A 113026-nucleotide genomic window follows, 5' to 3' on the forward strand; every position below is an offset into this window, starting at 1 on the left:
CCTTATGCATTTTTCTCGGCCGATTTCGGTCCAGAACTCGGCTTCGGGAAGGCGATGGATCGGCCGCTTCCGACTTCTGAACATCGGTGCCCGACATATCGAGACGGTCAAGAATCGGCGAACTTGCCTCCTTGTGCTTCCTAGCCGAAAGATCGCTTCAGCGCGAAGGGTGCCGGGGACCTGCCGCGGAACGCCTTCCCCACTTCGGCCGGGACTCGTCGGAAAACTCCGCCCGATCAGGGCAGGCCGCGGCGCACCCGAAAGTGGTAGCCATCACGCCCTGGAGCGGCCCGCGACGTAGTCCGTCTGGAAACTTCACTTTCGGCCCCTCGCAACCGAAGCTCGACGCGCGCAGGATGACAGCTTGCGCAGGGTACATGGCGCGGCGACCGCCATCTTTCCGCCACATCGGTCGCATCCGGGGCGGCCGAACGAAGGATTACGTTGATGTGGTCAACAACGACGTCCGGCGCCACCATCCACCACCTGCGGCCGTTCGCATACCGTCCGGGGTCGCCTGACATCGCCTCCTGTCATGGTAGGGCCATCGAAGTCGGCGTCGAGCCCCTGCGCGACGTCGTGGGACTCGAGACGGCGTGGAAGGCTCTCGAAGAACGCGCGACCCATTCATTCTTTTTGTCGTGGCTCTGGATCGGAACGTGGCTGCGGCAACTGCCGAAGCGCGCCAAGCCGCACGTTCTGATCGCCCGGGACTGCGGCAGGATCGTCGGGCTGGCGATCGTCTGCCCGCGGGGGACTTGGCGCCTCGGGCCCAGATCGCGGACGCGCTGGCTGCTCCACGAGACCGGAGATGCCAGCTTCGACCGGCTGTACATCGAGTATAACGGGATCCTCGTCGACCGCTCGATGGCCGAGTCCGTCACGGCGGCATGCCTTGAGACTTTGGTCCGCCGCCTGCGTCGAGCCGATCAGTTGGTACTGTCCGGAATCGAACCAACCCTTGACATCGCCGCTTGCCGCGCCGCCGGCGGCGCCGGACTTCTCGCCGACCTCAAAGGGACGGAAACCGCGCACTGGATCGACTTCGCCAAACTGCGCCTGAGCGGCAAGGACTACCGCGCCGCACTGGGCCGCAACACCCGGCAAGCCGTGAGCCGCGCCATGCGGCTCTACGCCGAGCGCGGCCCGGTCGAGCACCGGATCATGGAGACGCCGTCGGAGGCGCTGGCCGCCTTCGATCTTCTCGCCGGCTTCCACCAGGCGCGGTGGGGACGCAGGGGCGCCTTCGCCAATCCGGGTTTCTGCCCGTTCCACGAGGATCTGATCGCGCGCGGGGTACCCGCCGGCGCCGTCCGGATGTCCCGCACGCTGGCCGGCGACCGGACCATCGGCGTTCTGTACAACTTCGTGCATGACGGCCAGGTCGTGAACTACCAGAGCGGCTTCCTCTACGAAAGGGATCCCCGACTCAAGCCCGGACTCGTCAGCCACGTGCTGTCGGTCGAGGACAGCATCGCGCGCGGCGAGCGCAGCTACGATTTCATGGCTGGATCGGCCGGCCACAAGTCGCGCCTCGCCAACGCGCAGCGTTCCTTGAAATGGATCGTGGTCAGCCGCGATACCCTCGAACGCCGCGTCGAGACGACGCTCCGGCGTGCCAGCCGCGCGCTCGGCGCACTTCGGCAGCGGGCCGATTGAGACACCTCGAGGGAGTACCAAGCAATAAAGGGGAGCAATTCTTTCGCGATCGCTCTAAGACGCATTCGGGGGACTTGGGAGCGCAATCGGAGAACGAACTAGCCTTCTCTGTCGAGTTGTGCATCCAGATATTCCACGTCACGCTTCAGTTCATGCAGGACGGTGCGTCTGGAAATTCCAAACCGTTTGGCAATGGCTTGATGGGTCACCCCTCAAGCCGAGAGGCAATGAGTATCACACGCGGCCGATGGGGCAATTCGCGAATCGCCCCTTCAACGATCTGAAGCCCGAGCCATGCCTGTAACTCCAAACCGGATCAGGAGGGTCTCCGCCGGCTCCGAGCCCCGAGCACGGCATCGGTGTCGGACCGGCGCGCGCGATTGCCTTCTGCGCGCAAGCGATCGGGCGCAATATTGATAGCAACGCGCAAATACGCTGAAGGACGTTCGATCGAGCCGACATATCCCGGCCGATGCAACCGAAGCCATGTCTAGTGCAGGCTCTCGCTAGGCAAGTTCCTCAAAGCCCAACCGCCGCGTCTGCTTGGCCTTGAGCTCCGTGTATCTCTCAGTGAGCAGATCACGTAACAATGCCCACGTCGTTTCTGCCATGATCGATAGCCCTCGCCTGTCGAAATGAAGAACTCGAGTTCGCCCGCCCCGCCGGCTTGCTCTGCGCCAGGGTTCATGGCGTTGCGCGAGCCGAGCCCTGTCGAGCCGCCGTGGAACAGGCGGCCACCTTGGTAAGCGACGCGGAGAGGCCGATTCTGCTGGTTGGAGGAGAGTGTCGCACGGCGGAATTTCGCGAGAATCTGGTCGCGCTGAGCGAGCACTGGAATGTGCCGGTCGCAGTCACCACCAAGATGCAAGATCAGTATCCGAACGATCGCCGGCGCTGGATTGGCACCTTGGCTTCTTCATGTCGCCAGCTCAAGTCGGGCTCTTTGAGCGAGCGGATCTGATCGTTGCGCTCGGAACTCGGCTCGGCGATTTGTCTCCCTGGGATTTCGGTTTCCGCGACAATCTCCGAGTTCTCAGCCTCTGGTTCACGTCTACCCCGACCCGAGTGCGATCGGGACTCACTTCCATCCGGATCTCCGATCGTGGCATCGGCGCATCCCTCCTTAAGATCCTGGCTCGAGTTACCGGTCGTCCTACGCGAGCGCGGTGTGTGGATCGAAGCCTTGGCGAAAGCCGTGAAGCGGTACACGCGTGGCTTCAGCAGCGTATCCCCGGCGCTGATGTCCTTGGCCATGCGGTTGCGGCCGTCGCCAAACTTTTCAGCGCAGATGGTATCGTGACGACCGACTCCGGCGACTTCGCCGCCTGGGTAGACCGGATTTTCTGCTTCCAGCGATCAGCTCGACTGCTCGGCTCCGCCTGCGGCGCGATGGGCAGTGGTGTTCCTTCTGCTTTGAGCGCAGGCCTTCGTTATCCGGATCGTCAGGTGATCGCGTTTTGCGGCGACGGCGGCTTCCTGATGATTGGGAACGAGTTGGCGACTGCCGTGGCTCGCCGGCTCAATATCAAGATCGTGATCTCCAACAACCAGTCATACGGCACCATTCGTTCGCATCAGGAGAGAGCATTTCCGAAACGTCTTTGGGGTACGGACCTGTCCAACCCCGATTTTGCAGCCCTTGCCCGCGCATTCGGCGCGCAGGGCTACACGATCACGAACGCGGCGCAGGCAGCCGAGGTTGTCGCCGAAGCAATCTCGGCGAACGGTCCCGTTGTGATCGAACTCCGATCTGATGTGCGCCAAACAATCGATCGATCCCTCGTTGCCGCACCTGGCTGATGCCGCAGAGTGCCTGATTGTGTGAATTCCCAAGAGTGGAGCAATAAAGGCGGCAGCGCGCCTGGAGTCTACGGCTTTGGTGCGCCCTTACTCAACCTGATCTCAAGAACGCCTTATCCTCAGCACCAGTCGGCAGGGGGTAGCTTGCAAGTTGGACACGGCGTGAGGTGCCTCTTTGGAGGTAACCCGCATTGAGCGACCTGTTGGGCACGGCGCTCAGCTACTTACTGGCTAAGTGGCTTCTTCTTTCCTTTTGCGATAAGTTTTATGGCTTCCGGAAGAATAACAGCCGCTGCTAGCGCCATCGGGACTGTTTTGAAGCCGTGCATCCTTATTCAATCCATGGAGTCATCGACGCCGCTTGCGCTAATTGAAACCGGCCATTGCAATGTGGATCTCAAGCCGTCGCCGATCGAGCCATCCTGACGTGCTGTCGACCAGCGCATGCGGAACTACCACGACCTTTATCTGGTCCTGCACCGAGGGCAAGTTCAACTGGTACTACGATGTCGACGAGACCATCATGATAGTCGAAGGATCGATCGTGCTCGAGAGCGAGGGCATGCCGCCGAGGCGCTATGGCGTCGGTGACGTGATATTGTTCCGCGACGGTGCGCACCCAAATGGCATGTGGAGCGCTATGTGAAGAAGATCGCCTTCTTCTGCCAGACTCTTCGGTTCGGACTAGGCTACGCCTGTTCGCGCCATCAACAAGCTCAAGCGGATGTTCCCCATCCCTCCGCGCCCCGACGGGACCCTACCCCACTTCATGATCTTATGGGCAAGCCTGCTCGCGACCACTTTTCGAAGCCCCGCGAAACACACAACGTGAACTGATGTCTCTAATGCCTTGCTGTCCGATTTGGGAGCCATTGTCTGAATGTCATCTTGCTCTACCAAAGTCGTGCTACTTATCGATGGCCCCAATCTTTATGCGGCCAGCAAGACGCTTGGTTTCGATGTGGATTACAAGCGACTGCTCAAGGAGTTCCAAAGTCGCGGCACGGTACTTCGCGCGTTCTACTACAACGCGATCATCGAGGATCAGGAATATTCATCGATCCGGCCCTTGATCGATTGGCTCGACTACAACGGCTATACTGTGGCGACCAAAACGATGAGGGAGTTCACCGACACCAGCGGCCATCGCAAGATGAAGGGCAGCATGGGCATCAAACTCGCTGTTGATGCCATGGAGCTTGCCGAGCATATCGATCAGATGATTCTGTTCTCAGGTGACGGCGACTTCCGCCCATTGGTGGAGGCGATCCAACGTCGAGGAGTCCGCGTCACCGTCGTCTCAACCATTGCCACCCATCCTCCGATGATCGCCGATGAACTTCGGCGTCAGGCCGACGCTTTCATCGACCTCGTGGATTTGAAACCCAAGCTTGGCCGTGACCCGTCCGAGCGGCCAACCTCGCGCGAGGCGCGCCATCCCGTGTTATCCTTGCAACGCGACCACCACGGCTGACAACATCATTTAATTAAGTCTGAATTCCAGACGGCGGCAACTCGCGGGTGACGGACGACTGATGGCGAGTGTGAGACGGCAGGACGCACGTTCGACAGCCCAGCTGAACCTGCGCTTCTACAACTCGCAATCCAGCAGGCGATACGCATGGTCATGGCCCAGAAGGTCGTCGATGGCGCGAATATAGATGTAGAGATAAATTTCACAATCACAGTTAGCCATCTGCGCAAAAAGTCTGATTTGCGATTCAAGCTGATTTGGGTTGTCCAGTCTGCTCCCCAAAAGTAAACAGCTTTCCTTTCACCCCCAAATCAGTGGCTCTTTCCGCCCTGTCCCGCCTCGACAAGAGGGCCTTATCGCGGTCGTCACGAACGCGACGCGGGATGCGGTAGACGCGAGGGCGCCGGCGCACAGGGTGGTTGCATGGTGAGCCAAAACCTCATGAGCGGCAAAAGGGGAGCCTGCCCCAAACTGATAAGCTTTCGCTTCTTTGCTTATCAGTCGACCAACTGACTCCGTTTGCCGATTTTCCTATCAGTTAGCGAACTGATCCATTGGCATCTTGCTTGGCAGTTGACCCCACGTTGACTTCCGTCAGACAGATCGTTTCTCAGCTTTTAGTCCAACACCGGCCATTGAACCCGTTGCAAAAATTGACGGCTACACAAAGGACTTTCGACGCGGCATTCCCTCCCAAGATGATCGAGATCATGACCACCGCGTTCGAAGCTGCTGTATCAACACTGCGCGAACCCAGCACCTCACAATTATTGCAGAATCCATCCTGCGGACGGCCAACGCCGGCATCCTCCGGAGAAATGATAAAGCGGAAATGGTGCCGATCATCCTCGCAGCGCTCGGCGAAGGCGCCCTCATCCGCTGCACCGGACCTCGCGTCGAACATCCTGGCGTCCACTCCGTCCGAGTCACGCCTTCTCGCTTCAGATAGGCGATGTGCTTGGGCAGTGGCGCCGAGCGAAATCGCTTGCCATGATGGCGGACCACGCGCGCCTTCATCACCACACGTCGCGATGTCGATCGCGCGATAAGGCGAGCGCAGCGCGTCGACCCCGCCCGAAGCGGGACCGGCTCGCGCCGCCCTTGCCGCTACCGAAACTCTCGCCGACATGTCCGGCCTTCTTCGCCGCCCGCATCACCTGGCCGACAAAACTCTTCGGACGCGAGGAGCCGCGCCCGCTGTCGCGACGTTATCGCGCTGGCTCATGGCGGCCTCACCGCAGACTTGCGAAGACCGACGGCCCTCGACGCGTTGATTTCCTTGCGATTTCGCGACGAAGGGACGGCATGACCTTTCTTACCGCTTCTCAAAACCTTAACTCCTCCAACCATATGCGCCCGACTGAAGGCGGCGCTTTTACCTTGCCGTCCGTGGCTCGTTTGATCGCGCTCCCTCTCCTCACGGTTAGACGTGCGAAAAAGTCCCGACAGCACGCGATTTAACTACCATTCTACCAATGTACTAACGGTAGGCTGTTGGCGACCTGCTTGCGCATCGGTCAACTGGTCGACTTCGCCGGTCACGCGATGCCGCGGCCCTGCTAGCTCTGGCCGGGAGGGAGGAATGCGGCTGCATCCGATGGGTTAGAGGCGCATACATTTGAGAGCGTAAGCAACACACGGTTAGTTCTCTCCATCCAGATCGGCAGCGCCCGGGCGATGATTGCAGAGGCTGGGATAGGTCCGAAGTAGCGGCCGTCCAGCGAATCCGACGATTGCCAATTCATGAGGAAGACGTCATCTCGCGCGACGACGCGGCAGCCCTGCCAGACCGGGAGCGGACGGCCACGCCTGTCGCGATCGCGCGCCTCGCCACGTCCAATTCCATCGACGGTAATGGTGAGGCCATTCCTGCAAACCGTTTGCCCGGCGAGTGCGAGGACGCGCTTCAGCATTGGCACGCCGCGCGGCAGATAGCTGCCCTCCGCAAGGAACGCAGAAAGCGGCTCCGGCGGCAGGACTGCAACAAGATCGGTGACAAACAGCGTGTCGACGGGCTGCAGGCGATAGAGCCCCAGGGGGCACTCTCTGACGTGTTCCAGACGTACAGGGGAACGGGCTTCGCGCAGATCACCGACATCAGCAGGGCGACCGAGCCGAACGTTGTCAGGAGTGTCGTCAACCGGTGCTTCATGGCGCGATCTTCCGGCGTTGAAGCCAGATCTGATGCCGCGACCGCGTATAGGGCCTCGGCGCCTCTCCGACGGACAGGCGGTTGTGTGCGTGATGCCAGTAATCAGGCGCTGCGTCGGCAACATTGATGCCGAGCGCTTCGACGGCCTCAATCAACTGCAGCACCCTCTGGACTTTCGGCCAGCCGGAGAGCCGAAGCAAAATGTCGCCGCCGGGACGAACATAGGGCACGGTCGCACAGCGCTGGCCTGGCGCAACGCCTCGCAAAACGTCGATCTTCGAAACAACGGTTCCGTAGTCGCTGGATTGTCCAGCGCACGAAAGCGAAGATGCTCCCCGGTGCAAATGAGACGACACGGCGTCGTCGGTCCAGTATCTGTTCGGCCGCTACCCGGCCGAACCGAATCCAGTTCTCGATCCGCTTCTCAAGCCACAACAGTTCGACATGTGTGAGGTCGCTCATGCAGCTCCTCCGCAGTCATGGAGGATTTCGATCGTGAACAAGTCGGCATGCCCGATGGCAACGCATATTCCGCATCCAAGGCACGCGATCCTGAGCAGGAGCGCGTCATCCAGCACACCGGCATAAAACCAGTCCGGCAGGATCAGCTCCAATCCGCGGGGCCGGCCGTGGGCGTCGGCGGTCTCTTTCCATTCATTGATCCAGGAGAATCGGTGCTGCCGCCGATCGGTCGATTGACGGATCGACGTCATGACAGTGGTTCGATTGCAGCCGGTCGAGTGCGGCCTTGAGACGGTCCAGTCCCGAACGCTGGTGCCGCGACCAATGAAGGTCAGAATCTCATACGGCGTTGCCGCCATCAGGCGGGAGGTCTTCAATCCGCCGTCGCGGGCCTCGACAATCTGCGACGCCGCCCAGATCAAGATGTCAGTGTCCCAGATGGTAGCCATGCCATGCTCGGGCACGGCTTCGACGCGAATGGCAGTCTTGCCGGCGCGGAAGTCGATGGGAACGACTCGCCTGGATTTAGCGAGGGAGAAAAACGGATAGGCCATCAAATCCTGCGCATCGCGTGGCGCGAGATCGCCAGACAGCGCCCGGAAGAGACTTAGCTGTTCCCGTTCAGAAATGTGTCTGCGTCGCATCGAGATAATCCCCCAGCGACGTTCAGCGACACGGCCGGCCGGCATACGGTATGGGCGCATGCCGCTTAGCCGGCAGCACGGTGCCTGCGCCGGGATCAGAGGTCGAAGTCTTGGCGCCGCGATCGGCCCAGGCTTTCAGGTCTTCCAGCGCATAGACGACGCGTCCGCCGAGCTTCCGATAGGCGGGACCCGTGCCGTAGGTTCGGTGCTTTTCCAGGGTCCGCCCGTCAGTCCTTAAATACCAAGCCGCAGTACGCCATGCGGAGAGGAAGGGCGCTTGGCCAAATCCCATCTGGTCCGGCAGAGTCTCGGCGACGGCAAACAGCGCCGGCAGGAAGGCGTCGCACGCTTCGACCGGGAGCTTCTTGGCTACCGCTGCCTCGTCGAGCCGATCGAGCAATTCAGGTAGGAGGTCTCGTTCGGCGAACTGCGCGAAAGCGTTCTCGACCAGATTACCAACGAAGTCCAAGAGTTCAGAGTCCGAAATACGGCCGTCAGGTACACGAAGGGCAAAGTACCTTTCGAAGTATTTGCTCGCCGCGATCGCTCGGAAGATCAAGTCTCTTCCCAGCTGCTACCGTACCAGGAGCCGCCAAAAGCCCAGCCCACGATCGGGAACATCTGCGAAACCACGTACCGAACAAATTCCCTTCGCTCTGGCGCCGCGTCAGCAATGACCGCCTTTGACGCGTTCCTTGTCCGCGTCCTTCCGCGCGCGACTTGTCCCGGTCAATAGAGCTTTGCTGCGTCCGATGGCGGCGTAGACATCCGGTTCGAAGAGGCGTAGCGTTTCGAGCGCGATGGTCTCGATGATGTTGGTCTCTAGCACTCGCTTCCCGCTATGAAGCGAAAGTTGCACCTCGGCTCCGCCAATATAGCGCTTCGCGTCGCGCAGATTCCGGAAGAAGTGCCGGAGTCCCCCCACCCATATATTTCCCCACCGCGTCTGATCGAATTTTCTGTCCTCGGGCAGCGACTTAGTGATCTTTTCGAGTTCAGCAAGCACGATCCTGCCGACACGGTCGCCTTCGACTACAGGCACGTCGAATGCAGCCTGCACGATCTTCTCAAGATATTGCTTGCCTTCTTCACCAAAGGCACGCTCGACAATGTTGCGTTGGTAGAGGAGCAGATAGGTCAATCCCGGAAAATTCGCGTTCGCCTTGACGTGCCTAATGACCGTCCTGATCTGCTCGTCTTTCAAGCGATCGATGTCATCGATCACGACAAGGATGTTTCGCGGCATGTCCTTGAGGCGCTGCTCCAGATCGAAGCGAGCGACGTCCACCGGTCGTCCATCCTCTCTATCTCTGCCGAGAAATTCGGCGAGCTTACTAAGGGATCAAGACAACGCCGGCGAGAACGAGAATAGTCGTCGAAAGGACTTTAGCTGAAGCGTCGAGCCAGACGACGCCCCCAGCAATTAGAAACCCGATGCCCCCAAACCACGCAGCAGCACCGGAAACCCTATTGCCGGCATTCTTTAATCTCTGTGAGACACTTTCTAGAGTTTCGGCGTACCGACGAAATTCGTGTGCTCGCCGACGTGCCGATAGAGACTTCTCACCATCACCAAGCGCCACTGCGATTTCGCGGAAGAACGCGCGCAATCGCTTAGTCGGTTCCCCATTGCCAAGGATTGAACGTCACTACCTGCATCTTGGTCTCACCGGGCGGTATCAGCGCCTCGATGGCGAGATTCTTTATGGAAGTCTTCCCCGAGCCCCATTCTCCACGCAGTGCAATGACCAGGCTTTCGCTGCCTCGATGCCTATAGAGAATACGCGCGAGAGCACATGCAAAGTCACCCCTACCGAGCAGGTTCTCTGACGCGCTCGTAATCGGAGCATCCGCCGATAAGGCGCCTGCCCGAAGCGGCTGCCGCTCAATGCTCCGCCATTTTCGCCAGGACGCCTTGAGACGTTCGAGAAGTCTTGTCATCGCTTCGTCATTTCCCGTTGAATTTCACTTCCTCGATAGTAAAGGGACAAGGCTTACCGGCGAGAAATCTGGGCAAACTTTATCCACCAACGTCTGATCCGGCCTAACCTTCTGCTTTACGAATTTCGAATTGATCGCAGTTGACCTAAGGACTCAGCCTCTGCGAGAGCTACCCCCTCGGAAAGCAAGCGTTCCTTACGATAGGTGCCACCTTTGCCGACGCAGTAGCGCAGGACGTATCTCACCAGGGCATCAAAAGCGTCGCCTCGCTGTGGAAGGTCTTGATCCCGCGCGAGACGTCACTATCGATTGCCTGTAGAAGATCTTGACCGCAGAACAATTCCTTATAGAACGCCGCTGTATTGCCCTTAAGAAAGCCGACGTTCGTCTTGTCCACAGGAAGCATGAAATACCTTGGTAACAGGTGCCTGCTTAATCGCATGCAGAGCGAAGCTAGCTGAGGCGATCACGCAGGTGTTGTTCCTAGTTGCTACATTCACCGCTCTCATCTTCGTCGCGAAGTTATCCCACGACATGAACTCGCCTGTACGGGAAGCGGTCGGCGGCACGAGCCGGGCCTCTGGAACGAGATCCGGGCGGCGTCGGTAGACGGCTAGTCGGCACCGGCGTGCGCCGGGCGGTGGACGCGCCTGTATGCCACCGCTATCGAAGTTCTGGACTTCGCTGCCAGAAGGCGCGTTTCCGCCGACGACAGACCTAGCTCGGCGCTGCTAGAGACAGCATCTCGGCCCAGGCGATTAGACGCCTCATGCTCATCCAGCGAGAACCGGCAGAGGCTATCAAACTTCCGTCTCGCGACCACTAATCGGTCCGCATACCCATCCACATTGTATTCAGGAAGCTTACCACAATCCGACTTTAGCGCGAACGGTCTCTTATTGCATAACATCGGTCGTCGAGATCACCGTGAGCTCGGTAGCTACGCAGTATCTTGTGAGAGTTTACCCTTGAATCCAATCGGCGCGTAGCCTTGCCAGCCGAGCTAAGCAAACCCAGTCGATGGAGCAAGCGGAGCATCCCCGTCTATTCAATACCCGTCCGATTTCCGCTCAAATCTAGCCGAATACCCGACGGAGATGTTCTCACCCTGTTCGCTGCAGCCCTTCATGGTCTTGCATACGGTGATTCAGCTCTCGCAGCCAACTATGGTGACTATCAGCCCGATGTGTCCGAAACATCGGCGCCTATGGGGAAGCTCAGGCTCGAGCGGCTGATTTCATGGACCATAGGAGAAGCGCAATGCCGCGGCGTCCGGCTAAGGTCACACAAGCAGATATTGCCCGCGCGATCCGCGCCGCTAAGGAAGCTGGCGCGAGCGCGGTTACGGTCGATGCAGAGGGCGTTATTCGAATCGCGCTGACGTCGAACGCCGCGCCAATCAAAGCCATAAATCGTCGTGACGAAATATGGACCCCGTCAGAGGCATTGCAGCGATACCTGAAAAGCACCGAAAGCGGGTGAAACGCACCTTACGCAATTGATGCGGAGTCACCGCACCGTTAGACTCCAAGCATTGGTCCCCGGAGAAAGCCAATGCTTGAGCCAGAAAAACGCGATCCCCGCGCACCCGGGGATACGCGAATGTATCTCTACTTTGACTATTCCCCGCTCGGCGCGCTGCGCTGGTACGTGAAGGTAAGCCGCAAGGGGCGCCGGATCGGCATCAGAGAGGAATACGGGACCAAAGCGTTCGACGCCGCCTACGACGCGGCGGTCACGGCGCTGGGGGGAGTCATGCGTAAACGCCGTAGCGCGCCCGATCCGCTGGTGCAGCCCGAACGCCGCTATGTGCAGGCTGATCGCTCGCAGCGTGGGCAGACGCGCTATTATGTTCAGCTCCGCAACGGACTACCGAAGATCAGGATCAAGGCCGAGCTCGGCACAAAAGACTTCGACGAAGAGTGCGATGCAACCATCGCCTCGCAGATCGCACTCTACGGCGACGCGTCCGATCACATCAACGCACAAAAGCAGCGCAACGAACCACGCGGCGAACTTCCCAGCGAGCCGCCGACGCCTCATACGCTGCGCTGGTATTGGACCCTCTACAAACAGAGCGACCACTGGCTTGGCGATCTCCGCGTCGGCCAAAAAGGGCTTTCGGAATCGACCCGGCTGCAGCGCACCGGACTGATCGAGAGCCTGCTGCCCGAAAATGGCGAGAAGCCGTTCGCAGTGTTAACACGCAAAGTCATCAAGGCGGAAATGAAGGCGCGCACTCCGTCACAGGCAGGCAACCTACTGTCGGCGTTGCGTGGCATGATCCGCTGGATGATCGAAGAAGGCCATCTCGATGAGGACGATGACCCAACGATTGGGTTGAAATCCGGCAAGGCCAAGGCGAGCCGTGAGACCGGTGGCTTTCTGCCCTGGACCGAGAACGACATGGCGCTCTATCGTGCGAAGTGGCCCCTTGGCACAGAAGCACGGCTGATGTTCGACATTCTGCACTACACCTTTCTGCGACTGGGCGATGCCCATCGGTTCGGGCCGCCGCATCTGCGGCAAATCATGCGCAAGATGGCGGTGCAAATTGCAACCGAAAAGAGCCGCGGCAACACCACTGTTACGGTGCCGGTGCATCCGTCGTTTGCAGAAAGCCTGCGGGCGGCGCGCGCAGCCGGCATGATCGGCGCCGAAGTCTTCACCGGCAAGAGGGTGAAAGGCCGGGTGCTACCCATGAACAAGAAGGCATGGGCAATGAAGTTCAAAAAGTACGCGGTGCTCGCCGGCGTCAACGAGCCGAAGAAGAGCTGCCACGGCGTGCGCAAGGCACGTGCTGAGGTCGCTGCTTACGCCGACTGCACCGAGAGCCAGATGATGGCGATGTTCGGCTGGACTGATCCAAAGATGCCAGCGCATTACATCGCCCAGGCGAATCGAGAAAAGCTCGGCGTCAGTGGCATGGACAAGATCATCGCGTTCGATCAGAGCCAGTCGCTCGACGACTTTATGCCGCTGCTCGATGGGAACGGCGCGAGAACGCCCGACGCGAACAAAGTAGTAACTTTGCGTAGTAACTTTGGAAAAAAGATCCCGTGAAATCAAGGGATTAGGCGTGGGTATGGTGCGCTCGGAGGGACTCGAACCCCCACGATGTTACTCACTGCCACCTCAAGGCAGCGCGTCTACCAATTCCGCCACGAGCGCTTGGGATACCGGCTGGAAGGATTGCAGCCCGCCGGATCAACGGCTGCGATGTAACAAATCAGGGATGCAGGGACAAGGCAGTTTTGCGTTCCGATAACTACCTGACATCAGGGGATTTCGGCAGCATTTGCTTGACTTCCACCGCGATGCGGTTGCGATCGACCAGCACCACGCCGGAAGCAATGGGCAAGTTATTGGCGAGGATCTTGACCTCGTCCGCCTCGGTGGCATCCAGTTCGATAATGGCGCCGCGGGAAAGCCGCATCACCTGGTGGATGGGCATGGTGGTGGTGCCGAGCACCACCATGAGATCGACGCTGACTTTATCGAGGGTGGCCACTTCTGAACCGCCAAACGGGGACTAAATGGGTGTGGTTCCCACCTGACCACGTTATGGTTAGCCAATGGTTAATGACCGCCAAAGCCTTGATTTGACGACCTTCGCGCAAGTCCAAGGCGGCGGTGGGGTCGAATGGCGGATTTCCGCGGAACCGGTACCCTATCCCGAGGCCGTGGCCGCAATGGAGGCCCGCGCGGCCGAGATCGCCGAGCGGAAGGCGACCGAACTGGTCTGGCTCCTGGAGCACCCCCCGCTCTACACCTCCGGCACCAGCGGCCGGCAGGAGGACCTGCTCTTGCCGCGCTTCCCGCTGTTCACCACCGGCCGCGGCGGACAGCTCACCTATCACGGTCCCGGCCAGCGGGTGGCCTATGTGATGCTCGACCTCAAGCGGCGGCGGCCAGACGTGCGCGCCTATGTGGCGGGCCTTGAAGAATGGATCATCCGCACGCTGGATGCCTTCAACGTGCGCGGCGAGCGCCGCGAGGATCGCGTGGGCGTCTGGGTCAGGCGGCCAGACAAGGGTGTCGGCCACGAAGACAAGATTGCCGCGATCGGGGTGCGGTTGCGGCGCTGGGTGTCGTTTCACGGCATCGCCATCAATGTCGAGCCGGAGCTTTCGCATTTTTCGGCGATCATTCCCTGCGGCGTCGCCGACTCGCGTTACGGCGTCACCTCGTTGGTAGATCTCGGCCTGCCCGTGACGATGGAGGACGTCGATGTCGCGCTCCGGCGGGCGTTCCAGGAAGTGTTCGGAACGACGATGGCAGCCTTACCTGCGACAACGGCCTAAACTGTCGATCGGATGCCTGCGGCGATCGCCGCTCTCACTTAAGGTCTTCTGTCACGGCAAGTGAGGCCACATATCAGAGGCAGGCGGTGAACAGCGGAGGTCGCGATGATGTCGCACAGGCTTCCCTTCGAGAACCGATGGACCAACAGCACGCAGGCTTGGGAATGGAATTGCGCACTTGACCGTCTGGGCGTGGCGAACGTGCGCGGCATGTTCGCAGATCACGAACTGCATCATCCGAACAGGCTTAGCGTCACGATGAACATTCCCGCCGGATTCGTTCGCGACTGGCTGGCATTCCATGATCGTCGCGCGGCGCGGCAGCAACTGCTTTGGCGAGCCACCGTGATTGCGCTCTCGCTTGTCGCAGCGACCGCGGCCGTACTGGATGTGCTGATCGTGTGAAGCGGAGGCCGTTCGCCGGGCGCCGCGACGCCGGCGTCGTGCTCGATCGCGCCTCGAGGATGTGTTCGGCGCCACGAGCGCTCGGAAACGGCTTCTGATCGCCATCAAGCGCTCGCCTTGAGGAAATCAATGAAAGCCCGAACCCGCGGAATGGTCTGCCGGCCCGGCAGAATCAGAGCCGTGATCGGTTGCGGATCGGGATCGTGGCAGTGCGACAGCACCGGCACCAGCCTGCCATCCTTCACGGCCGCCTCCCCCAGAAAGTCGCCAAACCGCACCAGACCAGCGCCGGCCAGCGCGAGATCGAGAAGGAAATCGGCGCTGTCCGAGCGGATCGATCCTTTTACCGGCACCATGATCCGCTTGCCTTGTTCGAACATCGGCCATTGCGCGAGGCGCGAGAAGCCGCTGAGCTGCAGGCAATTGTGTCGGGCGAGATCGGCGGCCTGTTCGGGGATGCCATGGCGCTCCAGATATCGCGGGCTTCCGGCGATGACGCGTCTGACTCCGCCGAGGCGAACCGCGATCAGCTCGCTGTCGCCGAGCGGCCCGACCCGGATCGTGACATCGACCTGGTCGGCGATCGGATCGATGCGGTGATCGCTCACCGAAAGATCGACCGCAATCTCTGGAAACCGGTCCAGAAATTGCGGCAGCAGCCGCGCAAGCCGGTGTCTTGCGAATGCCGTGCCGCTGTTGATCCGCAGATGGCCGCGCGGACGTCCATGAACGGAGGCGACATCGGCCTCGGCGATCTCGACCGCAGCCAGGATACTTCTCGCGTGAACCAGGAACGTCTCGCCCTCCTGCGTCAGCACCAGCCGCCGCGTCGTCCGATGCAGCAGCTTGGCGCCGATCCGGCGCTCCAGTCTCGTCACGATCCGGGAGACGCCCGAGGCGGTCAGTTCGATTTCGGCGCCCACGGCCGCAAAACTACCCAGATCGACCGTTCGCACGAAAACCGCGAGGTCTGACATCGGGTGCATCAGCATATTCGTGACACTTCAGTATGAGTGTTTCGCAAAAGGCGGGATTTATCTGCCTCTTTAGCACGAATAGCACGGGTACCCCAGCAACTTGGAGGTCTTCCCATGCCCCTCGCCCGCATCTCCGTTCCGGCCCATCTTGCGCTGCCCAGAATTCGCACCCTTGCCGATGCCGTGCACGAGGGTCTCGTCGAGACCTGCGGCGTGCCACCCAAAGACCGCTTTCAGCTCGTTTCGACCTATGCGCGCGAAATGATGGTCATCGACCCGAGCTTCCCGGATGTCGCGCGCACGGTGGATGCGTCGATTATCGAGATTCTGTTTCTCGCAGGGCGCACGGTCGATCAGAAGAAAAACCTGTTTCGGCGGATTGTGGATCGGGCCGTCGGCGCCGGATTTTCCGCAGACGACATTATGATCGCGCTCTTCGAGAATACGCCGATGGACTGGTCACTCGGACGCGGGCTCGCATTCGGCGACCACCACACGCCGATGGCAACCAGCCCTACGTCCGCCCCTTAGCAGCAAGACGTGCGGACAGCGCAGCAAGCGCCGTCCGCACGTCAGGCGATCTTCACGCGGCCGCCTTCCGCGGCGCGACCTCGAGCTGTCCTGCGATGTAGCGGCGCTCCTGGGTGAGGCCGCCGAAGCCGTAGGCATCGCCCTTCACTTCGTCGACATGGGCGTAGCTCTCCTCGTGCAGCGGCCCGAGCAGTTCGTCCATGCGCTGGAATAGCGCGGCGAGATAGGCCGCCTTTTCGTCCTTGGTGTTGGTGCCCTCGCTGACGTGAACGTCGAGCCAGAAGCTGGCGAGGCTCTGCTCGGCGAGCGATTTGCCGCTGGCGAACCAGTCGGCGGCCTCGACCGACTTCACGATGACGGCGGTGACCGTCGGATCCTTGCGCAGGATTCGCGCGGTGAGCTCGCTGACGGCGGACGCAATCTCGGCGTTCAGCGACGGCCCCTTGCGGGCGCTGGAATAGGTGACGGTGATAAGCGGCATGGTCGTTCTCCTTGAGGGGGGCGCGCTGGCATTGCGCTCCGCCTTCCTAGACCCGCGGCCGTCATTTTGGTATCTTATCTCTGTTCATAACAATGATAACGGTTGCTGATGACGCCATGAGCACGCTGGATATCGATACGGTGCAGGCGTTCCTGCTGGTCGCCGAACTGCAAGGTTTTACCCGCGCCGCCGAAGCGCTTGGCACGACGCAGGCCGCCGTCAGCATGAAGCTGCAGCGGCTGGAGAGCGTGGTGGGCCGGCGGCTGGTCGAGCGCTCGCCGCGGGCAGTCGCGCTAACCGCCGAGGGCGCGGCATTCCTGCCCCACGCCCGCGCGTTGATCGAGGCGCATGACCGTGCGCTGTCGGGTGACAAGCCCACGCGCCCGCAATTGTCGCTCGGGATCTCCGATCACGCCGCAGGGCCCGAACTGGTGCCGCTGCTCGAACGGCTGCACGCCGTATCGTCGCAACTAGCGCTTTCCGTGACCATCGGCTTTTCGCGCCAGATGCTCGACGCCTACGATGCCGGCGAATTCGATGCCGTGGTGGTCCGTCAGGAAGGCAGCCGCCGCGGCGGCGAGAAGCTGACCGAAGACGGCTTCGGCTGGTTCGCCGCCAAAGGCCTGCCCTGGCGGCGCGGCGAGACGCTGCCGCTGGCGATGCTGGCGCCGCCCTGCGGCGTACGCGCGCTCGCGGTCCGTGCCCTCGACAAGGCCGGCATCGCATGGAGCGAGAGCTTTGTCGGCGGCGGTGTCACCGCCGTGGCCGCCGCGGCATTGGCCGGCGTAGCGGTAGCGCCACTGGCCCGGCGGATTGCGCCGGCCGGTCTGGTCGATATCGGGCCGGCCAAAGGGCTGCCGCGGCTCGCTTCCTCGAAGGTGATGCTGCACTCGAAAGTCAGCGACCCAACCAAGCTCGCGGCGCTGCGGACGCTGGCGGCGACGTTCAGAAGCGTAGCCGCAGCGCGGTAACCCACCATTTCGTTAAAAAAGCCCAATGGCCGCGGAACCAATCGGCAGGACAAGCGTTTGCGCCAGTTAAATGGGCAGGTCGGATGTCGATAAAAAATCAGCGGCAGCAAAGGGATCTATTCGAAAGCGAACGCAATTTCCGGCTCCTGGTTGAAGGCGTTTCCGACTACGCGCTTTACATGCTGGATCCGGCCGGCGTGGTGACGAGTTGGAACATCGGCGGCCAGCGGATCAAGGGTTACGCGCCCGCCGAAATCATCGGACAGCATTTTTCCTGCTTCTATGCCGAAGTCGATCGTGCAAACGGCAAGCCGCTGCGCGCTTTGCGCATTGCCCGGGAACACGGCCGCTACGAGGAAGAAGGCTGGCGCGTTCGCAAGGATGGCACGTTCTTCTGGGCCAGCGTCGTCATTGACCCGATTTACGAGGACGGCAAGCTCGTCGGCTTCGCCAAGATCACCCGCGACATTACCGAGCGCCGCGCAGCCCAGCTCGAGCTCGAACGGATGCACCAGCAGCTCGCGGAATCACAAAAGTTCGATGCGCTCGGCCAACTGACCGGCGGCGTGGCCCATGACTTCAACAATCTCCTCATGATCGTCAGCGGCAGTCTTCACACGTTGAAGAAAGCGGTGGGCGATGATCCCAAGTGCCTTCGGGCGCTATCGGCGATCGAAGAGGCGACCAAACGCGGCGCTTCCCTCACCAGCCAGTTGCTGACATTCGCGCGGCGGCAGAGCGTCAACCCGCAGGTCGTCGACGTCGCCGAGCGGATCGATGCGATGCGCGAGGTGCTCGATAGCGGCGTCGGCAGCGCGGTGACCTTGCAGTTCGAGGTCGACCCGGGCGTCTGGCCGGTGATGGTCGACGTCACCGAGTTCGAGACGGCGCTGGTCAACCTGGTCATCAACGCGCGCGACGCCATGACCGGCGGCGGCATCATCACGATATCGGCGCACAACGAGACGCCAGGCGAGGCCGATACAGAGTATGTCGCGATCTCGGTGGAAGATACCGGCACCGGCATCGCGCCCGATGTGCTCGGCAAGATCTTCGATCCCTTCTTCACCACCAAGCCGATCGGCAAGGGCACGGGTCTCGGACTATCGCAGGTTCACGGCTTCGCCCATCAGGCCGGCGGAACGGTCAAGGTGGCGAGCGAGCTCGGCAAGGGCACGAAGATCACGATCCTGCTGCCGCGAAAAGAGGCCGCTGACGCGACCGAGGACGTCGACGCCGCTGAAACCGGCGGAAGCGGCACCGTGTTGCTTGTGGAGGACAATCCTGATGTCGCAGCCGTCAGCACCGGCCTGCTCGAACAGCTCGGCTACACCGTGCGCAGGGTAGCGAGCGCCGAAGCCGCGTTGCGCGAAATCGAGCTCGACGGAATAGATCTTGTGTTCTCCGACATCGTGATGCCCGGCAAAATGGACGGCCTCGGTCTGGCGCGCCATTTGAAGGCCGTCAGACCCGGACTGCCGATCCTCCTGACCAGCGGCTACAGCGATTCCGCGCGGAACGTGCGCGGCGACTTTCCGATTCTGCGCAAGCCCTACGAAATCCACGAACTCAGCCGAGCGATCGCGAAACTGCCGCGGTGATTGCGAGCTAGCGGGTACTCACCCTCCTCACAAAATCGCCTCGAAGGCGCTGCGCAGCGTTTCGTGCCGGAACACAAAACCGTTGCTGAGCGCCTTGTTCGGCAAGACGCGCTGGCCGCCCAGCAGCAATTCATTGGCGAAATCGCCGCCGACACGGCGCAACAGCCCGCCGGGGATGCGGAACACCGCAGGCCGGCGCAGGCGGCGGCCAAGCTCTTCGGTGAATTTCAAATTGGTCACCGGGATCGGCGCCGTCGCGTTGACCGGTCCTGAGATTTCCGGACGCGCGATGACATGGGCGATCAGGCGGACCAGGTCGTCGCGCTCGATCCACGACATCCACTGCCGGCCCGAGCCGAGCGGCCCGCCGAGGCCGAACTCGAACGGTGTCAGCATTCGCGTGATGAAGCCGCCGTCGGTGCCGATCACGAGGCCGATCCGCAAGTAGACCACCCGCACGCCGTGCTCTTCCGCCGGACGCGCTGCCTTCTCCCAGGCGTCACAGAGTTCATGACTGAAGCAGGCATGCGATTTGGCTGATTCCGTCAGCACCTGGTCCTGCCAGAGCCCGTACCAGCCGATCGCGGAGCCCGAGACCAGCACCGCCGGCTTGCGCTCAAGCCGCGCGATCAGGCGGACGACGTCGCCGGTCATGTTGATGCGGGAATCCAGGATTTTGCGGCGCTTGGCTTCGGTCCAAAGTCCGTTGCCGATCGGCTCGCCCGCGAGATTGACAATCGCATCGATACGGGTGTCGGCCGGAAGCTGATCGAGGCTCGTGATCAGCGTGATCGGCGGCGGCAACATGTCGGCTTTCGCAGGATTGCGCACCAGCGCGATCACCTGATGCCCCGCGCCGCTCAGGCCTGCCACCAGGCGGCTGCCGATGAAGCCGGTCGCGCCGGTGACCAGCACCGTCTGCTGGTCGGGCAGTTTCTCGACCAGGCTTGCCGCCGGCGCACTCGTCATTCGCGAAAGGCGCTTTGACGCCGTGAAATCGCGCAGGCCGAATAGCGCGGCACCCAGGGCTGCCGCCGCCGCGATCCAACTAAGCCAGCCCGTGTAAGCCGATTTGACGCCGGTCGGCTGCCCTGCCCAGCCGATCAGGAGCGGCAGCAGCAGCACCAGAATGGCGCCGTAGTTGATCGCGAGCAGCGTATGATTAATGCGTTCGCTGGCCGGCAATTTCCGGCTGATGTCCTCCTCGACGAAATCCATCAGCGTGATGACGATTTCCGCAACCAGCACCACGATGATGAGCATGGCGAAGACGCCGTGCACTTCCAGCCAGCCCAGCACCAGGAACAAAAGCGCGTAGAGCATGTTGCGCAACGCATGAAGCTGCAGCTCATAGCGCTGCGATGGTCGCCATGCGAGCCGCTCGGTCAGCTCGTGATGGTAGAACGTGTCGAACACGCCCATCATGACCTGAATGGCGATCAGGATCCAAAGCAGCAGCGTCATGATGTGGCCTCCATGAACACGGCGGACTGACGAATCAGCCTGCCAAGGCGGGGGTGAACGACCTCGAGCGTGAAGCGGAACGTGCCGCCGCCGAGGTCGGAATGGGTTACCGTGAGATCGCCGGGTGTGAGCCAGGGCGGCAGCGGCAACCGCAACGGCCCGATCTGCAAGGAATAGCCGACGCTGCGAAACACCAGCGCTTCGTGCTCGACGGAAATGCGCAACGCCATGCTGACGCCGTAGCCGACATATTCTTCCAGCCCGGTGGGCCCGGCGAACCGTTTCGCGGAATGGATGACCTGCGGAAAGCCGTTGCTGCGCGTGCAGATGCGGGTCCAGATCTGGCCGCCGCTCGCTGCATCTTCGGTCACCATCACGGCCATCGCGGCGCCGGTCTCAGTGCATAGCGGAAACGGCCCGCCGATCACGCGCGCGAGCTGCGCCAGCCACCAGCCGGCGCGGCTAAAACTCGCCTCCTCCACCGTGCCGACATAGACGACCGTCTCGCCATCGGCAAAACGCTTGGAAAAACGCCGCCAGATCGCCAGCGGCAGACGGCCCCACTCCTCGTCGGGCAACAGATCGTGGAAGCGGTGGTCGTCGAGCAGGATGGTGTTCGAGGCAGGCGTTGCGGAAAATTTTGGTACTCTTGTGGACGCCATCACACGCTCCTGCCCCGCCCCTCTGCCCTATTTGGACTTCCCCGCCGGCAAGAAGCTGACGATCTTCTCACCAAGCTTGATCAGCGCGACCAGCCTTGGCCGCGGCACGTTGAGCATCTGCGTGTACCAGCGGTCGACCAGTTCGGTGAAAGCCAGCATTTCCTTCAGCCGTTTGGCGGCGACCGGGCTGATGGTCGGATCGTCAGCCGCGTCGGAGACACAGGCGCGCAGCGCATCGATGGCCGGATCGATCTCGCGCTCCTTGCGGCGGGCGGCGATCCGCGCCGCCACTTCCCAGATGTCCGTTTCCGCCTCGAAATGATCGCGCCGGTCGCCGAGGATCGGCACCCGCCGGATCAAATTCCAGGCCAGCAATTCCTTGATCGAGTTGGAGACATTGGACCGCGCCATGCCGAGCGTCTCAGCGATGTCCTCGGCGGTCATCGGCGCTTCGGCGAGATACAGCAGGCCATGGATCTGGCTGACGGAGCGGTTGACGCCCCACTCGTCCCCCATGTCGCCCCAGTGCAGGATGAACCGTTCAACGACGGCCGGGAGTTTCTTTTTGTCGGTCTTTTCTGTCATGACAGAAATATCTGACAAACCCGTGCGGATGTCAAGCGCCCTGCGTTGCGGTCGCGGCCAACCGCGCCGCCTAATGTATTCGCCGGCTCCCAGCGGTTCCGTTATGGACCCGGCATATCGAGTTCCATTGTTTCCCGACTCGATTTGTTAACCCCTTCAGCACCGGTCACGCCTTAGATTCGCGCGTTGCTGGCAACGCGGTCTGGCACGATCAAACCGGACAACACGCTTCGGATCAGCGAACTGATGCAATCCCGTGTGGACGAGCGATCCTCCATGATCGTTCTTTCGAAATGCATCACCAAGCTCGACGGCAGCTTTGGCGGGGTCGTCGCCGCAGCGATCGACAAGGATTACTTCAATAACTTTTACCGGACGTTCCAGCTCGGCCCTGACGGCGGCATCAGCTTGATACGGAACGATGGTGCGCTCCTGATGCGCTGGCCGCAGTCGGACAAGAGCACGGATCTCTCCAAGACCGACCTGTTCAGGAAGCATCTCAAGCAACGCTCGGTCGGATACTACAAGATCATCTCGCCGTTCGACGGCCTCGTGAAGCACCTCGGCTATGAGGTGACGCCGCACTACCCGATGGTGGTCACCGTCGCTATGTCCGAAGACTGGCTGCTTTCCGAATGGTGGAAGGGCTTGCGGACGGATGCCATCGTCGCCGGCGTCCTGCTGTGCATGATCCTGATGTTGGCGGCACTGCTTGCCCTGCAGTTCCACTTCCGTAGCAGGACCGAGCGCACGCCGCGCGAACGCGAGGCGCACTATCGATTGCTGGCCCACAACATCGCCGACATCATCATCATGATCGATGCCCGCAGCATGCTCCGTTATGTTTCCCGTTCAGTCGAGGCGGTGCTCGGGCTGCAGGCGAAGGACCTGATCGGAAAATCATGCTCGATCTGGTTCACCCCGAGGATCGGGAAAGCGTCATGCAGGCAACCACGCGGCTTAACGGTGTCGGTGGCGTCAGCACGGTCGTGTTCCGGCACTATCGCGGCGACGGAACGCTGGCGTGGATCGAGAGCAAATTCAAGCTGGCGTCGGAGACCAGCGATCCCACGCGAGCGGAATTCCTCTGCGTCATTCGCGATGTCACCGAACGCAAGCGGATGGAGGAGGAGCTGACGCAGCTCAACCGTCGCCTCACCCGCTCGCCGCGACCGACGGGCTGACCGGACTCACCAACCGCCGCACTTTCGACAGTTTCCTGCGGCGCGAATACGAAGTCTGCGAAGAGATTTCGGTGCTGCTGTTCGACATCGACAGTTTCAAAGGCTACAACGACAGCTACGGACATCAGGCTGGCGACCGCTGCCTGCAGGTGGTTGCAAAAACCATCGGCGATGCGACCGACAACACGTCAGGCCTGTCGGCGCGCTATGGCGGCGAGGAATTCGCCGTCGTGCTGCCGAACACCTCGGAAGACAATGCATTGAAGGTTGCCGAAGCTATCCGGCTGACGGTTCGGGCGCTCGGCATTCCGAACACAGCCTCGAGCCGCGGCTACATCACCATCAGCGCAGGCGTTGCCGCCAGAACCCGTTCGACACTCGATGAAGCTGCTTTGGTCGGACAAGCCGACACCGCGCTCTACGAGGCCAAGCGTCTCGGCCGCAATCGCAGCATCGTGTATTCCTCGCTCGACCTGCAATATGTCGATAGCGCCTCCATCCAGCACGATGGCGAATTCGCGCCGGGCGAACGGACGCACTAGGGCGCGTGGCTGCTATTTGGTTGTGCAAGAGCGACTCGCTCGATATCCGCTTTGCTAGTGCACGGTGAAATTGGGTTTGATTGCGACCACGAAGAAGGTGCGCTCCCTCTCCCGCTTGCGGGGGAGGGCTGGGGTGGGGTGTCTCCGCGGGCGACACTGCCCGAGTGGAGAGAGCCCCCACCCGGCGCTTCGCGCCGACCTAAGAGCGAGCTTCGCTCGTCTCGACCCCGCAAGCGGGAGAGGTGAAGCGCGTCTGCGGCCAAATCGATCGAACCAAAAATCATCATGCTCTAGGCGCCATGGGCCGACACCGGACTTGTTCCACGATTTTCCAACAGGAGTTCTTGCGGATCACCTTTCCGTTGCGAAACGTGTAGAAGTCACAATCTCGGACCTCCTTCCTTGTGCCCTCGCGGGTGGTGCCTGTGAGGGTCCATTTTGAGATGCCGGTCTCGGCAGTCGGATCCACAAAATGCTCATCGTTGCCGTAGTGGACGTCAGGCGGGCCTTCGAAGCGTGTTGCCAGCGCTTCTCGTACGTTCCGTTTGCCCTCGAAACGAGCCCCCCAAGGCTTGCTTCCCCGCGGCATCTCCAGGACGCAGTCGTCCGAAAAGAACGTCATGATGCGATCAAGATCGTGCGCGTTGAAGGCATCACACAGATCCGTCAGCGTCGATCGAATGTCCATCGCCCGTCTCCGCCCAGTCGGATAGTTGATATTTGCTCTGCGCGTTCGAACTCCGAATAGGCCATCGGCGACTGGGTCGGTCAAGGTCGGAGGCTTGCGAGAGCGGACCTGGTTCAAACAGGCATCGACGTTATATCGTCGGCAGCACCGAGAACCGCTCTCCTGCCCGCCGCAGCTTCAGCATCTCGGGATTGCCGGCGTTGTCCTGTATCGCCTCAACGCGCGCCGATGACGGTCCTCGCCGGCAAGCCGAAATCATCGCGGTCACTGGCTCCGTGGGACCTGCGAACACCGCCTCGACACGGCCGTCTCTGCGGTTGCGCACCCAGCCTTCGAGATCGCGCGCCCGTGCCGTGTCGTCGACCCAGGCGCGATAGCCGACGCCCTGCACCCGGCCGCTTATCGTGACATGACGAATGGCATCGCTCATTTATTCTTCAACCCGAGAAATGCGCCAGCGCGCGCCTTTACTTCGGCATCGCGCATGGCCCGGCTGGTCAACTCGGCAGACGCAAGGCCGTTCAAATTTTTCGGCGAGGTTCCCTCACGCAACGCCTTCAGCGTCTGGTAGACGGCCTGCGTGGCGGCGGCGAATGGCGCGTGGCCCTGCAGCGCGATCCGCACGCACTGATCGGCGAGAAAATCCAGCGCCGTCACGTCCTCGGGCCCGCCACCGAGCACGATCGGCAAGCTCGTCGCGGCGGAAAGCGCTTCCAGCTCGCGCCGGCTCTTGATGCCCGTGAAGAACAGCGCATCGACACCGGTGGCCTCATACGCTTTCGCACGTTCAATGGCGTCATCAAGGCCGGTGACGGACACGGCGCCGGTGCGGCCCATGATGACCAGCGAGGGGTCACTGCGGCCATCAAGCGCGGCCTTCATCTTGCCGACGCCCTCCTCCAGCGGAATCAAATGCGTTCCGGCCTGCCCGAAGGCCGGAGGCAGCAGCGTGTCCTCGATCGTCAGTCCGGCCGCGCCGGCCGCCTCGAGTTCCTGAACGGTGCGGCGGACGTTGAGCGCGTTGCCATAGCCGTGATCGGCATCGACGAGCACCGGCAGTGTTGAGGCGCGCGACATCCGCCGCATCTGCTCGGCGAGTTCGGTCAACGTGATCAGGGCAATGTCGGGATCGCCGAGAACGGCCAGCGAGGCAACCGAGCCGCCGAACATGCCGAGCTCGAAGCCGAGGTCTTCGGCAATGCGGATCGAAGTCGCGTCATAAACCGATCCTGGCCGGATGCAGGTGGAGCCGGCGAGGATGGAACGTAGTTTCTCTCGGCGCTGACGGAATGCCATAGTGTCCTCAGTGCTATCCGCCGGCATTGCGAGCGAAAGCGACTTGGTCCGCCGTAGCTCGAAGAGCGAAGGCGGAAGCAATCCATCGTGCCGCGAAGGAAGTCTGGATTGCTTCGTCGCTGACGCTCCCTTGCGCAAACGCTTCGCGTTTGTCGCAGGCAATGACGGGCTGCGTCTATGCAAACTCCAATATCAGGGCGTCCACCGCCAGTGTCGCGCCGGCCGCGGCATGGATCTTCTTCACGGTGCCGTCGCGTTCGGCGCGCAGCACGTTCTGCATCTTCATCGCCTCGACCACGGCCAATGTCTCGCCGGACTTGACTTCCTGCCCTTCGGCGACCGCAATCGACACCACGAGGCCGGGCATCGGGCACAGCAGCTTCTTGCCGGCGTCGGCGGCCGACGTCACTGGCATCAGCCGCGCGGCGGCAGCCTCGCTTTCAGTGAAGACGTTGACTGCAACTTCAAAGCCCTGATGCGCGAGGCGGAAGCCGTTCGGGATTGCGCGTACCTGCATCGCGACCAAGTGGCCGTCGATGGTGCCGTGCCAGACCGGCTCGCCGGGCGTCCAGGCCGAGACCAGATTGTGCGGGTTGCCGGGCAGACCATCGGCGCCGATGAAACGCACCGCGATGCCCTCGGCCTCGCGTGCCACGTCCAGCGCGATTTCTTCGCGACCGAGCCACACCGCACGGCGGCGTTCGCGTTGCACCAGACGGCCAGTCAACTGGCCGGAAATCTGCCGCTTGCGCTCGCCGAGCACGTGATCGATCGCGGCCCCCACGGCGGCCAGCCGCCGCGCGATCTCGCCTTCCGGCGGACGCGCCGAAAATCCCCTCGGGAACTCCTCCGCGATGAAGCCGGTCGAAAGCTTGCCCTCGCGCCAGCGCGGATGGTTCATCAGCGCCGACAGAAACGGAATGTTGTGCCTGATGCCGTCGACGTAGAACGCGTCAAGCGCCGTGGCCTGCGCCTCGATGGCGGCGGCCCGTGACGGCGCATGCGTCACGAGCTTGGCAATCATCGGATCGTAATGGATCGAGATTTCGCCGCCCTCCTGCACGCCGGTGTCGTTGCGGATGGTGACGCCGTCCTGGCTCGCTTCGGCCGGCGGCCGGTATTTCACCAGCCGGCCGATCGACGGCAGGAAGTTGCGGAACGGATCCTCGGCATAGACGCGCGATTCCACGGCCCAGCCGGTCAGCGTGACATCCTTCTGAGCGATGGAAAGCTTCTCGCCGGCCGCAACCCGGATCATCTGCTCGACGAGATCGACGCCGGTCACCAGTTCGGTGACGGGATGCTCGACCTGCAGACGGGTGTTCATCTCCAGGAAGTAAAAGCTCTTGTCCTGGCCGGCGACGAATTCGACGGTGCCGGCGGAATCGTAGTTCACAGCTTTTGCCAAGGCCACCGCCTGCTCGCCCATCTTGCGCCGGGTGGTCTCGTCGAGCAGCGGAGACGGCGCTTCCTCGATGACCTTCTGGTTACGGCGCTGGATCGAGCATTCGCGCTCGCCGAGATGGATTACGTTGCCATGCTTGTCGCCGAGCACCTGTATCTCGATGTGGCGGGGATCGACGATGAACTTTTCGATGAAGACGCGATCGTCGCCGAACGAGGATTTCGCTTCGGCCTTGGCGAGGTTGAAGCCTTCGGCGACCTCTTTCTTCGAATGCGCGATCCGCATGCCCTTGCCGCCGCCGCCGGCAGAGGCCTTGATCATCACGGGATAGCCGATCTCGTCGGCGATCTTCACCGCGTGCTTTTCGTCCTCGATCACGCCGAGATGGCCCGGTACGGTCGAGACCTTAGCCTTCGCGGCAGCCTTCTTGGATTCGATCTTGTCGCCCATCGCGGCAATGGCGCCGGGATTGGGGCCGATGAAGACGATGCCGGCCTTGGCGAGCTCGCGCGGAAATGCTTCTCGCTCGGACAGGAAGCCGTAGCCCGGATGTACCGCTTCTGCGCCGGTCTTGCGACAGGCATCGATAATCCGGTCGATCAACAGATAGCTCTCGGCCGCTGCGGGCGGGCCGATTAGCACGGCCTTATCCGCCATTTCGACGTGAAGCGCGTCGCGGTCGGCTTCGGAATACACCGCGACCGTCTCGATCCCCATACGGCGCGCAGTCTTGATGACCCGGCAGGCGATCTCGCCGCGATTTGCGATCAGAATTCTCTTGAACATGTTCTTCTTGCTTGAGCTTTGGGCGGGATCCTCCCCCGCAATGCGACATGCGGGACGCGGGTAACACACCCGTCGTACAGCAAAAATCGATGGAGGCAACGGTCTCGTACCGGCTTCGCGGTACCGCCCGGCGGTATTCAGCCGGAATAGGAGCTGAACCGGCCCCGCGCATAGGCGTGGGATACCGCTTTCATCAGCTCGCCGACCTCGGATTCCAGATATTCGTTGGCCACGATCAACGCGCGGATCGTCGCCCGCATATCGCCGCCGCAGGCGGAAATGGCCTGATCTACAGCGGTTTCCAGCTCGTCGTTCTCTTCGGACTTCGGCTGTGAAGAGGACGACATGGCAGTATTCCGTGTTGAGCGAGACAGTCCATGTTCTTATTTTGTTCTTACAAAGTCAATGGGCCGTTCGTCGGCTGGTCGCAACTGCGCCCACGATTTTCCCCAACCTGCTTCGCTTGCGCCATTAGCGCCGGCATCTTGGTTCAATCACATCACCTTATGCTAGAAGGCAGCGGCGGGTGTGGAATTGATTTGAAATGAAACAGATGCGGTCACGAATTTTTCTGGTTGCGGCGTTGCTGTCGATCGTCCTTCCGGCCAGCCAGAGTTCGGCCGCAACGGCCACCATTCGAGATGGCAGCACGCTTCAGCTCGGCAACGTCACCTACCGGCTCGACGGCATCGATGCGCCCACCGTTGATCAACTCTGCATCGATCAGAATGCCGATAGCTGGACCTGCGGTATCGAGGCGCGCGATCAATTGACCAAGCTGATCGGCGGCAAACAGGTTCGCTGCGATGATTTGGGTCCCGATCCCTCGTTCAAGAAACGGCGCATCGGTGTGTGCAAGATCGAGGGTGACACGACCAGTTTGAGCCAGCTCCTTGTCCGCAACGGCTTTGCCTTGAATGTCGAAGTCTCCGCCAGCGGTCGCTTCCAGGTCGACGAGGCCCGCGCCAAGGACGACCGCCAGGGACTCTGGAAAGGCTGCTTTGTCGCGCCGCGCGAGTTCCGCGCCGGAAAGAAGGACGGTCCCCTGCTCGGCGCCGCATGCCGCGCCGACCGCGACCGTGAAATCCGCGAGGCGCTGTTCCCCGAGGATCTCGTGATGCCGGCGAATTGCAACATCAAGGGCAAGTACGCCGTACGCGCGCGCGTCACCGGGAACCTCGGCATCTACCATCTGCAGGCATGCCGCTCCTACCCGGGACTGACCAAGCCGGATCGCTGGTTCTGTTCCGAGGAAGATGCGCAAGCCGCCGGGTTCCGCCGAGCCTATAACTGCCGGTCAACCACCAAGAGCAAATGAGGCTGGCAAACGCGCCGGCTGTTGTGTGAAAGTGCCGGCAGAGGTTGCCGGCACGCATGACCCCTTCCGACACTACGAACATCCTGCCTGAAGCCGCCGCCGCCGAACGCTTGCGGCAGCATCTGCAGGAAATCGCTGATGAGCGCGACAGAGCCCATCGTGCTTTGCAGGAGCGCGAAGCGGAGCTGGCGCGGATCCAGCGCATCGCCGGTGTCGGCGGTCTCGAAATCGATTTCCGTGACGGCGTCAAGAATCGCCGCTCCCCTGAATATCTTCTGGTTCACGGGCTGCCGCCCGAGGCGGCCAACGAGACCTACGAGGAATGGGTCAGTCGAATTCATCCCGAGGATCGCGAGCGAACGGTCCAGGACCTGTTCGGCGTATTAAAAAGCCAGAGCGAGGACTATTCGGCCGAATACCGCATCGTGCGGCCGAACGACGGCGCGGTCCGCTGGATCCGCGTCGTCGCCAAGATCGAGCGCGACGCCGACGGCCGCGCGCTGCGCCTCGTCGGCGCCGATTGCGACGTCACCGATCAGATGCTGGCGCAGGCGACCTTACGCGAAAGCGAGGAGCGCTTCCGCCTGATCGCCAACAGCGCGCCGGTGCCGATCTGGGTCACCAAGCTCGACCGCACGCGTTCCTTCGCCAACCAGGCCTATCTCGACTTCCTGGGGCTGCCGTTCGAGGAAGCCATCGTGTTCGACTGGCGCAAAAGGCTGCATCCGGACGACGCAGCGCGCGTCGTCCAGGAATCCGTCGCAGGCGAAGCATCGCTAAAACCGTTCGTGCTGGAGGCCCGCTACCAGCGCGCCGACGGCGAATGGCGCTGGCTGCGCTCGGAATCCCAGCCGCGCTGGGATCCGACCGGGAAGCACATTGGGTTCATCGGCGTCGCCCACGACATTACGTCAGCCAAGCAGGCCGAGTACGATCTGCGGCGGCTGAATGAGATCCTCGAAATGCGGATCACCGAGCGAACCGCGCAGCTCGAAGCCAGCGAAGCCCAGATGCGGGCGATCTTCGAGACCAGCCATCAATATCAGGCTCTGCTCAACCAGCACGGCGACGTGCTCTATGCCAACCGGACGGCGCTGGCCGGCATCTGTGCCGAGGCCAGTGCGGTTGTCGGCCGCCCGTTCTGGGAAACGCCGTGGTTTGCCGCGACCTCCGGCATGCGCGACAACGTCCGCGACGCCTTTATCACCGTGATGCGAGGCGAAGAGGTCAAGATTGAAATGCTGCTGCACCTGCCGATCGGCGATCGCTATTTCGATTTCGCGATGCGACCGCTGCATGACCAGCACGGGGCAATCATCGGCGCGGTGCCGGAGGCGATTGACGTCACCGAGCGTCGCCAGGGCGAGGAAGCGCTGCGTCAGTCGCAGAAAATGGAAGCGGTGGGACAGTTGACCGGCGGCGTGGCGCACGATTTCAACAATCTGTTGACCATCATCCGCTCCGCAACCGACTTCCTCCGCCGCCGCGAGTTGCCGGAAGAGCGGCGCCGGCGCTACATCGACGCGATCGCCGAGACGGTGGAGCGCGCCTCCAAGCTGACCGGGCAATTGCTGGCGTTCGCTCGCAGGCAGCCGCTCAAGCCGCAGGTGTTCAACGTCGGCACCCAGGTTGAATCAGTCGCACAATTGATCCGTCCCCTCGTCGGCGCCCGGATCAGGATCGACGTCGAGATCGCCGATCTCAATTGCTTCGCAATCGCCGACGTCGCGCAATTCGAAACCGCGCTGATCAATCTCGCCGTCAACAGCCGCGATGCCATGGACAGCGAGGGTCGGCTGACCATTCAGGTCCGCAAGGTGGATGCGATTCCGCCGTTGCGTGCCCAGCCCGCCCGCCGCGGCGACTTCGTCGCCATCACCGTGACCGACACCGGCTGCGGCATTGCCCCTGCCCTGCTCGAGACGATCTTCGAGCCGTTCTTCACCACCAAGGAAGTCGGCAAGGGCACCGGCCTCGGGCTCAGCCAGGCATTCGGTTTTGCAAAGCAATCCGACGGCGATATCGCAGTTGCAAGTGAGCCCGGCCAGGGCGCGACGTTTACGATCTACCTGCCGCAGGCCGCAGTGCCGGCCGATGCTGTCGAAGCCGCCGCATCCGGCAGCGAGCCCGCCGCCCGCGGCCGCGGCTACCGCGTCCTCGTCGTTGAGGACAATGACGACGTCGGCCAGTTCTCCACCGAGCTGTTGGAAGATCTCGGCTACACCGTGCGCCGCGTCGCCAGCGCGGACGCCGCGCTGGCAATCCTGGCCGAGGACGAGTTTTCCGCCGACCTGGTGTTTTCCGACGTCATCATGCCCGGGATGAACGGCGTCGAGCTCGCCGGCATCGTGCGCGAACGCTATCCCGGCCTGCCCGTAGTCCTGACCAGCGGCTACAGCAACGTGCTGGCCGAGAGCGCTCACCGCGGCTTCGAGCTGATCCAGAAACCCTATTCGGTGGAACTGCTGTCGCGAATTCTAAGAAAGGCGATTTCAGAAGCGCGCCGCTAGGGCAGCTCACGCCGCGGCGTCGACGCCGGCTTCTCCCGATACTAGGAGCGCGCGGATTTCCTGCGCAGGGCGCGCGGCGCTGAACAGATAGCCCTGCATCTGCGTGCATCCGAGACTCTGCACGGTTTCGCGCTGCTGCAACGTCTCGACGCCTTCGGCGGTGGTGATCATGTTGCGGTCGCGGGCGATGCTGACCACCGCGCGGATGATCGAGGCCGACGAGGAATTGCGCGTCACTTCCTGGACGAAGGAGCGGTCGATCTTGATCTTGTCGAACGGGAAGCGCTGCAGATACTGCAGCGAGGAATAGCCGGTGCCGAAATCATCGAGCGCGATGTGAATGCCGAGCGCGCGGAGCTGGTTCAGCGTCGCAAGCGCCGCGTCGTCATCCGCGATCAGAACGGCCTCCGTGATCTCCAGCTCCAGCCGGCGCGGGTCGAGCCCGGTTTCGGCAAGGACAGCCGCGACTTTCATCGACAGCGTTTCCGACCGGAACTGGATCGGCGAGACGTTGACGGCGATTCGGACATGAGCCGGCCAGGCGGCGGCTTCGGCACAGGCGGTGCGCAACACCCACTGCCCGATTTCCTCGATCAGGCCGGTCTCCTCGGCTAACGGCACGAAGTCGGCGGGCGAGATCATGCCGCGCACCGGATGCCGCCAGCGCAATAGCGCCTCGCAGCCGGTGACGCCGTCGCCGCGCAGATCGACCTGCGGCTGATAGTGCAACTCGAACCCGCCCTGCACCAGCGCCTCGCGCAAATCCGCCTCCAGCTCGCGGCGATGATTGGCCTGCTGCTCCATCTCCGGATCGAAGAAGCGATAGGTCCTGCGGCCAGCGGCCTTTGCCGCATACATCGCGAGATCGGCGTTCTTCAGGAGATCGAACAGGTCCGAGCCGTCGCGCGGGGCAATCGCGATGCCAATGCTGGCATCGCTGGAAAGCTGGTGGCCGTGGCAGTCGAACGGGGTACGCAGCGCCTGATAGATCCGCGCGACCAGCGCGTGAACGTCCTCGGCGCTCTCGATGCCGTGCTGAAGGATAGCGAATTCGTCCCCGCCGAGGCGAGCGATGAAATCCTCAGGGCCGACCGACTGGCGCAACCGCTCCGCCACGCCCTTCAGGAACTCGTCCCCGATCAGATGCCCCAGCGTGTCATTGATGCGCTTGAACTCGTCGATGTCGATATAGAGGATCGCGAACTCGTGGCCCTCGGTTTCCAGCAGCAATCCTTCCGCATGGCGCTGGAACAGCGTGCGGTTCGGCAGATTGGTCAGCGCGTCATAATGCGCGAGATGTTCGATCCTAGCCTGGTCGCGCCGCCCTTCGGTGATGTCTTCCAGCGTCGTGGCCCAGCCGCCGTCCGCCGAGCGTTTGTAGACGAGCCGGATCGTCCTTCCGTCGGGCGTCGAGGTCATGGCATCCTGAACCGGGCTACCATTGGGATCGAGGAAGCGGTCGCAATAGGCATCGACGTCGCCGAGAAAGGAGCCGCGTTCCTGACGGTGCCGGATCAGATCGCGCAGATGACAGCCGGGTTTGACGACCTCCGGCGAGAGCCCGAACATCTCGATATATCGCCGGTTGCAGATCACGAGACGGGCCGAGGAATCGAACAGTAACAGCCCTTGCGTCATGTTGTTGATGGCGGTGTCGAGGTGCTGACTCTTCTCCGAAAGCTTGCACTGCGCGGCGGCATGCTGGCGGCGGAGCTGGCGCACGATCAGGAAGACCATGCCGATCACAACGACGATTGCCAGCGCCGCCGCGAAAAATTGCAGCCTGGTCTGCGCCCGCCAGTCGGCCAGCGCAGCCTCCGTTCGGGTGGTCGCCACGATCAGGATCGGGAAGTGCATGAGCGACTTGACCGCACTGACCTTGTCTTCCGCCAGCCTCGCGCTGGTGAAGCGCCCTGATATGTTGCCATCCACGGCCAGCGCGCGTTGAAAGGCTTCTGTTCCGGCGACATTGAAGCCGATCAGGCTGTCGTCCTTGGGATAGCGGGCAATGATGGTGCCGTTGCGGTGAATCATCGAGATCGCGGTATCGCTGTTGAGCTCCAGCGATCCGACAAAGGCTTCGAAATGCGAAGGTTCGACGCCGCGGCTGGCGAATCCGATGATCTCGCCAGTGCGGCCGACGATCTTGCGCGCAAATAGCGTGGTCCAGTTCCTCGTCACCTTGCTGACAACCGGCTCGACGATGACGTCGGGAGTCGGTCTTCCCGACGTGAACTCCTTAAAGTACTGACGGTCCGCGATGCTGAGATCGGGGACCGGCCACATCTCGGAGGAATTGATCAGCCAGCCCTTGGCGTCCCACAGGTTCAGCGCGCCGACATGGGGCAACGCCGAAAGCTTGCTGCGCAGCATCTCGTGCGCGCTTAAGGTCGACATTCTCTGTTCGAATTCTTCCGATGTATCGACCCCGTCGGCCCGCATGCCGGATACAACGTCCTCATGCACATGCTGGAGATCGTTCAATTGCTGGTCGAAATGCCGTGACAGCAAGAGCGCGCTGTTGTTGAGTTCGCGCTCGGCGACTTCCAGCGCCCGCTCGCGGTATTGCATGGCGAAATAGCCGGTGCCGATCATGATCGCGATCACGATCCCCGCGGCGCTCAGGATCAGCCACTGGATCGCGCTCAGCCTGATCCGCCACGGCATGCCGCGACCGAACAGCGGCTGGCTCCCCGCAATGACGTCTTCCGATGGACTATTCAGCATTTTCGCTGCCCCCACAGGCGCTCGTTGTAGGGACCACAAGCCAAGGGGGCGTTAGCAAAATGAGTTATCGCGAGGTTAATGCGGCCGCGGAATCAGGCGGGTTCCGCCATCTCGTTTTCCTTGAGACTGCACTCGATTAGCGCCCCGTCGATCGTGAACTTCGAAAACAGCGAGCCCGGCGTCGAAGCCTGCAGCGCCGCGAAGAACTGCGAATCTCCAGGACTGCGCAGGAAAAACCGGATGTGGCTCGCCGACATCGTGTCCCTCGACAGCCATACGATGCCCGAGAACAGCGCCACCATCGTCTGGGCGTACTGGCCGGCATCGGCGATGCCGAGTTCGTAAACCGGCGACGCCACGATAAAGCGCGCGCGGAGGATGGGATCCGGAAATTTGCTCATCATCAGGCGGCTGACCTGGCAGGCCGCATGGATGCGCTCGCCGTCGGACAGGCAGTACAGGCTGGGGTGATCGCCTTCCTTGGTCAACCCGTCATAGGCCGCATAGCTTCCCGTCGAAAAGGTCGAAAAGTCCTCGCCGACGCTTTCGGCGTCCTTCTTCCACTGGCCCTTGATCGACCGCCAGGACCTGTCCGGCTCTTTCATCGGCAGAAGGCGCATGACTAACCAGAGGTTAATGCAGAAGTTGTTGCCGGCATTTTACGGGCAGCGGCTAAACGTTTGCTTACGCTGGCGCCGCCCGCGCAAATAATTTGTTCGCCCTGCGAAACGACTACCTCGGCGATCGTTTTGCTGCCATCTCTCCTTACGGTCTCGGACTCCGGCGGGAGCTGTGAGACGCTCCTGCAAAGCAAATGCAGCAACAATCGAGCGCGCTCCGGGTTTTTCCTTCCCCGCAACGTCGAACTCAAGCCCCGCAAATCCCATGAAAGGGGTTGGCGGGGCTTCTTTATTTGAGCAGCTATGACGCAGCAGAATGAGTGGCTCTATGCCGCGGCCTCATAATTGACTGCGGTCTCCGCGATCTTGGTCAAGGTTTCGTCGGTCTTCTTCTCTTCGGCGAGCGTCTGGTCGATCAGCTTCACGGCTTGCGGATTGTTGAGCTTGGCGGCCCAGGCTTTCAGGGTGCCGTAGCGTGAAATCTCGTAATGCTCGACAGCCTGGGCGGCGGCCAACAGGCCGGCATCCAGCGCGGGCGTGTCGGCATACTGCTCCATGATGTCCTTGCCTTCATCGATGATGCCGTCGATCGCCTCGCACTTCTTGCCGCGCGCGGCCTTGCCGAGAAGCTCGAATATCTCTTCCAGCCTTTCAACCTGCTCCTCGGTCTCTTGGTGGTGCTTTTCAAAGGCGGCTCGCAGCTTGTCCGAGTTGGCGGCCTTCGCCATTTTCGGCAGCGCCTTCAGGATCTGCTTCTCGGCGTAGTAGATATCCTTGAGAGTATCCAGAAACAGCTCGTTGAGATCTTTGTCAGGCATGGTTTCCTCCATTGATGGTGCGCTGACAACATGGGACCGAATGAGTTGGTTCCTAAAGGCGTTGGTCGGAGGCGCTACCCGCTCCCGGGGGCAAGGTCGATTAGGGCAATTCCGAGGTCGGGCCTCTTCTTGCGTCGAAGCGCTGCCGGCGCTTCGGTCAGGATCACTTCGAGCGTCGGCCTGACGGTTGCCGCCAGCAGATGACCGCCGCGCGTCGAGCCATCGGCAAGACCGAGCACGACGTGAACGTGCAGGCTGGGCTTGCCGTCATCGCCGGCGGCCACGTCGCCGATCGCGCTGAGGACTTCGCACTGCTCGTCGACCTCGATCTTCCGGTAGCTCTTCGCGGCGACGTCGAACCAGCCCACGGTCGCCCGTTCGAAGGCGCCGATCGCGGTCAGCGAGGCCGCCAAAATCCCGGATTCGGCTGCGAACCGGGTGAGCGCGGCAAACGCCTCCTCGCCGGTGTCCAGAATGACGACGTGAACCTGCGCCTCGTCGTCGGCGCCGATACGTTTACTCTTCATGGCGACCTCGCAAATGGCGGTCAGGCGGCGCTGCGCCCGATGTGGCGACCTTCCCTCACCTCCTCGATGATCTTCGCAGTGAACGCTTCGAGATCGCCGGGGTTGCGGGACGTAATCACGCCCTGGTCGACGACGACCTCCGAGTCCTCCCATTTGGCACCGGCGTTGGCGACATCGGTCTTGATCGACTTGTAGGACGTCATCTTCCGGCCCCTGGCGATGCCGGTTTCGATCAGAAGCCACGGCGCATGGCACACGGCTGCGACGATTTTGCCGGCGTCGAAAATGTCCCTGATGAACTTGAGCGCTTTCTGTTCCACCCGAAGCAGGTCGGGATTGATCTGCCCGCCAGGCAGCACAACGGCGTCATAGTCCGCAGGTGATGCCTGATCGAGCGTCTTGTCGACCGTGACCGGCCGGCCCCAGTCCCTCTTGTCCCATCCCCTGATTTCGCCTGATGCCGGCGAGACCACGTCAACGACAGCCCCGGCCTTTTTCAGCCGATCGCGCGGTACTTCGAGTTCCGACTGTTCAAAGCCGTGTGTTGCCAGAATGGCAATTTTCTTTCCGTCGAGATCCATTGGGTGCTCCTGAGAGTGAGCTGTCCGGTTCAATCGGCACGATAGGGCAATCGTTCCCGAAAAGCCGAATCCGGCGCCTTTTGGCCGAAGGCGGGCCACGGCGCGGGAACTCGCTATTCCCTGAAAAGTTCACTCGACGGAGACCACGCCGTCGTAGGTGCTCGCATTTCTCGATGGCCTCGGCTCGCCTTGAACCGGAGTCGGACGAAACAGATGCGAGAAACTTCCAACAAGATTTCGCTGAAGTCCAAAATCGAGCAGATGCGCCCAGGCAACCGAAGCCTCTCGGAAGATATCGAGCCGATTATGTCGGCAACTGGACAGACCTGAGATCGGCTCAAGCGCAAATTTTTTCCATGCCCAGACCCGATCCGGAGCTGCTTCCTCTTCCGTCTCCGCGCTGTCCAAACTGCGCAACGAGAATGATCGCTGTTGCCGTCTCAATTGGTTCGGACGGGCTGGAGCATCGCACGTTCGAATGCAGAACATGCCATCATTCCGAGATGAAAACGTTTGGCGCTGATCCGATCAAGCCAGCCTCCGAGGCTTTGACCAGAAGCGTATCGCGATCGCCCGATTAGATCCTGGATCGACAAACCATTTCGCAAACGGATTGGAATTCAATTCTTCGGAGGTGCGTGATCAGGGCCGCTATTGCGGTTGTGCCCCAGCAACCGATCGTAATTGCTACGAACCGTCTCGTAGCATTCGCAGGCGCTTTCCCGCAGCGCTTCGACGTCGGTGATCTCGATTTTGCCCCGCCGGTATCGGATCATTCCCGCAGCTTGCAGCGTATGCGCCACCGGCGAAACGGTGGTTCGCCGGACACCCAGCATCTCCGCGAGAAACTCCTGCGTAAAAGGGAGCGTATCGCTTCCCGACAGGTCGCGCGCGCGCAGCAGCCAGCGGCACAACCGCGCCGTCGAATCGTGGAGGATGTTGCAGGCGGCGGATTGCTGCGCCTGGCCATAAACCGTCTGCTCGTGACTGATAATCATCGAAAGCATGGCAGGACGTTCGAGCGCTACGCGCTTGAATGCGTCCGGCTCACACACCACCCCATGTCCGCCGATTTGAACGATCGCGCGATTCAGGGCCAGCTTGCCATCCAAAGCCGCCGAAGCGCCGATGACACCATCGCGGCCAACCATCGCGGCTTCGACGGTTTCTCCGCCCTCAAGCAGCACCACGAGCGAAATCACCGCGTCAAATGGAAAGTAAACGCCGCTGATCGCCTCCCCGGCCTCATGCAGGATCTTGGTGTGCTCCAGCACGACCGGCCTGAGGTGAGGCCGCAATAACTCGAGGTCCGGCGAGGCGAAAGACGCCAGCAGCAGATTGCTGGAAAATGACCGCATGAGAACTCCCGGATTGGCGGGAGCACTTTGCGTCTCTCAGTCACGCGGCTGCCGGAGGGTTACCGTTGATATTAAACGCTATCCTTTTCTCGGGAACGGCGTCTGTCCGGCACCCGACATTGCAGGCCGCGCCATACTGCACCGCAAGGAGCTAATCTCGATCGCTGCAGGGTAGAAAAAACCCCGAGGCAATCGACGCGCCGGGGGCCATCGAGAATTGTCGTCTCGGGAGGAAAAGGACGACAAACCAGAAACGACGGATAGGGTGATACCGTTCCGGTTTTCTATCGGGGGTCTCGCTCTCGTCTGAAACCTCACATCCGTTTGAAGCGAACCGATCACGATATCGGAACGGTCGCAGGCGCCCCCGGTTGGCCCCCTGTTAGTACAACGGAGGCAACTCATGAACTTGAAGCTCCTAGCCGCAGCGGCGGTTCTTTCGACTGCGGTCGCAGCGCCGGCACTGGCGCAGGATCCTCACGGACGGTCGGATGCTATCCGTAAACCACCGCAAACTCAGGACCGAGTTTATCATCGTCACAGCGGATTCTGGCCGGGCGAGATAGCCGCTGGCGTGGTTGGCGGCGCGATCGGCACGGCCGGCGCTATCGCCACCGCTCCGTTCCGGAACGACGTCTACGCCTACAATGACGGCTACTACGGCCGCCGCTACTATGGCGGCTACAACAGTGGTTTCGTCTGTCAGCCTGGCACGACGTTCATAGGCCAGGACGGTCGACGTCACATCTGTCAGTAACGAGAACGTATAACAGACCTAACAGAGGCGGCTTCACGGCCGCCTCTTTTGTTGTGACCGCGGGATCAATCCGTATCCGTAGACCGGTTGCTAACTCGGACGCGACACAGTTCAGGCCCGCAGGCCGTCAACAACCGGCATTTTCCGGGCTATCGCCTAACTGGACATATCGCAGCCGTACCAAAATCAACGCAAATGACCGATGGCGGACATTCGAGCAACGAACGTCCGGCTCTGGTTGAGGCGGGCAAGAAGCTGTAATCCGGCGTTCCCTTGCAGACATTTGCTCAATTCGGCTCGCATCCAAAATCCCACCGAACGAAAGGCATCCTGCCAGTCGGCTGTTTGGCATATGATCCTTTGGCAAATCTCATCGACCCGCCTATCTCTTAGGACTGGAGCAAACGCATGACGCAGCGTCCGGGCCAGCAGAAGCGCCGAGGTGCCAACAAATCCGGCGACCTCGATCTGGCCCGTGAATATTATCAACAGCGCGCTTGGGCCGACGCTTATCGGGCGTTCTTGCGCGCCGATCAGGAAACTTCGTTAACTGCCGAGGCTCTCGAACTGCTGGCGATGGCCGCTTACTTGGTCGGGCGGGACGAGGATTATCTCAAGGCACTTGAACGGGCCTACAATGCGCACCGGGATACTCCCCGGCGCCTTCGCGCCGTCCGTTGCGCGTTCTGGCTGGGCTTTCGCCTACTGATGCGGGGCGAGATGGGCCGCGCCAGCGGCTGGTTTTCCCGTGCTCAACGTTTGCTGGAGCGTGACACGCGCGAATGCGCCGAGCGGGGCTATCTGCTGTTGCCGGTCGTCGAGCAGCGCATCGGATCTGGTGAGTACGAGGCCGCGTTCGTCGCTGCAGCCGAGGCCGCCGCAATCGGCGAGCGCTGTGGCGACCCGGACCTCGTCGCCTGTGCCCGCCACCAGCAGGGCCGCATACGACTGCAGCAGGCGCAACTCAGAGCCGGGCTCGCGCTCTTGGATGAGACCATGGTCATGGTCACTGCTGGAGAGCTATCGCCGCTGGTGACGGGCTTGATGTATTGCAGCGTGATCGCGGCCTGTCAGCAGGTATACGCACTCGACCGAGCCGGCGAATGGACAGGCGCCCTGACGCGGTGGTGCGAGGGCCAGCCCGATATGGTCGCCTTCGCCGGGGTTTGCCAAGTGCATCGGGCGGAGATCCTGCAGTTGCGGGGCGCCTGGCCGGAGGCGATCGAGGAAGCGCGGCGCGCCTGCACGCGGTCGCAGGGCTTCGACCGGCACGCTGCCGCCGGAGCGCTCTACCAGCAGGCAGAGGTCCATCGTCTGAAAGGGGAGTTTGCAGCGGCTGAAGAGGAGTATCGAGGCGCGAGCGAGCTTGGTCTGGAGCCCCAGCCGGGCCTAGCGTTGCTGCGTCTTGTGCAGGGACGCCCCGACGCGGCCGCGGCCGCCATTCGCCGTGTCGTAGGCACGACGGTAAGCCGGCTGAAACGCATGGGTTTATATCGAGATCACGTTGGCCGCCGGTGACGTCCAGGACGCACGCAACGCCTGCCGAGAACTGGAGAACATTGCGCGGAGTTTCGATACGGGCGTGCCGGACGCAATTGCCGCGCAGGCCCGCGGAGCGGTGGACCTCGCCGAAGGGGACGCGCGGGCCGCACTGGGTTCGCTGCGCCGTGCCTTTGAGGTGTGGCAGAGGATCGCGGCGCCCTATGCGGCTGCGCGCGTGTGCGTGCTGATCGGACAGGCCTGCCGCGCACTCGGAGACAAGGACGCTGCCGACCTGGAGTTCGATGCGGCCCGGACCATTTTCGAGCGTTTAGGTGCCGGACCCGATCTCACGCAGATCAACTCACTGACGACGGGCGTCGCTTCCAGCAGCGCGCATCGGCTGACTTCGCGTGAGCTTGATGTTCTTCGCCTGATCGTCGCTGGCGAAACCAACAAGGCGATAGCCGGCAGGCTCTCCCGAAGCGAGAAGACGGTCGACCGGCACGTCAGTAACATCCTCGCCAAGCTTGATGTCCGCTCGCGGGCCGCGGCGACGGCCTTTGCGTGCCGACACAAGCTGATCTGAACACTGAGACTAAGGTCGAAGATTTTCTTCGGTCAGCTTCGGATGGTCAACAGGCGAGCCGGACGCGGCTTCCGGGCGCAACCACGGGAGCCTTTCGCCTGCAAACGCCTCTCCCGTGGGCTTGAGCTTCTCGGGTTCTTCGAACGCGCCGAGATGAAAGTGCGTCTCATTGGGCCGTCGCTCGTTCGCGCAGGTCAAAGTCGAGCCGCACCTTGCGCAGAACCCGCGCTCCACGCCCGGCGATGAATTGTATTTGCTGATCGCTCCGCTTGTTACCGTGACGGCGGAGTCGTCGAAGGCAACGAAGACGGATGCCGGCGCTCCGGTATGGCGCCGGCAACTCTCGCAGTGGCACCACAGGACCCATTTCGGGCGCGCAGCGGCACGGAAGCGTACGGCACCACAGAGACAACGCCCCTCAAATGTATCACTCATATCGTTTCTCCTTCCCGGCGGCTTGCCGCCGACTTCGACACGTCGCGATCATGCCATAGCTACCGCGCCCGCGAATGGGGAAGATCACCCATACGGTTGCAGTGGCCGATTGGGGCGTTCTCCCGAAGCGCCGGCTTCCGTTTCTCTCTAAGCACCAGCCATGGCACGCCGCGGACCCGTGATGCGCTGGCCCGAGTCTGATTTGTCAGCACAAGGAGAGAGTCGCGATGACCAAGGCATTCGACGCAATCGTAGTGGGCGCCCGCTGCGCGGGATCGCCGACCGCAATGCTGCTGGCACGGAAAGGATATCGGGTTCTCGTGGTCGACCGCGCAACTTTTCCGAGCGATACGATCTCCACCCATATCTTGCATCCCCTGGGCGTAAGTGCCCTATCCAGTTGGGGCCTTCTCGATCGTCTGACCGTGACCGGGTGCCCGCCGATCGACAGCTACGCTTTCGACTTTGGTCCTTTCACGATTGTGGGCGCGCCGGGCACCAGTGAAGCGCCGGTTGCGTACTGTCCGCGCCGCACGATACTCGACAAGCTGCTCGTCGATGCTGCGGCTCAGTCCGGCGCGGAAATTCGCGAAGGCTTCGCCGTGGATGAAATCTTGATCGAGGACGGACGAACGGTCGGCATCAAGGGCCGCTCGAAGCATGGCGGCTCTATCAGCGAGCGCGCTGAAATCGTCGTCGGCGCCGACGGCAGACACTCGTTCGTGGCCGAAGCGGTCCGGCCAGAGCACTATGACGAGAAACCAATTCTGCTCGTCGCGTATTACACCTACTGGAACGGACTGCCGATGTCCGGCAGGTTCGAGCAATATGTTCGTGACGGGACCGGATTCGCCGCCGCTCCAACCCATGACGGGCTCACGATGGTGATCGCCGGTTGGTCATACGCAAGGTTCGACGATTGCAGGAAGGACATCGAAGGGAATTACCTGAAGACCATCGCGTTGGCGCCGGCGTTCGCCGATCGCCTGCGCGAAGCCAAGCGGGAAGCGCGCTTCGCCGGTGCGGCGGTGCCGAACTACTTTCGCAAGCCCTACGGCCCCGGCTGGGTGCTCGTGGGCGACGCGGGCTACAACAGGGACTTCATCACTGGACAAGGAATCATGGACGCCTTCCATGACGCCGAACTCTGCGCGCTCGCGTTCGACAAGGTCTTTTCCGGAGCGCAACCGTTTGAAGCGGCGATGAGCGAATATCAGTGCGCGCGCGATGCACGGGTGAAGGCAATGTACGATTTCACCTGCATGCTAGCGACGCTGGAACCACCGCCACCAGAAATGCAGCAGCTTCTTGGAGCGATTCTCGGTAACCAGAAGGCGATGGACGGGTTCGCGCGGATGAATGCCGGGACAATATCACCCGCCGCGTTCTTCGCGCCGGAGAACGTCAATGCGATTATGGCGGCTTAGCACGACCGTCGAACGTCATGCGCGCTCTCCGTGGTGGCTCCTTCAGCTCGGCTGATCGCACAAGCAGTCGCACCATGACTGGTACTTGGAACCTTTCGGACCTGCCCCAAGGTCCGACCTGATTGCGCGCCAAAGCGGATTTCAACCGAGTACTCGGAATTCGGAATCTATGGGTTCGCGTCCTGGACCCGCTTGGAACCGGCCTGACCCTTCTGCTTCTTTCCCGGCGGGTCGCCGCCTCGGTCCACTCGGCTCACCCGCTGGGCGCGCTCCTTGTCCCGAGGCTGCTCCTGTCCGCGCTCGTCACGGACGATTCCTTGATCATGGCTGCCGTTGGACGAGCTGGAATCCGTCGGTTCGGGCTCTGTCGCTTGCCGATGTTGCTCCTTACCTTCCCGGACCAGCAGTTCGTCACCGAGCATTTGCCCGATGATCTGTTTGGTCTGAGCTTCGACCTTCTCATGAAACTTGCTCATGGCGAGCCTCCTGGCAATGAGAACGGCGCCAGAGCTCCAATGTTTCCTCCGAGAGGTCCAAACCTTTGCCCGGACGCGGCTGCTGCTGCGATCCTGTTCGGGCCCTGCTGACCGGTTCCACACAGTGTAACAATCCTGTCGCAGAGCTAAAATCCTATTGCAGAGCTAAAGCGGGGCGACGGCGGATCGCCGAAACCCGCGCATTTGTGGGGAACTCTGATGCGCCGCACAATCGTATTGCTGTCCGCCGGACTGATCGCATCCGGGTCAGCGATGCCAAAATCGGACTCCAAGCCGGCCCCGGAGCGGACCAGAAAATCTAGTTCGCCGTGTCAAGATGAAAGCTTTTCATGCGCGCCGAAGACAACCCGCTCTTGAACTATTCAATGCTGCTATCGCAATTGTGCTTGCGATATTCAGCCGGCGTGACGTTCATGTACCGGCGAAAGACCCGATTAAGATGGCTTTGATCGGAAAAGCCGCTCAGAAGCGCGATTTCCTTGAGCGCCAGGCGATCTTTACGCAGATGCTGGCACGCACGTTCCACCTTGCGCTTCAAGACATAGGCGTGCGGCCGGGTTGCGTAATGCGATTGGAATTTGCGTGCGAACTGAACCGGCGTGCAGCTGCATATATTGGCCAACTCCTCGAGCGTGATGTTGCGGAAGATGTTTTGCTCGATGTAGTCCTCGATCAGCCGTGCATGGGCGGGCCTGAAACGTCCCTGCGAGCGCGGCAACTTGAACTGGACAGAGGCATATTTTCGCAGGATGTGCACACTGGCCTGAAGTGCCAGCGCATCATAACAGAGCCGGCCGCCCGGACCTCCAGCGGCCACCTCCTGAATCATTTGATCGCTGATCCAGGCCAATACCGGATCTTCTGCGCGCACCAGGTCATGGAGTTCAACTCGCTCCGCGTCGCGGTCGAAAGCCTCGCTTGCCGTCTTCATCATGAGCGCGGGCGAGATATAGAAATGAGAAACTTCGATATCGTGTCGCCAGACCCAGTTCGAAGGCTCCGCGCGCGTTAGCAATGTCGTCACGCCTCGGCCAACATGATCCTGCTTCCATGGGCCGGGGTTCGGTGGATTCTGGGCCACACAAATTCTGCCTTTCGGCGATCCGGCTTCGTTCGTCGGTTACTTAAACTTCGAAACCGCGTTCTACGACAGCCTGAAGCTACGAAAGGCAGGCTAGGGTTCGTTCAGCTTGAAAGTTTCGCTTAGTGGTGCGGCCTCCCGCTTCCGGATCGAAGTCGGACGTTTGCGACTTAATCCGGGGATGCCGCATCCCCCAAACACGAATGATCTTGGCGAATTGACCCATCAGTTCCTAGCTCATGGCACGAGTCCGCTTTGCGCCCAATAGCCGACGTTCCCAAGAAGTCCGTTTTTGAACCCAAAGCCGAGCACGATCATGCGCCGGATGTCGCCGCCGGAACTCGCCAATCACATCCGCAATAACGTGACTTGTCAAGGCCGGTGACTTAACCGTTCGGCGCGACTTCCAATGAGCATCTTCTGCTCTGCGGTGTGGCGGCTGCGATCGCTCATTGCCGCGGCAGCCCACTTCCGCGTCCATGAGAAAATAGTGTAAGTTGTCCGAGAGCTGCCTCGGAAACGGGATGTGCCGACATTTCGTTCGAGTGAACGGGCAGCATTGATGCCGTCGGCGGGCATCCTACTTTCCGTCGACCGACAGTCATTTTTTGCCGGTGTGAACAGCACTCACAATCCGCGCGGCCGCGCGCTGCTTGTAGCGTGCGTGCTGAGCTTTGTAGCTGGAGGAGCATCATGAATCGACGTAACGCTCTCAGCATATCCGCGATGACAGTCTTGGGACTTGCGCTGCCTTTGGGCTACGCTTTCGGGCAGACTGCAAAAGACCTCGTAGGAACCTGGTCGTGGGTCTCAGTCGATCTCACACGCCCGGATGGCACCAAGTACCAGCCATTTAGTGCCAATCCAAAAGGCTTCGTCATCTTCGATAGCAATGGCCGCTTTGCTTATCTGCTCTCGCGTCCTGACCGCCCCAAATTCGCGGCCAACAACCGTGACCAAGGCACTCCAGAGGAAAACAAAGCGGCCGTGCATGGAGCCCTCGCCTACTCCGGCACGTACTCGGTCAACGACAAGACCTTAATCTTCAATGTTGAGGCCAGTAACTACCCGAACGCGGAGGGGCAGGAGCAAAAGCGAACTATCACTCTGACGGCTGACGAAATGAGGTGGACCAACCCAGCTCCGACGGTCGCCGGGGGTGGGACAGCTCAAACAGTGTTGAGACGAGTCAAGTAGAAGCTCCGACACGACCGCGACTAGCTAAGCGATCCCGCCCGCGGCTTCGGCTGGGCGGGCTCTGTCGGCGGGCCCGCGCGCCGAGCTGATGCTCCCCGCGGTGCGTGCGGTGGCGGCTCATATTTAGTCGACGTCCAGAGGGGCCAATGTCTCTTGTTGGACCCAAAGCCGACATTCCCAAGAAGTCCGTTTTTGACCCACATGAGACATTTTCTCCGCGCTCGCTCAGCGCTAGACCGTGACCCCCTATCGCCCCATATCCAGCGAAAATAATTTATCCCGAACATGTCGTCTTGGTGGTCACCCGTTCGACTGGATGTCGGCGATCCGGGCCAAACAACAGGAGTTACCAGGAGAAATGCAATGACTCGAAATGCAGCAATGAGGGGCGAGAAGATTTACGACATGGAACTCAATATCACTGGAGTCACCGACTACGGCGTGAGCATGGACGCCATCCTTGCCGGCCAGGAAGCGATTCCACTACACGGAGCTCGATTTGACCTTGCGGTCGATGGGCGGTACGAGGGCCGCCTCGCGGGACACGCGCACGGCGTCGACTATCTGCGGGTACGCGCCGATGGTCGCATCGAGCTGGACCTGCACGTCATCATCGAGACTGAGGACGGCCACCGGATCGCGTTGTCTGGTGACGGCCAGGCGGCGCCGCGACCCGGCGAGCCGGTGCTCGACATCTTCGCAAACGTCCGCCTCTCCACCGCGTCCAAAAACTATGCCTGGGTCAATGAGCGACAGATCTGGGGTGTGGGGACCGCGAGCCTGGCGACCGGGAAGGTCCGCGCCGAAGGCTTCATGCAGTGAAAGCAAGGGGGACGGCCGGATGACTGTCCGGTCCAGCAGCCTGCGAAGTCGCGTTGGTCCTCAATCTCAAAGCTGCCAAAGCGCTCAGTCTCACTGTGCCGGCATCTCCGCTTGCGCAGATCGACGAGGTGATCGAATACGGTCGACTGACGCCTTTGGCACTTTTCGGACATGCCGAAACAATCTGACTTTGTCCGTTCATCGGGGTAAGGCAGACATCCCGCCGCAAGGCAGCAACTTCCGTTTTTGGATCTAAAGCCGACATTGGTGGTCGTGCCGCCTGATGCCTGCAAGACTTGAAAATCTGGAAACGTGCTACAAATCCAACTAACGCGCGGTGATGGAGTTATCCATGGGCGTGACCTTTCCCAATGAAAGTCCACAGTATCGAGCTGCTCGCAATAAACTACTGGAGCGCGAGGTAGCGCTCAGGCGCGAAATGGAGGCCGTGGCCGCGGAGATCCGGGCACTGCCGCCGGGAGGGCCCGCTCCCGAGGACTACGAGTTCGATCATATTGATGCCAAAGGGGCGCCAGCGAAGGTGCGCCTCTCGGAACTGTTCCGGCCGGGCACTGATACGCTGCTCATCTACCATTACATGTTCCCTCGGCACCGCGGCGATAAGCGGCCGGGGCCAAGCGTTGGTCCGGTAGCGCAGCTGCCGCTGGAGGAAGGGCCGTGCCCATCCTGCACCGCTTTGCTCGACAACTGGGAGGGAGCGATACCCCACGTCGAGGGATTGGGAGCGAACATCGCGGCCGTCGCCAAAGCGCCGATCGAGCGGATCGCGGCCTTCGCCGCGCATCGCGGCTGGCGCAATTTGAAACTGCTTTCAGCCGCCAACAACAGCTTCAAACGGGACTATCATGGTGAGGATGAAGAGGGGCAGCAGATGCCCATCCTCACCGTGTTTCACAAGGGCCCGGATGGGGTCATCAGGTTGAATTGGGCCTCCGAACTATTGTTCATGCCGACCGAGCCGAAACAGGATCCACGGCATCTTGGTACGGTGGAGCCGATGTGGACCCTTATGGATCTTACTCCCGCAGGGCGGCCGGACGCGAACGAGCAGCTCGAATACGCATGCTGTCGGACTGAGGTGCAGGCCAACAAGCAACCGTAAACAAACCTCAAACTGTATATCCCAGAATCAGCAGCCAAAAAAACATAGCCGCGGATTTTTATCAGCCCGAAGACGCCATCGCATGCGCTCGCCACCCAAAATCTTCTATCTCGGTGCAGATGCGCATGTTGTCGGTATCAGCCGGTGAAGACGGGTTTGGCTCAAGATCCCGGTCAAGGCGCGTACAAGAGTACTCGTTGCTTCAGAAGGCTTTCTACCGAAACAAAGCTTGTCAGGATCCATACAATAAAATCGAAGACAAAGTTGGTCTTCCCTTCGTCGTCCTCTTGGCAAACGATCGTCGGTGCTACGAGTTCTGAGGGGATCAAGTTTACAGCGGTGGATTGCCGGCAACTGGAAAGACGCCTGTCGACCTTGCGGCGATCCTCAAATCTTTCTCATCCAACCCGGCGAACAAAGTGTCTGATGTAAGCCGCAATTCCAAGGATGACCCCGATAATCTGTTATTCTCAGTCGCCAACTCGGCAACAACTGCGCATTTCCGCCATATCAGGATGAAAGGTGCGCTCTACATACTAGCGATTGATACCCCAATGCGTATCGCGACGTGGTGGCGGAAAAGAAAGATAAATTCTTCGGATCCTTTAAATTCAAGGGGAAGTCCTGATCGCGCAGAATAGGGATTATCCGATCAGAGTGTCTCCTCTTGGCCTTAGCCGACATCGGCGTTGAGCCGAATGTCCGCTTTGCGCCCCAGAAGCCGTCGTTCCGGTAAGTCTGTTTTTGACCCTGATCAATTCGTCTAAGGTTGTCGCAGGCCCCGCAAAAGTGGCCGGCGGGCTTACCATCTCCGCCCATCAGGAATAAGATGAGCCGACGTCCACGGGCGTTCGTGCCCTTAGGGGGCCCGACCCAATATCGTGGCCACTCTCCGTCACGCCCGTTGGCAACAAACTGAGGTCTGCCCAGCGATCCACACGACGAATTCCATGACCGAACCCGAGCGTTTGGAAGGTGTTCCTGGCCGCTACTGGCACCGGCTTGAAGACGGGCGTATCCAGTGCGATATCTGCCCGCGCTATTGCAGGCTTAACGAAGGCCAGCGCGGCCTGTGCTTCGTGCGTGGCCGGCAGGACGACCGGATCGTGCTCACGACGTACGGCCGCTCCTCGGGGTTCTGTGTCGATCCAATAGAGAAGAAGCCACTGAACCACTATCTGCCCGGAACTCCCGTGTTGTCGTTCGGTACCGCAGGGTGCAACCTGACCTGCAAATTCTGCCAGAACTGGGACATCTCCAAGGCGCGAGAACTCGACCGGCTCCAGGACGCGGCCTCGCCGGAAGATATTGTCGAGGCCGCGATTGCCACGGGCTCGCGTTCCATCGCCTACACCTACAATGACCCCGTCATCTTCCTCGAATATGCCGTGGATGTTGCAAGGGTGGCGCGCCGGCGCGGGATCAAGAACGTGGCGGTCACAGCGGGCTACATTGACGCGGCGGCGCGGGAGGAGCTTTACGCCTTCATGGACGCCGCCAATGTCGACCTCAAGGCGTTCACCGAGGCGTTCTACAAGCGGCTGTGCACCGGCCATCTCGGCGCCGTCCTTGAGACGCTCGAGTATCTGAAGAACAAGACGAAGGTCTGGTCCGAGATCACAACGCTGCTGATCCCGGGTCACAATGACAGCCCGGAGGAGGTGAAAAAGCTGAGCGAATGGGTGATGACAAGGCTAGGACCTGACGTGCCGTTGCATTTCACCGCCTTCCACCCTGACTACAAGATGCTGGATCTGCCCCGTACGCCGGCCTTCACGCTGACGACGGCTCGCGATATCGCGCGCAAGGTCGGGCTGCATTTCGTCTACACCGGCAATGTCCATGACGAGAGGGGCCAAAGCACGTACTGCCCGGGCTGCGGTGAACGGATCATCGGCCGAGATTGGTATGACATCACCACTTGGCGGCTCACAGGGGACGGCCGCTGCGATATTTGCTCCACCGCAATCCCCGGCTTGTTCGAGGCGCACCCGGGCAACTGGGGGCAGCGGCGCGCCCCGATCCGGATCGGCAGACTGGAACGCTCGTGAATGAGGATGATAGCGACGTCGAGGCGCCCTCGCTGCTGCGTGTTGGAGCGGGAGCCTGATTAGGAGGTCACGATGAAGATTGACAGCACCATCTTTGGCGCGATTACGATTGACGGAAAGACTTATCAGCACGACGTGGTCGTTCGTCTTTCCGGCGAAGTTGTGAAGCGGAAAAAGAAGCTATCAAAGAAGCTGTATGGCACCTCGCACGTGCTTTCGAAAGACGAGGCAAAGTTTCTCTTCGAGAAGGGGTGCGATCAGGTCGTCATTGGCTCGGGCCAGATGGGCAACGTGCACCTGTCACCAGAAGCTGAAGCCTATTTCGAAAGAAAGGGCTGCGAGGTCGTGTTGAAGCCGACACCCGAGGCAATCCGAATGTTCAACCGGTCGAGGACAAAGAGGATCGGACTCTTTCACGTGACCTGTTGAAAGAAATGCCTGGTGAAGCAGTGTATCCACGTTGGATCCGCCGGATCGGCACGCCGCTCATTGCTTTTGTTTTGACCGTTGCGCTGTCGGTTTCGACGGTGCACGCCGTTGAGGATACTCGCAAGGTGAGCGTGGTGTCCTTCGGCCTTTTTGGCGATCAAGGCGTGTTTAGACGCGAGGCGACCGGCGCAGCACAGGTCGTCGCGGACCGTTTCGGGGGCGCCGCGATCAACGTGCAACACAATTCGAAGAAAGGCGGAAGTGCAACGATTGAAGGCCTGGCCAAGTCCTTGCAAGCGGCGGCCAATGGGATGGACGCCAACAACGACATTCTGTTTTTGATTCTCACCTCGCACGGCTCCCGCGCCGGCCTTGCAGTCAAAGCGGGGCGGCTTACGCAGACCCTCACGCCGTCTAATCTTGCCTACATGCTGGCGCGGACCGGCATGCGATACAAGGTGGTGGTCATCTCGGCCTGCTATTCCGGGGTCTTCATCCCTCGTCTCGCGAACCCCGATACGCTGGTAATCACCGCGGCCGATGCCGACCATCCATCGTTCGGCTGCCGGGACAAAGCCAAATGGACCTATTTCGGCAACGCGTTTTTCAATATAGCACTCCGACAAGCCAAGAGCCTGAAGGACGCCTTTGTTGTTGCGCGTTCGCTCGTCAGAAAGCGAGAAGTGCGCGAGCGCTTCGAGCCTTCGAACCCCCTAATGGCAGGCGGCGAAAACGTGCAGCCACTGCTCATTTCGCGCCCTTGAGCGACCGGCCACCTTCCGACGCCTGTCTGCCGAAATCCTCGTCCGTATTGATCTATGACCGAAACGTGCCGCATGTCGGCTCAACCGAAGTTGCTATCGCGCCCGATGTCCGCTTTGGCGCTAGAACCGCCAGGCTGGGCCAGCCTGTCGCGTACAACAGGCTCATCAAGTGCCCGCGCCCTCTTCTTTGGGCGTCGGGCTGGATGCGGGAAAGGTGAACAGAAGGCCGCGGGGAAAAAACCCCGCCGCATGTATCTGACTACCCGATGAGCCAATGCCCCTTGTGGATATCGAATTTCACCAGACCTTCGTCGCGCATTTTCAGAAGCAGGGATTGGCAAGCTTCCTCATTTGGAAGATTGGCACGCCTCATGACTTGGTAGGCCTTGAGCGGCTTCTCGCGGAGCGCATTCAGGATATTCTCGCGATCTTTCAGCATAACTGCTCCTGCAATTCAAAATTGGTGTTGATAATGAGCTGCTCAGGCCGCCATGGCGAGTTTGATCTCGCCGTCTTCAAGATTTCCGGCCGCGAGCGCGTCGCGCGCCATCTTTTCGATAACAGGCCAATTTGCGAGAAGAAATTTTTGCGCCAGCGCCTTGGTCGGCAGCTCGGTTTGCAGAACGCAGCGCTGCCGCGCAGTTCCGTTCGCGATCTGAAAAGACACCGCTTGCGGCCCCTCGATGATCTCTTGTTCGGTGGGCTTGGCAGCAATCCGCATCCGTTATTCCTTTTTGAGCGTCCGATTAGGTCAGGCTGTCGGGATCGACATTAGCCACCGCGCCTGGTGTGTTTCTTGGCTATTGCGAATGAGCGGCGGCTAGCTAGGATTGATCGTCCTCGGCCTCCGGGGCGCGTTTCGGCTTGTGATCCGCGATTGGCTGCGTATTGCGTACCGCCGCGGTCAGCATCAGGCGCAACTCATCCTTCGTCATTGGTGGTTGCCGCGTGGTTGACGATTTCCATTGTGCCATTCGGTTTATATGGGGTGCCCGAGGGAGAATTAAAGCCCAGCGCCTCGCTGAATCCGCGGACAATGCATTTCGGCATACTTGCCGCATCCACACTACTCCTGCCCTCATTCTTGAAGTTTAAACGGTCACGCATCGCAGTGAGTGCCCGACGGGCAAATCACTTCTGATTTTCCGAAATCGTGTCAAGCCCCGGAAGCAAAAATATTCCGCTTAACTTGCAGGGCAAATCAGTCGCATAACTCCGCCCGTCTCACGGCAGATGAGGGGCGTTGGCCATCGTCACGAACGCGCGGTGAGATGCGATGGACGTGAATGGCGCGATAGACGTACGCGCCGGACGCGTACGGCGAAGTCGTGTGGTTCGGGCGCCGCGGTGCTGGCGCTAAGTTTCACGGATTATCTCGTGGAGCGACGGAGGCAAGAAAGCCGTTCTCCGGGAAGAGCACGAAGTAAGCCGTAAAGCCATTGCGCAGGGAAGGCCGGAGTGTTTCCGCTGTACCTGTATGCTCGTGTGCGCGTTCTTATGCGCAAATTGCACACGAGACCTCGGGTGCAGCCAGCACCCGGTCTTCCCTGCGCCCTCTGATTTCGAAGAGGGCAAAGAAGATGCATACCTCGGGCGAAACGCGCCGCGAGATCGCGAAATCTATCCACGTCATTGCGAGGAGCAAAGCGACGAAGCAATCCACCTCGCCGCTAGTGGTGCGATGGATTGCTTCGCTACGCTCGCAATGACGCGGAAAGGCCGAGGCGCACTGGACGCACCGTCATGGAGCACGACGCCCAAAAAAAACGGCGGGCACTACCCCGCCGCCTTGAAACCGATGATCGCCGAATGAACTACAGCATCCCCATATCCAGCATGCCCGGCAGTTGCGCGAGCGGCAGCGCGGCGGCGCCGACCAGGGTGGCGACCAGCGCGGCAAGGCGATGGTTGCTGTGGCGCTTGCCGCGCATCTGGCTGGCGATCCATTCCAGCACCTTGGTGTCGATGTTGGCGGCCTTCACCGGCGCCCAGCTCTCGATCGGCGTATCCGGCGACAGCGCGACCGTGCGCGGCGGCACCGGCAGGCCGGACTCGGAAGCGGCATGGTGGGCGACCGCCTTGGCCAGCAAATCGTCGAAACGGCCGTCGTCGGTGCGTTCCGCGGCCGCATCGCTGATTTCGAACAGCGCTTCGATTTCGGCGCGGCTCACCGGCTCATGCTCAACAGCGCTCACGGTGAGGATGCGTGCGCACCACGCGGCGTCCTCGGCATCGAGCGCGCGGGAGAAATGGATACGGCCCTTGGTGGTTGGGCCCTCGCCGGTGATCACGCCGTCGCGCACGATGGTGAGCGCATGAGCGGCGGTCTTGCGGCAGGATGGTTGGAGGGATATTTCAGCGGGCACGGCAGTCGGGGCAGACATAGTTGCACTTCTCAATTTCAATTCCAGTTCAGCATTTCCATACGGGGCATGAACGAGCGGTTAACGATTCGAAACCCGCATTCCCTGATTTTTACATGGTTGCCAATTGGTCGCTGTGAGGTCGGTCACGGTTCAGACCAATGCACTCCCGGGTGCAAAGCGGCCCGGCGTGATGCGGGCGATAAAGGGCAATATCGGGGCAGCGACGGCAAGAAAGTGGAACGGCTATGAAAAGATCGCGATCGAACAAGAGGATGGCTCGTCAACCTGCCTTCCTCCATCGAATGCAGGAGCCAACGGCCCTTTTCGTCGCAGAGGCGCGGATCAAAAGAAGATGCTAGGAGTTCCGGGCTCGCGGAGAAGGATCTCACCTTTTGCGCTAACCGGTTCACTTAACCGCTTCAGACTCCTATAATCCTTAAGGCAAATTTCCCTGTAACTTGAACAACATGAGGTAAAACCATGGCACTTCCGATAGGCGCTGTCGCCCCCGATTTCGAAGCCGAAACCACTGAGGGCAAAATTAAATTCCACGACTGGATCGGAAATAGCTGGGCGATGCTGTTCTCGCACCCCAAGGATTTCACCCCGGTCTGCACCACCGAGCTCGGCTTGCTCGCCAAGCTGAAACCGGAATTCGACAAGCGCGGCGTCAAGCTGATTGGCCTGAGCGTCGATCCTGTCGACCGCCATTCCAAATGGTCGGAGGACATCAAGGAGACGCAGGGTGCTGCGCCGAACTATCCGATGATCGGCGATACCGACTACAACGTCTCCAAGCTTTACGAGATGCTGCCGGCTTCGACCTCGGGCGATCCCCTCACCCGCACGCCTGCGGACAACCAGACCGTCCGCAACGCGATCGTGATCGGCCCCGACAAGAAGATCAAGCTGACGATCGTCTATCCGATGACCACCGGCCGCAACTTCCAGGAGATCCTGCGCGCGATCGACTCGCTGCAGCTGACCGCAAAGCATCGCGTCGCGACGCCGGCCGATTGGAAACAGGGCGAAGACGTCATCATCGCGGGCTCCGTCAGCGACGACGAGGCGAAGACGATCTATCCGCAGGGCTGGAAGGCGCCGAAGCCCTATATCCGGATCGTGCCGCAACCGAAGTGACCGCGCAGCGGTCATCCCGGGGCGATGCGCAAGCATCGAACCCGGGATCTCGAGATTCTCAGGTGCGCAATTGCGCACCTGAGTTCGGTGCTTCGCACCGCCCCGGAATGACGGGCTAATTTTTAAGCACCATCCAATCCGCCACGAGCAGTCCGGCGCTCGCCGCGACGCTTCCGTCAGGCGGCGCGGACGCGGTCGAGGAATTTTTCGACCTCGGCCTTCAAATGCAGGCTCTCGCTCGACAGATTCTGCGCGGAGGCAAACATCCGGCTCGAGGTCTCGCCGGTCTCGTCGGCGCCCTGCGCGGCGTTGCGGATGTTGGCGGCAACATCGGCCGTGCCGCTGGCCGCCGCGCGCACGCTCTGCGCGATGTTCTGGGTCGCGCCGCGCTGCTGCTCGACCGCCGCCGAGATCGAGGTGGCGATATCGCTGATGCGCTCGATGGTCTGGCCGATCGCCTTGATCGCGCTGACCGACTCTTCGGTCGCAAGCTGCATGCTGCCGATCTGGCTGGATATCTCTTCTGTCGCCTTCGCGGTCTGGCCGGCCAGGCTCTTGACCTCCTGCGCCACCACGGCAAAACCGCGGCCGGCATCGCCTGCCCGCGCCGCCTCGATGGTGGCGTTGAGCGCCAGCAGGTTGGTCTGTTCGGCGATCGAGGTGATCAGCTTCACCACGTCGCCGATCCGCGCGCCGGCTTCCGACAATTCGTTGATGCGCTGGTCGGTGGCGGCGGCCTGCTTGACGGCGTCGGCCGCGATGCCGTTCGATTCCTGGACCCGGCGGGTGATTTCGGCGATCGAGCTGGAGAGCTCGTCGGAAGCGGCCGCCGCGGTGCGGACATGCTCGGAGGCGGTTTCGGAAGCGCCGGCCGACTTGCCGGACAGGCTTGCGGTAGTCCGCGCGGTGTCGGTGAGCTGGCGGGCCACGCGCTCGAATTCGCTGGATGAGTTCAGCACCTTGTCGAGGATGCCGCCGACGCTGGTCTGGAACTCGTCGACGAAGCCGCGCAGCTCGGATTTGCGCTGCTCGGCCGCGGCCGCGGCGGCCGCGGTCTGTTCGTCGCGCATGCGCCGACGCTCGACAGAGTTGTTCTTGAAGACCGCGAGGCTACGCGCAATCTCGCCGATCTCGTCCATTCGGTCGTCACAGTCGATTTCGACATCGGTGTTGCCATTGGCGATTGCGGTGAGCGAGGCCGTCACCGACGTCAGCGGCTTGGTCACCCGGCGCACGATCAGCATGGTCAGCATCATCACCAGCAGCGCGGCAATGCCGGCTGCGATAGCCATGTTCTGAATGGCATGCGACAGCATGGTCTCGTAATGAGCCATGGGAATGCCGACATACAGCAGCCCGATCACCTTGCCGGCCGGATTTAGGATCGGGTAGTAGGCCGTCATGAATGTCTTGCCGAACAGCGTCGCCGGGCCGCGGTAGGCCTCGCCGCGGCGCACCACCGCCTGCCCGGGATGATCTGCCGCGAGCTGGGTGCCGACGGCGCGGTCGCCGTTCTCCTTCTTCACATTGGTCGTGCGGCGGACGAACTGGTTACTGGCGTCATCATAGACGAAAAGCGTCGCGTTGCCGCCGGCATAGCCCACCGCGCGATCGACGATCGCGTGGTCCTTGAACTCGGGCATCTTCGGAATTTCGGCCCGGACGACGGCCCCATCCTTGATGGTAATCTTGGCGTCGCTGTAGGTCTCGGCAAATGCCAGCCCCAGCGTGCGCAGGTTGAGCTCAATGTCCCGCAGCGCCCGGTCGCCGAATTCGGAAGTTAGCGACCAATGGGCCGCCCCCACCACCAGCGCGGTATTCACCGCGATCAGGAAGATCGCGCAGATGACAGCCTTAGTGCCAAGGCGCAGCTTGAGCGCCGGCAGGAACTTTCCAACGGATTGCGTGGTCATGACGAGAAATCCCCCAAATCGCGCCCAATCTGACCCGTTTTGCTTACGATCACCTTAATGTGCACAACCCAGGGAAAATACTGATAAGCTTCATGAAATTTATACGTGCACGAGGGCCGAACGCTCTACTTCAAACTGAGCGGCGGTTGACGACCAGCACGGCCGCCGCGCAGGCGGCCATGCCGGCGAGCGAGACCGCGTCCAGCTGCTCGCCGAACAGCACGTAGGCCATCAGCGACGTCACCGCGGGCACCAGATAGAACAGGCTCGCCACCGACGTCGCGGCCGAGCGCCGGATCAGCCAATAGAGCAGCCCGATCGATCCGATCGACAGGACGACCGCAAGCCAGGCCAGCGCCAGGATGAACTCGGTGGTCCAATGCACCTCGTTGGTCTCAAACAGCCATGCGCCGAGACCGAAGAAGATCGTCACCGCGACGTATTGCACGAGATTGCCGGACCGCCAGTCGATCGCGCTGCAGTAGCGGCGTTGGTACAGCGTGCCGAGTGTGATGCTGATTAGCGAGACGGCCGAGGCGAGCCACCCCCAGCCCGCCTCTCCGCTCATCGGCCTGTCGTGCAGGATCAGCACGACACCGGCGAGTCCGAGCAGTAACCCGCCCCATTGCAGCGGCGTGACACGCTCGCCGAGCCAGCGGCTCGCAAGCGTCGAGGTCAGGATCGGCTGCAAGCCCGGAATCAAAGCCGAGAGCCCCGCCGGAATTGAATGCGCAATCGCGATCGCCGTGCCGCCCAGATAGAATCCATGCACCAGAATGCCGGCGACGGCGCTGTGCGCGATGCCGATGCGGTCCGGCCAGCGCGGCCGCGCGACTGCGACGATGATCGCCATCAGCCCCACCACGAACGCCATGCGGATCGCGAGGTAGGTCAGCGGCTCGGCACTGTTCAGCACATATTTGGTGCCGATGAAGCCCGTGCTCCAGAGCACGACAAAGATCGCCGGCGCCGCGCGCGCTGCAATTTTTTCGAATTCGCCGGTCATTTGCCGCCCCTGTTGCCCGATCGCACCTTGTACGGCAAGGATTGGTCACGCGGGACTGCCGGCGCGATTTCACATATCGAAAAACGAACTGATAAGGCGGCGAACCTATCGCGGCATAGTCACGTTCTAGGAGCTTGCGAGAATGGTAACGGCGCTCACCACTCTTCCGGACAGGGATCGACGATCTTCCAGAGCTCGCGGCCGTTCTTGATCTTCTTCATTTCGGGCGTGAGCCCGCCGTTGCGGCGGATCCAGTCCTTCACCGTTTCCGGGTAATAGGACATTAGGTCCGATGTCCCTTCGGCGCTGGTGACCTTGATGCCGAAAGTGAAGGCCTTGTCGTAATAGGCCTGGTGGAAACCAACGCTTGCCTTTGGCGTGACGCAGATCTTGTTCATCGGCACGATGCCGAACACCAGCGTGCAGGCCGAGTTGCAGATGCCGTCGATGATGACACGCTCCTTGCGATCGCGGATGCGCTTGTACTTGGCCTTGTACTCCTCGACATAACCGCCGTGGTCGCGCGTGATATGCAGGTCGGCGCGCGCCGGGCTCGCGACCAGGACCGAGAGGGACAGCAAGGCAAGAGACGTGATGCGCATGGGTCGATCGGGAACCGGATAGCCTTTGTCAAACGGGGTAGGTCGGCCCTTGAAATCCGGACCGGACAGAACTCTGGCCGGACTGTGTTGGGAATTGGTTAAGCATCGCTTGAGGCCAAAAATGGGCGCGCTAGGATGGTTTTCCGCAACATTTCTGCCCGCTTCTCCTAGAATGGGAAATTGCATCAGCCAAAATGGCAGGGGGCACGGGCTTCAGTCGAATTACAACTTAACCTTCTATCTCCTTGTTTTGATGCGCTTTCTTCGTACGAATTTCTGTCCGCTCGGCTCGAATCGCCATCGTTTCAGTGAGACCTCCGGAGAATCGAAATGACCAAAGCAAAGCTTTTCGTTGCCGCCGCCCTCCTCTTCACCGGGGCCCTCGCCCCAAACCTGGCGGACGCCCGCCATAAGCGGCACCCCCTGCACAATTGGGGCCTGCCTTACCCGATGAGCTTCCTGCACAATTACGGGCCCGGCCCGCAGCCCGGCACCTTCGCCTATTACGACGGTCCCTCGACCATCCTCTGCCGTCAAGGCGCGGCCGCCTATATCGGCCAGGACCGCCGGCGGCATCCCTGCTACTAACCTCCGCTACTGGCTCTATCAGGCCAAGTCTGATACGAGCCACCGCAGGCGCTCGTAGCTCAGCTGGATAGAGCATCGGATTTCGATTCCGAGGGTCGGGAGTTCGAATCTCTCCGAGCGCGCCACGCCGAAGCAGACTGGATCACCACCACGACTGGAGCACCTCTTCGGTCCCGCTGTTTCGCTAGTTGGCTGCCGGGTACGGTCGACGTCTGTCTGATATAAGTCCCGGTCAAGCGTTTCTCCCGCAATCGCGGCTGCCTTGCGAATGCCGTGGTTAGACCGGCACACTTCTATGCGAACCGTCGCTTGGCGAAAACGTATCAAAGCCGCCATCGACACCTGACGAGAGAGGCGCGCCTCCTCTATAACACGTGAGCACGCGGGACCCAGGCTGGGGATTGCCAATCGATGGACGTTCAGTTTCTCACTCTGATCGCGATCGGCTTTGTCGCGCAAATGGTCGACGGGGCCCTCGGCATGGCGTTCGGAGTGATCGCAAGCTCAAGCCTGATTGCGACAGGGGTTTCTCCCGCCATTGCCAGTGCAGCCATTCATGCCGCGGAAGTGGTCACCACCGCGATTTCGGGCGTTTCGCATGTCTGGAACAAGAATGTTGACTGGAGATTATTCCTCAAGGTGGCGATCGCCGGCGTCTGCGGCGGTGTCTTCGGCGCTTATGTGCTGACCGGTATTCCCGAAACCATCATCAAGCCTGTTGTCACAGTTTATCTGAGCGCCATGTCAGTGCTGATCCTCGCACGCGTGGCCGGATGGAAGCTGGATCAGTGGCGGCCGCCGACACCACTCGTGGGTGCCGGCGGCGGCTTTCTGGACGCAGTCGGGGGCGGCGGCTGGGGACCGCTGGTCGTCGCGACGCTGGTTGCCGCCGGCGACAATCCACGTCGCACGGTGGGTTCGGCGAATGTGGCTGAATTCTTTGTCACTTTGAGCGTTTCAGCTGCCTTTCTGACGAAGCTGGATTTCGCGCTCTATGGCCAGCTCGTGCTCGGACTTATCATCGGCGGCGCGCTGGCTGCACCGCTTGCCGGCTATCTCTTGCGCATCCTATCAACGCGCGTCACGTTGACCTTGGTTGGTATAGTCCTTGCGGGACTCAGCCTCGTGAACTTGGCAGGCCTTTTCTTGCAGTGACCAGGATGGCCGCGCCATCTCGATGGGACCGCCGCTATCATGTTGTCGTGCGACTCCGTTTCACTGAGCAGTCTTCTCTGATCCCCGAAACAGCATGTACCTCGCGCTCTGATGATGTTCGTCGGTTTGAGTTGGAGCATTTATCGGATATGCATGTACAGCTAGAGGGAATTCAATGAAGAACGCCGAAGGATGGGCGATTGAGCTCAAAGGAGAAAGGATTGATATCGGCGATGCCCGCGAAGTCCTTCAATCGCCGTTTGACCCTTGGGTCGAAGATTATTTGGCTGGCGACAGCATTGTCATCCCACTGCTGCGAACAAAGGCATGGGCATCGATTATGAAGGCGGCAGATGTTACGCGCGACGCCAAGCGGATAGTTGAGCGTCTAAACGGGGCGGCCCTTCTGATTCACAGTGACGCCAAACCTCTCAGCATTGGTCTCGTTTTGAAATTCGATGGCGCGGGGAAACGCATACCCATTCTTTCTGCTGCTTCTGTGCGCCTCAATTTAAACTTGGAAAGAATAAGAAGTCGAGGCGGTGACGTCCGCAACACCAACGTCATCTGAGTCATCAGTACAGCGCTGGTTAAGGGAAGCCGACACTGACGATAAGCGCGCAGAGTTGTTCTCACGTCTAACGCGAGCAGATAATTGGTACGACGTTTTCAAGTCTGCGGAACTAGTCCGGAAGTTAGCCGGAGGAGAAAGTGCGCTAAAGTCTGCTCTGGGGCCAGATTGGACTTATTGGAGGTTGGTGTTTCGTACAGCAAACTGCTACCGACATGCCCCCGATGCCGAAAAGTATCCGCTCCCGGTTCCACCCGCTGAATTGGAAGAAGCCCGCGAGTTTCTGTTCAAGGTGGCTCCCCGCTTTCTTTAGCTACGGTCAAGCGTAAGATTTAGAGCCATGTTTCGCGCTCAGTTTGTATTGGCTCAACCGCGCAGCAAGCTGGATGCTCGTCACGAACGCTTCAAGCCCAGGACATCCTGCATGTCATACTCGCCGGGCGCGCGCCCGATAACCCAGCGTGCGGCGACCAACGCGCCGTGCGCGAACATGCTACGATCCAGTGCCACGTGTGAAAGTGTCACAACCTCTTCGGCTGCGGCGAACGTAACGCTATGCTCTCCAACAATGCCCCCGCCGCGCAAAACCGAGAAGCCTATCTCACCCAGCAAGCGCTCGCCACTAATGCCATCCCGGCCTCGCCGCTCCACGGAGGCGAGGGAAACGCCGCGACCTCGCGCCGCGGCTTCACCCAGCATCAATGCTGTTTTGGAAGGCGCATCGACTTTCCGGGCCATATGCGATGAAGGCCACACCTACTTTGACGCGCACCGCCGAGGAACGCCTGACGCGGCCTAATGAACTTGGCGAAACTCGCGCAACTCATCATCGATCGAACCGCTCCGACGATAGTGAAGATGTCTCGCGCGCACTTGCATTGTTCACACGAAGTAGCGCGTCACGCGGCGAATGGTGACTATGGAGGTCGAGAACCTCTGGAAGCAATTTGGCCCCTATAGTCAGTTCCGGAACGATAGATCGCAAGGACGGTTCGGTCAGTCGCAAGTAGTGCCCAACCAGCTTCGCCCAAGCCACACAATGCCAGTGTGACGGCCGCCATCAAAAGACGAGCGACTCGTCCATCACGAGCAAATCCAAATGATCGCAATCGCAATCGGGACACCCAACCCGAGTGCGCCGAAAATCGCCGGAACGAATTCGGACAGTAGGCGTACACCAGATGATGACATGACGTTTCTCCTAGGCGCCCCGCGAGCACTGCTCGCCCCCAAGATGAACGGTCAATTGCGCCTTCGGATTGCGGTCCTTGGCGACTCTCTGTGAAGCGGCAATGCTAGGGCGTTATGGTTAACAAGTGGTTAATCGAGCCGAGAAGAAGTTTGCAGACCGCGCCTTGAAGACGCGCCGCTTGATCGTGAATCGTGTGCCGGCGCTGCCCGTGTCGTTTTGGCCAAATTCCGAAAGAGCGCCTCGCCGGCTTCGTCGGCCGCTCCCGTCTGGTCCCGCCCGCCTTCAAGGAGTGGCGCTCGGCGCCACTCCTCTTCAGCGGCGCACGGGCCGATCAGAACGAGCAGCCGTAGGCCGTGAGCGATGCCTTCGTCGCGTCCAAGGTCTGCTTGCAGGTCGCTTCCATCGTCGCCTTGGTCGACGGATTCTTAGCCATGTCGACCCACGCCTTGCGTGTCTGGTCGATCTGCGTCTTGTACATCGCGCGCTGTGCCTCGGGGACCTTGGAGCCGATGCAGGCGTCGTATTTGGTCAGGAAGTCGTCGCAAGAGGCGATGCCCGTGCTCTGCGCATGGGCCGTGGTGACGCCCGCGAGCAGGGCGACGCCCGCCGCGAGTGATAGCACATGCCGGTAGTTCGCGTTCGACCCTGCCGCGGCCTTGAATGTTGTTTGACGCATGATTTTTATTCCTCTGTATCAACTGAATAATCTGGATCGCCGGCAAACGCCCGCTGTCGCCCATACCTCCCCGATCGACTCGCAAAGCATCGCGCGCCGACAACCGGTCGGCGTTGCGGACATTGAGCAATTCAAGCGTTGAGCAGTTCGAGGCGAGACCGGGCACCACCGTGCCGGCCACCAATAATTGTTCCGTCAATTTGGCGAGATTATGGGTGACAACACGGTGACGTTGTGATGGCCGCTTGCCGGCAATGGACGGGCGCCATCATGTTCCGTGCGATGCCGATGCGCCGAAGGCGAGTTCAGGCGGCCGAGGTATCGATCGAGCGGCGGATCACCTTCCGTACCTCGGCATTCGATAGAAACAGATCGTGGTTGATGATGCCCCAACCTGAATCGGACGCATCGATAACGCGCACGCCGAGCTGCTCGATAGTGGCCTTCTCGGCGGCGCCGACCCGCGTCACCCCGCCGGCCAATCGTCCCGACAACGCAAGCGCGCGATCGTTCGTCGAGGCGACGACGGTGATCTTGCGGGTGAGTGGTCCGATATTCTGGGTCGCCGAAGAGAACACATCCATGTCGATGTCCGGTGAGGCGAACACCACGGCCCCGATTTTGCCGGCAACGCTGTCGCCATATCGCGCATAGAGCTGACGCAGCCCTTCAAGGGTCAGCATGGTTCCCATGCTGTGCGCGACGATGTGAACGCGGCCGACGCTCGGGGCGGTGGCGAGGGAATGCAGCACGCGCTCGAAGGCGTCGCGGGAGTACATCGCGCTGTCGCGGTCATAAGCATAGTCGAACAGTCCGGCCTTGGACGGCCAGGAGAAGACCATCGTCTGGCCGCGGAATCGAACGCCATCAGCGAGGTGCGCGGCATCGAGCGCCGCCGTCTCGAACGTCTGTTTGAAACCGTGCACGTAGATCAGCACGTCCGCGCCGCCGCTGGTTTGCCCGAGAAGATCACCGACCTCTCCCGATACCGGCTCGACCGTATCGAGACGCCAATCGCCAAGTCCGGCTGCGGCGAGGGAGAAACGATTCTCGTCGGGCGGCACCAGCTTCGCACGTGCCACGGTCATCTTCGATGCCCGCTCCGGCCCGAACCACGGTTTCGCACGCCCGCCGCTCACCGGCTTGCGCGTGGTTGCGACGAGCAGTGTCGGCTCCACCGAGAGCGACGAAGCGTCGTAACGCGCGCCCGTCGCGCCGAGGCTGGCGCATCCACCGAGCGCAAGCGCGCTGGCCGAAGACACAATTCCGCGCAGGAACGCACGGCGCGACCTCAAAGTCTCGTTTTGCTGCAAATGTCGGATGATCACCTAGGACCTTTGGGAACATTGCCCCGTAGCACCGCCCCGCACGTCTCCTGAATTAGGATGGCGAGAAAAGGGCGGGCCAACCGCTGACAGGGTTTGTTTTGGATCGTTCCGGTTCCGTCGCGATTCTGTGATCGGGAGCAGGCGCGACGAAACCATTCTACTCCGCCGCGAAGCGCTCCGGAAACAAAGAGCCGCTACGGTCCCAGCAACCGAACAAGGGGTTAGATCATGTTGGTATCGGTCCTGAACCTCATCTACCGCGAATTTCTGAAGCGCGCCCTTATGGGCATGGCGATACAGGGAGGAAGGCCATGACCGAGGTCGTGACGGCAATCCTCGTCTTCGTCAGCATCGGCATATTCCTGGCTCACGCATTTGACGCCTATCGGCTGCGCTAGATGTGCGCCTGAACCCACTAATGCGATTGCTCGCGGGATCGGGCGACGTTCTCAAGGACGCAACGCGCTCCTCAACGGGCCTGCTCCTTTGCAGCGATGACCACGTCGCGGTCGGGGGAACTTTTCGAATAGTTCCGCCGGCTGGCCGAAATTCGCGGTGAGGACATCCTTGGGATTTTCCTTGGGATTTGCCGCGATCCATTGCGGCAGTTCGATGGTCTCGCAGATGCCCGCATTGAATCCGATCAGGATGCGCGCAGGTCCGCTGCCGACATTCTCGATCGAATGGCCGCAGCCTTGCGGAATGTAGCCGACGTCGCCTCTGCAATCGCTCGGTCCACGCCAATGCAGCGTCCGCAGCGCGCCTGCAGCGGACATCAGGGCCCGGCTGCACCCTCCAAACCGTCGCCGGCTCAATTGAATGGCTATTAAATCAACGGGTTAGACAGACGCTCGGGGATGATGCTAGAGAACGCAGGCGCCCAGCGGGATTTTCGATTCCGAGGGTCGGGGAGCTATCGTCTCCCCGGGGGCGCTGGTTCAGCTTACGGCTATTCGGACATTTCGATATGAGAAAGATCATCCTGACGCTGGCGATCCTGTATCCGGCGGCGGCGCTGGCTCAGGGAACGAGCACCCCGGCCGCCCCAGACAATCCTCCCACCATCGGCGGCAAACCGCTGGTTGTGGTCGGGTCGAAGAATCCGACGGCGGGCAAGAAAGAAAAACCGTTGTCGGTCGCCCAAAAATTACAGGCCTGCCAGGACATCGACGATGCGACCAAGGAACGCCTCGATTGCTACGATGCCATTTATGCGCCACAGCCTAAAGCGAAGGCGGTGGCAGCGAAAAGCGTCAGTGACTGCCGCTACGTCAAGGAAGAAGACGAGCGGCTGACCTGCTTCAACGGTTTTGCAGACAAGATTCCGAAGCTGCCGCGCTAAATCAGGCGGCGCGGCTTACCAGGTATTCCAGCTCGGGCCGCCGAAGAAGCCGAAGTGTGACTGCTGCGCGACCCGCATTTGCGGCGGCTGCGCGAACTGCATCGGCCCCGGACGGCTTTTTGCCACCTTGCGCTTGCGCTGGATCGGCGGCTCCGGCTTCTTCGCCTCCGCCGGGACGTACTGGGCAAACGTGTCCCGCGCCCGGGCCTGAGCGGTGGCATCGGCCGTGGCGGGGGTCACGGCGGGCGCGGGCGGCGCAACGGCTTGGGCGGTCACGGCCAGCGGCGGAACAATGGTCGGAAGGCTGGTGTCAAAGACCACCCGCTCCGGTAGCTTCTGGTCGGAACGAATGCGCACCACCGTCTTGTCGACCGAAGAAGTCTTGTCGGCCGAAGAAACGGCTTGGCTGGCGACCACGGCCTGTTGTGGCGCGAACGCATCGATCGCCAACAACAGCGCCAGCAACACTCCGCCGACAAACAGGAAATAACGCGCCACAGGCATTGATCTTGCTCCCCCGCGCGAACGGCGCGCGGTTCAATCGCCCAACGGGCCATATAGCGTTTAGTTCCTGCTCAACTTGCAAGGTTCAAAGGCGCAGGTCACATTTCGGGGATGACAGGTGAACTCGGCCGCACAGGGTTAAACGCGGCTGGCCGTCACCAGTGAACACTTCGCCTTATTCGCGTTGACGTTGACGAACCCGACCAGCACGCCGGCGTATCGCTTCCGGCTCTTCATGTTCACGGTATCCGGAATGATCCGCCTGCGGTCGGTCAGATGGCTGCCGTCCCGGCGGATGAAACTGCAGGCGATCTCGATGTCCCTCACCGCGTAGTCATTGGTATTGCGAAGCGTGAAGGTCACCAGCGCTTTCGAGCCAAGCCCGCCCCTTCGCCATGACTGCGAGATGATCTTCAGGCCGTCGAGCGGCGACTTGGCAGGGGCGACCGTTTCCGGCGGTGCGATGTCAAGAGGCGCCGCAGCGCCAACCACCTGGTTGGGATCGGTAGAAACCGCTGACGGCTCCGGACTCGTCAGGGTTGCCTGAGTAGCGGCCGTATGATCCGTGCGGAATACGCCTTGCGTGACGCCGGCAACTTCAGACGGGGTCGCCGCTGAATGGCTTTCGGCGTCGCTCGCTTGCGGGAGCATCAGCCATACGGCGCATCCGACGATGGCGATGGCGGGCAGCACGGCAAGCCGCGCTTCGGACTTTCCGAACGACCACCCGGCGATTCTCATAGCCTCGCCCTCACCCCGCGGCGTCGGCGTTTGCCGTGCCGCGCATGAAAAAGCCATACGGGGCGTTTTCCCGTACGGCCTCTGTCACGACCGCCGCTGTACGGATCCCGCCGCCCGTCAACAATCATCCAGCGCAGAAATGGTTTCATGCCACCTCGACAATATTGCGGCGGCGGCGCAAGGCTTGCAGGATAGCGTTGTGGATTGGCTGGCGGCTTCATTGGCCGCTACGCCCTAACCGGCCTTCAGCGCCGCAACAACACTAGGGAGACCGATCGAGATGCCGACCGTTACCTGGGACCATGTGCATTTGCGCAGCCCCGATCCCGAAGCGACTGCAGCCTGGCTTGAAGACATTCTGGGCGGCGAGATCGTCCGTGCCCCTGGGCGGATCGACGTCAAACTCGGCGGTGCCAATGTGTTCATCGCACCCGTTACCGCCGGCGACGGCATCAACGCGCCGCCGGTGACGCCCTATCAGGGGCTCGACCATTTCGGACTGACGGTGAAAGACATCGACGCGGTCGCCGCCGAGATCAAGGCGAAGGGCGTCGAGTTCACGAAGGAACCGACCACGATACGACCTGGCGTTCGCATCTGCTTCATCCGCGGGCCGCAGGGCATCTCGATTGAACTGCTCGAACGCGACAAGAAATATACGTGACGCGCCGGTGAGCATGTCTTTCTGAATCGTCGTCACCCGCCACCGGGTCTCGCCTTCAGCGCCCGATGACAGGCCCCAGCGGGTGATCCAGTATCCCCGAGGCACCAAACAAAACCGAGAGGCCGCAGCGTACTGGATACTCCGCCTTCGCGGAGTATGACAGTCGTGGGTCGGGCCAGCGCTCGCGCGTTACGTCATCGATCCCGGCATGAAGCAGCGGATGCTCAATCCCTGATAGCCGTGGATCGGCCAGACCATGGTTCGCCCTACCCGGTTCGGCTCGGTGATGACGGCATCTTCAGGCACGTCGTACCACTCGCCGTCGATGCGAACGCGGTAGTGTCCGCCTTTCGATTCCCAATCCACGTCGCTGACGGCGCTGCCATCAGCATCGGAACAGCACGGTCCCCTTCCGCTCTTCAGACTGTCGAACCACTGCTTCAGCGGTGAGTTGGCGTAACGCCCGTCGGGATCGCGGGCCGCGCCGGGAACCGCGGCCAGCGGCAACATCAGCAACACGCTGCCGATGATGAGCGGCCCTTTCCAGCGGTCCGCACGATGGCGGCCCGTGGTTTCACGATTGCTACTCTGTGCATGTCGATGCGGCACGTGGCCGCCTGAATTTATCCAGTTGGTCACCTGTTTCTCTTGCTCCAGCACCCGCCGGCCGGTGCCAACGAAAACTATGCATTTCGCGGGCCAACTCGATTCGGTCCTCCGCACGTCATCCCGGCGTCACGTCGTGGGTGGTACGTTTCAGGTTTGGGAACAGGCGGGCAACCTGACGCGTTGACGGTGCCGGCCACGCTTTGGCATACTTTCTTGACCGGCTTCGGTGGGCGCTGCGGCCGGCCACCTGGGACGCCATGAAGAACGGGCTGTATTCGATCCACGTCACCCTGCTGGATGGGCGCATCGGCAAGGGGAGCGGCGTTATTCTGTTTCGGGACGGCCAAATTCTCGGCGGCGACGCCTACCTGTTTTATACTGGCAGCTACACCGTGAAGGGCGATACCTTCAAGGGCGAGGTCCTGGTGCAGCGTCACACCACCCCGCGCGATAACGACAATCCACTGTTCGGCGGCCCCACCCCTGTCGGCATCGGCGTATCCGGAACCTTCACCGACACCCGCGGCAGCATGAATGGAACCGCGCTTGTCGGCAAAGCAAGCCAGATCTTCGGCGCCACGCTGCACAAATTGGCTGATATCAAATAGCGACCGAGCGCGCGCCTATTCCGCTGCCTGCTCCAGCGGAGCTGTGCGCGGCAGGATCATCTGAATGCGCGTGCCACCGCCCGGCTGCGAATCGAGGTCGAGCCGTCCGCCGAGGCGGGTCGTGACGATGCTGTAGACGATGTGAAGGCCCAGCCCGGTGCCGCCCTGATCGCGCCGCGTGGTGAAGAACGGATCGAAGGCGCGGCGGCGGACGTCGAGGCTCATGCCGCATCCATTGTCGGAAAAGATGATCTCGACATTGTCCTTGCCGGACTCCCGCACCTGGATATCGACCGTGCCAGGCTTGCCGTCCGGGAAGGCATGGGCCACCGAATTGAGGAACAGGTTGGTAAGCACCTGCCCGTACGGTCCGGGATAGCTGTTCATCATCAGGTTGGGCTGGCACTCGACGTTGAGCGTGAGATTGTGCTTGCGCAGGCCCGGCCGCAAGGACATCACCACCTGCTCGGTGAGGTCGCCGAGATCGAAGGTGCGCTGGTCCGAATAGTTGCGATCGGCGGCAACTTGCTTGAACGACTGGATCAGTTCGGCGGCGCGGTTGAGATTGGCGACGAGTTGGGACGATGCATCCCGGCTGGTCTGGAGAAAATCGTTGAGGCTGGACCGCCGCAGCTCGCCACGGGCGACCTCTGCCGCGAAGTTTGACGTTTTGCGCTCCAGCGCGGACGCCACCGTCAGGCTGATGCCGACGGGATTGTTGACCTCGTGGGCTACGCCGGCCACCAGCCGTCCCAACGCGGCGAGCTTTTCCGCCTCGATCAGCGAATTCTGCGTCTCGCGCAGGTTTCGTAGCGCTCCCTCCGCCGCATCCTTGGCCTTGCGCATCTCGGATTCGACGCGCTTGCGCTCCCCGATGTCGAGCGCGACGGTGACGATATTCTCGATTTCGCCGGCCGCATCCAGGATCGGCAGCTTATTGACCAGCCATTGCCGCATATGGCCGGACGCATCCTTGTATTCTTCCTCATAGAAGCCGAGCTCCTTGCCGGCCGCCAGAACCCGCTTGTCGGGCTCGTCGGTCTTTTCCGCGCCGTAGCGCGACATCAACTCGGCGGTGGTGCGGCCGATCGCATCCCCCGGCTCGACTCCGAAAATGCCGGCCATATAGCGGTTCATCAGGACGTAGCGGAGCTGCTTGTCCTTGACGTTGATGACTGCAGGTACGGTGTCGATCACCATTTGCAGCAAGCGGCGGCCTTCGGCGATTGCATCCTCGGCGCGCTTCTGGTCGGTGATGTCGCGCACCGTTCCTTCGTAGCGGACGACAATGCCGGCCTCGTTGTGCACAGCACTCGCGCTGTCGGACAGCCACAGCACCGAGCCGTTGCGCGTGCGAACCTGGTACTCGTATTCACGCACCATGCCGTCGCGCTGCATCAGCCGCTGATATTCCGTCCGCGCTTCGGGTTGAACGTAAACGGTATCCGCGATGTCGCCGATGCCGTTGATCAGATCCTGCGGCGTGGCATAGCCCATCATCCGCGCCAGCGCCGGGTTGGCGTTCAGCAGCGCGCCGCCGGGCGTCGTGACGTAAATTCCGTCGACCGAGGACTCGAACAGCTTGCGGTAGCTTTCCTCCGCAAGCCGCTGTTCGGCGAGCGCACGCACCGCGGCCTCGCGCGCAGTGTCAGCATCGACCAGCGTCTGCCGGAATACTTCGGCGGCGCGGGCAATGTCGCCGATCTCGTTGTCCACGTCGGTCGCCGGGATCGAGGCGTTCTTCTCGCCGCCGGACACCGCTCGGATCGAACTTGCAATCGCGGCGAGCGGACGCACGGTGCGCCGAACCACCAGCAGCGACGCAAACAATCCGATAAGGACGCCGGCGGTGCCGAGAACGATGCTCTGCCATTTCGCTTCCGTCAGGGTCCTCGCAAAATCGCGTGAGAGGACGCGCCCCCGCCGCTCGCTGACGTCGCGCAACAATTCGGTGACGCGCTGGATCAGGCGGCCCTCCGCCCCGAGCACTTCTCTATCTATGTCGGATATCTGCCGTTCGCGGATCGATATGTTGACGATCGCCAGCGCATAATCGTCAACGATCGCGCGCAGCTTTGGGTCCGCAATCGTCATCGAGCGCATGCTTTCGGCAGCCTGTTCGGCAGCCGAAGGGTTGTGCGCCAGCAACGCCGAGGCGATCCGGCTCTGGGTCTGAGCCAGGGCCATCGCAAGGTGGGGATCGGACGCCTCGACGATGGCCGCATCGAATTCTTCGCGCAAGGGCGGCAACGCGACGATCATCTCGGCGCGGCGGTTGATCAGCGCGGAAATCCGCTCGATGCCGGTGCGGTAGGTTGCCAGGCGCTCGGTGACGCCGTCGATCATGTCCTGCTGCTCTGGCGCTAGCTCCAGCCGCGTCTTCTTCAAGATTTCGCCGAGCGCGTTGGCGGCCTCGCCCACCTGGAGCGACTGGTTGCCGCGATCAGTGACGAAATCCCGCGCCGCCAGCCGCAATTCGTTCATGCGGCGATCAATATCCTCGGCCAGATCGCCAACGCTCTGCAGCCGCTGCAGCTCGGCAAAGGTCGCATCGATGTGGCGGATGGCAATCACGCTGGCAGTCGAGGTGATGATGATCACCGCCAGCACCAGCATGAAACTGCCGAATGTCAGTTGACCGATCGAAAGCGAGAACGATCGCGGTGGCGAATTCGGCGGCGTTTCAGCGGTCATGTGGGTCGGGGCCGGGCTCCTGTCGGGGCGCAATATACGATGGATTTTGGGCCGTGGGGAACATGCCGGCGAGTGGTTAATAGCGGGATATGAGCTGGATTGTTACGCGGCCGAGCCGTTGGCCGGGGTCAGTCCGCCCCTGCTTGCAGGGGCCTTCGCCAAGTCCGACGGCATCATGCCGAACATCTCGCGAAATGCGCTGGAAAAGTGTGACGAGCTTGCGAATCCGGCAGCATGGGCGGCCTCCGTCAAGGATGCGCCCTCGCCACAGGCGCGGACGGCCGCGCCCATGCGATTCCAGATGCGGTAGCGCCGCAGCGGCACCCCCGTCTCCGCCTTGAACAGATGCAGAAATCGGGACGGCGAAAGGCCGGCCCGGGTCGCCAGCGTGGTCAGCCGGTGGGCAAGGTGCGGCTCGTCCCGCATATGCCGCAGCGCTTCGGCAATCCGCGTCGTGGCTCGCTTGTGCGTCCCGACGCCCAGCAACTCACCAAGCGAAGTGCGGCCCTCTTGTCGGCAGATGCGGCCTTCCGCCAGCTTCGTCATCACGTCGATCACGGCGGCCTCCTCCCTCAGCTCGAAGGCCCCGCACGGCGTCGGTTCCGTCATCCGGGCGATCAGCGCGCGAAGATCGCGCCCTAGCGGATCGACGTAGAGGAATGCCATCCGGCCCCGTTCGATGCGCAGATGATGAAGGCTGTTGGGCAGGATCAGCACGCTGCGGGCCACGCGATACCGCGTCATGCGATCCCCGGGATCGTCGGCGACCTCCAGCGGTCCATCGAGCCCGATGGCAAGAACGGCAGTCGCATTCCGGTGCGGCGTCAACCCGAAGGCCGGGCCCAGATACAGCACGCGAGCGCCCCACCCGATCAGTTTCGCTGCTGTCATTGCGCCAATAGCCAGTTTCTGAAAGCCCGCCTGGTCCGGCCGGTCTAGTCTCGGAGATGCCGGAGATCAGCGAGTTGAGGACAATGGCAAATAATCGATCCGGAATCGAGGACCAAGCCGCAATCGAGCACACGCGGCAGGCCGTCGGCCGCTATGCCGCGGCATGGCTCGCAGGCGACCGCGCTGCGCTTACCGCCTGCTATCACGACGACTTCACGCTGCATTATTTCGGCCGCAACCCGCTCGCCGGCGACCACTCGGGCAAGGCCGCCTCGCTCGGCGTCCTGGCCGAGGTCACAAGGCGCACCAATCGCAAGCTGCTCGCGATCGTCGACGTCATGGCCGGTCCCGAACGCGGCGCACTGCTGGTTCGAGAACGCTTTGAGCGCGACGGCAGGACGGCCGAAGTGGAGCGCCTGCTGGTGTACGCCGTGCGGGACGGACTGCTGGCGGAATGCTGGGTCTACGACCAGGACCAGGCGCTGGTCGATGCCTTCCTCACATGAAGCGGTCGCGGATTGCTTCTTCGATGCGGCGCCGATCCCACTCTCGATTGCTGTAGAAGGGCAATCTACAGCGCGGGCGTGCAAACATACTTCCTTACATGTCGAACTGTGTCAGCCGACGGAGCCGACCTCGAACACCTCGCCGTCATAGCCGGCCTCGAGCGGGATGCGGAGCTGCCGGCCGCCATTGTTCCTGGTCATCACCGGCGTCACGGTGACGACGGATTTGCCCCTGGAGTCATCGAGCGCGGCTTTCACGCTGGCATGCTTGCCGAGCTTGATCAGGTTGCGGGTGGTCGGGAACGGCAGCTTGAAGCGCCCGCTCTCGCCGCCCTCCAGCGCCTCGCGCGGCGAGACCCAGATCGAGTCGGTGGATTCCCTGCCGTCATGGGCGCCGACCTGCTCCGGCGGTGCGGCGGCGAGGAAGAACCAGGTGTCGAACCGCTTGGGCATCCCCTCCGGCGTGATCCAGTGCGCGTAGGGAACGAGTTCGTCGAGCGCCAGCACCATGCCGTTGTCGGTCAGTACCTTGAGGAACGTGATCTTGCCGTCGCAGAGGTCGGCGCGATGTGCCGCTTCGATCTCGCTCGCACGCTTGGCATCGACCAGCGCCCGCGAGCCGTTTGGCCGCGCCAGCAGGATGCCGCTTTCTTCAAACGTTTCGCGGACCGCGGCAATCCGAAAGCTCAGCGTTGCTTCGTCGAGCCCCTCGCCTCCCGAATAGAGTTCGGGCCGCGTGATGATCTCCTTGTCGCCCTTGTCGACACTGCCGCCGGGAAACACCAGCGCGCCGGAATTGAAGTCGATTTCATAATGGCGAACCATCATGAACACTTCGATTTCCTTGGCGTCAGCGCTGTCGCGCAGCAGCAGGATCGTGGATGCGGGGCGCGGGGCGACGATTTCGGCCATCCGACTACTCCGCCGCGCTGGATTGCGGTTGCAAATTGGCGCGGCGGTCGACGCGCGCCACCCGCGACAACAGATAATCGACTTCAGCCTTCGCGGTTGCCGTGATCGTCGCGCCGGGCTTGCGCTGGGCACTGGACGAAATGATGCCGCGCTTCTGCAGCACGTATTTGCGCACCGACAAGCCCGCGCCGGGCTGCTGCTCGTAACGGATCAGCGGCAGATGCGCGTCGAACAAATCGTGGGCGGCATCGCGCTTGCCGGCCTTTGATAGCTTGACCACATCAATGAGCAGTTCGGGGAAAGCGTAGCCGGTCATGGCGCCGTCGGCGCCGCGCTCCATTTCGAAATCGAGGAACAGCCCGCCATTGCCGACCAGGATGGACAGCGGCCGCAGCGAGCCATCCTTCTGGAAGTTGCGCAGGGTCGAGATCTTTTCCAGGCCCGGCCAGTCCTCGTGCTTGAGCATGACGCAGGACGGCGAATCCATCACGATCTTGCGGATCACGGCGGGCGTGAAGATGACGTTGAGCGTCAGCGGATAGTCTTGCAGCACCCACGGAATCTCGTTGCCGATCGCTTCCTGAGCCTGCTTGAAATAGCCCGTGATCTGGTCGTCAGTGCGCAAATGCGGCGGCGGCGCGATCATGACGCCCGCGGCGCCGGCATCCATTGACGCTTTCGCCAGCGAGCGCATCGAAGCGAAGCCCGGCGCGGAGACGCCGACAATGATCTGCATGTTTTTGGCGCGCTTGACGAAGCGGATGGCCACCTGCTCCGCTTCCGTTGCGTCGAGCTTCGGCGCCTCACCCAAAATGCCGAGCACAGTGACGCCGTCGCAGCCGACTCCGGCGTAGAAGTCGGTCAGGCGATCGATGGATTTCTCGTCGATCCGGCCATCGTCGTGGAACGGTGTCGGCGCAATCGCAAAGGTGCCGGCGGCCTGGGCGGTGAGCTTTGTCATTTGGAACCTTATCCTTCTCCATCGTCATTCCGGGGCGATGCGAAGCATCGAACTATGATGCGCAATTGCGCATCTGAGAATCTCGAGATTCCGGGTCTGGTCCTTCGGACCATCCCGGAATGACGTTTAACTCAAAACCTTCGCGCGCCCATTTTGATCTGTTCCTCGGAGAAGAAGATCTCCTTGGCGTGGGTCACGATGTCCTCGGCCTTCCAGCCCGTGAACGGCGGTTTCCAGCCTTCCATTTCCATCATCCGCATCTCCCGCACCCCGCGCGGGCCGGAGACGCCGAGCACCTTGCCGGTCTGGTCGCCCGACAAGTCGCTGACCATGTATAGCACGGCCGGCGCGATGCCATCGGGGCCGAGCGCGGCGCCGGGGTTCTCTTTATAGCGCGGCAGGTCTGCGGTCATGCGGGTCAGCGCGCCCGGTGCCAGCGTCCAGACCCGGATGTTGTACTTGCGGCCCTCGATTGCCAGCACGTTCGACAGTCCCCAGATACCGCCCTTGGCGGCGCCATAATTGGTCTGGCCGAAATTGCCGATCAGGCCCGAGGTCGAGGAGGTGTTGACGATGACGCCGCCGCCGTTCTCGCGCATCCATTTGAACACCGGCTGGGTGCAGCAGAAGGTGCCCTTGAGGTGCACCCTGATCACCTTGTCCCAATTGGCCTCCTTGGCCTTGGCAAAAGTCTCGTCGAGCAGGATACCGGCGTTGTTGACCAGGATATCGGCGCGGCCGAAATTCTTGATGGCGTCGTCGAACACCGACTGCCCGCCGGCCATGGTCGAGATGTCGGCGCCATTGGCGACGGCGCGGCCGCCCTCTTCCTTGATGGCGTTGACTACCTTCTGCGCCATCGAGACGTCGGCACCAGAGCCGTCGCGGGGACCGCCGAGGTCGTTGACCACGACCGCTGCGCCCTCGCGCGCAAACAGTTTGGCGTAGGCCTCCCCGAGCCCGCCGCCTGCACCAGTGATGATGGCAACTTTGCCGTCGAGCAATCCCATGGTGTGTTCTCCCTTACATCTTCTCGCTTTCGTGTCCCGAACGCGATGCAGCGTGCAACGCTGCGTCGCGGAGCCGGGACCCAGCACCCACCCGGCCAATGGCCCCGGCTCTGCAGCGCATCACTACGTGCTGCGCTGCGTCCGGGCACGAGATCTAGCCCAGCACCGCCTTGCCGCTCTTGATGACGGTAACGCCCCTCGCCTTCACCTTGGCTTCGAACGAGATCACGTTGCCGTCCTTCCACATCTCCATCGTCACGGTCTCGCCGGGATAGACCGGCGAGGAAAACCGCGCGACGTGCTGCTTGAAGGCGGACGGATCGTAATCGGCGTAGGTCTGCAGCACGCCGCGGCAGGTGATGCCGTAGGTGCACATGCCGTGCAGGATCGGCCGCGGAAAGCCGGCCTTCTTCGCAAACTCGGGATCTGAGTGCAGCGGGTTGCGGTCGCCGCACAGACGATAGACCAGCGCCTGGTCCGGGCGCGTCGTGATATCGACGATCCTGTCCGGCGCGCGGTTCGGAACCTTGTGCGGCTCGGGCTGGCCTTCGGACGGGCCGCCAAAGCCGCCGTCGCCGCGCGCGAACCGCGAGGCAACCAGCGTCGCCAGCTTCTCGCCGTTCTCGTCCTTCAGCACGGTCTGGTGCCGGATAACGGCGCCCTTGTCCTTGCCCTTGTCAAAGACGTCGAGCACGGTCGAGTCGGCGGTGATCTTGGCCGCGCTCGGCAGCGGCTTGTGGAAGGTAATGTCGCGCTCGCCGTCGACCACCATCACGCGGTTGAGGTTCATTTCACCGGGCCCAGCGCCCCAGGCCGCCACCGAGGCGAAGGTCGGCACGACCTTCAGAGGACGCGGCGTCAGCGTCCCCTCGTTGACGAAAGCCAGTTCGTTCTCATCCATCGGATCGGCGCCCATGCCGATGCCGTAAGCGTAGAGCATCACCTCGCGGTCGGTATAGGCGTATTTCTGGCCTAGATTTTTCAGGGCCATGAGCTGTTCGTAGTTGATCGGCATCGCCGTCGTCCTCTCCCGAAATCTTGTTCCTTGGCGCTGCCAATTGATGCGCCCTCTCCCCTTGCGGGAGAGGGCCGCGACGGCGCCAGCCGCAAGCTCCCTTGGGAGAGGGGTTGTCTCCGCAGATACATCTCTTGCGCGGAGAGACACCCCTCTTCCGGCAGCTTCGCTGCCACCTTCCCCCGCAAGGGGGGAAGGTACTTTTTAGGCTACGCCGCCGTGAAGAACGGCAGTGGGGCGCCTTCGGTCGGCTTCCACACCAGCTTCACCGTCTGGCCGATCTTGATCTTCTCCAGATCGCAGTCGACGATGTTGGTCTGCAGCGAGGGGCCTTCCTTCAGCGTGACATAGGCGATCGCGTAAGGACCAGTCGGCGATTTGCGCATCAGGCTGTAGGTGTAAACCGTCGCCTCGCCGGACGCTTCCTCCCACACCGTCTTGTCCGAAAAACAGAACGGGCAGATCGAGCGCGGGAAATAGTGCGCCTCGCCGCAAGCCGTGCAGCGCTTGATCATGAACTTGCCGGTCTTGGCCGCTTCCCAGAACGGCGCGGTTTCCGGATTGGTCACCGGCGCCGGATATTTTTTCGTTTCAGCCATCACACGCGCTCCAGAATGCAGGTTGAGGCGGCATGACGCACGCCGAGAAGACCGCCGGTGCCGTGGGCGATCGCAAGATCGCAGTTCGGCACTTGCACCTTCGGATGGGCTTCGCCGCGCAATTGGCGGACGGCTTCCAGGATTTTCGTCATGCCGCCGCGATTGACGGGGTGGTTGCTGCAGAGGCCGCCGCCGTCGGTGTTGAACGGCAGCTTGCCGACACCGGAGATCAAATTGCCGTCGGCGACGAACTTGCCGCCCTCGCCCTTCTTGCAGAAGCCGAGGTCTTCGAGCTGCATCAGCACCGTGATGGTGAAGCTGTCATAGATCGAAGCGTACTTGATATCCTTCGGCGTGACGCCGGCTTCCTCGAAGGCGCGCGGGCCGGACCAGACGCCGGCGGAATAAGTCAGATCGAGATCCTTGCCGCCGCGCGGACCTTTCATCGCCTCGCCATGACCAATCAACCGCACCAGCGGCTTCTTCAGGCTTTTCGCGATTTCCGGCGTGGTCACGATCATAGCGCCGCCGCCATCGGTGACGACGCAGCAATCCATCCGGTGCAGCGGGTCCGAGATCATCGGCGAGTTGATGACGTCCTCGACGGTGACGACATCCTTGAGCATCGCATGCGGATTGTACTGGGCGTGATGGGAGGCCGCGACCTTGATCCAGGCGAGCTGTTCGCTGGTGGTGCCGTAGTCGTGCATATGGCGCATGGCACACATGCCGTAGGCATTGTGGGTGGTGGCGCCATAGGCCGCCTCGAAATCAGCCTCCGCGCCCGCTGCGCGCGGCGGCATCACCCCGGTGCGCGGCTTGCCGGCGAGGGTGACCAGCGCGACCGAGCATTTGCCCGCCGCGATCGCTTCGGCGGCGTGGCCGAGATGGATCAAATAGGAACAGCCGCCGGTCTCGGTGGAATCGACGTGGCGCACCTTGTTGAGCCCGAGGTAATCGACCATCGGCCAGAGGCCGCCCGGCGCGTCGCCGGCGAGGAAATAACCGTCGATATCGGCTTTGGTGAGGCCCGCATCCTCAATCGCCCCCTTGGCGACCTCGGCGTGCAACTGTGCAGTTGATTTATCCGGTGCGTGCCGGGTGGGATGCTCATAGATCCCGGCAATGTAGGCTTTGCCTTTGATGGTCAAATCGTTCTCCGTTGGCGTTTCTTCTTTCCGAAAGTTTTCTGGCCTGTCGGGCGGACCTTGGCAAGCGCGGAAATATTCCGCCGGGCGAGAGGGTAGCGACTGGACTCAAGTCGGGATGATTATCGGCGGAAATCTTATCAGGCCGGAACGCCTGTCCGCCGTTCGGCTTGACGTTTCACGACGCCGCGTTCTCGCGGCGCGGCCGGCGCCTGCTGATTGCCGACCGGCGAGTCGGCAAGCGTCAGCCGGTATTCCGGACCGCATCGACCAGCATCGCGTAAAGCTGACGCTTGGTGAATTCCTTGGGCTGCGTTGCTGCCGGCTTGCGCGGCGACATGACCTTGTCCGCCGGGCGGGCACAGGCCGCCAGCGGCGCCACCGCTCGCTTCGGCACCGACACGATCTTGGGGCTCGCGGTCGGCGGCTTACGACCGCGCTTCTGGCCCATGCGCTTCAACTTGGCGCTCACGGCATTGCGGCTAAGGCCCAGCCGATTTGCGATCTGGCCGGCGCTGTGGCCATCGGCCCAGAGTTTTTTGAGCAGTGCTACGTCGTTCGCATCCCAACCCATGGAGATGATTATACATCGACTGCGAGCGACAGGCTAGTCGTTGCTCACGTTGCTTCAGCGAGGAGATCATCTCGTCGTTAATGCCGCGTCGTTGATCGGAGTGCGAGACGGCCGAGCTGAAAGCCTTGCGTATTCATCTTGATCGCGACGCCGTTGACCTCGATGGCCTGCTCGATGCCTGCTTCGCGGGCATGCCGGCCGAGGCTCCTGTCACACCATGATCGGCCTACAAGGCCTTGGTCCGCCTAAGCAGCCACCACGTCAGTGCTCCCGCGGCGATCACCAGCAGAAGCGCATACCAGGTGCCGCCGTCGCCGGTCTGGAATGGCATGTCCTTGGTGTTCATGCCGAAGAAGCCGGTGACCAGCGTCGAAGGCAGCATGCACGCGGTCAGGACCGATAGCGTGAACAGGCGACGGTTGGTGATCGCCGTCATGCGGCCGGCGATCTCGTCCTGCAGCAGCCGCGCGCGCTCATAGATCGCGCTGAACTCGTAGTCGAGCGCGTCGAACTTCTGCGCAAGCTTGCGCATCGCCGATAGCAGGGTTTCCGATTCGACGTCCTCGCGCGTCTCCAGGCGATGAAACAACGCACGGATCTGCGACAGCTGCCGCCGCGTGCGGATCGCCTGCAGGCGCACGCGGCCGAGCCGCAATCGCTCATCGTCGATCTCGTCGTGCAATACATGATTCTCGACGATGTCGAGCTCGTCGCCAAGGCTCGCCGAATAGCGTCCGATCACATCGGCGAACTGGTCGACGATCGCATCGAACAGCGACACCGGGGTGGGAAACTTGCGGCCGCTATCGAGCGCACGCCGTGTCAGCTCGATCGCGCGCAGCGGCTTGCGCCGGGCGGTGATCATCAGCTTCGACGAGATCGCAAAGTGCACCCGCAGGAGATCGTCGCCCTCCTGCATGAACTCCTGGTGCAGGTCGGGCAAAACGCCGGCGATCTCCTCGTCGAAAATATCGAGGCGGATATGCTCGTCGGCATCTAGCAAGGTCTCGCGCGCAACATCGGACAGCGGCGCACTGGCGAGCCAGTCGTGGCAGCGACGGTTGGACAGATTGAAATGCAGCCACAGCCAGCCGTGCGGATCGGCGAGTTCCGCATCGAGGTTGGCGACGTCGAGCTTCGTCGCGGAACCGTCGCCCGCAAAGCGATAGGCGGAGATGATGCCGATGTCGGCTAGGGGCTGGTCCATCTGCTAACCCGTTGCTGGTGCGAAGCAGGCAATGCGTCAACGCAGTGACAAGCTGATGGCGACTACCCCATCGAAGCTCTGGAAACAAGGTCTTGATTTCAATCGGGCAATTCGTCCGGCCGCTCGTCCCCGGGACGCAGCGTTCGTAGGTGTGCAAAGCGAAGCGTGCCCACCATCACGAGCGGAGTATAGATGGTGGGCACGGCGCAAGTGCGCCTTTGCCCACCCTACGCGATCATTCCGCCGCCAACTGGCGCGGTGCCGGCGGCGGGTTGGCGAGATCGGCGGTGAGTTGCGCGTGGCGCGCATTGGCGTCCGCGACCGCCTTTTCCTTGATTGGACCGTAACCGCGGATGCGGTCGGGCAAGGACAGGAGTTCGACGGCAGTGTCGTGCGTGATCGGCGACAGCGCGCCGAGCACGGTGGCGACGTCCTTCTCGTAAGCCACAATCAGGTCGCGTTCGAGCTTGCGGTCGGCGCTGTAGCCAAAAATGTCGAACGGCGTGCCGCGCAGGAAGCGCAATTTTGCCAGCGTCCGGAACACGGGCATCATCCACGCACCGAACGCGCGCTTCTTCGGCCGTCCCAGCGCATCGAGGCCGCCGCCGAGGATCGGCGGCGCCAGATTGAAGTTGAACTTGAAGTCGCCTTCGAACTGGTCGCGGAGCTGCTTTTCGAAACGGCCATCGGTAAACAGCCGCGCAACTTCGTACTCGTCTTTGTAGGCGAGCAGCTTTGCGTAGTTGACCGCGACCGCCCGCGGCAGTGCCTCGCCATAGCCGCCATCGATCGCCGCATCGCGGACGCGCTTCACGAGAGCCCGATAGCGCTCGGCGAGCGCAGCATTTTGATAGTCGGTCAGGAATGCGCTGCGGTGGGCGATGACCTCGTCGAGCGTCATCGCCTCCAGCGTCTTCGCGACCACCGTCTCGTCCTGCCCCTTCATCATGGCCTCAAGCCGCGCCGGATCGGCGGCGGCGAGACGGCCGAGCTGGAAGGCCTGCGTGTTCATCTTGATCGAAACGCCGTTGACCTCGATCGCCTGCAGAATAGCCTTCGCCGACAGCGGCAGCAGCCCCTTCTGATAGGCGTAGCCCAGCATCATGATGTTGGTGGCGATGGAGTCACCGAGGAGAGCCTCGGCGGGCTTGGTGAAGTCGTAGAAAGAAGAGTCCTTGCGCAGTTCGGTCTCCAGCACGTGGTTGACCTTGCGGCTCTGGAAGTTGAAGTCGCGGTTGAGGATGAAGTCGGCGGTCGGAATCACGTGCGTATTGATCACGCCGACGGTGCGGCTGGCTTCGCAAAGCGTGATGGTGTCCTTGGCGGCCGCCACCACCTCGTCGGCGGCCATCACCAGATCGGCGGTGCCGGTGACGATGCGCGAACAGGTGACGTCGGCGGTGTGCTCCGAGAGACGGACATGACTCAGCACCGCGCCGCCCTTCTGCGCGAGGCCGGACATGTCGAGGATCATGCTGGCCTTGCCTTCGATATGCGCGGCCATGCCGAGCAGCGCGCCGATCGTCAGCACGCCGGTGCCGCCGACGCCGCCGACCGCGATGTTGTAGGGCCGCTCCAGCGAGGGGAATGAGGGCGGCTCGGGCAGATCGCCGATATCGCCAAGACCTGTACCATCAAGGCTTGCCGGCGCGCGGCGGCGCGGCTTGCCGCCGTCGATGGTGACGAAGGACGGGCAAAAGCCCTTGAGGCAGGAATAGTCCTTGTTGCAGGTCGACTGGTTGATGGTGCGCTTGCGGCCCATCTCGGTTTCCAGCGGCTCTACCGAAATGCAGTTCGACTGCACCGAGCAGTCGCCGCAGCCTTCGCACACAGCCGGATTGATCATGACGCGGCGCGCGGGGTCTTCCATCAGGCCGCGCTTGCGGCGGCGGCGCTTTTCGGCGGCGCAGGTCTGCACGAAGACGATCGCCGAGGTGCCCTTCAGCGTGCGGCAGGCCCTCTGGACAGCGTCGAGTTCGTCGCGATGCGCCGTCTTGACGCCGGGCGCGATCTCGGACGCCGGATAGGCGTCAGGATTTTCCGAGACCAGATAGATGTTGCGGATGCCCTCCGAGTGGAGCTGGAAGGTGATCTGCTGCGGCGACAATTCGCCGTCGACATGCTGGCCGCCGGTCATCGCGGTCGCGTCGTTATAGAGGATCTTGTAGGTGATGTTGGCGCCCGAGGCGATCGCCTGACGGATCGCGAGGCTGCCGGAATGGAAGTAGGTCCCGTCGCCGAGATTGGCGAAGACGTGCTCTTCCTTGGTGAAGGGTGCGACGCCGACCCACGGCACGCCCTCGCCTCCCATATGGGTGTAGGTCTCGGTGTTGCGGTCCATCCACAACGCCATGAAGTGACAGCCGATGCCGGCGAAGGCGCGGCTGCCTTCCGGCACCTTGGTCGAGGTGTTGTGGGGGCAGCCCGAGCAGAAATACGGCGTGCGGGTGACCGGGGCGACCGCCTGCATCTGGGTCGCCTGACGGCCGTTGAACCAGTCGGCCTTGGCGCGCAGCATCGCTGCGATTTCAGGATTGAGATTAAGTCGAAGCAGCCGCTCGGTCAGTGAGCTCGCCAGTGAGGCGACAGAAAGTTCAGCGGCGAAGGTGAGAAACCGTTTGTCGTGGTCGTCCATCTTGCCGACAATGCGCGGGCGGACGTCGTCGCGCCAGTTGAACAGCTCCTGCTTGACCTGGTTCTCGACGATCTCGCGGCGCTCTTCGACGATGAAGATTTCCTCGAGGCCGACGGCGAAATTGCGCACGCCTTCCGGCTCCAGCGGCCAGGGCATGCCGATCTTGTAGAGACGGAGCCCGATCTTGGCCGCGACCTCTTCAGTGATGCCGAGTTCGCGCAGCGCCTGACGGATGTCCTCGTAGCTCTTGCCGGACGCCATGATGCCGTAGCGGGCATTCGGCGAATCCATGGTGATGCGGTTGATCTTGTTGGCGCGGGCGAAGGCGATCGCCGCATAGCCCTTGTAGTCCTGCAGGCGCAGGTCCTGTGCATAGCGATCGTCGGGCCAGCGCAGATTGAGGCCGCCCGGCGGCATCTCGAAATCGGTCGGGATCGCGAACGGGGTCATCTCGTCGGTGAGGTCGATCTCGGCGGTGGTCTCCACCGTCTCCGTGATCACCTTCATGCCGACCCAGCAGCCGGAATAGCGCGACATCGCGATGCCCAGCAGGCCCATCTCGATCATTTCATGGATGCTGGAAGGATAGAGGTAAGGCATCAGCGCGGAGATGAAGGCGTGGTCCGACTGATGCGGCACGGTCGAGGATTTCGCACCGTGATCGTCGCCGGCGAGACAGAGCACGCCGCCGTGCTTCGCCGAGCCGGCCGTGTTGCCGTGCCGGAACACGTCGCCGCAGCGGTCGACGCCGGGGCCCTTGCCGTACCAGATGCCGACCACGCCATCATATTTGGCGCCGGGCGAAAGATTGAGCTGCTGCGAACCCCAGATCGCGGTGGCGGCGAGGTCCTCGTTCACGCCAGGCTGAAACTTGATGTTGTATTGTTCGAGGTGCTTGCGGGCGGCGAAGAGCTGCTGGTCATAGCCGCCGAGCGGTGAGCCGCGGTAGCCGGAAATGAAGCCAGCGGTGTTCAATCCCGCGGCGCGGTCGCGGCGGATTTGCGCCATCGGCAGGCGGACCAGCGCCTGGATGCCGGTCAGGAAGATGTGGCCGGACCCTTGCGTGTACTTCTGATCGAGACTGATCGGACCCTGGTTGATTCCCATTGCAGCCCTCTTTGGCCTTAGCCTTGATCGCGACGACTGCTTTTTTAGCTAGTCATCTGAACTCATTAGAACCAGTCTATGTCGAATTTTTCCGCGGGCGCACCATTAATCTCGCCTTCTGAGCCGTGCCTTCAAAGATCGCAACTTCGTGCCGGGAAGAGCGGCAGCCCTTTTCGGTTTGTGTCGTCCGGAAGCCTCGGCGCGAAACGGCATGACGCCCCCTCTCGATCCGCTTTCGCGCTATAACGCCTTGGGAGGCCAGATGGTGCAGGGACTACGCCGGATCATGCGGACGATTCTTGCCGGCGTGCTTTTGTGCACTGCGTTCGCTGTTGGCGAAGGACATGCCCAGTCCAGCGAGCAACGAAGGCCCGAGCCGGCGCCTGAGGACATCGCGCGCGGCAAGGCGCTGACCGAAGCCGGAGACTGCGCAAGCTGCCACACCGCCGATCCCGCAAAACCGTTCGCCGGCGGCAAGCGGATCGATACCCAGTTCGGCGGCATCTACGCGCCCAACCTGACGCCGGATCGCGATACCGGGCTCGGCGCGTGGAGCGATGACGATTTCTACCGCGCGCTCCGCTTCGGCGTGGCGCGGGACGGCTCGCGTTATTACCCGGCCTTCCCCTATCCGAATTTTACGAAACTGACGCGGCAGGACATTCTTGCGATCCGCGCCTATCTGGCGACGCTGACGCCGGTCAAAAACGCACCGCGTGAGCCGGAGCTGCGCTGGCCGTTCAACTACCGCTTCGTCATGCGCGGCTGGAACTGGCTGTTCTTCAAGCCCGGCATCCTGATGCCGGACCAGGCCAAGAGCGCGGAATGGAATCGCGGCCGCTATCTGGTCGAGGGCGTCGCCCATTGCGGCGCCTGCCATACGCCGAAGAACTTTCTCGGCGCGGACAAGCGCGGCCAGCTTTATGGCGGTGGGCGCGTCGCGGGCATGTTCGCGCCGCGGCTCGATGCCGCCGAGCGGAGCGGCCTGAAATCCTGGAGCGTGGAAGATATCGCCGAATATCTGCAGAGCGGCCGCAACGCCAAAAGCCATGCCGGCGAGCTGATGTCGGAGGTCGTGATCAACTCGACCTCGAAGATGAGCGATGCGGATGTCCGCGCCATCGCGGTTTATTTGAAAGACCTGCCGGCGGGTGCACCGGAGCCGAAGGTCACCCCGCCCTCGCCTTCGCAAATGGCCGCAGGCGAAAAGCTCTACACCGGCGCCTGCATCGCCTGCCACGAAACGGACGGATCGGGTGCGCCGCGGATTTATCCGCCGCTGCCCGGCAATGCCAATTTGCAATCGGCCGATGCCTCCTCTGCGCTGCGCATCATTCTCGACGGCGCCGAGACCGTGACGACGCCGCGCGCGCCCAACAAGGGATCGATGCCTGGTTATGCGAAGTGGACCGACCAGGAGGTCGCCGACGTGACCAACTATATCCGCAATGCCTGGGGCAATGCCGCGCCGCTGGTGACGGCGGCGGAAGTCGCGAAAGCGCGGCGTAAGTAGAAGTAAGCGTGTCCTGGAGACGCTGCAGCGTTCCCGGCGATGCGAAGCGCGCGAACAGTCCACCGTTTAAGCATAGGAATCCTGTTAGGGAACTGGTTCCAACATTACGGGGTTGCAACGTTGGCGCGGAACATCCGCGCACGCCGGCCATTGTCCTCATGCTTGACTTCGGGATGCTAACGGAGGAACCCATTCATGGCATACCAACCCGATCCGAACGATCCTTACCGCGCCGGCCTGAGCGATGAAGAAGTCCGCCGTCAGGCCCGCCTTAACAGTCTCGACAATGAGCTGCAGCCCGATCCCGCGCTGTCCGAAGGTCCGCCCAGTGGAGGCAAGGTCGCGATGTTCGCCGTTGCCATCGCGCTCGTACTCGGCGCGCTATTCTATGGCCTGAACAACACCACCGTGCAGCAGGCCGGTACCTCGTCGACCAACCAGACCGCGCAGACGCAGCCGGCCAATCCGTCGGCACCTCCGGGAATGCGTGACGTAACGCCGCGCGCGAATACCGAACCGGGAACGACCACCGGCGCCGCGACTAATCGCCCGACGCCGCCGTCACAAAACCCGACTGGCACGGAGGTCGACCGCGCTAAGCAGTAGAGTGGACACACGCTAACAAAGCAGCGGGTTTAACGCCGCTGCTTTTCTTTTGCGCCTCGCTTGCGCGGTTAACTGAACATCTTGTTGAGCTCGCCGCCCGAGTAGCCGTTGGCGAATTCGCCGAAGGTGCCCTTCTCTACCATCTCCTTTGACGCCTTCATGAAGCCGGCCCACGCCATCCGCGCCAGCGAAGCGCCGACGCTGATGCGGCGCACGCCGAGATCGGAAGCCGCCTGCAGCGACGGGCCGGCCGCGCCGACCAGGAGATTGACCGGCTTTGGATGCACCGCTTTCACCACGGTCGAAATCTCTTCCGGCGTCGCGATGCCGGGCGCGTAGAGGCAATCGGCGCCGGCTTCGGCATAGGCGGTGAGCCGGTCGATGACGAGCTTCAAATCCTTCTGCCCACGCAGGAACGCCTCGCAGCGGCCGGTGAGCAGCACGCCGCTATTGTCGACATCGATCGCCTGGCGCGCCGCGCGGATGCGATCGACCGCCAACGCGCGATCGAACAGCGGCTTTGCGTTGTCGCCGGTAAAATCCTCGATCGACAGGCCTGCCACGCCGGTCGTGACGGCGCGTGCGACATTGGCGCCGACCTTGTCCGGCTCATGCGCAAAACCGTCCTCGAAATCGGCATTGACGGGGATCTCGACCGCCGCAGAGGTCGCGGCGAGATGGGCGCAGACGTCATCGACGGTGACGCGGTTGTCGGCCTTGCCTATGGTCCAGGCGAAGCCGGCGCTGGTGGACGCCAGCGCCTTGAAGCCGAGATGCTGCAACGCCTTCGCGCTGCCGACGTCAAACGGGTTGGGGATGATGAAGCATCCGCTCTCGTGCAACTTCCTGAATGCGGCGCGTTTGTCAGCAGATGTCAGCATGGGTTCGCTCCCCTCGGTTTGTTGGCGCCGCCTACATAGTAACGCTGCGTCTGCTCCGCCAGACGCCTCACGCCACGACCTTGCGCAGGAACGTCCGCTCCTCCGCGAGGATGAACTTGTTCTCCTCGGCGAAATCAAAATTGGCCTTGCCTTCGCCGTCCGCACGCAGCCGCGCGCGGTAGCTTTCATAAGACGCCAGGCTGTCGAACGAGATCAGCGCGAAGGCGATGTTGTTGGTGCCCTCGTGCGGCATCCAGTAGCCGAGGAGATCGCCGCCGCATTTCGGAATGATGGTGAGCCAGTTCTTTGAATACTGCTCGAACAAGGCGCGCTTGAACGGGTCGAGTTGGTAACGGATGAAGACGGTGACGGTCATTAGTTGGCACTCCGATGGTTTTCTCCGTCATTGCGAGCGCAAGCGAAGCAATCCATCGCGCCGCAAGCGGAGGAATGGATTGCTTCCGCCTTCGCTAAAGCTACGGCGGACAAGTCGTCGCTTCGCTCCTCGCAATGACGGCTGTGAGAATAGCGCCTTGCCTCACGTCGATGCTTCGGCTATCATCGAACTATGAAAGCAGGTCCCGACATCGCCATGGTCGCCTCCCTGGTCGGCGATCCCGCCCGCGCCAACATGCTGACCGCACTGATGGACGGCCGCGCGCTGACTGCGAGCGAGCTGGCGCACCAGGCCGGCATCACGCCGCAGACCGCGAGTTCGCATCTTTCCAAGCTCGAGGCCGGCGGGCTGATCGAGCCGGAGAAGCAGGGCCGTCATCGCTATTACCGCCTCACCGGCCCCGACGTCGCGGGCGTGCTCGAAGGACTGGCGGGCCTTGCCGAGCGCGCCGGGCACACGCGCGTGCGCACCGGGCCGAAGGAGCCGGCGCTGCGGCGCGCGCGGATCTGCTACGATCATCTGGCCGGCGATCTCGGCGTGCAAATGCTCGACAGCATGCGCAAGCAAAAACTGGTGCGCCAGACCAAGCAATCGATCGAACTCACCGGTGAGGGCAAGCGCTTCATGGCCGAGGCGCTGCAAATCGACGCGGATATGCTCGCCCACCCGCGCCGTCCCGTGTGCAAGGCCTGTCTCGACTGGAGCGAACGGCGGCACCATCTCGCCGGCACGCTGGGCGCTGCGGTGATGAACCGTTTCACCGAATTGAACTGGGCGGCGCGCGATCCCGCGCCCGGCAGCCGCGTCGTGAACTTTACCCGCACCGGCGAAAAGCGGTTCGCGGCGCTGTTTGGGAACGAGCAACGCATTACCTGATCGGTGGCGATTTCAGCGCGGCCTTGAAGCCCGGATGAGGCTGGCCTGATCTCCGCAAAATGTGAAGCTGAGCCGGCTTTACCAAGCTGCCTCATCGCATCAATAAGGCCGCTTCCCATCTGCCGGAGGCCGTCATGCAACGCGCGATCATCATCTGCTTTTCGATTTTCATCGTCAGCCTTACCTGCGTGCAGGCGGCCGAGCCTGCGACGCGCGAACCCTATGGCATTGGTCTCGAAGGTTTTGCCTATCCCTACCCCGTCCACATGCTGCCGCTGGTCAACGACGGCGAGCAGGTGCGGATGGCTTATATGGACATAGCTCCCGCGCAGCCGAACGGACGCAGCGTGGTGCTGCTGCACGGCCGCAATTTCCCGTCGAGCTACTGGGCGCCCATCATCAAGACCTTGAGCGGTGCCGGCTATCGCGTCGTCGTGCCGGATCAGATCGGCTTCGGAAAATCGTCGAAGCCGCAAGGCGAGCTGCATTTCGATACGCTGGCGCGCAACACGGTTGCGCTGCTCGATCACTTGCAAATCGCCAAGGCCGACATCGTCGCCCATTCGCTCGGCAGCATGCTGGGGGTGCGGATCGCGCGCGCCTACCCTGATCGGATCGCGCATCTGGTGCTGACGGCTCCGATCGGGCTGGAGGATTATCGGCTCTACGTGCCGCCGACGCCAACCGAAAAGATTTTGGAGAACGAAGATAAACTCACAGCGGACGCATATCGCAAGCAGCTCGAAACCAACTACGCCCTGAAACTGCCGCCCGAACAGATCACGCCCTTCATCGATGCGCGCTTCAACATCAAGGGCAGCGCCGAATATCCGCGCTGGCTGCGCGCGTTCGTCAGCTCGGGGCAGATGATCTACCGCGAGCCGGTCGTGCACGAGATCCCGCTGATCACGCAGCCGACGCTGTTCGTGATGGGCGCCGACGACCACAATGCGCCGGGAAAAGCGAATGCGCCGGACACGCTGCGCGCGAAGATGGGACAGAACGCCGAACTGGCCAAGGCGCTCGCCGCGAAGATGGCACGTGGCCGGGCCGAAGTGATCCCGAACACCGGACACATGGTCTTTTTGGAAGCGCCGTCGAAATATGACGAGCTGGTGCTCGGATTTCTGGCCATAGCTCCATGACAAATCACGACATTCATGTTCCATTCAGGCGTTCGTGACTAGGTTGCAAACGTGCCGCCTTGCGGCCAAGAACGGGAGAAAACATGAAGTACCTTTTTGCAGCAGTTTTGGCCCTGGGCACGGTTGCCAGCTTCAGCGCGGCGGAAGCCGCGCAGGGATGCGGGCCCGGCTGGCATCGCGGCCCCTATGGCGGCTGCCAACCCAATCGCCGGGTCGTTGTTCGGCCGGCGGCCCCGGTCGTCGTGGTGCGGCCTCCAGCTCGGACCGTGGTTGTGCGGCCCGGCCGCGTGTGTCCCTACGGCACCGTGTGGCGCTACGGACGCTGCCGCGCTTACTGAGATTTCCAACAACAACGAAAGCCCCGCTCGCGCGGGGCTTTTTTTTGGCTTGCTCAAGCAATTCCCGACGACGGCTTACCAGTAGTAACGACGACGGCGCCAGTAACGGCGGCGCCAACGACGGCGGCGATGCCAGCCCCAGTGCCTGCGGCGCCAGCGGCGGCGGCGCCAACCCCAGTGCCTTCGGCCCCAGCCGCGACGACGGCCGCGGCCCCAGCGCACTTCTTCGGGCGAGAGGCGATCGACCTCATCGCCTGACGTGACGGCGGGCTGCGCATCCTTGTTGGCGGGCAGTTTGTCGTCGTCGGCAAGCGGCGCCGGCATCAGCGGCGCGGCCTGCGCGCTCGCTGCAAGCGCGACGCCGCCCGCAGCAAATCCAAAGGCGAGTTTCAAAAAGTGTCGGCGTTCCATCACATCCCTTCCTCCGTTTGCTGCGTGCGAGAAAGAGAGTTTCGAGGTGCCGAGATGAACGCGCGGTGAACTCCGTGTTCAGCTTTGTCGCCAGTAGGAGCCGATGCACATTATTTCAGGCACTGTTGCGTTGCGGCACCCTTATCATTGCTGCGGCTTTTCTGTGTCGAGCAGGCGTGACGATCCGCTTTCGCTCGACGAGGCACACGTCGCCGTTTTCAGGCCACAAGCTCTTCCGCCAGTACCAGCACCTCGCGCGTTCGCGTCACGTCGGGCCAATCGCGGTTGAAATCGGCGACCAGCCGCTTCAACTCCGGCCCCTCCATCGCGCGATCGAGCGCCGCCTGGTCCGGAAATTGATACATCGCCTGGTGCAGCGCCGGATCGGTGGCGCTCCAATAGCGCCACGCCTTCACGGCGCCGAACGATTTCATTGCATCCGGCAGATGCTCGCGCGAATACCAGGCGTCGAATGCCTGACGCTTGGCGGGATCGGACACGGTGGCGCGGACGACGAAAAAGGCTGCGGGCATTTTTTTCTCCCTGGATTCTTTCTTGTAGGGTGGGCAAAGGCGCGTTAGCGCCGTGCCCACCATTTCATTCAGCGTGTTGGAAGGATGGTGGGCACGCGGAGCATGTCATCGGGCGCGCGTTCGCGCGACCCGTTGGCTTTGCCCACCCTACGCACCTACACACGTTTCAACACGCAACTGTCACATGCTCTGTGATATCAAGGCTGCGCGCAATGCGTTATCCGAGGTGCCACCCATGCCCATCCGCCATCGCTCCGCCCTCCTCTCAGCGCTCTGGCTGTTGACCGCGATCCTTCCCGCCGCGGCCGAGGACATCATGCTGCCGCGCGAACCGCAGATCGGACCGCGACCGTTCTATCTCGTCGACAAGATGAAGGACGGGCCGCTGAAGCAACAGCTCAGCCAGTGCACCGGACCGTTTCGCAAGACCGATTTTTCCATCGGCCATCGCGGCGCCGCGCTGGAATTTCCCGAGCATACCAGGGAGTCCTATATTGCCGCCGCCTGGATGGGCGCCGGCATCATCGAATGCGACGTGACGTTTACGAAAGACCGCCAACTGGTGTGCCGCCACTCGCAATGCGACCTGCACACCACGACCAACATCCTGACCGTGCCCGAGCTTGCCGCAAAATGCACGCAAGCCTTCAGCCCGGCTGATCCCGCGACCGGCAAGAAAGCCTCCGCAAAGTGCTGCACGAGCGACATCACGCTCGCCGAATTCCGGATGCTGAGTGCGAAAATGGACGGCTTCAATCCGGATGCCAAGACGCCGGCGGAATACCAGAACGGTACGCCGCGCTGGCGCACCGATCTCTACGCCAATTCCGGCACGCTGGTGACCCATGACGAGAGTATCGCGCTGATCAAAAGTCTCGGCGCCAAGTTTACGCCCGAGCTGAAGGCGCCCGAGGTGCCGATGCCGTTCGACGGCGATTACACTCAGGAGAAATATGCGAGCCAGATGCTGGACGCCTACAAGAAGGCCGGCATTCCGCCGTCAGACGTGTTCGCGCAAAGTTTTAATCTCGCCGACGTGCTTCACTGGGTGAAGACCGAGCCGGAATTCGCGAAACAGGCGGTCTATCTCGAAGAGCGCTACGAAAAGCAGGGCCTCGATCCCAATAAACCGGAGACGTGGAAACCGTCGATGGCGGAATTGAAGGCACAGGGCGTCGCAATCCTCGGCCCGCCGATCTGGACCATGCTGACGCTGAACGACAAGAAGGAAATCGTCCCCTCCGAATACGCCAAGGCCGCCAGGGCCGCAGGCCTCGACCTGATCGGCTGGTCGCTGGAACGCGATGGCCCGCTCAACAAGGGCGGCGGCTTCTATCACAAGTCGATCAAATCGGCGGTCGACCGCGACGGCGATACGCTGACGGTATTGGATGTGTTGGCCAAGCAGGTCGGCATCCGCGGCATGTTCTCGGACTGGCCAGCGACGACGACGTTCTATGCGAGCTGCATGGGAATGAAGTGAGAATCGTAGGGTGGGCAAAGGCGCGTTGGGGCCGTGCCCACCATTCTTGCACCGCTGTTGATGGATGGTGGGCACGCTTGCGCTTTGCCCACCCTACTCTTGCCAGACCTCATCCTGAGGAGCGCGTCTTCGCGCGTCTCGAAGGATGAATGGCACCAGCGGGGCCACATGGTTCGAGACGGCGCTACGCGCCTCCTCACCATGAGGGTCTCACAGCTACGCCGGCTCCAGGCCGAGGGCCTGCGCGCTCTCGATCCAGGTCGGCAATTCGCGCTGATACAACGCATTACTTTCCTTGAAGCCGAGCGCCGGCTCGAGCACGAACGTGGCGAGAACTTCCTTCACCTTCGGATCGTTGTTGGCGGCCACGCAGAGTTCCGACAGCCGATCGACGATCGGCTGCGGCGTCGCCTTCGGCACCGCCCAGCCCGTGAAGCCGCTGATTGTGAAGAACTTCGATGTGGCGCCCTGTTCAGGCAGCGTCTTGACGTTCGGAATCGCGGCGACCTTCTTCGAGTGCACCGCGAACACCACGCCGTGATTGCCTTGCAGGACGGGTTGCGCGGCCGTGTAGCTGCCCATCGCGACGTCGAGCGTGCCGTCCATCAGCCCGGTCCACATCGGCGCTTCGCCCCGGTAGTGGATCGGCTCGATCTTGAGGCCGTACTGCTTGTTGAGTTCGTTGATCGTCATGTGCGGGGCCGAGCCCGCGCTATAGGTACCGAAGTTGACCTGGCCCTTCTTGCGCGCGAACGCGACGAAATCGTCCAGCGTCTTGACGCCGGACGCCAAGCTCGCGACCAGCAGCAGCCCGGCGCCCGGAATGATGCTGACGAGCGTCAGGTCTCTGTCCATGTCGTAGCCGGGGTTCTTCATCATGACCCGATTCATCACATAGGTGGTCGAGATCGAGCACAGGATGGTGTGGCCATCGGGCGCGGCGCGTGCGACTTCCGCCGCGCCGATCGAGCCGGAGGCGCCCGCCTTGTTTTCGATGACGACGTTCTGCCCCACCTGCCTGGAGATGTAATCGCCGAAGGCGCGCGCGAGCAAGTCGGTCTGCCCGCCCGCCGGGTAGCTGCAGACCATGCGGATATTCCGCGACGGCCAGGGGGCTTGCGCGGAGGCGCCACGCGCGAGGAAAGGCGTCGCGCTGGCGGCCGCACCGGCGGCGATGAAGTGACGGCGGCTGATTCTCACTGGCATATTCGCTCCCTGATTTTCGGCGAGCGTACCGCATCGTCCCCCCTCTGCCATAGGCGAAAGGCGGGACAGATTGGCGCACATCAGATTCGGGCTTTCGCGGGTGGCCTACCGGATCATGGCATTCGCAACCGCCATTTTCCGAGACGCGAAAATACCGACGGCGACAGCCCGCCAAATCTCTCGATCGCCTGTCGCGACCTCAAAGAGCTGAAGGTATGAACTGAACGTGGGCGTTGCATAGGACGGCAGAGAGTGGCGATGCCGCAAGGCCACGGCCGGGCTGATCTGTGCTAAGCTTCTTTCAATACATTGCTGAGCGGAGGGGATTGTGCGGCGACGCGATTTTATTGCGCTCCTCGGCGGCGCGGCAGCCATCCGACCCCTGGGCGCGCATGCGGAACGCCCGCGCCAGCGCGTCCTCTATTTCACGTACTCGGCCGGCTACCGGCACGATGTCATACCGCTTTCCAAGGCAATCCTGACCCAGCTTGGAAGCAACTCGGGTGTCTTTGAAGTCACGGCAACGGAAGACACGTCTGAATTCTCTCCCGATAACCTCGAGCGCTACGCCGCGGTGATGTTCTACACGTCAGGAGAACTTCCGATGAGCGAAGCGCAAAAGAACGCTCTTCTCAACTTCGTGCGCTCGGGCCGCGGGTTCCTCGGTGTTCATTCGGCGACGGACACATTTTACACCTGGCCGGATTATCTCGACCTCGTCGGCGGCTACTTTAATGGTCACCCCTGGCATCAGGCCGTGACAATCGAGGTGGTCGATCCCGGTGATCCTCTGGTGGCTTTTCTCGGGAATTCGTTGCAGGTCGAGGACGAGATCTACCAAATCAGCGACTTCGACTATCGTCGATCACGCGTGCTCCTGCGCCTCGACCCACGCTCGGTGGACCTTGGCAAGACAGGCGTGCATCGACGATTCTATGGGTGGCCTCTCGCATGGACGCGATTCTACGGCGAGGGACGCGTATTCTATACGGCACTAGGCCACGAGCCGTCGGTTTGGCAGGACGCCCGCTACCAGCGAATCCTCAACAATGCTATTCTCTGGTCTATCCGAAGGTCGCTCTAGAAACCTTCGGAACAAGCGCAAGTGCGCTTGTTCCTGAGATGCACGGTGATAGCGCAAGCGTGTCGAGCGTTCAGGATGCGGGCCGCAGCATCGGCGTCAGCACTGGAGAAGAGCCGCTTTGGATTCTACCGGTGACCTTGAAGCCATGGCGTTCATAGAGCGAAATGTTACGCGGATTCGAGCTTTCAAGGTAGGCCGCGATGCCCTCCTCGTCGCATCGTCGAAGCGCGTGTTTCATCAGCAACGTGCCGAGCCCCTTTCCGAACAGGTTCGGATCGGTGGCGATAACAGGCAGATACCAATGCGGCTCAAGGGGATGATGTTCGGCCATTCCTTTCATGACGGCCCCGATCTCCTCGGCGATCTCCGGGCGCAGGGACTCCTTCATGATTGCGTCCATTTCTGCTTCGTCCGGCTCGACACCCGGCGGCAGCCATAAGGCGACGGCGCGCGCCTCTTCAGAGATGTAGGCTGTGCCATGCTCGAAAGCCCGGCCGCCGAAAGCATTGACGAACCGAGGCATTATTCTGAGGTATTGGGACGGGTCGGGCCAAGCCCAACGCGCCATCGGATCGGCCGCAAAGCCGAGCACAATGGTGTTGATCGCGCTTGCCCGGTTGTTCGCGCCCGCCGACTTGACTTCTGGTGCCGCCGACATCGTGTCGCTCCCTCGATCACCGACCCTCAATGTAGACAAGCCGATGCCTTCTTTCCAGCCGGATAAACGTGCGTGTAACTTCCGATAACGTCAAACCTTCGATCCTTGGGCGCACAGGGCCCGAGGGTCAATCGTAGTTTACCTTGGGAAAAAAGTCTCCGCGCCCTTCGGGGGTCATATCGAGCAGCCCCCACAAGGGGTCGACCTGATCCCCGGCGCGATGATGTTGATTGGGTTCGGTTGGTGCGAAGCTCATCTCTGAACCCCAGAAGTGACGGATTGCTCCGCCACTCTTCTTGAATACGTTGAAGATCGTTTCGTCCCAGTTCTCGCCGTCCGGAACGCCATGCTGAACACGCAAGCCCTTGGGAAATTTCGACGTATCGCCAAAGTAATCCGCGTCGTAGCTATTGCCCGCCGTAGACACGAACGACAGATGGTCCCAGCCGCGCCCGTGAGCCCACGCGGCGAGACGAGCGATTGAGGATTTTGCGACGATGTAAAGTGCAGCTCGCTGGCCGATGTGCCTTGCCGCGCCGTCGAGCCCATCAAGCAGGTGCGTGCAGCCGGGACATGGCAGCTCCCGCTCGGGTCCATACATGAAGCTGTACAGAATGAGCGTGTCGTGCGGACCGAACAACTCGGACATCTTGACCTTCTCAGGCGCTGCATTCTTGCCCATACGCTCGAATACATAGTCTTCCGGTACTTCGCCGCCGAGCGGCAAGGCGCGGCGCTTGGCTGCTACAGCTTCAATGTGGGCACGAAGTGCGATCTCGTCGTCCAGAAGCGCGTTTCTGGCAGCACGATACTCGGCGGTCTCGTTCGGGTAGCGGAGATGCTCCATGGCTTCCTCCAGATTAAAAGGTCTGTGAGCCCTGCGGACAAACTCATCCGTGAGTAGCGAGTTCCCTATTGCACCCGCTTGCCGCATATCCCTTGCGACCAACCCCGTTGGCGCGCCGATTATCATTAGGGATCAATGAGCACTCCAGGATTGAGCATGCCTTGCGGATCGAGCTCTCTTTTTGCGGCCCGAAACGCGGTCGCGAAAAGCTCCGGGCGCTGACGGTCGTACCAAGGCCGATGATCACGGCCAACGGCATGATGATGCGTGATCGTCCCGCCCGCCTCAATCAGCGCATCGCTGGCCGCATTCTTGATCGCCTGCCACTGTTCCAGAAGAGCACCGTGGCGGCCGAGTGCATGGAAAGAAAAATATGGCGCGGGTCCATCAGGATAGACATGGGTGAAGCGGCATGTGACCTCGCCTTTTGCGCCAGTCGCATCAACAATCGCACGCTCCGTTGCCGCCTTCACTTTGTCGTGGAAGCTTTCGAACCGATCCCAGGTGATAGCGGTCTCGAAGGTGTCGTTGATGATGCCGGCCGGGGTCAGAAACTCGCGCGCATAGGGCATACGAATGAATGCGTTACGCCAGATTCCTGCCGCGCCTTCGAGATGTGCATCGCCGGCCTTTGCCGCCTCCGGTATCCCACCATGGTCGGCGCAGCATTCGAGCGCGCGTGCCATCCAGGCATCCGGCGAATGGTCGCCCGATTCAAAGCCGAGCACCATAATCGCGACGCTGCCGTCGGCAGCCCCAGTGTTGAATGCCTCTTGCGCGTCAAGGATGCGGCAGTTCGATGGATAGAGGCCGGCCTGTGCGATCGCGCGCAGCGCGCGGGCCGCACCGAAAAACGACTGGAAACGAAGCGATGCGCCAGCACGGAATTTCGGACGTGACTGCAATCGCATCCAGGCGCGCGAAATCACCCCGAGCGTTCCTTCGGAGCCTATGAACATGCGGTCGGGGCTCGGTCCAGCACCCGATCCCGGCAAGCGACGTGTTTCCATTACGCCGCGCGGCGTCACAACGCGCAGGCTTTCAACGAAATCGTCTATATGCGTGTAGAGACTGGCGAAATGGCCGCCCGACCGCGTCGCGATCCAGCCGCCAAGGGTTGAATACTCGAAACTCTGCGGAAAGTGACGCAACGTGACGCCATACGGCTTAAGCTGGTTCTCCAGAGATGGACCAAAGGCACCACCTTCGATCAGTGCGGCGCGCGATATCTGATCCACCTCGACGACCTTGCCGAGATTGCGTAAGTCCAGCGTGACGGCCGCCTTGTAGCTGATACCGTCGACGCGCGGCTCGACACCGCCGCAAACGCTCGACCCGCCCCCGAACGGCGTAAGCGACGCGCTGACACCACCGGCCCAGTCCATGACAGCGGCAATCTCTGCTTCGTTTCTTGGATAGGCGACCACGTCGGGCGCGCTGCCGTATTCGCCGAGCATGGCTCGCACGTAGTCTGGATAGGATTTGCCGTAGGCGTGCGCGACGCGGTCGTATCGTTCGCTCGTGCAAAAAGCGGCAAGCGAGGCCGGCGGCACCACGCGCGGCGCGCGCAATGTCAGGTCCTCAAGGCGCGGGACGACTGTTGTTTCAAACGAATCGCGCGCAAATTTTTCGCGATAACGGCCGAGCACAAAGGCCTGCTCCTCGGCAGTCATGCCTTCGTCTTCGCGGCCCCAGCCGTAATGTTTTAGCCTTGCACCGCTCACGGTCGCCTCCCCTGCTTTTTCCTATCTGTAGTTTTCGACATAGCCGCCATACTGGCTCTTAATCTTTTGAACGCGTGAAGGGCACAAAGCGAACGGGGGCGACGGCACGCGTCGTCGTCTTGTCGGGGGCGGTTTTCTCGACGACCGTGAGCTGCTGACTGGTGTAAGCGGCGCCCACCGGCATGACGAGTCGGCCACCTACTTTAAGCTGCTCAATCAGCGGCGCCGGTACTTGCCCGAGTGCGGCGGTTACGACGATGGCGTCAAACGGACCGCAGTCGGGCCAGCCAGCATAACCATCGCCCAGCCTGACGCTGACATTATCGTATGCGAGTTCTTTGAGTGTTTTCGTGGCGGCTTCGGCCAATTGCGGGATGATCTCGATGGTGCAGACCTTCCGCGCCAGATGCGCAAGGATGGCGGCCTGATAGCCCGAACCGGTACCGATCTCGAGCACGACATGATCGGGCGCGACCCCCGCCAACTCTGTCATCAAGGCCACGATGAACGGCTGCGATATGGTCTGGCCGTGTCCGATCGAAGCCGGCGTGTTCGCGTAGGCGATGGAGCAAGATCGCTCAGGCATGAACAGGTGGCGCTTCGTTCGCCTCATGGCCTCAAGAACTCTCTCCGAGAGGCCCTGCTGTCCCAAATCACCGACGTGGGAACGACGGGCATTGTCCCTGATGGTTTCGACCATGGCCGCGCGTTCGCGGTCGCATTGTGGTTCCTGTGCCGTCGCCTCCCGCGCGACGACAACCATGCACAGAACGAGCAGCAAGATCTTCATGATCATGCGGCCATCCAAAATCGAAGGCACCGTCCGCTATCTAGGATCGAAGCCCCAGTGGAACAAGTTGTCTGGTCTTTGGGCAGAGTGAACATACTCTGCCCGGGTTCCAACTGTCAGCTTGTCCCACTTCAGCAAAAGCGAGCAAGAGCCTTCGGGCGAGCGAAATTACTGTTGTCCGGACTGCAACTGCATTGGCACTCGCGCCTGCGTTCTGGCTTGCGTCGGCGGCGGCGTCGAAGCGGGATTACGCGAAGGCGCAGCGGCGAGCGGCGGTGGCGGATTGGCTGATGCCGTCGGTTTGGGCCGCGGCTGTTGCGCGGAGGCGTTCGCGATCACGCGCGCCATTTGCTCCTGGTTTGCCTTGAGCTGCTCGGCGGTCCTGGCATTTTCGCGGACCAATTCTTCCTGGCCAGCCTTGAGCTGTTCGATCTCCTGCTGCACGTTGGCGAGATCACGCGCCATCGTTTGGAGCAACTGTGTCACCTCGGGAGTGATCGGGCCGGCTGCTGCCTCTTGCGGTCCGGTCGGGGCCGGAGCTGGCAATGCCGAAACTGCTGCATCCGCCGCAGCTACCTGAACAGTAGGCTCGCTCTGTTGGGCGGCGAGCTTCGGTGTTTCCGATGGCAACGACGAAGCCGGAGCCAGTTGCGGTACCCACGGGGCGATCATCAGCCTCGCTGCCTCGCCATAAGATTGCGAAGCGAAAGCAGCGATACAGATGCCCGCTGTCAACAGCAGGCCGACAAAGCCGCGCAGCGCCGGCCTGCCGCGCGATGACTGAGGAAGCCTGTTAGCGGGCTTTTTCTCCAGTTTGGCAATCTGTTCATTGACAAGCGCGAGCTGTTCATCCGCGCGGGCGATTTTTTCATAAGCATGCGCAAGCCGTTCATCGGCGCGCGCGACCAGCTCGATGTCTTGCGTGGACAGTCCCGGATTAACATCACGTGGATCGGCTTGCTTGGTATTCACCGTGGTATCCATGAGCGCCTCCTGCCCGGTTTGCGATCACCTGAATGAACGGTCGTCGGATTTTAGACACTCCCTACCGCCGTTTTGACCAAAGCAAGGCTGGAGGATGGAAAGTATAGGACCGATTTTGGGCATTAGACCTTGAGGCACCACCGGGGGGCTGCCTCGACGAGGGACTTTCTGAAGTCGCATCGCGGCGGTCTACCACCTCCGAGCGAGTTGGCTCTTATGACGGGTCAGTTGGCCCTGCTGCCCAGGAAGGCCGGGATATCCAGAACCTTTTCCTCGATCGGATTGCGCGGGGGAGGAGCGCGACCGTGGGGATCGAGGCGCTGCGGTGCCGCATGCCGCGCCTGTTGGGCGATCGGCGGCCGCGCTTCGAGGTGGCGCGGCGGCGGGATGAGCGAGGGCGGGCTGGCGAATTGCGGCGGCGGTACGCCACGCTCGACGATGCGACGCCGGTCGTTGCTCAGCCTGCCCGCGAGGTCCGTGAGCAGGCCTTCCGCGGCCTGCGTCTGGCCTGTCGCGTCGAGATTGTCGATGCCCGTGGCCACGACCGAAACGCGGACGATGCCTTCGAGGCTGGCATCGAAGGTCGCGCCGACGATGATGTTGGCGTCCTGATCGGCCTCGTCGCGGATGCGGGTGGCGGCTTCGTCCACCTCGAACAGCGTCAGATCCCTGCCGCCGGTAATGGAAACGATCAGGCCGCTGGCGCGCTTGATCGAGGGATTCTCGATCAAGGGGTTGGAAATCGCAGCTACCGCAGCGTTGAGCACGCGCTTCTCGCCGGAAGCCTCGCCCCTGCCCATCATGGCTTTGCCCTTCTCGCGCATGACCGAGAGAACGTCGGCGAAATCGAGATTGATCAGGCCTTCCTTGACGATGAGATCGCTGATGCAGGCCACGCCCGAATAGAGCACCTGGTCGGCCATTGCGAAGGCATCGGCAAAAGAGGTTTTCTCGTTGGCCACCCGGAACAGATTCTGGTTCGGAATAATCAGGAGGGTGTCCACCGCCTTCAAGAGTTCCGCGATGCCGGATTCGGCATAGCGCATGCGGCGCTGGCCCTCGAACTGGAACGGCTTGGTGACGACACCGATGGTAAGAATGCCGAGCTCACGCGCGGTCCTGGCGATGACGGGGGCTGCTCCCGTGCCGGTACCGCCGCCCATTCCGGCCGTGATGAACACCATGTGCGCGCCGGTCAGATGATCGCGGATCTCGTCGATGGCCTCTTCCGCCGCGGCGCGGCCGATATCGGGCTGCGCGCCGGCGCCAAGGCCTCCGGTCACTTGCGTGCCCATCTGGATGACGCGCTTGGCCCTCGAACTAGTGAGTGCCTGGGCGTCGGTATTGGCGACGATGAATTCGACGCCTTCAAGCCCCGCGTCGATCATGTTGTTGACGGCATTGCCGCCGGCACCGCCCACCCCGAACACGATAATGCGCGCCCTCAACTCGCGAATATCGGTGCCACCCATTTTTGCCCCACGGTTGCTCCGCCAAACCGCGGAATAGGAAGAGATTTGTTACCCACGAGCAGCCTTGCGGTCTGCTTCCACCAGGCTCGCAGCCAGATGCCCCACCCGGCGCGCAGAATGTCCGTGATTCTCGTCCGAACTGCTAGTTCGGAGAGCGGTCCGAAGAGCTGCCACCTCCCCCTCAAGCCGCGCCGTTGCCTCCCTGGCGGCTTTGGTCTCGGCAGTCGCCTGTAGCAGCTCAGCTATCAGGCGATCGGCGCGCTCGCGTTCATGCTCGAAATCCGCGCGGTGACCGGCTGCCCTGGCGTCAAGCTGCGCGACCTCCGACTGCAGCGTCACGATGAGCGCCCTCAACTGAGCGGCCTCGCCCGCCCGGTGACCGGCCGGTGGCTGCGGCGTATGCCTCACTTCAGCGAGATCGACGCTCACCAGCGCCTTCCCATCATCGGAAAGCGAGCGCGGCAATCGGAGCCGCCTGGCAAGCGAGCGGGCGGCCGCTGCCGAAATGTTCAGGCGGGCGCCCAGGTCTGCGTAGGTCAGAATCTCAACGGACATCGGCTGTTCTCCTCGAACGAACCGCGCTGGAATCGTCTGATGATGGCCGGGTAGTCCCCTAAGTTAGGGGCCTTATGGTTAACAAACAGTTAAAGGACGGCCAGGTACCGACTTGAGCGTGCCTCCGCCGCCACTTTGCTCGGCCGGGTGGCGAATCCCATCGGGATTGGGGTGGTGCAAGCTGTGCGAGATCAACGGGTTGCGGTATATTCGGCATCGCGGCTGAGGCGCGATAGAGATGGATGACGAACGGCTTGCTGACTTGCACAAATTCCTGGCCGAGTACCACCGACGACTCGCCAAGGAAGCGGTCCTCGATGTCGTGCAGCAATATCACTCCGACCTTGCGCAACGGCTCGCCGACGAAGCCGCGCTGATCCCAAGGCGAACGGCCATCGCGCAGCGGCTGCGGGAGGGTGAGCAGCGCATAAAGGACGATGGGGAGTGAACGGCATTTGCGGCCCGGCGAAGTCCATGTCGTCAGGCCCATGCGACCGCATCTGGTGACCACGGAGGCACGAGGTCGCGCACCTTCCTGGTTCTGCAAGAGGTCGGCGAGTACGATTTTGTTCCTCTCTCGCCGGGTTAGCTTCGCCGGCTAGGAACTTGGCAGCGGACACACGTTGACGCGACCACCCGTGCGCGGACCACAGCCGCCACACTTTGCGCAAAGACTGGATCGAACATTGCGGGCAAAACAATAAGCGGGCTGGGCCGTCCTGCGTGGATCAAATCCATCAAACCAGAGGAGACAGCCATGGCAACACAGGTAAAGCCGGTTCCCGAGGGATTTCACACCGTCACGCCTTATCTCGTCGTCGATGGGGCGGAGAAGGTCATTCGCTTCATGAAAGAGGCATTCGGAGCCCAACCGGTATTCGAGCCGATGATGGGCCCCGACGGCAAGGTTATGCATGCGGAGTTCAAAATCGGAAATTCCATCGTGATGATTTCCGACGCCTCGGAGCGTGCACAAGCAACATCCACCATGCTGTATCTCTACGTACCCGACGTCGATGCAGTTTATCAGAAGGCGCTTAAGGCCGGTGCGACATCGTTGACGGAGCCTGCGGATCAATTTTATGGCGATCGCAGCGGCGGTGTGAAGGACCCGGCCGGCAACAGTTGGCACATCGGCACCCATATCGAGGACGTATCGCCGGCTGAACTCAAGAAGCGCGCGACGGAGTTCATGAAGCAGCAGAACAAGGCGACCTAGCGCCCCTCGCTGTAGAATGATGCGTGGCGGGTTAGCTTAGTTAGCGCAGCGTAACCCATCGAAGTCTCGATGCGCGGTCGGTGTGGCCGGTGGGTTACGGCTTCGCCTAACCCTCTACGTGCTATTGGCCTGTCAGTGAATCCAGGAGGAGAGGCAAGATGCGCTGCGGCAGGCGGCAGCCGCACTTGGGTTTTCCGACTGTGGCTGGAATGATTTGGCCCCTAATTCGGCTGGATCGCTGCGCCGGCATGCTAGACAATAGCGCCCTATGTCCAGGTGGCTCAAAAAGCTTCTGTTCGGGATTTGGGGTCTTCTGCTCGTCCCGCTGATCGCGCCTGCCCTCAAAAACTGGTTGGAGGAAAACATCTTCTCCGATCCTGAGGGCATGGCCACGGCGGCCTTCCGTAACACGATGGTCACGCCCGTTTTCAGTAACTTCCTGGCACTGGGCCAACAGCCCTGGTTCAAACTTGCACTGGTCTTCCTGACTGGAATTGTCGTTGGCGTCTCACTGGAATGGCTGAACCGGAGGTCGGACGAGAAGAAAGCCTCCGAGCTGCGGAGCCTCGGCTGGAAATTTCGCAGCCTTTCAGAGAGCATCAGGACTCGGACCGCTTCGTCAGGATGGCCGCACAGTGTGCCCGATCTCAAGCCTGCACTGCTGTCTGTACTGAGTTCCGCCAGACGATTCGAGCTGTGGGTCCCGAACGAGCACGTATACCAATTGCCGGATGCATCATTCCTTTGTGAATACCTCAGATGCGTCGGCAGGCTTTTGGAGGATAGCGATTTTAGCGAAGCCAGGAGGGAAGCGCTCTCCTGGAGGCCATTTCTCGACAACGGGGCGCTGTCCTGAGCGCGCAATCAACCGCCATGCGTCACAGCGAGCTTCGAGGGTGGGTTAGCGCAGCGTAACCCACCGAAGTCTCAATGCGCGGTTGGTGCGGCCGGTGGGTTACGCTCCGCTAACCCACCCTACAGCACCGGTTACAACGGTAAATTGTCGTGCTTCTTCGCGGGCATCTCGACCTTCTTGTCTTTCAGCATCGCCAGCGCCCGCGCGATGCGCTTTCTCGTCGAATGCGGCATGATGACGTCGTCGATGTAGCCGCGTTCGGCGGCGATGAAGGGGGACAGGAAGCGGTCTTCGTATTCCTTGGTGCGCTTGGCGATCGCCTCGGGATCGTTCATGTCGGCGCGGAAGATGATTTCGACGGCGCCCTTGGCACCCATCACGGCGATCTGCGCAGTCGGCCAGGCGTAGTTCATGTCGGCGCCGATTTCCTTTGAGGCCATCACGTCGAAGGCGCCGCCATAGGCTTTTCGGGTGATGACGGTGACGAGCGGCACCGTGCATTGCGAGTACGCAAACAACAATTTCGCGCCGTGCTTGATCAGGCCGCCATACTCTTGAGCGGTGCCCGGCAGGAAGCCCGGCACGTCGACAAACGTCACGATCGGGATGTTGAAGGCATCGCAGAAGCGGACGAAGCGCGCGGCCTTCCGCGAGGCATCGCTGTCGAGCACGCCCGCCAGCACCATCGGCTGGTTAGCGACGAAGCCGACCGTGCGGCCGGCGATGCGGCCGAAGCCGGTGATGATGTTTTTCGCGAACGCCTCCGAGATTTCGAAGAAGTCGCCCTCGTCGACGACCTTGCTGATCAGCTCCTTCATGTCGTAGGGCTTGTTCGGATTGTCGGGGATCAGCGTATCCAGCGACATGTCCACGCGCTCGATATCATCAAAACTCGGCCATTCCGGCACGCCGTCGGTGTTGTTGGACGGCAGGAAGTCGATCAGCCGGCGCATCTGCAGCAGCGTCTCGACGTCGTTCTCGAACGCGCCGTCGGCGATCGAGGAGCGCGTCGCGTGCACCGAGGCGCCGCCGAGCTCTTCCGCGGTCACGACCTCGTTGGTGACCGTCTTCACCACATCGGGGCCGGTAACGAACATGTAGCTGGTGTTCTTCACCATGAAGATGAAATCGGTCATCGCGGGCGAATAGACGTCGCCGCCGGCGCAGGGCCCCATGATGACAGAGATCTGCGGGATCACGCCCGAGGCAATGACGTTGCGGCGGAATACGTAGGAATAGCCCGCGAGCGCCGCGACGCCCTCCTGGATGCGCGCCCCGCCGGCGTCATAGAGGCCGATGATCGGCGCCCTCGCCTTCATCGCCATGTCCTGCAGTTTTGTGATCTTCAGCGCGTGGGTTTCGGACAGCGAGCCGCCGAACACGGTAAAATCCTTGGCGAACACAAACGTCTTGCGGCCGTTGACCGTGCCCCAGCCGGTGACGACGCCGTCGCCCGGCACTTTTGTTTTCTCCATGCCGAATTCGGTCGAGCGGTGCTCGACGAACATGTCGAACTCCTCGAACGAGCCCTTGTCGAGCAGAAGCTCGATGCGCTCCCGCGCGGTCAATTTTCCGCGAGCGTGCTGCGCCTCGATGCGCTTTTCGCCGCCGCCGAGTTTGGCGCCGGCGCGCCGTTCTTCGAGGGTGTCCAGGATATCCTTCATGCTGCTTCCGCCCGTCTTTTGGGTAACGATTTGAAGGCCTTCTAACACGGCCTTTTCGGAAGCGGAAACACCCTCATCCGGCCTCTGGTACCGCGCTCCGGCACCCCCTATATGCGCATCCTGACTATGGGGACCGGAATGACCGATACCGCAAGCGCCGACACCTCGGGCGCCGTTACAGGGGGCGTGCGAACTGTGCTGCGGCTCGAGGGATTAGCGCTCTTTATCGGTATGACGCTGCTTTATTATATCTGGGACGGCGACTGGTGGATCTATGCCCTCCTGTTCTTCGTGCCCGATCTCAGCTTTGCAGCCTACCTGTCGGGACCGCGTTTCGGCGCCCTCATCTACAACGCCGCCCACAGCTATCTCGCGCCGATGGCAATCATGACGACCGGATTTGCTACCGCCGCGCCGCTCACACTCTCGATCGCCATGATCTGGTTGGCCCATATCGGCCTCGATCGCGCGCTCGGCTACGGGTTGAAATACGCCAGCGGTTTTACCTTCACGCACCTGGGGCAGATCGGGAAGTCTTCGAATTGACAGCCGATTTGTGGCTTGATGTAGTCCCTTCAAAGCTGCCGCAGGACAGCAAATAAACTTGGGGGGGAACGAATGCTCACGGATTGGCGCGTCGCGGCTGCGGCGGCGATGTTCTGCACGGGACTATTGATCACCTGCGTCGAAACATCAGCGCAGTCGATCCCGAAGGACGTCGCGGCGCGCACTGAAATCTACGCCATTCCGTCGCTGACGATTTCCGACCAGCAATTTTTGACCGGCGACACCAACGGCAAACAGGTCACCGTCGCCGGCCAATTCCGTATCGCGCAAGGCACGGGCAAGCTCCCCGTGGTGGTGCTGATGCACGGGTCGAGCGGCGTTGGCGCCGCCATGGATCCGTGGGTGCGCCATTTCAATGCGATGGGAATCTCGACCTTTGTCATCGACGGCTTCAGTGGCCGCGGGCTGACCATGGTCGGCCCTAACCAGGCCCTGCTCGGCCGCCTCAATTTCATTGTCGACATCTACCGCGCACTGGAAATCCTCGCCAAACATCCGCGCGTCGATCCTGAGCGCATCGTGCTGATGGGATTTTCACGTGGCGGACAGGCCACGCTCTACGCCAGCCTCGAGCGCTTCCACAAGCTCTGGAACAAGTCGGGCGCACAGTTCGCCGCCTATATTCCGTTCTATCCAGATTGCTCGACGAGTTATCTCACCGACACCGACGTCGTGGCGCGCCCGATCCGGATTTTTCACGGTACACCTGACGACTACAACCCCGTCTCAAGCTGCAAGGCCTATCTGGCCCGCCTGCAGGAGGCTAAGCGTGACGTCGTGCTGACGGAATATCCGGATTCCCAGCACGGCTTCGATGCCGGCCTGCTCGGCGTCAGCACGATCGCCGTTTCAGCCAATGCACAATCTGCGCGCAATTGCCTGATCAAGGAAGGTGAAGGCGGCGTTCTCATGAACGCCGAGACCAAGGCACCCTTTACCTACAAGGATGCCTGCATCACTCTCAATCCGCATGTCGGCGGCAATCCGGCGACCGCAAAGGAAGCGCAGAAAGCGGTGAGCGACTTCCTGCAGGCGCTGTTGAAGCTCGGATAGTGGTACCTGCGCTAAGGCAGTCGCTTGCCCGGCAGATGCTTACCATTCTGATGCAGCGTCAGCGACGACACCACGCCGCCTCCGGACAGCGCAAAGCTGACCTGGGCGTCGACTACGCGATAGAAAAACTCGGTCTCGCTCTCGGCGAAGACTTCGAACTCAGGCTGCGCCGTCGCCTGAATGAACAGGCGCGTGCCTTCCGCATGCACCGTCAGGATGAAGTTCGGTGACACCTCGTAACGTCCGGCACAGGCCGCAAGCACGGCCGGATCTACCGGCACCTCGCGGCGAATTTTTGCGAGCGGGTATGCCGCGTTGATGAGATGCGTGCCAAGCGCTATATTTGGGTCATAATCGGCTGCATTGGAGAGCACGATGCAGTTTCGCCGGGTTTTGGTCGAGTAACCGATAAAGGTTGCATAGCCGCCGGTGCCGCCACTCTTCCAAATCAGTTCATCGCCGAACTGCGACGAGATAAACCAGCCCAGCGCCACGTCAAGCTCTTCCGCCCCTGGACGACGTTCGGAAAGCGTCATCTGCAGCGCGGAAGCGACCGGCCCTTCAGCGGGATTCAGGCACATCCGCAAGAATTTCATCAGATCATTCGCCGTCGAACGGAACGCGCCGGCGCCTGCAAGCACTGAAAAATCCCAGTTCGCGACCGGCGCCAGCACGGCGCTGTGGCCGCGCGCCAGACGTTGCTGCATCGAATTCGAAAGCGTGATGCGCGTATTGTCCATGCCGAGCGGCATGCAAATGCGCGAGACCACCAGTTCCTCGTAGCTCTTGCCGGCGCGCCGTTCGAGGATGTGGCCGAGCAGGCCGAAACCGAGATTGGCGTATTCGTAGTGCTTGCCGGGCTTATGGGCGAGCTTGTGGCTCGAGAGGTAGTCGTAGAGCCGCTCGGGGGTGTAGTCGATATAGGGATTGCTCCAATCCTTCGGCGCGAAATTCGACGGCATCCGCGGCAGGCCCGACGTGTAGGTCGCAAGATCCATCAACGTGACCGGCGTCCCCTCGAAGTCGGGCATCCGCACGCTGGCAGGCAGATATTTCGCCGCAGGGTCACCAGGTGCGAGCTCGCCGCGCAGCACCATGTCGGCAAACAGCAGCGCCGTGAACACCTTGGTGATGGAGCCAATCTCGAACACGGTGTCGCCGTCGAGCGGGCGATTGTCGGGGGAGCCGGATTGACCATACGCCGTGATGCTGTGCCGGTCCCCGTCGAGGAAAGCGGCAACGAGGCCCATCGTTTCACGCCCGACATCCACCCTCTCCTTGAGGATGGCGGCAACATCCTGCCCCGGTTGCATCTGGGCCCAACCCCAATCCGGCCAAAGCGAAAACGCCAAGCCTCTTAACAGCACCGAGCGACGATGCGGCATGCACAATCCCTCTGGTAGCCATGGCAAGCTAGTACAACTTGCTCCCCGGCACCAGTCGATCGGGCGCGGCTGCCAATCCATTCGCCCCGTATCGGACAGGCATTGCTGCGATCTCGGGCAACGGAACCTCGCCGTACACTTGCCAGTGAAGGAACCGTGAACCCTTGGGTGGCGTTGATTGCCAAACCGAAGGAGGCCATCAGATGTACGGATCCAATCTCACGAGAGCAGCGCTTCTTTTGGCATCACTCAGCCTGACCGGCAGCGCGGCTCTGGCCGCACCCGCCTCGCCCTTCACCGCCATGGCGGGTACGTGGTCGGGCGGCGGCGTGATCAGCACCAGTGATGGACAACGCGAGCAATTGCGCTGCCGCGCGTCGTACGACGTCGCTGGAAGGGGCGATCAGCTTCAGCTCAATCTGAGGTGCGCCAGCCCGAGTTACAATTTCGATCTCGCAAGCGAAGTCGAATACCGTGGCGGCGCGATTTCGGGCTCATGGAGCGAAGCGAGCCGCAACGCTTCCGGAACGCTTACCGGCCGCGCCGCCGGCGATCATGTCGAGGCCGCTGCCCGGGGTGACAACTTTTCGGCGCATCTGTCGCTGACCACCCGTGGCGGCAAGCAGATGGTGTCGATCCAGCCCCAGGGCACCAATATCACGTCGGTCTCGCTGGCGTTGAACCGGCGCTGATCACGCGCAAGTCGAAGCAACGTGTTCGCATTATTTCCGTCATCCTGAGGAGCGCGGAACGCGCGTCTCGAAGGATGAGCGGCCCGGCTGGTGGCCGTCGCCCTTCGAGGGCCGCGCTGCGCACGGCCGCCTCAGGGTGACGGATCACGTTAAATTCGAGTTTGTTTCTGGCCAATCAGATCGCCACGATATCGGCGAGGCATTGCTGCACGACCGTCATGCGCGCGGCGATGTGGCTTTGCTCCTTGCAGTCCATGTTCATGGCGAACACCGTCTGCTGGCTGCCCTTCTCGGCCCAGCCGACCATCCAGCCGAGTGATGGCTTGCCCTGCTCTGCGCCCAGCAAGCCGCTTTTGGCGCGGATGGTGGCGTCGCCGACTTTCGTCACGGGGAGGATGTCGCGCGTCAATTCCTGGCTGCGCTTGGACACCGGCAGCACGCCGCGCCGCAAGCGGTCGATGAAATCGATCTGCTGAATCGGATCGATGCGCAAATTGCCGGTCAGCCAGAACTGATCGATGCCGCCGCCGATGTCGCGGTTGCCATAGTCGAACAGGTCGACATATTTCTGCATGCGCTCGGCCCCGATGCGGCGGGCAATTTCCTGATAGACCGGCACCACTGAAGCCGCGATCGCCGAGCGCAACGTATGATCCTTGTTCCAGGGCTCGATGCTGCGCTTCACGCCATCCCACTTGAAGACGTCCTTGTCGGGATCCTCGACCACGCCGGTCTCGAGTGCGATGATCGAATTCGGTATCTTGAACGTCGAGGCCGGCAGCCTGCCCTCGCCCGATCGCACCTTGTCGCTGGCGATGATCAAATAGTCGTCCACCTTGTAGCCGACGAAGGTGCCGACGGTGCCGAGATCGAAAAAGCGCTTGGCCAGATCGTCACGAAACTCGCTGCGCTGATAGGAGACATTTGCAAATGCGCGCGCGGGCAACAGCGTGGTCGCGGCAAGCAGGCCCAGCGCATGACGACGATTGATCACGAGGATATCCGAACTGGTTGAGGAATGCCGACGATGCGGATGGCATCGTGGAAAAACTATGACAAGTGGGCCCTTACTTAGATCCATGTTCCCGGCACAAGCCGGCATCCGCTCGCGCGAAAAACCACCGCAATCACCGTATCCGACCCGACAGCCGCAGCACGAAGATCAGCACCTCCGCAACGGCCTTGTAGAGCTCCGGCGGAATCTCGTCGCCGATTTCGACATGGGACAAGGCGCCCGCCAGCACCTCGTTCTCCTCGATCGGGATGTCGTGTTCCCGGGCGAGCTCGATGATCTTCGCGCCGATGACACCCTTGCCTTTGGCGACGACCCGCGGGGCGCCGGTCTTGTCATAATGCAGCGCGACCGCGAGCTTGTTTCTGGTCTCGACGCTCATAACGCGCGGTCCAGAAAATGGCCAGCACGGGCGGCGGGCGCGGCCTGCGGCGGCGCACCGTCGCGGATCACGATATCGCCGGGCTGCAATTCGGCCCGGCTGAGCGCCTCGCTCAGTTGCGAGGTCCCGGCGCGCAGTTGCTCTGCGGTCGCCGGTCGTTCCGCCCAGATCCGCACCGAAGTTTTGTCGCCGGTCAGCGATATCAGCGCGTGAACCGGGCCGGCCGGTTCGACGTCGAGCGAAAACCGTGCGCGCCACACCCGCTTCACCGCCTCGACGGTCTCGCTGCCGCCATCGCGGGAAATCTCGAACTGCGCCATCGCGGTGCCCTGCGGCGTCACGAAGGGAATTTCGAAATTCCAGCGTGGCGCCGCGACGTCAGCTTTCGGCCCCGCATCGATGCGATCAGGCAAGGAGGCGACCTGCAGCAGCGTCTGCCGCGCGATGGCGGCATCGGTATCATCGAGCAGATGATGCGCGGTCGCCTCGAGCGGCGCATGCGGCGCGATGGTGGGAGAGGCTATCGGCTGTGCGGCCGGCAGTCCGCCCCGGATGGGGGGCGGCGGCGTGTTGGTGTGGAAGGTGACGTCGCCGCCCCGAACATCTTTCGATGTGGCTGTGGCAGCCCTGACGGGAACGCCGAGTTCGTGCAGCGCCTCCTGCAGCAGGTTCAGCGTTGCGCCCGCCGACGGCCCAGGCGGCGTCGCCAGTGAGCTTCGGGCGGCATGGATCGGCAGCGCGAGATTTTCGGCTGCAAGCAATCGCGCCTGCGGCAGCAGGATTTCCGGCAGATCGACGTTGGGCGACAAAGACGGCGCAAGGCTCGCGCCGGCCTGTGGCGGCGCAGCCTGTTGTGCCCCGGCGGGTGTCGGCGGCGGGATCGTCGAATTGCCGCCGAGCGCCGACTGCAGCGTCTGACGCAGCACGATCAGCGCGGCCTTGAGATCGGGTACGCCGCTTGGGGGGACGGAGCCCGACGCCAGCGACGCTTCGAGGAATATTCCGGACTTCTGGAACGCCGTCTTGATGTCGGGGCCCCCAAGGTTCTGATCGAGACTGGTCTGTTGCGCCAGCACCTGCGCGATTGCCGCTTGCAATTTCGGCGGCAGATTGCCGGACGAAATCGCCGCGCCCAGATTGGCAAACAACGGCGCCAGGCTGTCCTGCTCGATCGCCGCGGCTTGGGCGGCAGCGGAGACGACCGCGCGCTCCAGCGGCGTCAGCACGTTCTTCGCCGACACGATAGCCGGCCGATTGACGGCGGCATCGGCCAGCGCATCGGGCGACAAGGTGACGGCGTCCGCGGATGCCCCGGCGGCATCACTGCCCTGGCCGACCACGGCCAGGCGGATACCGTCCCTGGTCTGTGATACCGCAAGCTGCAGGTTCTGGCCCTGCTGCAGCGGAATTTCCGAGGCCACGTCGATCGAGAGGCTGGCGATCGCGATGCGCACGAGATCGGCGGACAGCACTTTCAGGACCTGGGCGTTGACCACGCTACCCGGCTGCAGCACCAGTTCGGGCGCCACGCCGCCAGCTTCTTGGGCTGATAGCACCGGGAGAACGGGATTGATGGAAATCGCCATAGTGTGAGGTCTCGGCCAAGCCCGAAGCCTACCCCGGCGCCGTAAACCTCTCCTTAACCGGACGGCGGGCGCTCAGGTCTTCAGGGCGTCCAGAATGGTCACCGCGGCCCGGAAATCGACCAGCCGGGCGGCCCGGCGAGCCGCCACCTCCTCGTCCACGCCCCATTTCTCGGCGTTCCAGTCATCATCGACATGGGCCGCCGTCCAAACCTGGTCGGAATCGAGGGCCCCGCGCAGCAACGCCAACGCCAATAGCGCGGAGCCTGTCAACGTCGTCACCACATGCAGCGCCGCCACGGACCAAGGGTCGGCCGGAAACACGCGACGAGCGGCCTTGATCGCCTGCTCCGGCTGGGTCACATGCACGATCCCCTCGGACAGGATGAAATGGGCTCCGAGCTCGTTCGCGGCCCATGACAGCACGGGGTCCCAATGCGCCGCTTCCCGCGCGACCAGCGCCTCGGGATGGCCGGCCCGGTAGAACAGCAAGTCGGAGCCGAGGTATTTTGCGACGTCGTCGGCCACGGCATCGACGCGATTGGCGACCTCGGCGACGGAGTTGGCAAAGCGCGTCAGCGGCATGGTCAGGGGGGCGATGGTCTCGCCTTGCGCATTCCATTCGGCGGCGATCGCTTCCGCGATGGCGCTAACCGGCGCTACGACATGGCGGCCGGAAGGCGTGCGGATCGACTTGCCGTCGAGCGTCACGGCAAACCCGCCATCGGCCGGCGCAACGCCGGCCTCCTTGTAGAAGCGCTTGCGGTGGGGCGCGCGCGTGGCGCGGCGCACAGCCTCCGTCGGATCGAGCGGAGACTGTCCGGCGACGTCATCGAATAGTTCACGCATGCGGTATCCAGCAGGTCGGTGATTAATCCAGTCCCGACAATACGATGCCGGTGGATGCAAATAAAGGCGATGAGGAGGTTGCGGCGGCAAGCTGCGATGCTGGTTCTGCTGGACGACCCGCTGACGCCGGGTTCCATTCGCCGCACCAGCGAACCTGATGGATTCCGGGATCGCGTGCGCGCGCCCCCGGAATGACGGAGACAGGCTTAGACGTCAGCTCACTTCTGATAAATCACCTTCCCCGCCCGGATCGTGTAAGCGACCTTGGCGAGGTTGGTCACATCGGCGAGCGGATCGCCGTCGAGCACCACGAGGTCGGCGTCAAATCCGTTCTCGACCCGCCCCTTCTTCGCCGCCTTGAAATATTGCGCGGGATTGGTGGTCAGCGAGGCCAGGATCTGGCGCGCGGACAGTGCGCGATGCATTAGCTCAAATTCGAGCGTGGTATCGTACAATTTGGTGAAGCCGACGTCGGTGCCGAACAGGATCGGACCGCCATTGTCGGAGAACGCCTTGACTTGAGCGACGGTCGTCGCGACGAGGCGAGCAGATATATCTGGCGCAACGGGAAGCTTTGCAAACAGCGAGAGCGTCGGAACCAGGGCAATGCCCTGCTGCTTGAATCGCGCGAGCTGCTCGGGCGAATAGACCGGCTCGCCGGGTACCGTGTGAGCCATGATGTCGACGCCGGCCGCAATCACGGCCTCCACGCCCGCCATGTTTTGCGGATGGGCGAACGCCGGCTTGCCCGCGGCATGCGCCACGTCGACCGCCGCTTTGGCAATTGCCGGGTCCATGTTAACGACCGGTTTTCCGGTGCCCTTGAAGGAGCCGGTGAACAGTTTCACGCCATCAAGACCGAAGCCCATATAG

At 61.9% G+C, this 113026-nt stretch carries 110 protein-coding genes, 2 tRNA genes and 5 pseudogenes (1 of these 117 running past the window's edge); 48 read left to right on the forward strand and 69 right to left on the reverse strand.

Translation table 11 applies throughout. The features are described 5' to 3' along the window. Positions 1–579 precede the first annotated feature (579 nt). From IVA95_RS38560 to IVA95_RS05025, 5 genes and pseudogenes are all read left to right on the forward strand, one after another. Complete coding sequence (locus tag IVA95_RS38560; RefSeq protein WP_247509494.1) at positions 580–1659, forward strand: GNAT family N-acetyltransferase; 1080 nt, start codon at positions 580–582, stop codon at positions 1657–1659. A gap of 721 nt (positions 1660–2380) precedes the next feature. Beyond that, a complete protein-coding gene (locus tag IVA95_RS05010; protein ID WP_247509495.1) occupies positions 2381–2620 on the forward strand; it encodes a carbon monoxide dehydrogenase beta subunit family protein in 240 nt (79 codons plus the stop codon). 209 nt (positions 2621–2829) lie between these two features. Then, entirely contained in the window at positions 2830–3459 is a 630-nt protein-coding gene (locus tag IVA95_RS05015; protein ID WP_247509496.1) for a thiamine pyrophosphate-dependent enzyme, read from the forward strand. A 342-nt stretch (positions 3460–3801) separates the two neighbouring features. Then, positions 3802–4291: pseudogene (locus IVA95_RS05020) on the forward strand (cupin domain-containing protein). 48 nt (positions 4292–4339) lie between these two features. Then, complete coding sequence (locus IVA95_RS05025; protein ID WP_247509497.1) at positions 4340–4933, forward strand: NYN domain-containing protein; 594 nt, start codon at positions 4340–4342, stop codon at positions 4931–4933. Between the two features lie 802 nt (positions 4934–5735). On the opposite strand, the pseudogene IVA95_RS05030 reads toward IVA95_RS05025, so the two are convergent. The 6 genes and pseudogenes from IVA95_RS05030 to IVA95_RS05055 all read right to left on the reverse strand — a co-directional run. Beyond that, a pseudogene (locus tag IVA95_RS05030) lies at positions 5736–6126 on the reverse strand (type VI secretion protein); the annotation flags it as partial. Positions 6127–6588: 462 nt separating this feature from the next. Continuing rightward, positions 6589–7085 (reverse strand): annotated as a pseudogene (locus IVA95_RS05035) (S26 family signal peptidase); the annotation flags it as partial. Beyond that, positions 7082–7547, reverse strand: a pseudogene (locus tag IVA95_RS05040) (DUF2840 domain-containing protein). The pseudogenes IVA95_RS05035 and IVA95_RS05040, both read right to left, overlap by 4 nt. Then, a complete protein-coding gene (locus IVA95_RS05045; RefSeq protein ID WP_247509498.1) occupies positions 7544–8236 on the reverse strand; it encodes a replication initiator protein A in 693 nt (230 codons plus the stop codon). Before IVA95_RS05045 ends, IVA95_RS05040 begins: the two are co-directional and overlap by 4 nt. Next, positions 8214–8483: a DNA-binding protein gene (locus IVA95_RS05050; RefSeq protein WP_247509597.1), complete on the reverse strand. Its 270-nt coding sequence runs from the start codon at positions 8481–8483 to the stop codon at positions 8214–8216. The genes IVA95_RS05045 and IVA95_RS05050 overlap by 23 nt, the downstream gene beginning before the upstream one ends. A 375-nt stretch (positions 8484–8858) precedes the next feature. After that, complete coding sequence (locus IVA95_RS05055) at positions 8859–9479, reverse strand: P-loop NTPase fold protein (RefSeq protein WP_247509499.1); 621 nt, start codon at positions 9477–9479, stop codon at positions 8859–8861. Between the two features lie 1913 nt (positions 9480–11392). Here IVA95_RS05055 and IVA95_RS05060 point away from each other — a divergent pair. After that, positions 11393–11614: a hypothetical protein gene (locus tag IVA95_RS05060; RefSeq protein ID WP_247509500.1), complete on the forward strand. Its 222-nt coding sequence runs from the start codon at positions 11393–11395 to the stop codon at positions 11612–11614. Between the two features lie 120 nt (positions 11615–11734). Further along, on the forward strand, positions 11735–13195 hold the full coding sequence (locus tag IVA95_RS05065; RefSeq protein WP_247509501.1) for a hypothetical protein: 1461 nt from the start codon (positions 11735–11737) through the stop codon (positions 13193–13195). A gap of 23 nt (positions 13196–13218) precedes the next feature. On the opposite strand, the gene IVA95_RS05070 is transcribed toward IVA95_RS05065, so the two are convergent. Continuing rightward, a tRNA-Leu gene (locus IVA95_RS05070) sits at positions 13219–13303 on the reverse strand. A 97-nt stretch (positions 13304–13400) separates the two neighbouring features. Beyond that, positions 13401–13643 carry a FliM/FliN family flagellar motor switch protein gene (locus IVA95_RS05075; RefSeq protein ID WP_027583831.1) on the reverse strand — a complete coding sequence of 81 codons (243 nt, stop codon included), beginning with the start codon at positions 13641–13643 and terminating at the stop codon, positions 13401–13403. 64 nt (positions 13644–13707) lie between these two features. Here IVA95_RS05075 and lipB point away from each other — a divergent pair, with 64 nt between their 5' ends. Further along, positions 13708–14436: a lipoyl(octanoyl) transferase LipB gene (gene lipB, locus IVA95_RS05080; RefSeq protein ID WP_247509502.1), complete on the forward strand. Its 729-nt coding sequence runs from the start codon at positions 13708–13710 to the stop codon at positions 14434–14436. Between the two features lie 105 nt (positions 14437–14541). Next, on the forward strand, positions 14542–14841 hold the full coding sequence (locus IVA95_RS05085) for a hypothetical protein (RefSeq protein WP_247509503.1): 300 nt from the start codon (positions 14542–14544) through the stop codon (positions 14839–14841). A 104-nt stretch (positions 14842–14945) separates the two neighbouring features. Here IVA95_RS05085 and IVA95_RS05090 read toward each other — a convergent pair whose 3' ends face one another. Next, entirely contained in the window at positions 14946–15827 is an 882-nt protein-coding gene (locus IVA95_RS05090) for a LysR family transcriptional regulator (RefSeq protein WP_247509504.1), read from the reverse strand. A gap of 105 nt (positions 15828–15932) precedes the next feature. Here IVA95_RS05090 and IVA95_RS05095 point away from each other — a divergent pair, with 105 nt between their 5' ends. Beyond that, positions 15933–16349, forward strand: coding sequence for a tautomerase family protein (locus IVA95_RS05095; RefSeq protein ID WP_247509505.1), 417 nt, complete (start codon positions 15933–15935; stop codon positions 16347–16349). Positions 16350–16401: 52 nt separating this feature from the next. On the opposite strand, the gene IVA95_RS05100 is transcribed toward IVA95_RS05095, so the two are convergent. Next, positions 16402–16830 (reverse strand): 4-oxalocrotonate tautomerase family protein, encoded by a 429-nt coding sequence (locus tag IVA95_RS05100; protein ID WP_247509506.1) that lies wholly within the window; start codon positions 16828–16830, stop codon positions 16402–16404. Positions 16831–16946: 116 nt separating this feature from the next. Between IVA95_RS05100 and IVA95_RS05105 the strand changes: the two genes are divergently transcribed. Together IVA95_RS05105 and IVA95_RS05110 are read left to right on the forward strand one after the other, a co-directional pair. Next, positions 16947–17801, forward strand: a complete 855-nt coding sequence (locus IVA95_RS05105) for a LysR substrate-binding domain-containing protein (protein WP_247509507.1) — start codon at positions 16947–16949, stop codon at positions 17799–17801. 83 nt (positions 17802–17884) lie between these two features. After that, entirely contained in the window at positions 17885–19402 is a 1518-nt protein-coding gene (locus IVA95_RS05110) for an ATP-binding protein (RefSeq protein WP_247509508.1), read from the forward strand. A 27-nt stretch (positions 19403–19429) separates the two neighbouring features. On the opposite strand, the gene IVA95_RS05115 is transcribed toward IVA95_RS05110, so the two are convergent. The 3 genes from IVA95_RS05115 to IVA95_RS05125 are packed head-to-tail and all read right to left on the reverse strand — an operon-like array spanning position 19430 to position 22113. Next, a complete protein-coding gene (locus IVA95_RS05115; protein ID WP_247509509.1) occupies positions 19430–20866 on the reverse strand; it encodes a TIGR01777 family oxidoreductase in 1437 nt (478 codons plus the stop codon). Beyond that, positions 20863–21528: a DUF4166 domain-containing protein gene (locus IVA95_RS05120; protein WP_247509510.1), complete on the reverse strand. Its 666-nt coding sequence runs from the start codon at positions 21526–21528 to the stop codon at positions 20863–20865. The genes IVA95_RS05115 and IVA95_RS05120 overlap by 4 nt, the downstream gene beginning before the upstream one ends. A gap of 27 nt (positions 21529–21555) precedes the next feature. Then, the gene (locus tag IVA95_RS05125; RefSeq protein ID WP_247509511.1) at positions 21556–22113 is read right to left on the reverse strand and encodes a MarR family transcriptional regulator; all 558 of its coding nucleotides are present in this window, start codon (positions 22111–22113) and stop codon (positions 21556–21558) included. A 276-nt stretch (positions 22114–22389) separates the two neighbouring features. Between IVA95_RS05125 and IVA95_RS05130 the strand changes: the two genes are divergently transcribed. Together IVA95_RS05130 and IVA95_RS05135 are read left to right on the forward strand one after the other, a co-directional pair. Then, a complete protein-coding gene (locus IVA95_RS05130; RefSeq protein ID WP_247509512.1) occupies positions 22390–23250 on the forward strand; it encodes a PAS domain S-box protein in 861 nt (286 codons plus the stop codon). Beyond that, positions 23138–23839 carry a diguanylate cyclase gene (locus IVA95_RS05135; RefSeq protein WP_247509513.1) on the forward strand — a complete coding sequence of 234 codons (702 nt, stop codon included), beginning with the start codon at positions 23138–23140 and terminating at the stop codon, positions 23837–23839. The genes IVA95_RS05130 and IVA95_RS05135 overlap by 113 nt, the downstream gene beginning before the upstream one ends. Positions 23840–24122: 283 nt before the next feature. Here the strand turns inward: IVA95_RS05135 and IVA95_RS05140 are convergent, their stop codons facing one another. From IVA95_RS05140 to IVA95_RS05160, 5 genes are all read right to left on the reverse strand, one after another. After that, the gene (locus tag IVA95_RS05140; RefSeq protein ID WP_247509514.1) at positions 24123–24527 is read right to left on the reverse strand and encodes a nuclear transport factor 2 family protein; all 405 of its coding nucleotides are present in this window, start codon (positions 24525–24527) and stop codon (positions 24123–24125) included. A 130-nt stretch (positions 24528–24657) separates the two neighbouring features. Continuing rightward, positions 24658–24957, reverse strand: a complete 300-nt coding sequence (locus tag IVA95_RS05145) for an acylphosphatase (protein ID WP_247509515.1) — start codon at positions 24955–24957, stop codon at positions 24658–24660. Continuing rightward, the gene (locus IVA95_RS05150; RefSeq protein ID WP_247509516.1) at positions 24954–25823 is read right to left on the reverse strand and encodes an isocitrate lyase/phosphoenolpyruvate mutase family protein; all 870 of its coding nucleotides are present in this window, start codon (positions 25821–25823) and stop codon (positions 24954–24956) included. Before IVA95_RS05150 ends, IVA95_RS05145 begins: the two co-directional genes overlap by 4 nt. 175 nt (positions 25824–25998) lie before the next feature. Then, positions 25999–28014, reverse strand: coding sequence for an acetyl/propionyl/methylcrotonyl-CoA carboxylase subunit alpha (locus tag IVA95_RS05155; protein WP_247509517.1), 2016 nt, complete (start codon positions 28012–28014; stop codon positions 25999–26001). Positions 28015–28151: 137 nt separating this feature from the next. Then, positions 28152–28361: a hypothetical protein gene (locus IVA95_RS05160; RefSeq protein WP_213253966.1), complete on the reverse strand. Its 210-nt coding sequence runs from the start codon at positions 28359–28361 to the stop codon at positions 28152–28154. Positions 28362–28567: 206 nt separating this feature from the next. Here IVA95_RS05160 and IVA95_RS05165 point away from each other — a divergent pair, with 206 nt between their 5' ends. Together IVA95_RS05165 and IVA95_RS05170 are read left to right on the forward strand one after the other, a co-directional pair. Further along, complete coding sequence (locus tag IVA95_RS05165; protein ID WP_247509518.1) at positions 28568–29332, forward strand: thermonuclease family protein; 765 nt, start codon at positions 28568–28570, stop codon at positions 29330–29332. Between the two features lie 44 nt (positions 29333–29376). Continuing rightward, the gene (locus IVA95_RS05170; RefSeq protein WP_247509519.1) at positions 29377–31842 is read left to right on the forward strand and encodes a PAS domain S-box protein; all 2466 of its coding nucleotides are present in this window, start codon (positions 29377–29379) and stop codon (positions 31840–31842) included. Between the two features lie 6 nt (positions 31843–31848). Here the strand turns inward: IVA95_RS05170 and IVA95_RS05175 are convergent, their stop codons facing one another. The 6 genes from IVA95_RS05175 to IVA95_RS05200 all read right to left on the reverse strand — a co-directional run bounded on the left by IVA95_RS05175 (position 31849) and on the right by IVA95_RS05200 (position 38473). Beyond that, positions 31849–34569, reverse strand: coding sequence for an EAL domain-containing protein (locus IVA95_RS05175; RefSeq protein WP_247509520.1), 2721 nt, complete (start codon positions 34567–34569; stop codon positions 31849–31851). Between the two features lie 92 nt (positions 34570–34661). Beyond that, complete coding sequence (locus IVA95_RS05180) at positions 34662–35189, reverse strand: hypothetical protein (protein WP_247509521.1); 528 nt, start codon at positions 35187–35189, stop codon at positions 34662–34664. A 326-nt stretch (positions 35190–35515) separates the two neighbouring features. Then, positions 35516–36007 carry a DUF892 family protein gene (locus IVA95_RS05185; RefSeq protein ID WP_247509522.1) on the reverse strand — a complete coding sequence of 164 codons (492 nt, stop codon included), beginning with the start codon at positions 36005–36007 and terminating at the stop codon, positions 35516–35518. Between the two features lie 74 nt (positions 36008–36081). Continuing rightward, positions 36082–36534: a PPC domain-containing DNA-binding protein gene (locus IVA95_RS05190; protein WP_247509523.1), complete on the reverse strand. Its 453-nt coding sequence runs from the start codon at positions 36532–36534 to the stop codon at positions 36082–36084. 20 nt (positions 36535–36554) lie between these two features. Then, entirely contained in the window at positions 36555–37115 is a 561-nt protein-coding gene (locus tag IVA95_RS05195) for a type 1 glutamine amidotransferase domain-containing protein (protein ID WP_247509524.1), read from the reverse strand. Positions 37116–37735: 620 nt separating this feature from the next. After that, a complete protein-coding gene (locus tag IVA95_RS05200) occupies positions 37736–38473 on the reverse strand; it encodes a Crp/Fnr family transcriptional regulator (RefSeq protein ID WP_247509525.1) in 738 nt (245 codons plus the stop codon). Positions 38474–38876: 403 nt separating this feature from the next. Here IVA95_RS05200 and IVA95_RS05205 point away from each other — a divergent pair, with 403 nt between their 5' ends. The 4 genes from IVA95_RS05205 (at position 38877) to IVA95_RS05220 (ending at position 43160) form a co-directional block, all read left to right on the forward strand. Further along, positions 38877–39230, forward strand: coding sequence for a hypothetical protein (locus IVA95_RS05205; RefSeq protein WP_247509526.1), 354 nt, complete (start codon positions 38877–38879; stop codon positions 39228–39230). A 408-nt stretch (positions 39231–39638) separates the two neighbouring features. After that, positions 39639–40748 carry a tetratricopeptide repeat protein gene (locus tag IVA95_RS05210; protein WP_247509527.1) on the forward strand — a complete coding sequence of 370 codons (1110 nt, stop codon included), beginning with the start codon at positions 39639–39641 and terminating at the stop codon, positions 40746–40748. Continuing rightward, positions 40735–41298 carry a response regulator transcription factor gene (locus IVA95_RS05215; protein ID WP_247509528.1) on the forward strand — a complete coding sequence of 188 codons (564 nt, stop codon included), beginning with the start codon at positions 40735–40737 and terminating at the stop codon, positions 41296–41298. Before IVA95_RS05210 ends, IVA95_RS05215 begins: the two co-directional genes overlap by 14 nt. Positions 41299–41960: 662 nt before the next feature. Then, positions 41961–43160, forward strand: coding sequence for an NAD(P)/FAD-dependent oxidoreductase (locus IVA95_RS05220; RefSeq protein ID WP_256470155.1), 1200 nt, complete (start codon positions 41961–41963; stop codon positions 43158–43160). Positions 43161–43327: 167 nt separating this feature from the next. Here IVA95_RS05220 and IVA95_RS05225 read toward each other — a convergent pair whose 3' ends face one another. Then, positions 43328–43636, reverse strand: a complete 309-nt coding sequence (locus IVA95_RS05225; protein ID WP_247509529.1) for a hypothetical protein — start codon at positions 43634–43636, stop codon at positions 43328–43330. 379 nt (positions 43637–44015) lie between these two features. After that, positions 44016–44681 carry an AraC family transcriptional regulator gene (locus tag IVA95_RS05230; protein ID WP_247509530.1) on the reverse strand — a complete coding sequence of 222 codons (666 nt, stop codon included), beginning with the start codon at positions 44679–44681 and terminating at the stop codon, positions 44016–44018. A gap of 750 nt (positions 44682–45431) precedes the next feature. Between IVA95_RS05230 and IVA95_RS05235 the strand changes: the two genes are divergently transcribed. From IVA95_RS05235 to IVA95_RS05260, 6 genes are all read left to right on the forward strand, one after another. Next, entirely contained in the window at positions 45432–45935 is a 504-nt protein-coding gene (locus tag IVA95_RS05235) for a lipocalin-like domain-containing protein (RefSeq protein WP_247509531.1), read from the forward strand. 363 nt (positions 45936–46298) lie between these two features. Then, entirely contained in the window at positions 46299–46757 is a 459-nt protein-coding gene (locus IVA95_RS05240; RefSeq protein WP_247509532.1) for a DUF3237 family protein, read from the forward strand. Positions 46758–47109: 352 nt separating this feature from the next. After that, positions 47110–47880 carry a DUF899 family protein gene (locus IVA95_RS05245; protein WP_247509533.1) on the forward strand — a complete coding sequence of 257 codons (771 nt, stop codon included), beginning with the start codon at positions 47110–47112 and terminating at the stop codon, positions 47878–47880. A gap of 950 nt (positions 47881–48830) precedes the next feature. Further along, positions 48831–49931, forward strand: coding sequence for an AmmeMemoRadiSam system radical SAM enzyme (gene amrS, locus IVA95_RS05250; RefSeq protein ID WP_247509534.1), 1101 nt, complete (start codon positions 48831–48833; stop codon positions 49929–49931). A 72-nt stretch (positions 49932–50003) separates the two neighbouring features. After that, on the forward strand, positions 50004–50360 hold the full coding sequence (locus IVA95_RS05255) for an MTH938/NDUFAF3 family protein (RefSeq protein WP_057849050.1): 357 nt from the start codon (positions 50004–50006) through the stop codon (positions 50358–50360). 5 nt (positions 50361–50365) lie between these two features. Further along, complete coding sequence (locus IVA95_RS05260; protein ID WP_247509599.1) at positions 50366–51124, forward strand: C13 family peptidase; 759 nt, start codon at positions 50366–50368, stop codon at positions 51122–51124. A gap of 259 nt (positions 51125–51383) precedes the next feature. On the opposite strand, the gene IVA95_RS05265 is transcribed toward IVA95_RS05260, so the two are convergent. The 3 genes from IVA95_RS05265 to IVA95_RS05275 all read right to left on the reverse strand — a co-directional run bounded on the left by IVA95_RS05265 (position 51384) and on the right by IVA95_RS05275 (position 53508). After that, positions 51384–51563 carry a hypothetical protein gene (locus tag IVA95_RS05265; RefSeq protein WP_171581866.1) on the reverse strand — a complete coding sequence of 60 codons (180 nt, stop codon included), beginning with the start codon at positions 51561–51563 and terminating at the stop codon, positions 51384–51386. Between the two features lie 42 nt (positions 51564–51605). Continuing rightward, positions 51606–51845 carry a hypothetical protein gene (locus IVA95_RS05270; protein ID WP_247509535.1) on the reverse strand — a complete coding sequence of 80 codons (240 nt, stop codon included), beginning with the start codon at positions 51843–51845 and terminating at the stop codon, positions 51606–51608. Between the two features lie 1093 nt (positions 51846–52938). Beyond that, the gene (locus tag IVA95_RS05275) at positions 52939–53508 is read right to left on the reverse strand and encodes a hypothetical protein (RefSeq protein WP_247509536.1); all 570 of its coding nucleotides are present in this window, start codon (positions 53506–53508) and stop codon (positions 52939–52941) included. Between the two features lie 462 nt (positions 53509–53970). Between IVA95_RS05275 and IVA95_RS05280 the strand changes: the two genes are divergently transcribed. Continuing rightward, complete coding sequence (locus IVA95_RS05280; RefSeq protein ID WP_247509537.1) at positions 53971–54630, forward strand: peroxiredoxin; 660 nt, start codon at positions 53971–53973, stop codon at positions 54628–54630. Positions 54631–54806: 176 nt separating this feature from the next. On the opposite strand, the gene IVA95_RS05285 is transcribed toward IVA95_RS05280, so the two are convergent. The 3 genes from IVA95_RS05285 to IVA95_RS05295 form a co-directional block, all read right to left on the reverse strand. Continuing rightward, positions 54807–56543 carry a Cache 3/Cache 2 fusion domain-containing protein gene (locus IVA95_RS05285; protein WP_247509538.1) on the reverse strand — a complete coding sequence of 579 codons (1737 nt, stop codon included), beginning with the start codon at positions 56541–56543 and terminating at the stop codon, positions 54807–54809. A gap of 130 nt (positions 56544–56673) precedes the next feature. Beyond that, entirely contained in the window at positions 56674–57549 is an 876-nt protein-coding gene (locus IVA95_RS05290; protein WP_213245359.1) for a DMT family transporter, read from the reverse strand. A 155-nt stretch (positions 57550–57704) separates the two neighbouring features. Next, positions 57705–58151 (reverse strand): hypothetical protein, encoded by a 447-nt coding sequence (locus tag IVA95_RS05295; RefSeq protein WP_247509539.1) that lies wholly within the window; start codon positions 58149–58151, stop codon positions 57705–57707. Positions 58152–58481: 330 nt separating this feature from the next. On the opposite strand from IVA95_RS05295, the gene IVA95_RS05300 reads away from it, so the two are divergent. The 4 genes from IVA95_RS05300 to IVA95_RS05315 all read left to right on the forward strand — a co-directional run bounded on the left by IVA95_RS05300 (position 58482) and on the right by IVA95_RS05315 (position 60465). After that, on the forward strand, positions 58482–58739 hold the full coding sequence (locus IVA95_RS05300; protein WP_247509540.1) for a hypothetical protein: 258 nt from the start codon (positions 58482–58484) through the stop codon (positions 58737–58739). 48 nt (positions 58740–58787) lie between these two features. Then, positions 58788–58864 (forward strand) — tRNA-Arg (locus IVA95_RS05305). 286 nt (positions 58865–59150) lie between these two features. Next, positions 59151–59894, forward strand: a complete 744-nt coding sequence (locus IVA95_RS05310) for a sulfite exporter TauE/SafE family protein (protein WP_256470156.1) — start codon at positions 59151–59153, stop codon at positions 59892–59894. 175 nt (positions 59895–60069) lie between these two features. Beyond that, positions 60070–60465, forward strand: coding sequence for a hypothetical protein (locus IVA95_RS05315; RefSeq protein ID WP_247509542.1), 396 nt, complete (start codon positions 60070–60072; stop codon positions 60463–60465). 393 nt (positions 60466–60858) lie between these two features. Here the strand turns inward: IVA95_RS05315 and IVA95_RS05320 are convergent. From IVA95_RS05320 to IVA95_RS05335, 4 genes and pseudogenes are all read right to left on the reverse strand, one after another. Next, a pseudogene (locus tag IVA95_RS05320) lies at positions 60859–61197 on the reverse strand (dihydrodipicolinate reductase C-terminal domain-containing protein); the annotation flags it as partial. Positions 61198–61988: 791 nt separating this feature from the next. Beyond that, positions 61989–62333 (reverse strand): hypothetical protein, encoded by a 345-nt coding sequence (locus tag IVA95_RS05325; RefSeq protein ID WP_247509543.1) that lies wholly within the window; start codon positions 62331–62333, stop codon positions 61989–61991. Between the two features lie 305 nt (positions 62334–62638). After that, positions 62639–63595, reverse strand: a complete 957-nt coding sequence (locus tag IVA95_RS05330; protein WP_247509544.1) for an alpha/beta hydrolase — start codon at positions 63593–63595, stop codon at positions 62639–62641. A gap of 515 nt (positions 63596–64110) precedes the next feature. Continuing rightward, complete coding sequence (locus tag IVA95_RS05335; protein ID WP_247509545.1) at positions 64111–64437, reverse strand: cupin domain-containing protein; 327 nt, start codon at positions 64435–64437, stop codon at positions 64111–64113. Between the two features lie 191 nt (positions 64438–64628). Here IVA95_RS05335 and IVA95_RS05340 point away from each other — a divergent pair, with 191 nt between their 5' ends. Next, positions 64629–65003: a hypothetical protein gene (locus IVA95_RS05340; protein ID WP_247509546.1), complete on the forward strand. Its 375-nt coding sequence runs from the start codon at positions 64629–64631 to the stop codon at positions 65001–65003. A gap of 15 nt (positions 65004–65018) precedes the next feature. On the opposite strand, the gene IVA95_RS05345 is transcribed toward IVA95_RS05340, so the two are convergent. Both IVA95_RS05345 and IVA95_RS05350 read right to left on the reverse strand, forming a co-directional pair. Further along, complete coding sequence (locus tag IVA95_RS05345) at positions 65019–65507, reverse strand: hypothetical protein (protein WP_247509547.1); 489 nt, start codon at positions 65505–65507, stop codon at positions 65019–65021. 138 nt (positions 65508–65645) lie between these two features. Next, positions 65646–66248, reverse strand: a complete 603-nt coding sequence (locus IVA95_RS05350) for a hypothetical protein (RefSeq protein ID WP_247509548.1) — start codon at positions 66246–66248, stop codon at positions 65646–65648. 280 nt (positions 66249–66528) lie between these two features. On the opposite strand from IVA95_RS05350, the gene IVA95_RS05355 reads away from it, so the two are divergent. Continuing rightward, positions 66529–66912 (forward strand): VOC family protein, encoded by a 384-nt coding sequence (locus IVA95_RS05355; RefSeq protein ID WP_247509549.1) that lies wholly within the window; start codon positions 66529–66531, stop codon positions 66910–66912. Between the two features lie 189 nt (positions 66913–67101). On the opposite strand, the gene IVA95_RS05360 is transcribed toward IVA95_RS05355, so the two are convergent. Beyond that, a complete protein-coding gene (locus IVA95_RS05360; RefSeq protein WP_247509600.1) occupies positions 67102–67551 on the reverse strand; it encodes a hypothetical protein in 450 nt (149 codons plus the stop codon). Positions 67552–67778: 227 nt separating this feature from the next. Here IVA95_RS05360 and IVA95_RS05365 point away from each other — a divergent pair, with 227 nt between their 5' ends. Further along, complete coding sequence (locus IVA95_RS05365; RefSeq protein WP_247509550.1) at positions 67779–68129, forward strand: GrlR family regulatory protein; 351 nt, start codon at positions 67779–67781, stop codon at positions 68127–68129. A gap of 15 nt (positions 68130–68144) precedes the next feature. On the opposite strand, the gene IVA95_RS05370 is transcribed toward IVA95_RS05365, so the two are convergent. Both IVA95_RS05370 and IVA95_RS05375 read right to left on the reverse strand, forming a co-directional pair. Next, entirely contained in the window at positions 68145–70823 is a 2679-nt protein-coding gene (locus tag IVA95_RS05370) for a PAS domain S-box protein (RefSeq protein ID WP_247509551.1), read from the reverse strand. 102 nt (positions 70824–70925) lie between these two features. Continuing rightward, the gene (locus IVA95_RS05375) at positions 70926–71714 is read right to left on the reverse strand and encodes an AraC family transcriptional regulator (RefSeq protein ID WP_247509552.1); all 789 of its coding nucleotides are present in this window, start codon (positions 71712–71714) and stop codon (positions 70926–70928) included. A gap of 83 nt (positions 71715–71797) precedes the next feature. Here IVA95_RS05375 and IVA95_RS05380 point away from each other — a divergent pair, with 83 nt between their 5' ends. Beyond that, complete coding sequence (locus tag IVA95_RS05380) at positions 71798–72220, forward strand: nuclear transport factor 2 family protein (protein ID WP_247509553.1); 423 nt, start codon at positions 71798–71800, stop codon at positions 72218–72220. Positions 72221–72331: 111 nt separating this feature from the next. Here the strand turns inward: IVA95_RS05380 and IVA95_RS05385 are convergent, their stop codons facing one another. From IVA95_RS05385 to IVA95_RS05425, 9 genes are all read right to left on the reverse strand, one after another. After that, positions 72332–73132 carry an NUDIX hydrolase gene (locus IVA95_RS05385; protein ID WP_247509554.1) on the reverse strand — a complete coding sequence of 267 codons (801 nt, stop codon included), beginning with the start codon at positions 73130–73132 and terminating at the stop codon, positions 72332–72334. A gap of 4 nt (positions 73133–73136) precedes the next feature. Beyond that, positions 73137–74093, reverse strand: a complete 957-nt coding sequence (locus IVA95_RS05390) for a dihydrodipicolinate synthase family protein (protein WP_247509555.1) — start codon at positions 74091–74093, stop codon at positions 73137–73139. A gap of 131 nt (positions 74094–74224) precedes the next feature. Next, positions 74225–75103, reverse strand: coding sequence for an SDR family oxidoreductase (locus tag IVA95_RS05395; protein WP_213245393.1), 879 nt, complete (start codon positions 75101–75103; stop codon positions 74225–74227). A gap of 154 nt (positions 75104–75257) precedes the next feature. Further along, positions 75258–76118 carry a MaoC/PaaZ C-terminal domain-containing protein gene (locus tag IVA95_RS05400; RefSeq protein WP_247509556.1) on the reverse strand — a complete coding sequence of 287 codons (861 nt, stop codon included), beginning with the start codon at positions 76116–76118 and terminating at the stop codon, positions 75258–75260. Between the two features lie 209 nt (positions 76119–76327). Beyond that, positions 76328–76717 carry an OB-fold domain-containing protein gene (locus IVA95_RS05405; protein ID WP_247509557.1) on the reverse strand — a complete coding sequence of 130 codons (390 nt, stop codon included), beginning with the start codon at positions 76715–76717 and terminating at the stop codon, positions 76328–76330. Continuing rightward, positions 76717–77868 (reverse strand): thiolase domain-containing protein, encoded by a 1152-nt coding sequence (locus IVA95_RS05410; RefSeq protein ID WP_247509558.1) that lies wholly within the window; start codon positions 77866–77868, stop codon positions 76717–76719. The genes IVA95_RS05405 and IVA95_RS05410 overlap by 1 nt, the downstream gene beginning before the upstream one ends. 241 nt (positions 77869–78109) lie before the next feature. Then, positions 78110–78439: a GcrA family cell cycle regulator gene (locus IVA95_RS05415; RefSeq protein WP_247509559.1), complete on the reverse strand. Its 330-nt coding sequence runs from the start codon at positions 78437–78439 to the stop codon at positions 78110–78112. A gap of 226 nt (positions 78440–78665) precedes the next feature. Next, on the reverse strand, positions 78666–79646 hold the full coding sequence (locus tag IVA95_RS05420) for a CorA family divalent cation transporter (RefSeq protein WP_247509560.1): 981 nt from the start codon (positions 79644–79646) through the stop codon (positions 78666–78668). Between the two features lie 235 nt (positions 79647–79881). Continuing rightward, positions 79882–83388 (reverse strand): indolepyruvate ferredoxin oxidoreductase family protein, encoded by a 3507-nt coding sequence (locus IVA95_RS05425; RefSeq protein WP_247509561.1) that lies wholly within the window; start codon positions 83386–83388, stop codon positions 79882–79884. Positions 83389–83674: 286 nt separating this feature from the next. On the opposite strand from IVA95_RS05425, the gene IVA95_RS05430 reads away from it, so the two are divergent. Continuing rightward, positions 83675–84901: a cytochrome c gene (locus IVA95_RS05430; protein WP_247509601.1), complete on the forward strand. Its 1227-nt coding sequence runs from the start codon at positions 83675–83677 to the stop codon at positions 84899–84901. Between the two features lie 195 nt (positions 84902–85096). Further along, positions 85097–85507, forward strand: coding sequence for a hypothetical protein (locus IVA95_RS05435; protein ID WP_247509562.1), 411 nt, complete (start codon positions 85097–85099; stop codon positions 85505–85507). 68 nt (positions 85508–85575) lie between these two features. On the opposite strand, the gene IVA95_RS05440 is transcribed toward IVA95_RS05435, so the two are convergent. Together IVA95_RS05440 and IVA95_RS05445 are read right to left on the reverse strand one after the other, a co-directional pair. Next, positions 85576–86388 carry an isocitrate lyase/phosphoenolpyruvate mutase family protein gene (locus IVA95_RS05440; protein WP_247509563.1) on the reverse strand — a complete coding sequence of 271 codons (813 nt, stop codon included), beginning with the start codon at positions 86386–86388 and terminating at the stop codon, positions 85576–85578. A gap of 67 nt (positions 86389–86455) precedes the next feature. Continuing rightward, complete coding sequence (locus tag IVA95_RS05445) at positions 86456–86764, reverse strand: NIPSNAP family protein (RefSeq protein ID WP_247509564.1); 309 nt, start codon at positions 86762–86764, stop codon at positions 86456–86458. A 192-nt stretch (positions 86765–86956) separates the two neighbouring features. Between IVA95_RS05445 and IVA95_RS05450 the strand changes: the two genes are divergently transcribed. The 3 genes from IVA95_RS05450 (at position 86957) to IVA95_RS05460 (ending at position 89144) form a co-directional block, all read left to right on the forward strand. Next, positions 86957–87661, forward strand: a complete 705-nt coding sequence (locus IVA95_RS05450) for a metalloregulator ArsR/SmtB family transcription factor (protein WP_247509565.1) — start codon at positions 86957–86959, stop codon at positions 87659–87661. Positions 87662–87795: 134 nt separating this feature from the next. Beyond that, entirely contained in the window at positions 87796–88806 is a 1011-nt protein-coding gene (locus IVA95_RS05455; RefSeq protein WP_247509566.1) for an alpha/beta hydrolase, read from the forward strand. An 83-nt stretch (positions 88807–88889) separates the two neighbouring features. Beyond that, a complete protein-coding gene (locus tag IVA95_RS05460; protein ID WP_213245414.1) occupies positions 88890–89144 on the forward strand; it encodes a hypothetical protein in 255 nt (84 codons plus the stop codon). Positions 89145–89219: 75 nt separating this feature from the next. Here IVA95_RS05460 and IVA95_RS05465 read toward each other — a convergent pair whose 3' ends face one another. Together IVA95_RS05465 and IVA95_RS05470 are read right to left on the reverse strand one after the other, a co-directional pair. Further along, positions 89220–89555: a twin-arginine translocation signal domain-containing protein gene (locus tag IVA95_RS05465; protein WP_247509567.1), complete on the reverse strand. Its 336-nt coding sequence runs from the start codon at positions 89553–89555 to the stop codon at positions 89220–89222. 218 nt (positions 89556–89773) lie between these two features. Beyond that, positions 89774–90088 (reverse strand): hypothetical protein, encoded by a 315-nt coding sequence (locus tag IVA95_RS05470; protein ID WP_247509568.1) that lies wholly within the window; start codon positions 90086–90088, stop codon positions 89774–89776. Between the two features lie 316 nt (positions 90089–90404). Between IVA95_RS05470 and IVA95_RS05475 the strand changes: the two genes are divergently transcribed. Further along, positions 90405–91571 carry a glycerophosphodiester phosphodiesterase family protein gene (locus tag IVA95_RS05475; protein ID WP_247509602.1) on the forward strand — a complete coding sequence of 389 codons (1167 nt, stop codon included), beginning with the start codon at positions 90405–90407 and terminating at the stop codon, positions 91569–91571. 216 nt (positions 91572–91787) lie between these two features. Here the strand turns inward: IVA95_RS05475 and IVA95_RS05480 are convergent, their stop codons facing one another. Further along, entirely contained in the window at positions 91788–92777 is a 990-nt protein-coding gene (locus IVA95_RS05480; RefSeq protein WP_247509569.1) for a tripartite tricarboxylate transporter substrate binding protein, read from the reverse strand. A gap of 328 nt (positions 92778–93105) precedes the next feature. On the opposite strand from IVA95_RS05480, the gene IVA95_RS05485 reads away from it, so the two are divergent. Continuing rightward, on the forward strand, positions 93106–93861 hold the full coding sequence (locus IVA95_RS05485; protein WP_247509570.1) for a ThuA domain-containing protein: 756 nt from the start codon (positions 93106–93108) through the stop codon (positions 93859–93861). 70 nt (positions 93862–93931) lie between these two features. Here IVA95_RS05485 and IVA95_RS05490 read toward each other — a convergent pair whose 3' ends face one another. The 7 genes from IVA95_RS05490 to IVA95_RS05520 form a co-directional block, all read right to left on the reverse strand. Next, positions 93932–94519, reverse strand: coding sequence for an N-acetyltransferase (locus tag IVA95_RS05490; protein WP_247509571.1), 588 nt, complete (start codon positions 94517–94519; stop codon positions 93932–93934). Between the two features lie 127 nt (positions 94520–94646). Further along, positions 94647–95366 (reverse strand): DUF899 family protein, encoded by a 720-nt coding sequence (locus IVA95_RS05495; protein ID WP_247509572.1) that lies wholly within the window; start codon positions 95364–95366, stop codon positions 94647–94649. A gap of 125 nt (positions 95367–95491) precedes the next feature. Continuing rightward, positions 95492–97039, reverse strand: coding sequence for an FAD-binding oxidoreductase (locus tag IVA95_RS05500; RefSeq protein WP_249810222.1), 1548 nt, complete (start codon positions 97037–97039; stop codon positions 95492–95494). A gap of 109 nt (positions 97040–97148) precedes the next feature. After that, positions 97149–97886, reverse strand: coding sequence for a protein-L-isoaspartate(D-aspartate) O-methyltransferase (locus IVA95_RS05505; RefSeq protein WP_247509574.1), 738 nt, complete (start codon positions 97884–97886; stop codon positions 97149–97151). Positions 97887–98048: 162 nt separating this feature from the next. Then, positions 98049–98864: a hypothetical protein gene (locus tag IVA95_RS05510; RefSeq protein WP_247509575.1), complete on the reverse strand. Its 816-nt coding sequence runs from the start codon at positions 98862–98864 to the stop codon at positions 98049–98051. Between the two features lie 224 nt (positions 98865–99088). Then, positions 99089–100336 (reverse strand): cell division protein FtsZ, encoded by a 1248-nt coding sequence (ftsZ, locus tag IVA95_RS05515; protein ID WP_247509576.1) that lies wholly within the window; start codon positions 100334–100336, stop codon positions 99089–99091. 48 nt (positions 100337–100384) lie between these two features. Further along, positions 100385–100891 carry a hypothetical protein gene (locus IVA95_RS05520; protein ID WP_247509577.1) on the reverse strand — a complete coding sequence of 169 codons (507 nt, stop codon included), beginning with the start codon at positions 100889–100891 and terminating at the stop codon, positions 100385–100387. A 238-nt stretch (positions 100892–101129) separates the two neighbouring features. Here IVA95_RS05520 and IVA95_RS05525 point away from each other — a divergent pair, with 238 nt between their 5' ends. The 3 genes from IVA95_RS05525 (at position 101130) to IVA95_RS05535 (ending at position 102966) form a co-directional block, all read left to right on the forward strand. Continuing rightward, positions 101130–101339, forward strand: a complete 210-nt coding sequence (locus tag IVA95_RS05525; RefSeq protein ID WP_247509578.1) for a hypothetical protein — start codon at positions 101130–101132, stop codon at positions 101337–101339. Positions 101340–101648: 309 nt separating this feature from the next. Beyond that, positions 101649–102110, forward strand: coding sequence for a VOC family protein (locus IVA95_RS05530; RefSeq protein ID WP_247509579.1), 462 nt, complete (start codon positions 101649–101651; stop codon positions 102108–102110). Positions 102111–102378: 268 nt separating this feature from the next. Then, entirely contained in the window at positions 102379–102966 is a 588-nt protein-coding gene (locus tag IVA95_RS05535) for a hypothetical protein (protein WP_247509580.1), read from the forward strand. A gap of 131 nt (positions 102967–103097) precedes the next feature. On the opposite strand, the gene IVA95_RS05540 is transcribed toward IVA95_RS05535, so the two are convergent. Next, entirely contained in the window at positions 103098–104630 is a 1533-nt protein-coding gene (locus IVA95_RS05540) for an acyl-CoA carboxylase subunit beta (RefSeq protein ID WP_213245440.1), read from the reverse strand. Between the two features lie 138 nt (positions 104631–104768). Here IVA95_RS05540 and IVA95_RS05545 point away from each other — a divergent pair, with 138 nt between their 5' ends. Together IVA95_RS05545 and IVA95_RS05550 are read left to right on the forward strand one after the other, a co-directional pair. Next, entirely contained in the window at positions 104769–105176 is a 408-nt protein-coding gene (locus IVA95_RS05545; RefSeq protein ID WP_247509581.1) for a DUF4260 domain-containing protein, read from the forward strand. Between the two features lie 108 nt (positions 105177–105284). Next, entirely contained in the window at positions 105285–106250 is a 966-nt protein-coding gene (locus IVA95_RS05550; protein ID WP_247509603.1) for a dienelactone hydrolase family protein, read from the forward strand. 11 nt (positions 106251–106261) lie between these two features. Here IVA95_RS05550 and IVA95_RS05555 read toward each other — a convergent pair whose 3' ends face one another. After that, complete coding sequence (locus IVA95_RS05555; RefSeq protein ID WP_247509582.1) at positions 106262–107635, reverse strand: serine hydrolase; 1374 nt, start codon at positions 107633–107635, stop codon at positions 106262–106264. Positions 107636–107838: 203 nt separating this feature from the next. Between IVA95_RS05555 and IVA95_RS05560 the strand changes: the two genes are divergently transcribed. Continuing rightward, the gene (locus IVA95_RS05560) at positions 107839–108327 is read left to right on the forward strand and encodes a hypothetical protein (protein ID WP_247509583.1); all 489 of its coding nucleotides are present in this window, start codon (positions 107839–107841) and stop codon (positions 108325–108327) included. Between the two features lie 175 nt (positions 108328–108502). Here the strand turns inward: IVA95_RS05560 and IVA95_RS05565 are convergent, their stop codons facing one another. The 5 genes from IVA95_RS05565 to IVA95_RS05585 form a co-directional block, all read right to left on the reverse strand. Further along, the gene (locus IVA95_RS05565) at positions 108503–109321 is read right to left on the reverse strand and encodes a penicillin-binding transpeptidase domain-containing protein (protein ID WP_247509584.1); all 819 of its coding nucleotides are present in this window, start codon (positions 109319–109321) and stop codon (positions 108503–108505) included. A 133-nt stretch (positions 109322–109454) separates the two neighbouring features. Beyond that, a complete protein-coding gene (locus IVA95_RS05570) occupies positions 109455–109721 on the reverse strand; it encodes an EscU/YscU/HrcU family type III secretion system export apparatus switch protein (RefSeq protein ID WP_247509585.1) in 267 nt (88 codons plus the stop codon). Next, positions 109718–111307 carry a flagellar hook-length control protein FliK gene (locus IVA95_RS05575; RefSeq protein WP_247509586.1) on the reverse strand — a complete coding sequence of 530 codons (1590 nt, stop codon included), beginning with the start codon at positions 111305–111307 and terminating at the stop codon, positions 109718–109720. Before IVA95_RS05575 ends, IVA95_RS05570 begins: the two co-directional genes overlap by 4 nt. Positions 111308–111379: 72 nt before the next feature. Next, positions 111380–112153 (reverse strand): ATP12 family protein, encoded by a 774-nt coding sequence (locus IVA95_RS05580; RefSeq protein ID WP_247509587.1) that lies wholly within the window; start codon positions 112151–112153, stop codon positions 111380–111382. 218 nt (positions 112154–112371) lie between these two features. Further along, a protein-coding gene (locus IVA95_RS05585) for an amidohydrolase family protein (protein ID WP_247509588.1) crosses the window boundary here: on the reverse strand, positions 112372–113026 show its 3' portion. It continues 569 nt past the right edge of the window; only the last 655 of its 1224 coding nucleotides appear in the window; its start codon lies beyond the right edge, outside the window; the stop codon is at positions 112372–112374.

Source organism: Bradyrhizobium sp. 157 (assembly GCF_023073815.1).
GTDB lineage: Bacteria > Pseudomonadota > Alphaproteobacteria > Rhizobiales > Xanthobacteraceae > Bradyrhizobium.

Coding starts and splice junctions, on each gene's coding strand:
- IVA95_RS05120 (WP_247509510.1), bottom strand. CDS start 21,528: ATGGCGTCCACAAGAGTACCAAAATTTTCCGCAACGCCTGCCTCGAAC.
- IVA95_RS05580 (WP_247509587.1), bottom strand. CDS start 112,153: ATGCGTGAACTATTCGATGACGTCGCCGGACAGTCTCCGCTCGATCCG.
- IVA95_RS05425 (WP_247509561.1), bottom strand. CDS start 83,388: ATGGGAATCAACCAGGGTCCGATCAGTCTCGATCAGAAGTACACGCAA.
- IVA95_RS05555 (WP_247509582.1), bottom strand. CDS start 107,635: ATGCCGCATCGTCGCTCGGTGCTGTTAAGAGGCTTGGCGTTTTCGCTT.
- amrS (WP_247509534.1), top strand. CDS start 48,831: ATGACCGAACCCGAGCGTTTGGAAGGTGTTCCTGGCCGCTACTGGCAC.
- IVA95_RS05325 (WP_247509543.1), bottom strand. CDS start 62,333: ATGCGTCAAACAACATTCAAGGCCGCGGCAGGGTCGAACGCGAACTAC.
- IVA95_RS05460 (WP_213245414.1), top strand. CDS start 88,890: ATGAAGTACCTTTTTGCAGCAGTTTTGGCCCTGGGCACGGTTGCCAGC.
- IVA95_RS05430 (WP_247509601.1), top strand. CDS start 83,675: ATGCGGACGATTCTTGCCGGCGTGCTTTTGTGCACTGCGTTCGCTGTT.
- IVA95_RS05545 (WP_247509581.1), top strand. CDS start 104,769: ATGACCGATACCGCAAGCGCCGACACCTCGGGCGCCGTTACAGGGGGC.
- IVA95_RS05165 (WP_247509518.1), top strand. CDS start 28,568: ATGCGGTCACGAATTTTTCTGGTTGCGGCGTTGCTGTCGATCGTCCTT.
- IVA95_RS05090 (WP_247509504.1), bottom strand. CDS start 15,827: ATGCACCCGATGTCAGACCTCGCGGTTTTCGTGCGAACGGTCGATCTG.
- IVA95_RS05245 (WP_247509533.1), top strand. CDS start 47,110: ATGGGCGTGACCTTTCCCAATGAAAGTCCACAGTATCGAGCTGCTCGC.
- IVA95_RS05490 (WP_247509571.1), bottom strand. CDS start 94,519: ATGTCGGCGGCACCAGAAGTCAAGTCGGCGGGCGCGAACAACCGGGCA.
- IVA95_RS05405 (WP_247509557.1), bottom strand. CDS start 76,717: ATGGCTGAAACGAAAAAATATCCGGCGCCGGTGACCAATCCGGAAACC.
- IVA95_RS05435 (WP_247509562.1), top strand. CDS start 85,097: ATGGCATACCAACCCGATCCGAACGATCCTTACCGCGCCGGCCTGAGC.
- IVA95_RS05180 (WP_247509521.1), bottom strand. CDS start 35,189: ATGCGCCTTCTGCCGATGAAAGAGCCGGACAGGTCCTGGCGGTCGATC.
- IVA95_RS05105 (WP_247509507.1), top strand. CDS start 16,947: ATGAGCACGCTGGATATCGATACGGTGCAGGCGTTCCTGCTGGTCGCC.
- IVA95_RS05465 (WP_247509567.1), bottom strand. CDS start 89,555: ATGGAACGCCGACACTTTTTGAAACTCGCCTTTGGATTTGCTGCGGGC.
- IVA95_RS05295 (WP_247509539.1), bottom strand. CDS start 58,151: ATGCGCATCACGTCTCTTGCCTTGCTGTCCCTCTCGGTCCTGGTCGCG.
- IVA95_RS05535 (WP_247509580.1), top strand. CDS start 102,379: ATGTCCAGGTGGCTCAAAAAGCTTCTGTTCGGGATTTGGGGTCTTCTG.
- IVA95_RS05575 (WP_247509586.1), bottom strand. CDS start 111,307: ATGGCGATTTCCATCAATCCCGTTCTCCCGGTGCTATCAGCCCAAGAA.
- IVA95_RS05560 (WP_247509583.1), top strand. CDS start 107,839: ATGTACGGATCCAATCTCACGAGAGCAGCGCTTCTTTTGGCATCACTC.
- IVA95_RS05355 (WP_247509549.1), top strand. CDS start 66,529: ATGCCGACCGTTACCTGGGACCATGTGCATTTGCGCAGCCCCGATCCC.
- IVA95_RS05190 (WP_247509523.1), bottom strand. CDS start 36,534: ATGAAGAGTAAACGTATCGGCGCCGACGACGAGGCGCAGGTTCACGTC.
- IVA95_RS05110 (WP_247509508.1), top strand. CDS start 17,885: ATGTCGATAAAAAATCAGCGGCAGCAAAGGGATCTATTCGAAAGCGAA.
- IVA95_RS05495 (WP_247509572.1), bottom strand. CDS start 95,366: ATGGAGCATCTCCGCTACCCGAACGAGACCGCCGAGTATCGTGCTGCC.
- IVA95_RS05275 (WP_247509536.1), bottom strand. CDS start 53,508: ATGTCTGCCCCGACTGCCGTGCCCGCTGAAATATCCCTCCAACCATCC.
- IVA95_RS05455 (WP_247509566.1), top strand. CDS start 87,796: ATGCAACGCGCGATCATCATCTGCTTTTCGATTTTCATCGTCAGCCTT.
- IVA95_RS05385 (WP_247509554.1), bottom strand. CDS start 73,132: ATGGCCGAAATCGTCGCCCCGCGCCCCGCATCCACGATCCTGCTGCTG.
- IVA95_RS05145 (WP_247509515.1), bottom strand. CDS start 24,957: ATGAGCGATGCCATTCGTCATGTCACGATAAGCGGCCGGGTGCAGGGC.
- IVA95_RS05525 (WP_247509578.1), top strand. CDS start 101,130: ATGGATGACGAACGGCTTGCTGACTTGCACAAATTCCTGGCCGAGTAC.
- IVA95_RS05390 (WP_247509555.1), bottom strand. CDS start 74,093: ATGACAAAGCTCACCGCCCAGGCCGCCGGCACCTTTGCGATTGCGCCG.
- IVA95_RS05050 (WP_247509597.1), bottom strand. CDS start 8,483: ATGGGATTTGGCCAAGCGCCCTTCCTCTCCGCATGGCGTACTGCGGCT.
- ftsZ (WP_247509576.1), bottom strand. CDS start 100,336: ATGGGTGGCACCGATATTCGCGAGTTGAGGGCGCGCATTATCGTGTTC.
- IVA95_RS05550 (WP_247509603.1), top strand. CDS start 105,285: ATGTTCTGCACGGGACTATTGATCACCTGCGTCGAAACATCAGCGCAG.
- IVA95_RS05310 (WP_256470156.1), top strand. CDS start 59,151: ATGGACGTTCAGTTTCTCACTCTGATCGCGATCGGCTTTGTCGCGCAA.
- IVA95_RS05150 (WP_247509516.1), bottom strand. CDS start 25,823: ATGGCATTCCGTCAGCGCCGAGAGAAACTACGTTCCATCCTCGCCGGC.
- IVA95_RS05420 (WP_247509560.1), bottom strand. CDS start 79,646: ATGGACCAGCCCCTAGCCGACATCGGCATCATCTCCGCCTATCGCTTT.
- IVA95_RS05350 (WP_247509548.1), bottom strand. CDS start 66,248: ATGAGAATCGCCGGGTGGTCGTTCGGAAAGTCCGAAGCGCGGCTTGCC.
- IVA95_RS05380 (WP_247509553.1), top strand. CDS start 71,798: ATGGCAAATAATCGATCCGGAATCGAGGACCAAGCCGCAATCGAGCAC.
- IVA95_RS05395 (WP_213245393.1), bottom strand. CDS start 75,103: ATGGGATTGCTCGACGGCAAAGTTGCCATCATCACTGGTGCAGGCGGC.
- IVA95_RS05570 (WP_247509585.1), bottom strand. CDS start 109,721: ATGAGCGTCGAGACCAGAAACAAGCTCGCGGTCGCGCTGCATTATGAC.
- IVA95_RS05375 (WP_247509552.1), bottom strand. CDS start 71,714: ATGACAGCAGCGAAACTGATCGGGTGGGGCGCTCGCGTGCTGTATCTG.
- IVA95_RS05500 (WP_249810222.1), bottom strand. CDS start 97,039: ATGACTGCCGAGGAGCAGGCCTTTGTGCTCGGCCGTTATCGCGAAAAA.
- IVA95_RS05415 (WP_247509559.1), bottom strand. CDS start 78,439: ATGGGTTGGGATGCGAACGACGTAGCACTGCTCAAAAAACTCTGGGCC.
- lipB (WP_247509502.1), top strand. CDS start 13,708: ATGGTTAATGACCGCCAAAGCCTTGATTTGACGACCTTCGCGCAAGTC.
- IVA95_RS05210 (WP_247509527.1), top strand. CDS start 39,639: ATGACGCAGCGTCCGGGCCAGCAGAAGCGCCGAGGTGCCAACAAATCC.
- IVA95_RS05260 (WP_247509599.1), top strand. CDS start 50,366: ATGCCTGGTGAAGCAGTGTATCCACGTTGGATCCGCCGGATCGGCACG.
- IVA95_RS05315 (WP_247509542.1), top strand. CDS start 60,070: ATGAAGAACGCCGAAGGATGGGCGATTGAGCTCAAAGGAGAAAGGATT.
- IVA95_RS05370 (WP_247509551.1), bottom strand. CDS start 70,823: ATGACCGCTGAAACGCCGCCGAATTCGCCACCGCGATCGTTCTCGCTT.
- IVA95_RS05185 (WP_247509522.1), bottom strand. CDS start 36,007: ATGCCTGACAAAGATCTCAACGAGCTGTTTCTGGATACTCTCAAGGAT.
- IVA95_RS05290 (WP_213245359.1), bottom strand. CDS start 57,549: ATGACCGGCGAATTCGAAAAAATTGCAGCGCGCGCGGCGCCGGCGATC.
- IVA95_RS05125 (WP_247509511.1), bottom strand. CDS start 22,113: ATGACAGAAAAGACCGACAAAAAGAAACTCCCGGCCGTCGTTGAACGG.
- IVA95_RS05130 (WP_247509512.1), top strand. CDS start 22,390: ATGATCGTTCTTTCGAAATGCATCACCAAGCTCGACGGCAGCTTTGGC.
- IVA95_RS05345 (WP_247509547.1), bottom strand. CDS start 65,507: ATGCCTGTGGCGCGTTATTTCCTGTTTGTCGGCGGAGTGTTGCTGGCG.
- IVA95_RS05225 (WP_247509529.1), bottom strand. CDS start 43,636: ATGAGCAAGTTTCATGAGAAGGTCGAAGCTCAGACCAAACAGATCATC.
- IVA95_RS05085 (WP_247509503.1), top strand. CDS start 14,542: ATGATGTCGCACAGGCTTCCCTTCGAGAACCGATGGACCAACAGCACG.
- IVA95_RS05175 (WP_247509520.1), bottom strand. CDS start 34,569: ATGCTGAATAGTCCATCGGAAGACGTCATTGCGGGGAGCCAGCCGCTG.
- IVA95_RS05285 (WP_247509538.1), bottom strand. CDS start 56,543: ATGACCACGCAATCCGTTGGAAAGTTCCTGCCGGCGCTCAAGCTGCGC.
- IVA95_RS05100 (WP_247509506.1), bottom strand. CDS start 16,830: ATGCCGCTTATCACCGTCACCTATTCCAGCGCCCGCAAGGGGCCGTCG.
- IVA95_RS05340 (WP_247509546.1), top strand. CDS start 64,629: ATGAGAAAGATCATCCTGACGCTGGCGATCCTGTATCCGGCGGCGGCG.
- IVA95_RS05450 (WP_247509565.1), top strand. CDS start 86,957: ATGAAAGCAGGTCCCGACATCGCCATGGTCGCCTCCCTGGTCGGCGAT.
- IVA95_RS05280 (WP_247509537.1), top strand. CDS start 53,971: ATGGCACTTCCGATAGGCGCTGTCGCCCCCGATTTCGAAGCCGAAACC.
- IVA95_RS05045 (WP_247509498.1), bottom strand. CDS start 8,236: ATGCCGGCCGGCCGTGTCGCTGAACGTCGCTGGGGGATTATCTCGATG.
- IVA95_RS05530 (WP_247509579.1), top strand. CDS start 101,649: ATGGCAACACAGGTAAAGCCGGTTCCCGAGGGATTTCACACCGTCACG.
- IVA95_RS05235 (WP_247509531.1), top strand. CDS start 45,432: ATGAATCGACGTAACGCTCTCAGCATATCCGCGATGACAGTCTTGGGA.
- IVA95_RS05155 (WP_247509517.1), bottom strand. CDS start 28,014: ATGTTCAAGAGAATTCTGATCGCAAATCGCGGCGAGATCGCCTGCCGG.
- IVA95_RS05195 (WP_247509524.1), bottom strand. CDS start 37,115: ATGGATCTCGACGGAAAGAAAATTGCCATTCTGGCAACACACGGCTTT.
- IVA95_RS05480 (WP_247509569.1), bottom strand. CDS start 92,777: ATGCCAGTGAGAATCAGCCGCCGTCACTTCATCGCCGCCGGTGCGGCC.
- IVA95_RS05520 (WP_247509577.1), bottom strand. CDS start 100,891: ATGTCCGTTGAGATTCTGACCTACGCAGACCTGGGCGCCCGCCTGAAC.
- IVA95_RS05240 (WP_247509532.1), top strand. CDS start 46,299: ATGACTCGAAATGCAGCAATGAGGGGCGAGAAGATTTACGACATGGAA.
- IVA95_RS05060 (WP_247509500.1), top strand. CDS start 11,393: ATGCCGCGGCGTCCGGCTAAGGTCACACAAGCAGATATTGCCCGCGCG.
- IVA95_RS05470 (WP_247509568.1), bottom strand. CDS start 90,088: ATGCCCGCAGCCTTTTTCGTCGTCCGCGCCACCGTGTCCGATCCCGCC.
- IVA95_RS05115 (WP_247509509.1), bottom strand. CDS start 20,866: ATGACGCTGCTGCTTTGGATCCTGATCGCCATTCAGGTCATGATGGGC.
- IVA95_RS05200 (WP_247509525.1), bottom strand. CDS start 38,473: ATGCGGTCATTTTCCAGCAATCTGCTGCTGGCGTCTTTCGCCTCGCCG.
- IVA95_RS05205 (WP_247509526.1), top strand. CDS start 38,877: ATGAACTTGAAGCTCCTAGCCGCAGCGGCGGTTCTTTCGACTGCGGTC.
- IVA95_RS05445 (WP_247509564.1), bottom strand. CDS start 86,764: ATGACCGTCACCGTCTTCATCCGTTACCAACTCGACCCGTTCAAGCGC.
- IVA95_RS05095 (WP_247509505.1), top strand. CDS start 15,933: ATGCCCCTCGCCCGCATCTCCGTTCCGGCCCATCTTGCGCTGCCCAGA.
- IVA95_RS05255 (WP_057849050.1), top strand. CDS start 50,004: ATGAAGATTGACAGCACCATCTTTGGCGCGATTACGATTGACGGAAAG.
- IVA95_RS05400 (WP_247509556.1), bottom strand. CDS start 76,118: ATGCCGATCAACTACGAACAGCTCATGGCCCTGAAAAATCTAGGCCAG.
- IVA95_RS05220 (WP_256470155.1), top strand. CDS start 41,961: ATGACCAAGGCATTCGACGCAATCGTAGTGGGCGCCCGCTGCGCGGGA.
- IVA95_RS05065 (WP_247509501.1), top strand. CDS start 11,735: ATGTATCTCTACTTTGACTATTCCCCGCTCGGCGCGCTGCGCTGGTAC.
- IVA95_RS05270 (WP_247509535.1), bottom strand. CDS start 51,845: ATGCGGATTGCTGCCAAGCCCACCGAACAAGAGATCATCGAGGGGCCG.
- IVA95_RS05160 (WP_213253966.1), bottom strand. CDS start 28,361: ATGTCGTCCTCTTCACAGCCGAAGTCCGAAGAGAACGACGAGCTGGAA.
- IVA95_RS05475 (WP_247509602.1), top strand. CDS start 90,405: ATGCTGCCGCGCGAACCGCAGATCGGACCGCGACCGTTCTATCTCGTC.
- IVA95_RS05365 (WP_247509550.1), top strand. CDS start 67,779: ATGAAGAACGGGCTGTATTCGATCCACGTCACCCTGCTGGATGGGCGC.
- IVA95_RS05335 (WP_247509545.1), bottom strand. CDS start 64,437: ATGTCCGCTGCAGGCGCGCTGCGGACGCTGCATTGGCGTGGACCGAGC.
- IVA95_RS05540 (WP_213245440.1), bottom strand. CDS start 104,630: ATGAAGGATATCCTGGACACCCTCGAAGAACGGCGCGCCGGCGCCAAA.
- IVA95_RS05510 (WP_247509575.1), bottom strand. CDS start 98,864: ATGGATACCACGGTGAATACCAAGCAAGCCGATCCACGTGATGTTAAT.
- IVA95_RS05440 (WP_247509563.1), bottom strand. CDS start 86,388: ATGCTGACATCTGCTGACAAACGCGCCGCATTCAGGAAGTTGCACGAG.
- IVA95_RS05505 (WP_247509574.1), bottom strand. CDS start 97,886: ATGATCATGAAGATCTTGCTGCTCGTTCTGTGCATGGTTGTCGTCGCG.
- IVA95_RS05265 (WP_171581866.1), bottom strand. CDS start 51,563: ATGCTGAAAGATCGCGAGAATATCCTGAATGCGCTCCGCGAGAAGCCG.
- IVA95_RS05300 (WP_247509540.1), top strand. CDS start 58,482: ATGACCAAAGCAAAGCTTTTCGTTGCCGCCGCCCTCCTCTTCACCGGG.
- IVA95_RS05140 (WP_247509514.1), bottom strand. CDS start 24,527: ATGGACATTCGATCGACGCTGACGGATCTGTGTGATGCCTTCAACGCG.
- IVA95_RS05025 (WP_247509497.1), top strand. CDS start 4,340: ATGTCATCTTGCTCTACCAAAGTCGTGCTACTTATCGATGGCCCCAAT.